110 protein-coding genes, 4 tRNA genes and 3 pseudogenes (2 of these 117 running past the window's edge) are annotated in these 112,008 nt (G+C 70.1%); 70 read left to right on the forward strand and 47 right to left on the reverse strand.

Features of this window, described 5'->3' with window-relative positions; all coding sequences use genetic code 11:
• The 13 genes from DNK56_RS21505 to recQ all read left to right on the forward strand — a co-directional run.
• Positions 1 to 142 carry the final stretch of an NADH-quinone oxidoreductase subunit C gene (locus DNK56_RS21505; RefSeq protein ID WP_111337187.1) on the forward strand. The gene continues 569 nt to the left of window position 1, outside the view, so only the last 142 of its 711 coding nucleotides appear in the window; its start codon lies beyond the left edge, outside the window; its stop codon occupies positions 140 to 142.
• The gene (locus DNK56_RS21510; RefSeq protein WP_111337189.1) at positions 142 to 1,464 is read left to right on the forward strand and encodes an NADH-quinone oxidoreductase subunit D; all 1,323 of its coding nucleotides are present in this window, start codon (positions 142 to 144) and stop codon (positions 1,462 to 1,464) included. The genes DNK56_RS21505 and DNK56_RS21510 overlap by 1 nt, the downstream gene beginning before the upstream one ends.
• Before the next feature lie 29 nt (positions 1,465 to 1,493).
• Positions 1,494 to 2,237: an NADH-quinone oxidoreductase subunit NuoE gene (nuoE, locus tag DNK56_RS21515; RefSeq protein WP_241990166.1), complete on the forward strand. Its 744-nt coding sequence runs from the start codon at positions 1,494 to 1,496 to the stop codon at positions 2,235 to 2,237.
• Positions 2,237 to 3,601, forward strand: a complete 1,365-nt coding sequence (nuoF, locus tag DNK56_RS21520) for an NADH-quinone oxidoreductase subunit NuoF (RefSeq protein WP_111337193.1) — start codon at positions 2,237 to 2,239, stop codon at positions 3,599 to 3,601. The genes nuoE and nuoF overlap by 1 nt, the downstream gene beginning before the upstream one ends.
• Positions 3,598 to 6,105, forward strand: coding sequence for an NADH-quinone oxidoreductase subunit G (locus DNK56_RS21525; RefSeq protein WP_111337195.1), 2,508 nt, complete (start codon positions 3,598 to 3,600; stop codon positions 6,103 to 6,105). Before nuoF ends, DNK56_RS21525 begins: the two co-directional genes overlap by 4 nt.
• Positions 6,102 to 7,505, forward strand: coding sequence for an NADH-quinone oxidoreductase subunit NuoH (gene nuoH / locus DNK56_RS21530; RefSeq protein ID WP_111337197.1), 1,404 nt, complete (start codon positions 6,102 to 6,104; stop codon positions 7,503 to 7,505). The genes DNK56_RS21525 and nuoH overlap by 4 nt, the downstream gene beginning before the upstream one ends.
• The gene (nuoI, locus tag DNK56_RS21535; protein ID WP_111337199.1) at positions 7,498 to 8,202 is read left to right on the forward strand and encodes an NADH-quinone oxidoreductase subunit NuoI; all 705 of its coding nucleotides are present in this window, start codon (positions 7,498 to 7,500) and stop codon (positions 8,200 to 8,202) included. The genes nuoH and nuoI overlap by 8 nt, the downstream gene beginning before the upstream one ends.
• Entirely contained in the window at positions 8,199 to 9,026 is an 828-nt protein-coding gene (locus DNK56_RS21540; protein ID WP_111337201.1) for an NADH-quinone oxidoreductase subunit J, read from the forward strand. The genes nuoI and DNK56_RS21540 overlap by 4 nt, the downstream gene beginning before the upstream one ends.
• Positions 9,023 to 9,322 (forward strand): NADH-quinone oxidoreductase subunit NuoK, encoded by a 300-nt coding sequence (nuoK, locus tag DNK56_RS21545; protein ID WP_018101339.1) that lies wholly within the window; start codon positions 9,023 to 9,025, stop codon positions 9,320 to 9,322. The genes DNK56_RS21540 and nuoK (DNK56_RS21545) overlap by 4 nt, the downstream gene beginning before the upstream one ends.
• Positions 9,323 to 9,336: 14 nt before the next feature.
• Positions 9,337 to 11,256, forward strand: a complete 1,920-nt coding sequence (gene nuoL, locus DNK56_RS21550) for an NADH-quinone oxidoreductase subunit L (protein ID WP_111337203.1) — start codon at positions 9,337 to 9,339, stop codon at positions 11,254 to 11,256.
• 4 nt (positions 11,257 to 11,260) lie between these two features.
• Positions 11,261 to 12,832 (forward strand): NADH-quinone oxidoreductase subunit M, encoded by a 1,572-nt coding sequence (locus DNK56_RS21555; RefSeq protein ID WP_111337205.1) that lies wholly within the window; start codon positions 11,261 to 11,263, stop codon positions 12,830 to 12,832.
• Positions 12,829 to 14,532: an NADH-quinone oxidoreductase subunit NuoN gene (nuoN, locus tag DNK56_RS21560; RefSeq protein WP_111337207.1), complete on the forward strand. Its 1,704-nt coding sequence runs from the start codon at positions 12,829 to 12,831 to the stop codon at positions 14,530 to 14,532. Before DNK56_RS21555 ends, nuoN begins: the two co-directional genes overlap by 4 nt.
• 333 nt (positions 14,533 to 14,865) lie before the next feature.
• Positions 14,866 to 16,905: a DNA helicase RecQ gene (gene recQ / locus DNK56_RS21565; RefSeq protein ID WP_111339458.1), complete on the forward strand. Its 2,040-nt coding sequence runs from the start codon at positions 14,866 to 14,868 to the stop codon at positions 16,903 to 16,905.
• Between the two features lie 46 nt (positions 16,906 to 16,951).
• Here recQ and fahA read toward each other — a convergent pair whose 3' ends face one another.
• Positions 16,952 to 18,106: a fumarylacetoacetase gene (fahA, locus tag DNK56_RS21570; protein WP_241990050.1), complete on the reverse strand. Its 1,155-nt coding sequence runs from the start codon at positions 18,104 to 18,106 to the stop codon at positions 16,952 to 16,954.
• A gap of 64 nt (positions 18,107 to 18,170) precedes the next feature.
• On the opposite strand from fahA, the gene DNK56_RS21575 reads away from it, so the two are divergent.
• On the forward strand, positions 18,171 to 18,749 hold the full coding sequence (locus DNK56_RS21575; RefSeq protein ID WP_111337209.1) for an IS607 family transposase: 579 nt from the start codon (positions 18,171 to 18,173) through the stop codon (positions 18,747 to 18,749).
• Positions 18,742 to 20,390, forward strand: a pseudogene (locus tag DNK56_RS21580) (IS200/IS605 family accessory protein TnpB-related protein). The gene DNK56_RS21575 and the pseudogene DNK56_RS21580 overlap by 8 nt, the downstream one beginning before the upstream one ends.
• Positions 20,391 to 20,639: 249 nt before the next feature.
• Here the strand turns inward: DNK56_RS21580 and DNK56_RS21585 are convergent.
• Both DNK56_RS21585 and DNK56_RS21590 read right to left on the reverse strand, forming a co-directional pair.
• Positions 20,640 to 22,664, reverse strand: coding sequence for a CocE/NonD family hydrolase (locus DNK56_RS21585; protein WP_111337211.1), 2,025 nt, complete (start codon positions 22,662 to 22,664; stop codon positions 20,640 to 20,642).
• 9 nt (positions 22,665 to 22,673) lie between these two features.
• Positions 22,674 to 24,173, reverse strand: a complete 1,500-nt coding sequence (locus DNK56_RS21590) for a peptide MFS transporter (protein WP_111337213.1) — start codon at positions 24,171 to 24,173, stop codon at positions 22,674 to 22,676.
• A 157-nt stretch (positions 24,174 to 24,330) separates the two neighbouring features.
• On the opposite strand from DNK56_RS21590, the gene DNK56_RS21595 reads away from it, so the two are divergent.
• From DNK56_RS21595 to DNK56_RS21605, 3 genes and pseudogenes are all read left to right on the forward strand, one after another.
• A complete protein-coding gene (locus DNK56_RS21595; protein WP_111337215.1) occupies positions 24,331 to 25,341 on the forward strand; it encodes a polyprenyl synthetase family protein in 1,011 nt (336 codons plus the stop codon).
• Between the two features lie 251 nt (positions 25,342 to 25,592).
• A complete protein-coding gene (locus DNK56_RS21600; RefSeq protein WP_111337217.1) occupies positions 25,593 to 26,849 on the forward strand; it encodes a LolA family protein in 1,257 nt (418 codons plus the stop codon).
• A gap of 250 nt (positions 26,850 to 27,099) precedes the next feature.
• Positions 27,100 to 27,228, forward strand: a pseudogene (locus DNK56_RS21605) (ABC transporter permease); the annotation flags it as partial.
• Positions 27,229 to 27,332: 104 nt separating this feature from the next.
• Here the strand turns inward: DNK56_RS21605 and tnpA are convergent.
• On the reverse strand, positions 27,333 to 27,761 hold the full coding sequence (gene tnpA, locus DNK56_RS21610) for an IS200/IS605 family transposase (protein ID WP_111337219.1): 429 nt from the start codon (positions 27,759 to 27,761) through the stop codon (positions 27,333 to 27,335).
• Positions 27,762 to 27,784: 23 nt separating this feature from the next.
• On the opposite strand from tnpA, the gene DNK56_RS21615 reads away from it, so the two are divergent.
• The gene (locus DNK56_RS21615; RefSeq protein WP_199563574.1) at positions 27,785 to 29,140 is read left to right on the forward strand and encodes an RNA-guided endonuclease InsQ/TnpB family protein; all 1,356 of its coding nucleotides are present in this window, start codon (positions 27,785 to 27,787) and stop codon (positions 29,138 to 29,140) included.
• Positions 29,141 to 29,263: 123 nt separating this feature from the next.
• Here DNK56_RS21615 and DNK56_RS21620 read toward each other — a convergent pair whose 3' ends face one another.
• The gene (locus DNK56_RS21620; RefSeq protein WP_241989740.1) at positions 29,264 to 30,400 is read right to left on the reverse strand and encodes an RNA-guided endonuclease InsQ/TnpB family protein; all 1,137 of its coding nucleotides are present in this window, start codon (positions 30,398 to 30,400) and stop codon (positions 29,264 to 29,266) included.
• 156 nt (positions 30,401 to 30,556) lie between these two features.
• Here DNK56_RS21620 and DNK56_RS21625 point away from each other — a divergent pair.
• Together DNK56_RS21625 and DNK56_RS21630 are read left to right on the forward strand one after the other, a co-directional pair.
• A pseudogene (locus DNK56_RS21625) lies at positions 30,557 to 30,658 on the forward strand (ABC transporter permease); the annotation flags it as partial.
• A 239-nt stretch (positions 30,659 to 30,897) separates the two neighbouring features.
• Positions 30,898 to 31,488 (forward strand): TetR/AcrR family transcriptional regulator, encoded by a 591-nt coding sequence (locus DNK56_RS21630; protein WP_111337221.1) that lies wholly within the window; start codon positions 30,898 to 30,900, stop codon positions 31,486 to 31,488.
• 7 nt (positions 31,489 to 31,495) lie between these two features.
• Here DNK56_RS21630 and DNK56_RS21635 read toward each other — a convergent pair whose 3' ends face one another.
• From DNK56_RS21635 to DNK56_RS21650, 4 genes are read right to left on the reverse strand one after another with little or no spacing between them, the layout of a single operon-like run.
• Positions 31,496 to 32,302: an HAD family hydrolase gene (locus tag DNK56_RS21635; RefSeq protein ID WP_111337223.1), complete on the reverse strand. Its 807-nt coding sequence runs from the start codon at positions 32,300 to 32,302 to the stop codon at positions 31,496 to 31,498.
• Between the two features lie 33 nt (positions 32,303 to 32,335).
• Positions 32,336 to 32,545, reverse strand: coding sequence for a DUF397 domain-containing protein (locus tag DNK56_RS21640; protein WP_111337225.1), 210 nt, complete (start codon positions 32,543 to 32,545; stop codon positions 32,336 to 32,338).
• Positions 32,546 to 32,572: 27 nt separating this feature from the next.
• A complete protein-coding gene (locus DNK56_RS21645) occupies positions 32,573 to 32,785 on the reverse strand; it encodes a DUF397 domain-containing protein (RefSeq protein WP_111337227.1) in 213 nt (70 codons plus the stop codon).
• Positions 32,782 to 33,618, reverse strand: a complete 837-nt coding sequence (locus tag DNK56_RS21650) for a helix-turn-helix domain-containing protein (protein ID WP_111337229.1) — start codon at positions 33,616 to 33,618, stop codon at positions 32,782 to 32,784. Before DNK56_RS21650 ends, DNK56_RS21645 begins: the two co-directional genes overlap by 4 nt.
• 163 nt (positions 33,619 to 33,781) lie before the next feature.
• Here DNK56_RS21650 and DNK56_RS21655 point away from each other — a divergent pair, with 163 nt between their 5' ends.
• From DNK56_RS21655 to DNK56_RS21675, 6 genes are all read left to right on the forward strand, one after another.
• Positions 33,782 to 33,994: a hypothetical protein gene (locus DNK56_RS21655; protein ID WP_241990051.1), complete on the forward strand. Its 213-nt coding sequence runs from the start codon at positions 33,782 to 33,784 to the stop codon at positions 33,992 to 33,994.
• Positions 33,991 to 34,155 carry a hypothetical protein gene (locus DNK56_RS35510; RefSeq protein ID WP_199563658.1) on the forward strand — a complete coding sequence of 55 codons (165 nt, stop codon included), beginning with the start codon at positions 33,991 to 33,993 and terminating at the stop codon, positions 34,153 to 34,155. The genes DNK56_RS21655 and DNK56_RS35510 overlap by 4 nt, the downstream gene beginning before the upstream one ends.
• A 265-nt stretch (positions 34,156 to 34,420) precedes the next feature.
• On the forward strand, positions 34,421 to 35,749 hold the full coding sequence (hisS, locus tag DNK56_RS21660; protein WP_111339459.1) for a histidine--tRNA ligase: 1,329 nt from the start codon (positions 34,421 to 34,423) through the stop codon (positions 35,747 to 35,749).
• A 47-nt stretch (positions 35,750 to 35,796) separates the two neighbouring features.
• Entirely contained in the window at positions 35,797 to 36,408 is a 612-nt protein-coding gene (locus DNK56_RS21665; RefSeq protein WP_111337233.1) for a hypothetical protein, read from the forward strand.
• A gap of 187 nt (positions 36,409 to 36,595) precedes the next feature.
• On the forward strand, positions 36,596 to 37,273 hold the full coding sequence (locus DNK56_RS21670) for a hypothetical protein (RefSeq protein WP_111339461.1): 678 nt from the start codon (positions 36,596 to 36,598) through the stop codon (positions 37,271 to 37,273).
• A gap of 113 nt (positions 37,274 to 37,386) precedes the next feature.
• Positions 37,387 to 38,010: a hypothetical protein gene (locus tag DNK56_RS21675; RefSeq protein ID WP_111337235.1), complete on the forward strand. Its 624-nt coding sequence runs from the start codon at positions 37,387 to 37,389 to the stop codon at positions 38,008 to 38,010.
• Positions 38,011 to 38,013: 3 nt separating this feature from the next.
• Here the strand turns inward: DNK56_RS21675 and DNK56_RS21680 are convergent, their stop codons facing one another.
• The 7 genes from DNK56_RS21680 to DNK56_RS21710 all read right to left on the reverse strand — a co-directional run bounded on the left by DNK56_RS21680 (position 38,014) and on the right by DNK56_RS21710 (position 46,478).
• The gene (locus DNK56_RS21680; RefSeq protein WP_446750406.1) at positions 38,014 to 38,463 is read right to left on the reverse strand and encodes a VOC family protein; all 450 of its coding nucleotides are present in this window, start codon (positions 38,461 to 38,463) and stop codon (positions 38,014 to 38,016) included.
• A gap of 67 nt (positions 38,464 to 38,530) precedes the next feature.
• Positions 38,531 to 39,487 (reverse strand): EamA family transporter RarD, encoded by a 957-nt coding sequence (rarD, locus tag DNK56_RS21685; protein ID WP_111337239.1) that lies wholly within the window; start codon positions 39,485 to 39,487, stop codon positions 38,531 to 38,533.
• Between the two features lie 183 nt (positions 39,488 to 39,670).
• Positions 39,671 to 40,726 (reverse strand): 2-oxoacid:ferredoxin oxidoreductase subunit beta, encoded by a 1,056-nt coding sequence (locus DNK56_RS21690; RefSeq protein WP_111337241.1) that lies wholly within the window; start codon positions 40,724 to 40,726, stop codon positions 39,671 to 39,673.
• A complete protein-coding gene (locus tag DNK56_RS21695; protein WP_111337243.1) occupies positions 40,719 to 42,668 on the reverse strand; it encodes a 2-oxoacid:acceptor oxidoreductase subunit alpha in 1,950 nt (649 codons plus the stop codon). The genes DNK56_RS21690 and DNK56_RS21695 overlap by 8 nt, the downstream gene beginning before the upstream one ends.
• 248 nt (positions 42,669 to 42,916) lie before the next feature.
• On the reverse strand, positions 42,917 to 43,576 hold the full coding sequence (locus DNK56_RS21700; protein ID WP_111339462.1) for a response regulator transcription factor: 660 nt from the start codon (positions 43,574 to 43,576) through the stop codon (positions 42,917 to 42,919).
• Between the two features lie 173 nt (positions 43,577 to 43,749).
• Complete coding sequence (locus DNK56_RS21705; RefSeq protein ID WP_111337245.1) at positions 43,750 to 45,105, reverse strand: sensor histidine kinase; 1,356 nt, start codon at positions 45,103 to 45,105, stop codon at positions 43,750 to 43,752.
• A 173-nt stretch (positions 45,106 to 45,278) separates the two neighbouring features.
• Positions 45,279 to 46,478 carry a sensor histidine kinase gene (locus DNK56_RS21710; protein ID WP_199563657.1) on the reverse strand — a complete coding sequence of 400 codons (1,200 nt, stop codon included), beginning with the start codon at positions 46,476 to 46,478 and terminating at the stop codon, positions 45,279 to 45,281.
• Between the two features lie 246 nt (positions 46,479 to 46,724).
• Here DNK56_RS21710 and DNK56_RS21715 point away from each other — a divergent pair, with 246 nt between their 5' ends.
• From DNK56_RS21715 to DNK56_RS21780, 14 genes are all read left to right on the forward strand, one after another.
• Positions 46,725 to 47,123, forward strand: a complete 399-nt coding sequence (locus tag DNK56_RS21715) for an NADH-quinone oxidoreductase subunit A (RefSeq protein ID WP_446750405.1) — start codon at positions 46,725 to 46,727, stop codon at positions 47,121 to 47,123.
• The gene (locus DNK56_RS21720; RefSeq protein ID WP_111337251.1) at positions 47,114 to 47,755 is read left to right on the forward strand and encodes an NADH-quinone oxidoreductase subunit B; all 642 of its coding nucleotides are present in this window, start codon (positions 47,114 to 47,116) and stop codon (positions 47,753 to 47,755) included. The genes DNK56_RS21715 and DNK56_RS21720 overlap by 10 nt, the downstream gene beginning before the upstream one ends.
• Complete coding sequence (locus tag DNK56_RS21725) at positions 47,752 to 48,723, forward strand: NADH-quinone oxidoreductase subunit C (RefSeq protein ID WP_111337253.1); 972 nt, start codon at positions 47,752 to 47,754, stop codon at positions 48,721 to 48,723. Before DNK56_RS21720 ends, DNK56_RS21725 begins: the two co-directional genes overlap by 4 nt.
• Positions 48,720 to 49,688 (forward strand): complex I subunit 1/NuoH family protein, encoded by a 969-nt coding sequence (locus tag DNK56_RS21730; RefSeq protein ID WP_111337255.1) that lies wholly within the window; start codon positions 48,720 to 48,722, stop codon positions 49,686 to 49,688. The genes DNK56_RS21725 and DNK56_RS21730 overlap by 4 nt, the downstream gene beginning before the upstream one ends.
• A complete protein-coding gene (locus DNK56_RS21735; protein ID WP_111337257.1) occupies positions 49,688 to 50,260 on the forward strand; it encodes a NuoI/complex I 23 kDa subunit family protein in 573 nt (190 codons plus the stop codon). Before DNK56_RS21730 ends, DNK56_RS21735 begins: the two co-directional genes overlap by 1 nt.
• Positions 50,257 to 50,856: an NADH-quinone oxidoreductase subunit J family protein gene (locus DNK56_RS21740; RefSeq protein ID WP_111337259.1), complete on the forward strand. Its 600-nt coding sequence runs from the start codon at positions 50,257 to 50,259 to the stop codon at positions 50,854 to 50,856. The genes DNK56_RS21735 and DNK56_RS21740 overlap by 4 nt, the downstream gene beginning before the upstream one ends.
• On the forward strand, positions 50,856 to 51,284 hold the full coding sequence (nuoK, locus tag DNK56_RS21745) for an NADH-quinone oxidoreductase subunit NuoK (RefSeq protein WP_111337261.1): 429 nt from the start codon (positions 50,856 to 50,858) through the stop codon (positions 51,282 to 51,284). Before DNK56_RS21740 ends, nuoK (DNK56_RS21745) begins: the two co-directional genes overlap by 1 nt.
• Positions 51,281 to 53,281, forward strand: coding sequence for an NADH-quinone oxidoreductase subunit 5 family protein (locus DNK56_RS21750; RefSeq protein WP_111337266.1), 2,001 nt, complete (start codon positions 51,281 to 51,283; stop codon positions 53,279 to 53,281). Before nuoK (DNK56_RS21745) ends, DNK56_RS21750 begins: the two co-directional genes overlap by 4 nt.
• Before the next feature lie 27 nt (positions 53,282 to 53,308).
• Complete coding sequence (locus DNK56_RS21755) at positions 53,309 to 54,859, forward strand: complex I subunit 4 family protein (RefSeq protein ID WP_111339464.1); 1,551 nt, start codon at positions 53,309 to 53,311, stop codon at positions 54,857 to 54,859.
• Positions 54,856 to 56,391, forward strand: a complete 1,536-nt coding sequence (locus DNK56_RS21760; RefSeq protein ID WP_111337268.1) for an NADH-quinone oxidoreductase subunit N — start codon at positions 54,856 to 54,858, stop codon at positions 56,389 to 56,391. Before DNK56_RS21755 ends, DNK56_RS21760 begins: the two co-directional genes overlap by 4 nt.
• Positions 56,392 to 56,548: 157 nt before the next feature.
• On the forward strand, positions 56,549 to 57,013 hold the full coding sequence (gene mscL / locus DNK56_RS21765; protein WP_111337270.1) for a large conductance mechanosensitive channel protein MscL: 465 nt from the start codon (positions 56,549 to 56,551) through the stop codon (positions 57,011 to 57,013).
• 193 nt (positions 57,014 to 57,206) lie between these two features.
• Positions 57,207 to 58,070 (forward strand): zinc metalloprotease HtpX, encoded by an 864-nt coding sequence (gene htpX / locus DNK56_RS21770; protein WP_111337272.1) that lies wholly within the window; start codon positions 57,207 to 57,209, stop codon positions 58,068 to 58,070.
• Positions 58,067 to 58,459, forward strand: a complete 393-nt coding sequence (locus tag DNK56_RS21775) for a YccF domain-containing protein (protein WP_111337274.1) — start codon at positions 58,067 to 58,069, stop codon at positions 58,457 to 58,459. Before htpX ends, DNK56_RS21775 begins: the two co-directional genes overlap by 4 nt.
• 98 nt (positions 58,460 to 58,557) lie before the next feature.
• Positions 58,558 to 58,830 carry a GlsB/YeaQ/YmgE family stress response membrane protein gene (locus DNK56_RS21780; protein WP_111337276.1) on the forward strand — a complete coding sequence of 91 codons (273 nt, stop codon included), beginning with the start codon at positions 58,558 to 58,560 and terminating at the stop codon, positions 58,828 to 58,830.
• Here DNK56_RS21780 and DNK56_RS21785 read toward each other — a convergent pair.
• From DNK56_RS21785 to DNK56_RS21795, 3 genes are all read right to left on the reverse strand, one after another.
• On the reverse strand, positions 58,791 to 59,504 hold the full coding sequence (locus tag DNK56_RS21785; protein WP_111337278.1) for an alpha-ketoglutarate-dependent dioxygenase AlkB family protein: 714 nt from the start codon (positions 59,502 to 59,504) through the stop codon (positions 58,791 to 58,793). The genes DNK56_RS21780 and DNK56_RS21785 overlap by 40 nt on opposite strands.
• A complete protein-coding gene (locus DNK56_RS21790) occupies positions 59,504 to 60,028 on the reverse strand; it encodes a methylated-DNA--[protein]-cysteine S-methyltransferase (RefSeq protein WP_111337280.1) in 525 nt (174 codons plus the stop codon). The genes DNK56_RS21785 and DNK56_RS21790 overlap by 1 nt, the downstream gene beginning before the upstream one ends.
• Before the next feature lie 184 nt (positions 60,029 to 60,212).
• Entirely contained in the window at positions 60,213 to 60,701 is a 489-nt protein-coding gene (locus tag DNK56_RS21795; RefSeq protein ID WP_111337282.1) for a YajQ family cyclic di-GMP-binding protein, read from the reverse strand.
• A gap of 216 nt (positions 60,702 to 60,917) precedes the next feature.
• On the opposite strand from DNK56_RS21795, the gene DNK56_RS21800 reads away from it, so the two are divergent.
• Positions 60,918 to 60,999 (forward strand) — tRNA-Tyr (locus DNK56_RS21800).
• 49 nt (positions 61,000 to 61,048) lie between these two features.
• Here the strand turns inward: DNK56_RS21800 and DNK56_RS21805 are convergent.
• Together DNK56_RS21805 and DNK56_RS21810 are read right to left on the reverse strand one after the other, a co-directional pair.
• Complete coding sequence (locus DNK56_RS21805) at positions 61,049 to 61,705, reverse strand: SDR family oxidoreductase (protein WP_111337284.1); 657 nt, start codon at positions 61,703 to 61,705, stop codon at positions 61,049 to 61,051.
• Between the two features lie 34 nt (positions 61,706 to 61,739).
• A complete protein-coding gene (locus tag DNK56_RS21810) occupies positions 61,740 to 62,990 on the reverse strand; it encodes a hydrolase (RefSeq protein ID WP_111337285.1) in 1,251 nt (416 codons plus the stop codon).
• Between the two features lie 214 nt (positions 62,991 to 63,204).
• Here DNK56_RS21810 and DNK56_RS21815 point away from each other — a divergent pair.
• The 8 genes from DNK56_RS21815 (at position 63,205) to DNK56_RS21850 (ending at position 68,030) form a co-directional block, all read left to right on the forward strand.
• Positions 63,205 to 63,277, forward strand: a tRNA-Thr gene (locus DNK56_RS21815).
• A gap of 46 nt (positions 63,278 to 63,323) precedes the next feature.
• Positions 63,324 to 63,396, forward strand: a tRNA-Met gene (locus DNK56_RS21820).
• A gap of 85 nt (positions 63,397 to 63,481) precedes the next feature.
• Positions 63,482 to 63,646, forward strand: coding sequence for a 50S ribosomal protein L33 (gene rpmG, locus DNK56_RS21825; protein WP_003956487.1), 165 nt, complete (start codon positions 63,482 to 63,484; stop codon positions 63,644 to 63,646).
• Positions 63,647 to 63,776: 130 nt separating this feature from the next.
• Positions 63,777 to 64,229 carry a MaoC family dehydratase N-terminal domain-containing protein gene (locus DNK56_RS21830; protein WP_111337287.1) on the forward strand — a complete coding sequence of 151 codons (453 nt, stop codon included), beginning with the start codon at positions 63,777 to 63,779 and terminating at the stop codon, positions 64,227 to 64,229.
• Positions 64,229 to 64,657, forward strand: coding sequence for a MaoC family dehydratase (locus DNK56_RS21835; protein WP_111337288.1), 429 nt, complete (start codon positions 64,229 to 64,231; stop codon positions 64,655 to 64,657). Before DNK56_RS21830 ends, DNK56_RS21835 begins: the two co-directional genes overlap by 1 nt.
• Positions 64,658 to 64,819: 162 nt before the next feature.
• On the forward strand, positions 64,820 to 65,368 hold the full coding sequence (locus DNK56_RS21840) for a TetR/AcrR family transcriptional regulator (RefSeq protein WP_111337289.1): 549 nt from the start codon (positions 64,820 to 64,822) through the stop codon (positions 65,366 to 65,368).
• An 83-nt stretch (positions 65,369 to 65,451) separates the two neighbouring features.
• Positions 65,452 to 66,903: an MFS transporter gene (locus tag DNK56_RS21845; RefSeq protein WP_111337291.1), complete on the forward strand. Its 1,452-nt coding sequence runs from the start codon at positions 65,452 to 65,454 to the stop codon at positions 66,901 to 66,903.
• A gap of 71 nt (positions 66,904 to 66,974) precedes the next feature.
• Positions 66,975 to 68,030 (forward strand): UDP-N-acetylmuramate dehydrogenase, encoded by a 1,056-nt coding sequence (locus tag DNK56_RS21850; protein WP_111337293.1) that lies wholly within the window; start codon positions 66,975 to 66,977, stop codon positions 68,028 to 68,030.
• 20 nt (positions 68,031 to 68,050) lie between these two features.
• Here the strand turns inward: DNK56_RS21850 and DNK56_RS21855 are convergent, their stop codons facing one another.
• Positions 68,051 to 69,073, reverse strand: coding sequence for an adenosine deaminase (locus DNK56_RS21855; protein WP_111337294.1), 1,023 nt, complete (start codon positions 69,071 to 69,073; stop codon positions 68,051 to 68,053).
• Between the two features lie 134 nt (positions 69,074 to 69,207).
• On the reverse strand, positions 69,208 to 70,434 hold the full coding sequence (locus tag DNK56_RS21860) for a pyridoxal phosphate-dependent aminotransferase (RefSeq protein ID WP_111337296.1): 1,227 nt from the start codon (positions 70,432 to 70,434) through the stop codon (positions 69,208 to 69,210).
• A 225-nt stretch (positions 70,435 to 70,659) separates the two neighbouring features.
• On the opposite strand from DNK56_RS21860, the gene DNK56_RS21865 reads away from it, so the two are divergent.
• The 10 genes from DNK56_RS21865 (at position 70,660) to DNK56_RS21915 (ending at position 83,933) form a co-directional block, all read left to right on the forward strand.
• A tRNA-Trp gene (locus DNK56_RS21865) sits at positions 70,660 to 70,732 on the forward strand.
• 106 nt (positions 70,733 to 70,838) lie between these two features.
• Positions 70,839 to 71,126 carry a preprotein translocase subunit SecE gene (gene secE, locus DNK56_RS21870; RefSeq protein ID WP_111337297.1) on the forward strand — a complete coding sequence of 96 codons (288 nt, stop codon included), beginning with the start codon at positions 70,839 to 70,841 and terminating at the stop codon, positions 71,124 to 71,126.
• A 71-nt stretch (positions 71,127 to 71,197) separates the two neighbouring features.
• Positions 71,198 to 72,019, forward strand: coding sequence for a transcription termination/antitermination protein NusG (gene nusG, locus DNK56_RS21875; RefSeq protein WP_111337299.1), 822 nt, complete (start codon positions 71,198 to 71,200; stop codon positions 72,017 to 72,019).
• A gap of 176 nt (positions 72,020 to 72,195) precedes the next feature.
• Complete coding sequence (gene rplK, locus DNK56_RS21880) at positions 72,196 to 72,630, forward strand: 50S ribosomal protein L11 (protein ID WP_111337300.1); 435 nt, start codon at positions 72,196 to 72,198, stop codon at positions 72,628 to 72,630.
• 80 nt (positions 72,631 to 72,710) lie between these two features.
• Positions 72,711 to 73,433: a 50S ribosomal protein L1 gene (rplA, locus tag DNK56_RS21885; RefSeq protein WP_111337301.1), complete on the forward strand. Its 723-nt coding sequence runs from the start codon at positions 72,711 to 72,713 to the stop codon at positions 73,431 to 73,433.
• A gap of 158 nt (positions 73,434 to 73,591) precedes the next feature.
• Positions 73,592 to 74,512 (forward strand): hypothetical protein, encoded by a 921-nt coding sequence (locus tag DNK56_RS21890; RefSeq protein ID WP_111337303.1) that lies wholly within the window; start codon positions 73,592 to 73,594, stop codon positions 74,510 to 74,512.
• 279 nt (positions 74,513 to 74,791) lie between these two features.
• Positions 74,792 to 75,349, forward strand: coding sequence for a 50S ribosomal protein L10 (gene rplJ, locus DNK56_RS21895; protein WP_111337304.1), 558 nt, complete (start codon positions 74,792 to 74,794; stop codon positions 75,347 to 75,349).
• An 84-nt stretch (positions 75,350 to 75,433) separates the two neighbouring features.
• The gene (rplL, locus tag DNK56_RS21900) at positions 75,434 to 75,820 is read left to right on the forward strand and encodes a 50S ribosomal protein L7/L12 (RefSeq protein ID WP_111337306.1); all 387 of its coding nucleotides are present in this window, start codon (positions 75,434 to 75,436) and stop codon (positions 75,818 to 75,820) included.
• A gap of 597 nt (positions 75,821 to 76,417) precedes the next feature.
• On the forward strand, positions 76,418 to 79,903 hold the full coding sequence (rpoB, locus tag DNK56_RS21910; RefSeq protein ID WP_111337307.1) for a DNA-directed RNA polymerase subunit beta: 3,486 nt from the start codon (positions 76,418 to 76,420) through the stop codon (positions 79,901 to 79,903).
• Between the two features lie 130 nt (positions 79,904 to 80,033).
• The gene (locus DNK56_RS21915; RefSeq protein WP_111337309.1) at positions 80,034 to 83,933 is read left to right on the forward strand and encodes a DNA-directed RNA polymerase subunit beta'; all 3,900 of its coding nucleotides are present in this window, start codon (positions 80,034 to 80,036) and stop codon (positions 83,931 to 83,933) included.
• Positions 83,934 to 84,007: 74 nt separating this feature from the next.
• On the opposite strand, the gene DNK56_RS21920 is transcribed toward DNK56_RS21915, so the two are convergent.
• From DNK56_RS21920 to DNK56_RS35065, 11 genes are all read right to left on the reverse strand, one after another.
• Complete coding sequence (locus DNK56_RS21920; protein WP_111337311.1) at positions 84,008 to 84,268, reverse strand: hypothetical protein; 261 nt, start codon at positions 84,266 to 84,268, stop codon at positions 84,008 to 84,010.
• Positions 84,255 to 84,488, reverse strand: coding sequence for a hypothetical protein (locus tag DNK56_RS21925; RefSeq protein ID WP_111337312.1), 234 nt, complete (start codon positions 84,486 to 84,488; stop codon positions 84,255 to 84,257). The genes DNK56_RS21920 and DNK56_RS21925 overlap by 14 nt, the downstream gene beginning before the upstream one ends.
• A gap of 29 nt (positions 84,489 to 84,517) precedes the next feature.
• Complete coding sequence (locus DNK56_RS21930) at positions 84,518 to 85,420, reverse strand: peptidoglycan-binding protein (protein ID WP_111337314.1); 903 nt, start codon at positions 85,418 to 85,420, stop codon at positions 84,518 to 84,520.
• A 75-nt stretch (positions 85,421 to 85,495) separates the two neighbouring features.
• Entirely contained in the window at positions 85,496 to 86,944 is a 1,449-nt protein-coding gene (locus DNK56_RS21935) for a phage tail protein (RefSeq protein WP_111337315.1), read from the reverse strand.
• A gap of 137 nt (positions 86,945 to 87,081) precedes the next feature.
• A complete protein-coding gene (locus DNK56_RS21940; RefSeq protein ID WP_111337317.1) occupies positions 87,082 to 87,798 on the reverse strand; it encodes a hypothetical protein in 717 nt (238 codons plus the stop codon).
• Positions 87,799 to 87,800: 2 nt separating this feature from the next.
• Complete coding sequence (locus DNK56_RS21945) at positions 87,801 to 88,907, reverse strand: hypothetical protein (RefSeq protein ID WP_111337318.1); 1,107 nt, start codon at positions 88,905 to 88,907, stop codon at positions 87,801 to 87,803.
• Positions 88,908 to 88,915: 8 nt separating this feature from the next.
• On the reverse strand, positions 88,916 to 90,127 hold the full coding sequence (locus DNK56_RS21950) for a hypothetical protein (RefSeq protein WP_111337320.1): 1,212 nt from the start codon (positions 90,125 to 90,127) through the stop codon (positions 88,916 to 88,918).
• Positions 90,128 to 90,188: 61 nt separating this feature from the next.
• On the reverse strand, positions 90,189 to 91,124 hold the full coding sequence (locus DNK56_RS21955; protein ID WP_111337321.1) for a phage distal tail protein: 936 nt from the start codon (positions 91,122 to 91,124) through the stop codon (positions 90,189 to 90,191).
• 35 nt (positions 91,125 to 91,159) lie between these two features.
• Complete coding sequence (locus DNK56_RS35060; RefSeq protein ID WP_158558488.1) at positions 91,160 to 92,446, reverse strand: tape-measure protein; 1,287 nt, start codon at positions 92,444 to 92,446, stop codon at positions 91,160 to 91,162.
• On the reverse strand, positions 92,443 to 93,642 hold the full coding sequence (locus tag DNK56_RS21965; protein WP_111337323.1) for a phage tail protein: 1,200 nt from the start codon (positions 93,640 to 93,642) through the stop codon (positions 92,443 to 92,445). Before DNK56_RS21965 ends, DNK56_RS35060 begins: the two co-directional genes overlap by 4 nt.
• A 44-nt stretch (positions 93,643 to 93,686) precedes the next feature.
• Positions 93,687 to 94,424, reverse strand: a complete 738-nt coding sequence (locus DNK56_RS35065) for a hypothetical protein (protein ID WP_158558487.1) — start codon at positions 94,422 to 94,424, stop codon at positions 93,687 to 93,689.
• Positions 94,425 to 94,460: 36 nt separating this feature from the next.
• Between DNK56_RS35065 and DNK56_RS35070 the strand changes: the two genes are divergently transcribed.
• Positions 94,461 to 94,868: a hypothetical protein gene (locus tag DNK56_RS35070; protein WP_158558486.1), complete on the forward strand. Its 408-nt coding sequence runs from the start codon at positions 94,461 to 94,463 to the stop codon at positions 94,866 to 94,868.
• A gap of 26 nt (positions 94,869 to 94,894) precedes the next feature.
• On the opposite strand, the gene DNK56_RS21975 is transcribed toward DNK56_RS35070, so the two are convergent.
• The 6 genes from DNK56_RS21975 to DNK56_RS22000 all read right to left on the reverse strand — a co-directional run bounded on the left by DNK56_RS21975 (position 94,895) and on the right by DNK56_RS22000 (position 98,022).
• Positions 94,895 to 95,245, reverse strand: coding sequence for a hypothetical protein (locus tag DNK56_RS21975; protein ID WP_111337325.1), 351 nt, complete (start codon positions 95,243 to 95,245; stop codon positions 94,895 to 94,897).
• A 65-nt stretch (positions 95,246 to 95,310) separates the two neighbouring features.
• Complete coding sequence (locus DNK56_RS21980) at positions 95,311 to 95,601, reverse strand: hypothetical protein (RefSeq protein ID WP_111337327.1); 291 nt, start codon at positions 95,599 to 95,601, stop codon at positions 95,311 to 95,313.
• Between the two features lie 86 nt (positions 95,602 to 95,687).
• Positions 95,688 to 96,284 (reverse strand): phage tail tube protein, encoded by a 597-nt coding sequence (locus DNK56_RS21985; protein WP_111337329.1) that lies wholly within the window; start codon positions 96,282 to 96,284, stop codon positions 95,688 to 95,690.
• A 101-nt stretch (positions 96,285 to 96,385) separates the two neighbouring features.
• Complete coding sequence (locus DNK56_RS21990) at positions 96,386 to 96,793, reverse strand: hypothetical protein (protein ID WP_111337331.1); 408 nt, start codon at positions 96,791 to 96,793, stop codon at positions 96,386 to 96,388.
• Positions 96,794 to 97,096: 303 nt separating this feature from the next.
• A complete protein-coding gene (locus DNK56_RS21995; RefSeq protein WP_111337333.1) occupies positions 97,097 to 97,309 on the reverse strand; it encodes a hypothetical protein in 213 nt (70 codons plus the stop codon).
• A complete protein-coding gene (locus tag DNK56_RS22000; protein WP_111337335.1) occupies positions 97,306 to 98,022 on the reverse strand; it encodes a hypothetical protein in 717 nt (238 codons plus the stop codon). Before DNK56_RS22000 ends, DNK56_RS21995 begins: the two co-directional genes overlap by 4 nt.
• A 212-nt stretch (positions 98,023 to 98,234) precedes the next feature.
• Between DNK56_RS22000 and DNK56_RS22005 the strand changes: the two genes are divergently transcribed.
• Positions 98,235 to 99,437: an IS110 family transposase gene (locus DNK56_RS22005; protein ID WP_111337336.1), complete on the forward strand. Its 1,203-nt coding sequence runs from the start codon at positions 98,235 to 98,237 to the stop codon at positions 99,435 to 99,437.
• Positions 99,438 to 99,586: 149 nt separating this feature from the next.
• On the opposite strand, the gene DNK56_RS22010 is transcribed toward DNK56_RS22005, so the two are convergent.
• Complete coding sequence (locus tag DNK56_RS22010) at positions 99,587 to 99,886, reverse strand: WhiB family transcriptional regulator (RefSeq protein ID WP_111337338.1); 300 nt, start codon at positions 99,884 to 99,886, stop codon at positions 99,587 to 99,589.
• A 184-nt stretch (positions 99,887 to 100,070) separates the two neighbouring features.
• Between DNK56_RS22010 and DNK56_RS22015 the strand changes: the two genes are divergently transcribed.
• On the forward strand, positions 100,071 to 100,511 hold the full coding sequence (locus DNK56_RS22015; protein ID WP_111337340.1) for a helix-turn-helix domain-containing protein: 441 nt from the start codon (positions 100,071 to 100,073) through the stop codon (positions 100,509 to 100,511).
• A gap of 241 nt (positions 100,512 to 100,752) precedes the next feature.
• Here the strand turns inward: DNK56_RS22015 and DNK56_RS22020 are convergent, their stop codons facing one another.
• Complete coding sequence (locus tag DNK56_RS22020; protein WP_111337342.1) at positions 100,753 to 100,941, reverse strand: hypothetical protein; 189 nt, start codon at positions 100,939 to 100,941, stop codon at positions 100,753 to 100,755.
• 836 nt (positions 100,942 to 101,777) lie between these two features.
• On the opposite strand from DNK56_RS22020, the gene rpsL reads away from it, so the two are divergent.
• The 4 genes from rpsL (at position 101,778) to tuf (ending at position 106,144) form a co-directional block, all read left to right on the forward strand.
• Positions 101,778 to 102,149 carry a 30S ribosomal protein S12 gene (rpsL, locus tag DNK56_RS22025; protein ID WP_003948652.1) on the forward strand — a complete coding sequence of 124 codons (372 nt, stop codon included), beginning with the start codon at positions 101,778 to 101,780 and terminating at the stop codon, positions 102,147 to 102,149.
• A 2-nt stretch (positions 102,150 to 102,151) separates the two neighbouring features.
• Complete coding sequence (rpsG, locus tag DNK56_RS22030; RefSeq protein WP_073964452.1) at positions 102,152 to 102,622, forward strand: 30S ribosomal protein S7; 471 nt, start codon at positions 102,152 to 102,154, stop codon at positions 102,620 to 102,622.
• 38 nt (positions 102,623 to 102,660) lie between these two features.
• Positions 102,661 to 104,790 (forward strand): elongation factor G, encoded by a 2,130-nt coding sequence (gene fusA, locus DNK56_RS22035; RefSeq protein ID WP_111337344.1) that lies wholly within the window; start codon positions 102,661 to 102,663, stop codon positions 104,788 to 104,790.
• Positions 104,791 to 104,950: 160 nt separating this feature from the next.
• Positions 104,951 to 106,144, forward strand: a complete 1,194-nt coding sequence (gene tuf / locus DNK56_RS22040; RefSeq protein ID WP_111337346.1) for an elongation factor Tu — start codon at positions 104,951 to 104,953, stop codon at positions 106,142 to 106,144.
• A gap of 184 nt (positions 106,145 to 106,328) precedes the next feature.
• Here the strand turns inward: tuf and DNK56_RS34775 are convergent, their stop codons facing one another.
• Together DNK56_RS34775 and DNK56_RS22045 are read right to left on the reverse strand one after the other, a co-directional pair.
• Positions 106,329 to 106,832, reverse strand: a complete 504-nt coding sequence (locus DNK56_RS34775) for a hypothetical protein (RefSeq protein ID WP_146610442.1) — start codon at positions 106,830 to 106,832, stop codon at positions 106,329 to 106,331.
• A complete protein-coding gene (locus DNK56_RS22045) occupies positions 106,811 to 108,043 on the reverse strand; it encodes an amidase domain-containing protein (protein WP_146610441.1) in 1,233 nt (410 codons plus the stop codon). Before DNK56_RS22045 ends, DNK56_RS34775 begins: the two co-directional genes overlap by 22 nt.
• A gap of 490 nt (positions 108,044 to 108,533) precedes the next feature.
• On the opposite strand from DNK56_RS22045, the gene DNK56_RS22050 reads away from it, so the two are divergent.
• Positions 108,534 to 108,986: a hemerythrin domain-containing protein gene (locus DNK56_RS22050; RefSeq protein ID WP_111337351.1), complete on the forward strand. Its 453-nt coding sequence runs from the start codon at positions 108,534 to 108,536 to the stop codon at positions 108,984 to 108,986.
• A 3-nt stretch (positions 108,987 to 108,989) separates the two neighbouring features.
• On the opposite strand, the gene DNK56_RS22055 is transcribed toward DNK56_RS22050, so the two are convergent.
• From DNK56_RS22055 to DNK56_RS22065, 3 genes are all read right to left on the reverse strand, one after another.
• Positions 108,990 to 109,343: a hypothetical protein gene (locus DNK56_RS22055; protein WP_111337354.1), complete on the reverse strand. Its 354-nt coding sequence runs from the start codon at positions 109,341 to 109,343 to the stop codon at positions 108,990 to 108,992.
• Positions 109,344 to 109,386: 43 nt separating this feature from the next.
• Positions 109,387 to 110,205, reverse strand: coding sequence for a helix-turn-helix domain-containing protein (locus DNK56_RS22060; RefSeq protein WP_111337356.1), 819 nt, complete (start codon positions 110,203 to 110,205; stop codon positions 109,387 to 109,389).
• A 281-nt stretch (positions 110,206 to 110,486) separates the two neighbouring features.
• Entirely contained in the window at positions 110,487 to 110,912 is a 426-nt protein-coding gene (locus tag DNK56_RS22065; protein WP_111337359.1) for an ATP-binding protein, read from the reverse strand.
• 161 nt (positions 110,913 to 111,073) lie between these two features.
• Here DNK56_RS22065 and DNK56_RS22070 point away from each other — a divergent pair, with 161 nt between their 5' ends.
• Positions 111,074 to 111,931, forward strand: a complete 858-nt coding sequence (locus tag DNK56_RS22070) for a helix-turn-helix domain-containing protein (RefSeq protein WP_111337362.1) — start codon at positions 111,074 to 111,076, stop codon at positions 111,929 to 111,931.
• On the forward strand, positions 111,928 to 112,008 hold the 5' end (the start) of the coding sequence (locus DNK56_RS22075) for a DUF397 domain-containing protein (protein ID WP_111337364.1). Its footprint extends 129 nt past the window's final position; the window shows 81 of its 210 coding nt (coding positions 1-81); it begins with the start codon at positions 111,928 to 111,930; its stop codon lies beyond the right edge, outside the window. Before DNK56_RS22070 ends, DNK56_RS22075 begins: the two co-directional genes overlap by 4 nt.

A 112,008-nucleotide genomic window follows, 5' to 3' on the forward strand; every position in this document is an offset into this window, starting at 1 on the left:
GCACCCGGCCCTGACCCGGATCATGATGCCGGACGACTGGCAGGGCTTCCCGCAGCGCAAGGACTACCCGCTCGGCGGCATCCCCGTCGAGTACAAGGGCGCCCAGATCCCGGCTCCGGACCAGCGGAGGTCGTACTCCTGATGACCACTCCCCATGCCACACCCCGCGCCACCACCGAGGGGACTGTATATACAGTCACCGGCGGCGACTGGGACGAGGTCGTCGAGACCGCGGCCAAGTCCGACGACGAGCGCATCATCGTCAACATGGGCCCGCAGCACCCGTCCACGCACGGCGTGCTCCGGCTCATCCTGGAGATCGACGGCGAGACCGTCACCGAGGCCCGCTGCGGCATCGGCTACCTCCACACCGGCATCGAGAAGAACCTCGAATACCGCAGCTGGACGCAGGGCACCACCTTCGTCACGCGCATGGACTACCTGACGCCGTTCTTCAACGAGACGGCCTACTGCCTGGGCGTCGAGAAGCTCCTCGGCATCGAGGACCAGATCCCCGACCGGGCCGGCGTCCTGCGCGTGCTCCTGATGGAGCTCAACCGGATCTCCTCGCACCTGGTGTGCATCGCCACCGGCGGCATGGAGCTGGGCGCCACCACGATCATGATCTACGGCTTCCGCGACCGGGAGCTGGTGCTCGACCTCTTCGAGCTGATCACCGGGCTCCGCATGAACCACGCGTTCGTCCGCCCCGGCGGACTCGCCCAGGACCTGCCGCCCGGCGCGGTGGACCAGATCCGCGAGTTCGTGAAGACCATGAAGAAGAACCTGCCGGAGTACGACGCGCTCGCCACCGGCAACCCCATCTTCAAGGCCCGCCTCCAGGACGTCGGCTACCTCGACCTCACCGGCTGCATGGCCCTCGGCGCCACCGGACCCATCCTGCGCTCCGCCGGCCTCCCGCACGACCTGCGCAAGACCGACCCGTACTGCGGCTACGAGAACTACGAGTTCGACGTGCCCACCGCGGACACCTGCGACTCCTACGGACGCTTCCTCATCCGCCTGGAGGAGATGCGCCAGTCGCTGCGCATCATCGAGCAGTGCGTCGACCGGCTCGAACCCGGACCGGTCATGGTCGCCGACAAGAAGATCGCCTGGCCCGCGCAGCTCGCGCTCGGCCCGGACGGCATCGGCAACTCGCTCGACCACATCAAGAAGATCATGGGCACCTCCATGGAGGCCCTGATCCACCACTTCAAGCTGGTGACGGAGGGCTTCCGGGTTCCCGCCGGACAGGCGTACACCGCCGTCGAGTCCCCCAAGGGCGAACTCGGCGTGCACGTCGTCTCGGACGGCGGCACCCGCCCCTACCGGGTCCACTTCCGCGACCCGTCCTTCACCAACCTCCAGGCCATGGCGGCGATGTGCGAGGGCGGCCAGGTCGCCGACGTCATCGTCGCCGTCGCATCCATCGACCCCGTGATGGGAGGCGTCGACCGGTGACCGAAGCACGTCAGGAAGTCAGTCTGGGGATGCCGCAGCTCCCCGCCCCCGCCTACCCGGCCGAGGTGCGCGCCAGGCTCGAAGCGGATGCGAAGGAGGTGATCGCCCGCTACCCCGGCAGCCGCTCCGCGCTGCTGCCGCTGCTGCACCTCGTGCAGTCCGAGGAGGGCTACGTCTCCCGTACGGGCATGGCGTTCTGCGCCGAGATGCTCGACCTCACCACCGCCGAGGTCACCGCGGTCGCCACCTTCTACACGATGTACCGCCGCAAGCCCAGCGGCGACTACCAGGTCGGCGTCTGCACCAACACGCTCTGCGCCGTCATGGGCGGCGACGCCATCTTCGACCGGCTCAAGGAACACCTCGGCGTCGGCAACGACGAGACCACCGAGGACGGCAAGGTCACCCTCGAACACATCGAGTGCAACGCCGCCTGCGACTTCGCGCCCGTCGTGATGGTCAACTGGGAGTTCTTCGACAACCAGACCCCCGAGAGCGCGACGCAACTCGTCGACGACCTGATCGCCGGCCGCACCGTCGAGCCCACCCGCGGCGCACCCCTGTGCACCTACAAGGAGACCGCCCGCATCCTGGCCGGCTTCCCCGACGAGCGCCCCGGCGCCGTCGAGGCGTCCGGCGGCGCGGGGCACGCCTCGCTCATCGGCCTCAAGCTCGCCAAGGGCGAGGCCGCGCCGAAGGCCCGCGTCGTGGGCCCGCGCGGTGAGGCACCCGGCGACCGCCCGGCCGGGCCCGCCGCCGAGGAGGGGGAGTGATGACGGTGGCCACCGAACTCAACCAGAACGGGACCAGCCCCGAGAAGCTGCTCGCACCCGTCCTGTCCGCCTTCTGGGACCAGCCGAACTCCTGGACCCTGGACACCTACCGCCGCCACGAGGGGTACGAGGGACTGCGCAAGGCCCTCGCCATGTCCCCGGACGACCTCATCGCGTACGTCAAGGACGCCGGTCTGCGCGGCCGCGGCGGCGCCGGCTTCCCCACCGGGATGAAGTGGCAGTTCATCCCGCAGGGCGACGGCAAGCCGCACTACCTCGTCGTCAACGCCGACGAGTCGGAACCGGGCACCTGCAAGGACATCCCGCTTCTCTTCGCCAACCCGCACAGCCTCATCGAGGGCATCGTGATCGCCTGCTACGCGATCCGCTCCTCGCACGCCTTCATCTACCTGCGCGGCGAGGTCGTCCCCGTCCTGCGCAGGCTGCACGAGGCCGTGCGCGAGGCGTACGAGGCGGGCTACCTCGGCAAGGACATCCTCGGCTCCGGACTCGACCTCGAACTCACCGTCCACGCCGGCGCCGGCGCGTACATCTGCGGTGAGGAAACGGCGCTGCTCGACTCCCTCGAAGGACGGCGCGGCCAGCCCCGGCTGCGCCCCCCCTTCCCCGCGGTCGCCGGTCTGTACGCCTGCCCCACCGTGGTGAACAACGTCGAATCCATCGCCTCGGTTCCCGCGATCCTGAACAAGGGCAAGGACTGGTTCAAGTCGATGGGCAGCGAGAAGTCCCCCGGCTTCACGCTGTACTCGCTCAGCGGCCACGTCGCCGGACCCGGACAGTACGAGGCCCCGCTCGGCATCACGCTGCGCCAGCTCCTCGACATGAGCGGCGGCATGCGCCCCGGCCACCGCCTCAAGTTCTGGACGCCCGGCGGCTCCTCCACCCCGATGTTCACCGAGGAGCACCTCGACGTCCCCCTCGACTACGAGGGCGTCGGCGCCGCCGGGTCCATGCTCGGCACCAAGGCGCTCCAGTGCTTCGACGAGACGACGTGCGTGGTGCGGGCCGTCACCCGCTGGACCGAGTTCTACGCCCACGAGTCCTGCGGCAAGTGCACCCCCTGCCGCGAGGGCACCTACTGGCTCGTCCAGCTCCTCCGTGCCATCGAAAACGGGGCCGGCACCCTCAGCGACCTCGACAAGCTCAACGACATCGCCGACAACATCAACGGTAAGTCGTTCTGCGCCCTCGGCGACGGCGCCGCCTCGCCGATCTTCTCCTCGCTCAAGTACTTCCGCGACGAGTACGAGCAGCACATCACCGGCAAGGGCTGCCCCTTCGATCCCGCCAAGTCGACCCTCTGGGCCGACGACAAGAACGCTCACCAGGGGGTGAACGCATGACAGTCACCACGAGTGCGCCCTCCGGGGGCGGCGAAGCGGCCATCCCGCCCGAGGACCTCGTCACGCTGACCATCGACGGCATCCAGATCAGCGTGCCCAAGGGCACCCTGGTCATCCGCGCCGCCGAACTCCTCGGCATCGAGATCCCGCGCTTCTGCGACCACCCCCTCCTCGACCCGGCCGGCGCCTGCCGGCAGTGCATCGTCGAGGTCGAGGGCCAGCGCAAGCCGATGGCGTCCTGCACCATCACCTGCACCGACGGCATGGTCGTCAAGTCGCAGATCACCTCGCCGGTCGCCGAGAAGGCGCAGCGCGGCGTGATGGAGCTGCTGCTCATCAACCACCCGCTGGACTGCCCGGTCTGCGACAAGGGCGGCGAGTGCCCCCTGCAGAACCAGGCCATGTCGCACGGCGACGCGACCTCCCGCTTCGACGGGAAGAAGCGCACGTACGAGAAGCCCGTGCCGATCTCCACCCAGGTGCTGCTGGACCGCGAGCGCTGCGTCCTGTGCGCCCGCTGCACCCGGTTCTCCAACCAGGTGGCCGGCGACCCGATGATCGAGCTGATCGAGCGCGGCGCGCTCCAGCAGGTCGGCATCGGCGAGGGCGACCCGTTCGAGTCGTACTTCTCCGGCAACACCATCCAGATCTGCCCGGTCGGGGCACTGACCTCGGCCGCGTACCGGTTCCGCTCCCGCCCCTTCGACCTGGTCTCCACGCCCTCCGTGTGCGAGCACTGCTCCGGCGGCTGCGCCACCCGCACCGACCACCGGCGCGGCAAGGTCATGCGCCGCCTCGCGGCCGACGACCCCGAGGTCAACGAGGAATGGCTCTGCGACAAGGGCCGCTTCGGCTTCCGCTACGCCCAGCAGCGCGACCGGCTCACCACCCCGCTGGTGCGCCGCGAATCCGGCGAACTGGAACCGGCGAACTGGCCCGAGGCGCTGGCCGCGGCAGCCGCCGGACTCTCCGCCGCCCGCGGCCGGACCGGCGTCCTCACCGGCGGCCGGCTCACCGTCGAGGACGCCTACGCGTACAGCAAGTTCGCGCGGGTCGCCCTGGACACCAACGACATCGACTTCCGGGCCCGCGTGCACAGCGGCGAGGAGGCCGACTTCCTGGCCTCGCGCGTCGCCGGGCGCGGCCGGGACCTGGACGGATCGGGTGTCACGTACGGCTCGCTGGAGAAGGCGCCCGCCGTGCTCCTGGTCGGGTTCGAGTCGGAGGAGGAGGCGCCCGGCGTCTTCCTGCGGCTGCGCAAGGCCCACCGCAAGCACGGGCAGCGCACCTACTCCATCGCCTCGCACGCCACCCGCGGTCTGGCGAAGGCGGGCGGCGTCCTGCTTCCCGCCGCACCCGGCACCGAAACCGAGTGGCTGGACGCCATCGCGGGCGGCGTCGGCCTGGACGGCGAGGGCGCAGCGGCGGCCGAGGCGCTGCGCGGTGAGAACGCGCTGATCGTGGTCGGCGAGCGGCTGGCCGGGGTGCCCGGCGGGCTGACCGCCGCGATCCGGGCCGCGACCGCGACCGGGGCCCGGCTGGTGTGGATTCCGCGCCGGGCGGGCGAACGCGGCGCGGTGGAGGCGGGCGCGATCCCGTCGCTGCTGCCCGGCGGCCGCCCGGCCACCGACCCGCGCGCCCGCGACGAGGTCGCCGCCGTCTGGGGCGTCGCCCAGCTGCCGTCCCGCTTCGGCCGCGACACCGGCCAGATCGTCGAGGCCGCGGCCACCGGCGAACTGGGCGCGCTGCTCGTCGCCGGAGTCTCCACCGAGGACCTGCCGGACCCGGCGCGGGCCCTGGAGGCGCTGGACCGGGTCGGCTTCCTGGTCTCGCTGGAGCTGCGCCCGAGCGAGGTCACCGACCGCGCCGACGTGGTGCTCCCGGTCGCCGCGGTGGTCGAGAAGTCGGGCACCTTCCTCAACTGGGAGGGCCGGGCGCGGATGTTCGAGGCCGCGCTGAAGCCCGACCAGATGACCCGCAACCTCGCCCCGGGCGACGCGCGGGTGCTGCACATGCTGGCCGACGCCATGGACGTGGGCTTCGCGCTCCCGGACCTCGCGGCCGCCCGCCGCGAGCTGGACCGGCTCGGCGGCTGGCAGGGCGGTTACGCGGACGAGCCGCGGACCTCGGCGCAGCCGCTGCCCCGGCCCGGCGACGGCGAGGCGATCCTGGCCGGCCACCGGATGCTGCTCGACCTGGGCCGCCTCCAGGAGGGCGACACCGCGCTCGCCGGCACCCGGCACGAGGCGGTGGCCCGGCTCTCCGCCGCCACGGCCGCGGAGACCGGCGTGAAGGAGGGCGACCTGCTCGCCGTGTCCGGCCCCGCCGGCAGCGTCGAACTGCCGCTCCGGATCACCGACATGCCGGACCGGGTGGTCTGGGTGCCGCTGAACTCCACCGGGCGGGGTGTGCCGGCCGCGACCGGGGCGAGCCCCGGCGGCGTGGTCCGGATCGGCCCCGCCGCTGCCGGTATCCCCGACGTCACACCGGAGGTGCGGGCGTGACCGCCTTCGCTCAACTGGCCGCGGCACCGCACGGTTCGGTGCTCGCCGCCGAGGACCTGTCGATGTTCGGCAACGACCCCTGGTGGCTCGTCGTCATCAAGGCCGTGTTCTGCTTCGCGTTCCTGATGGTGACCGTGCTCTTCTCCATCGTGTGGGAGCGCAAGGTCGTCGCCTGGATGCAGCTGCGCATCGGCCCCAACCGGCACGGCCCCTGGGGCATGCTCCAGTCGCTGGCCGACGGCATCAAGCTGATGCTCAAGGAAGACGTCATCGTCAAGCGCGCGGACAAGGTCGTCTACGTCCTCGCCCCGATCGTCGCCGCCATCCCGGCGTTCATGGCCATCGCGGTCATCCCGTTCGGCCCGGCCGACAACCAGGTCTCGATCTTCGGCCACCGTACGGCGATGCAGCTCACCGACCTGCCGATCGCGATGCTGTACATCCTCGCGGTGGCCTCGGTCGGGATCTACGGCATCGTGCTGGCCGGCTGGTCGTCCGGCTCGACCTATCCGCTGCTCGGCGGGCTGCGCTCCTGCGCGCAGATGATCTCGTACGAGATCGCGATGGGCGCCGCGTTCGCCTCGGTGTTCCTCTACTCCGGGTCGATGTCCACGTCGAAGATCGTGGAGGCGCAGGAGGACCGCTGGTTCATCATCCTGCTGCCGGTCTCCTTCATCATCTACATCGTCACGATGGTCGGTGAGACCAACCGCGCCCCGTTCGACATGCCGGAGTCCGAGGGCGACCTCGTCGGCGGCTTCAACACCGAGTACTCGTCGATCAAGTTCGCGATGTTCATGCTCGCCGAGTACGTCAACATGGTCACCGTCGCCGCCGTCTCCACCACCCTGTTCCTGGGCGGCTGGCGGGCCCCGTGGCCGATCAGCACCTTCTGGGAGGGCGCGAACCAGGGCTGGTGGCCGATGCTCTGGTTCGTCGTCAAGGTCCAGCTGCTGCTGTTCTTCTTCATCTGGCTGCGCGGCACCCTGCCCCGCGTCCGCTACGACCAGCTGATGAAGCTCGGCTGGAAGGTCCTGATCCCGGTCTCCGTCGTCTGGCTGATGCTGGTCGCGACGGTGCGGGCGCTGCGCAACGAGGGCTACGACTTCTCGAAGATCCTGCTCTACGTGGCCGGGGCCGTGATCGCGATCCTGCTGATCTCCTTCGTCGCCGACATCTTCCGCGACAAGAAGGAGAAGGCCGCCGCGGCCGAGGCGGAGCCCGAGCCGGCGTTCGACCCGATGGCGGGTGGATTCCCGGTGCCGCCGCTGCCCGGACAGACCCTGCCGCCGGTACCGAGGCGCAGGCCGCGCCGCGAGCGGGAGCTCGTTGTCAGTGGCGGCATGGATACTCAGAGTGACGGAAATCCGAGTGACGGAAAGGAGGCCGACGGTGTCTGAACTGCCTGATTCGCCGGGGTCCAAGAGGCCGGCGAAGTCCACCGGGCCTACGGGGTCGGCGTCCTCGCAGTCCTCCCAGTCCTCGGAGGACAAGTTCCTGAATCCGGTGGCCGGCTTCGGCGTGACCTTCAAGGCCATGTTCAAGAAGCGGCTGACGGAGCAGTATCCGGAGACGCCGAAGGTGACGGCGCCCCGCTTCCACGGCCGCCACCAGCTCAACCGCCATCCGGACGGGCTGGAGAAGTGCGTCGGCTGCGAGCTGTGCGCCTGGGCCTGTCCGGCCGACGCGATCTACGTGGAGGGCGCGGACAACACCGACGAGGAGCGCTACTCGCCGGGGGAGCGCTACGGCCGCGTCTACCAGATCAATTACGCGCGCTGCATCCTGTGCGGACTGTGCATCGAGGCGTGCCCGACCCGCGCGCTCACGATGACCAACCAGTTCGAGCTCGCCAACACCACCCGCGAGAGCCTCATCTACACCAAGGACGAGCTGCTCGCGGGCCTGGAGGAAGGCATGGTCGACAGCCCGCACGCGATCTTCCCCGGCACGGACGAGCAGGACTACTACCGGGGCCTGGTCACCGAGGCCGCCCCCGGTACGGAGCGTCAGGTCGCCGTGTCCAAGGGCGAGAAGCCGACCGACGAGGCCGGCGGGAACCGCGTCGCCGCGCGGGAGCAGGAGGTGGACGCATGACCGGCCTGGCCGCAGCGGCCTCACAGACCTCGACCGGCGAGGCCGTCCAGTTCTGGGTGCTCGGCACGATCGCCGTGATCGGCGCCCTGTCCACGGTGCTGTTGAAGAGGGCGGTGCACAGCGCGCTGAGCCTCGCCGGGACGATGATCATCCTGGCGGTGTTCTACCTCGCCAACGGCGCCTACTTCCTCGGCATCGTGCAGATCGTCGTCTACACCGGCGCGATCATGATGCTGTTCCTCTTCGTGGTCATGCTCGTCGGCGTCACCGCGGCGGACTCGCTCAAGGAGACGCTCAAGGGCCAGCGCTGGCTGGCCGCTGGATGCGGCCTCGGCTTCGGCGTCCTGCTGATCGCCGGTATCGGCAACGCCTCGCTGACGACGTTCAGCGGCCTGGGCACCGCCAACACCGCGCACGGCGGAAACGTGGAGGGGCTCGCCAGCCTCATCTTCACCAAGTACGTCTTCGCCTTCGAGATCACCGGCGCCCTGCTGATCACCGCCACGGTCGGCGCGATGGTGCTCACGCACCGCGAGCGCACCGAACGCGCCAAGACCCAGCGGGAACTGTCCGAGGAGCGCGTGCGGAGCAACCACCTCCCGCCGCTGCCCGCCCCCGGTGTCTACGCCCGGCACAACGCCGTGGACATCGCGGGCCTGCTCCCCGACGGCACCCCGTCCGAGCTGACCGTCATGGGGACGCTGCGCAAGCGCGGCCAGATGCGTGACGTGTCCCAGGAATCACTGGCCGGCCTCAAGGCACTGGAGCAGCGCTCCGGTGAGCGGCTGGGCCGGGACACCGAAGAAGAGGAGGTCGCCAAGTGAATCCGGTCAACTACCTCTATCTCGCCGCCCTGCTGTTCACCATCGGCGCGGCGGGGGTGCTGATCCGGCGGAACGCGATCGTGGTGTTCATGTGCGTGGAGCTGATGCTCAACGCCTGCAACCTCGCGTTCGTCACCTTCTCCCGTATGCACGGCAACCTCGACGGCCAGATCATCGCCTTCTTCACGATGGTCGTCGCCGCCGCGGAGGTCGTGGTCGGGCTCGCGATCATCGTGTCGCTGTTCCGTTCCCGCCACTCGGCCTCGGTCGACGACGCCAGCCTGATGAAGTTGTAAGGGGCGCTTGAACTGTGGAGAACCTCATTGCGCTGCTCGTCGCGGCGCCCCTGCTCGGGGCAGCGGTGCTGCTCTGCGGCGGCCGGCGCCTCGACCGCGCCGGGCACTGGCTCGGCACCCTGCTCGCCGCCGCCTCGTTCGTCGTGGCCGTGGTGCTCTTCGCCGACATGCTCGGCAGGGGCGCCGAGGACCGCGCGCTGCACCAGAAGCTGTTCAGCTGGGTGCCCGTCGAGGGCTTCCAGGCCGATGTGGCCTTCCAGCTCGACCAGCTGTCGATGACCTTCGTCCTGCTGATCACCGGTGTGGGCACGCTGATCCACATCTACTCGATCGGCTACATGGAGCACGACGAGCGCCGGCGCCGCTTCTTCGGCTACCTCAACCTGTTCCTCGCGGCGATGCTGGTCCTGGTCATCGCCGACAACTACCTGCTGCTGTACCTCGGGTGGGAGGGCGTCGGCCTGGCGTCGTACCTGCTCATCGGCTTCTGGCAGCACAAGCCCAGCGCGGCCACCGCCGCCAAGAAGGCGTTCCTGGTCAACCGCGTCGGCGACATGGGCCTGTCGATCGCGATCATGCTGATGTTCACCACCTTCGGCACGTTCGCCTTCGGCCCGGTCCTGGAGTCGGCCGGTGAGGCGAGCGAGGGCAAGCTGACGGCCATCGGCCTGATGCTGCTGCTCGCCGCCTGCGGCAAGTCGGCCCAGGTGCCGCTGCAGTCCTGGCTCGGTGACGCGATGGAGGGCCCGACCCCGGTCTCCGCCCTCATCCACGCCGCCACCATGGTCACCGCCGGCGTCTACCTCGTCGTCCGCTCCGGCGCCATCTTCAACGGCGCCCCGGACGCGCAGATGGTCGTCGTGGTCGTCGGCGCGGTCACGCTGCTGTTCGGTGCGATCGTCGGTTGCGCGAAGGACGACATCAAGAAGGCCCTCGCCGGTTCCACGATGTCGCAGATCGGCTACATGATCCTGGCCGCCGGGCTCGGCCCCATCGGCTACGTCTTCGCGATCATGCACCTGGTGACGCACGGCTTCTTCAAGGCCGGGCTCTTCCTCGGCGCCGGTTCGGTCATGCACGGCATGAACGACGAGGTGGACATGCGGAAGTTCGGCGGCCTGCGGAAGTACATGCCGGTCACGTTCATCACCTTCGGCCTCGGCTACCTCGCGATCATCGGCTTCCCCGGCCTGTCCGGCTTCTTCTCCAAGGACAAGATCATCGAGGCGGCCTTCGCCAAGGGCGGCACCGAGGGCTGGATTCTCGGCTCCGTCGCCCTGCTGGGCGCCGCGATCACCGCGTTCTACATGACGCGCGTGATGCTGCTGACCTTCTTCGGCGAGAAGCGCTGGCAGCCCACTGAAGCCGATGGCGGCTCCGCCGCGGGGGAGGGCAACGCGCCGCATCCGCACGAGTCCCCGAAGTCCATGACCATCCCGATGATCGTGCTGGCCTTCGGCTCGGTCTTCGCCGGTGGCTTCTTCTCCATCGGGGACCGCTTCCTGAACTGGCTGGAGCCGGTCACCGGCCACGACCACGGGGACGCCCCGATCGGCGCGGCCACCGTCACCGCCGCCACCATGGTGGTGCTCGTCGTCGGTGTCGCCATCGCCTGGGCGATGTACGGCCGCAAGCCGGTTCCGGTGACCGCCCCGCGCGGCTCGCTGCTCACCCGCGCCGCGCGCCGCGACCTCCTCCAGGACGACTTCAACCACGTGGTCCTGGTCCGCGGCGGCGAGCACCTCACCCGCTCCCTGGTCTACGTCGACCACACCCTGGTCGACGGTGTCGTCAACGGCACCGCCGCCGCCATGGGCGGGCTCTCCGGCCGGCTGCGCAAACTGCAGAACGGCTACGTCCGCTCCTACGCGGTCTCGATGTTCGGCGGTACGGCGGTTCTCATCGCCGCGACCCTGCTGATGAGGGCGGTCTGATCACATGTCCTTTCCCCTCCTGACAGCGACGGCGGCGCTCCCGGCGATCGGCGCCGTCGCCACCGCCGCCGTCCCGGCGGCCCGGCGCACGACGGCCAAATGGCTCGCGCTGGCCTTCTCGCTGGGCACGCTCGTCCTCGCGGGCATCGCGCTCGCCCGCTTCGAGCCCGGCGGCGACCGCTTCCAGCTCACCGAATCGCACGCCTGGATCAAGGACTTCGGCGTCCGCTACGAACTGGGCGTGGACGGCATCGGGGTGGCGCTCATGGCGCTCACCGCGCTGCTGATCCCCTTCGTCATCCTGGCAGGCTGGCACGACGCCGACGACCTGGAGACGAAGTCCTCGCGCTGGCGTCCCACCCAGGGCTTCTTCGCCCTGATCCTGATGGTGGAAGCGATGGTGATCCTCTCCTTCGAGGCCACCGACGTCTTCCTCTTCTACATCCTGTTCGAAGCCATGCTCATCCCGATGTACTTCCTCATCGGCGGCTTCGGCGACCGGGCGCACTCCGGCAGCGACGAGAACGCGGCGGCGCAGCGCTCGTACGCCGCGGTCAAGTTCCTCCTGTACAACCTGGCCGGCGGGCTGATCATGCTGGCCGCGGTGATCGGGCTGTACGTGGTCGCGGGCTCGTTCTCGCTCTCCGAGATCGCCGAGGCCCGCGCCAACGGCTCGCTCTCCATGTCGACGAGCACCGAGCGGTGGCTTTTCCTCGGGTTCTTCTTCGCCTTCGCGGTGAAGGCCCCGCTGTGGCCGCTGCACACCTGGCTGCCCAACGCCATGGGCGAGGCCACGTCCCCGATCGCGGTGCTGCTCACCGCCGTCGTGGACAAGGTCGGCACGTTCGCGATGCTCCGCTTCTGCCTCCAGCTGTTCCCGGAGGCCAGCAAGTGGGCGACGCCGGTGATCCTGGTCCTGGCGCTGATCAGCATCGTGTACGGGGCGCTGCTCGCGGTCGGCCAGCGCGACATCAAGCGGCTGATCGCCTACGCGTCCATCTCGCACTTCGGGTTCATCGTGCTCGGCATCTTCGCGATGACCAGCCAGGGCCAGTCGGGCGCGACGCTGTACATGGTCAACCACGGCCTCTCGACGGCCGCGCTGATGCTGGTGGCGGGCTTCCTGATCACCCGACGCGGCTCCCGGCTCATCGCCGACTACGGCGGGGTGCAGAAGGTGGCCCCGGTGCTCGCCGGCACCTTCCTGATCGGCGGACTGGCCACGCTGTCGCTGCCGGGGCTCGCCCCGTTCGTCAGTGAGTTCCTGGTCCTGGTCGGCGCCTTCGCCGCGTATCCGGCGGTCGGCATCGTCGCCACGGTCGGCATCGTGCTCGCCGCGATCTACGTCCTGGTGCTCTACCAGCGCACCATGACGGGCCCGGTCAAGGCCGAGGTGCAGGGCATGACGGACCTCAAGGCCCGTGAGCTGGTCGTGGTCGTCCCGCTGATCGCGCTGCTGCTGTTCCTGGGTGTCTACCCGAAGCCGCTGACCGACATCGTCAACCCGGCGGTCCAGCACACCATGTCGGACGTACAGAAGAAGGACCCCCAGCCCGAGGTGGAGGCCGCCAAGTGAGCGCAACAGCTGTCCACAGTCTGTGGACGACGGCGAGCGGGGTGACGACCTTCGCCGCGGACAAGAAGTTCGAGGCCCCGGTCATCGAGTACACCCAGCTGGCCCCGATCCTGATCGTGGTCGGGGTCGCCGTCCTCGGGGTCCTGGTCGAGGCATTCGTGCCGCGCCGCGCCCGGTACCACACCCAGCTCTTCCTGACCGTGGCCGCGCTGGTCGCCGCGTTCGCAGCGGTGGTCGGCCTGGCGACCGACGGATACGCGACGACGAAGGCGCAGCTCGCCGCGATGGGCGCCATCGCGGTGGACGGGCCCTCGCTGTTCCTCCAGGGCCTCATCCTGCTGACGTCCCTGGTCGCCGTGTTCACCTTCGCGGAACGGCGGCTCGACCCCGAGTCGCATGGAGATGGGGTATCCCCTGCTCGAACGAAGTTGAGAGCTTGGGGAAGGGTGGACTCCTTCGCCGCGCAGGCCGCGTCCGTGCCCGGCAGCGACAGCGAGAAGGCCGCCGTCCGGGCCGGGTTCACCACCACCGAGGTCTTCCCGCTGGTGCTGTTCTCGGTGGCCGGCATGCTGGTCTTCCCGGCGGCCAACGACCTGCTGACGCTGTTCGTGGCCCTGGAAGTGTTCTCGCTGCCGCTCTACCTGCTGTGCGCCGTCGCCCGCCGCAAGCGGCTGATGTCGCAGGAAGCGGCCGTGAAGTACTTCCTGCTCGGCGCGTTCTCCTCGGCGTTCCTGCTGTTCGGCATCGCCCTCCTCTACGGGTACGCGGGCTCCGTCTCGTACGCCCGCATCGCCGAGGTGGTCGACGGCTCGATCCAGCAGATCGACCCGGTGCTCGCCGACACCATGGGCAACGACGCGCTGCTGCTCATCGGCGGCGCGATGATCCTGACCGGCCTGCTCTTCAAGGTCGGCGCCGTCCCGTTCCACATGTGGACCCCGGACGTCTACCAGGGCGCCCCGACCCCGGTCACCGGCTTCATGGCCACGGCCACCAAGATCGCCGGGTTCGGCGCGCTGCTGCGCCTGCTGTACGTGGTGGTGCCGGGCCTCACCTGGGACCTGCGGCCGGTCATGTGGGGCGTCGCGATCCTCACGATGGTGGGCGGCGCGGTCGTCGCGGTCACCCAGACCGACATCAAGCGGCTGCTGGCCTACTCCTCGATCGTGCACGCCGGGTTCATCCTGGCCGGTGTGATCGCGGCCACCCCGGAGGGCATCTCGTCCGTCCTCTTCTACCTCGTCACCTACTCCTTCGTGACGGTCGGCGCCTTCGCCGTCGTCACCCTGGTGCGGGACGCGGGCGGCGAGGCGACGCACCTGTCGAAGTGGGCCGGGCTGGGCCGCCGCTCGCCGCTGGTCGCCGCGGTCTTCGCGGTGTTCCTGCTGGCCTTCGCCGGTATCCCGCTGACCTCGGGCTTCTCCGGCAAGTTCGCGGTGTTCAAGGCGGCGGCGGACGGCGGCGCGAGCGGCCTGGTCGTGGTCGGTGTGATCTCCTCGGCGATCGCCGCGTTCTTCTACATCCGGGTCATCGTGCTGATGTTCTTCAGCGAGCCGAAGGCGGACGGCCCCACGGTCGCCGTCCCGTCCCCGCTGACGATGACCACGATCGCGATCGGCGTCGCCTTCACGGTGGTGCTGGGCGTGGCCCCGCAGTACTTCCTGGACCTGGCGAGCCAGGCCGGGGTGTTCGTGAGGTAACCGCGCGGCCGTACGAGATCGCCGGACGGGCTTGGCACCCTTGGGGGAAGTCAAGCCCGTCCGGCGTTGTCACAGGCGGCGCTTAGGGTGTGTCCGACGGATCAGGGTCGGGAAGGGCGCGGCGTCTGGTGTGGTGCATCGCAAGGCGCCGAAGCGCGGCGATAGCGGAGCTATCGGGGTGTTTCGGTAACGCGGCGAGGTGCCGCACCAGGCGTCGTGACCCCGGCCCTGATCCGTCGGACACACCCTAGGGTGGCAGGGAGAGCGCTGGACGCAGCGGGAGCGGTGCGGTACCGGGGGAACAGAGCGATGAGCGGGACGGGCGTGACGGACATGACCATCGACGGGACCACGGGCGGGGCGGCCGCCGCGGCCGAGAGCGAGGCGCGGCGCACGCTGCACCGTGTCTTCGGTTACGAGGCGTTCCGCGGCGAGCAGGAGGCGATCGTCGACCACGTGGTGGCCGGCGGGGACGCCGTCGTGCTCATGCCCACCGGCGGCGGCAAGTCCCTCTGCTACCAGATCCCGGCCCTGGTCCGGCGCGGCACCGGCGTCGTGATCTCCCCGCTGATCGCCCTCATGCAGGACCAGGTGGACGCGCTGCGGGCGCTCGGCGTGCGGGCCGGCTTCATCAACTCCACGCAGGACTTCGACGAGCGCCGCTCGATGGAGGCCCAGTTCGTCGCCGGCGAGCTGGACCTGCTCTACCTCGCCCCGGAACGGCTGCGCCTCGACACCACGCTGGCGCTGCTGGCGCGCGGCGAGGTCTCCGTCTTCGCGATCGACGAGGCGCACTGCGTCGCCCAGTGGGGCCACGACTTCCGCCCCGACTACCTCGCCCTGTCCGTCCTGGGCGAGCGCTGGCCGGACGTCCCGCGCATCGCCCTGACGGCCACCGCGACGAACGCCACGCACCAGGAGATCACCCAGCGCCTCGGCATGCCCGACGCGAAGCACTTCGTGGCCAGCTTCGACCGGCCCAACATCCAGTACCGCATCGTCGGCAAGGCGGACCCGAAGAAGCAGCTGCTCTCCTTCCTCAAGGAGGAGCACACCGGGGACGCGGGCATCGTCTACTGCCTGTCCCGCGCGTCCACGGAGAAGACCGCCGAATACCTCTGCCGCAACGGCATCGAGGCCGTCCCGTACCACGCGGGGCTCGACGCCGGGACGCGCGCGGCCCACCAGTCCCGCTTCCTGCGCGAGGAGGGCCTGGTCGTCGTGGCGACGATCGCCTTCGGCATGGGCATCGACAAGCCGGACGTCCGCTTCGTCGCCCACCTGGACCTGCCCAAGTCCGTCGAGGGCTACTACCAGGAGACCGGCCGGGCCGGCCGTGACGGCGCCCCGTCCACGGCGTGGATGGCGTACGGCCTCCAGGACGTCGTCCAGCAGCGCAAGCTCATCCAGGGCGGCGAGGGCGACGAGGCCTTCCGCCGCCGGGCCGCCGCCCACCTGGACTCGATGCTGGCCCTGTGCGAGACCGCGCAGTGCCGCCGGGCCCAGCTCCTCACGTACTTCGGCCAGGAACCGGCCGCCGCCTCCTGCGGCAACTGCGACACCTGCCTCACCCCGCCCGAGACCTGGGACGGCACGGTGGCCGCGCAGAAGCTGCTCTCCGCAGTGGTCCGCCTCAAGCGCGAGCGGAACCAGAAGTTCGGGGCCGGCCAGATCGTCGACATCCTGCTCGGCCGCCGCACGGCGAAGGTCATCCAGTTCGACCACGACCAGCTCTCGGTGTTCGGCATCGGCGAGGAGCTGAACGAGGCGGAGTGGCGCGGCGTGGTCCGCCAGCTCCTCGCCCAGGGCCTCCTGGCCGTCGAGGGCGAGTACGGCACGCTGGTCCTCACGGAGGCGAGCGGCGCGGTCCTGGGCCGGGAGCGCGAGGTCCAGCTCCGCAAGGAGCCGAAGAAGCCGGCCGCCTCCCGGTCCTCGTCCGGCCGGGGCGAGCGCAAGCCCAAGGCGGCGGTCGCCGCCGATCTCCCCGAGACGGCCGTCCCGGTCTTCGAGGCCCTGCGCGCCTGGCGCGGCGCCCAGGCCAAGGAGCTGGGCCTCCCGGCCTATGTGATCTTCCACGACGCGACCCTGCGCGAGATCGCCACGGTCCGCCCGGCGACGCTCGGCGAACTGGGCGGCATCAGCGGCCTGGGCGAGAAGAAGCTGGCGACGTACGGCGAAGCGGTGCTGGAGGTGCTGTCCGGCCTCGCCCCGGCCACCCCGGCCACCCCGGACACCCCGGACACCCCGGCCCCCAGCACCCCGGACACCCCGGCCCCGGCGGCGAAGCCCCCGGCCCCCAGCACCCCGGCCCCCGCCGCCCCCGCTCACGACGCCGAGTTCGGCTGGGACGAGGAGCCCCCGGAGTACGAGTGAGCCGGCCCCTGCCGTCTCGGCCGCTCCGGCCGCCCCGCAGGCCCCCTCAGCCGGTCGGGGTCACCCGGCCCGATACCTCGCCGAGGCCCACCCGCGTGCCGTCCGGTCCGGGGGCCCAGGCGGTGAGGGTGACCGTGTCGCCGTCCTCCAGGAAGGTGCGCTTGCCGTCCGGGAGGTCCAGCGGGTCGCGGCCGTTCCAGGTGAGTTCGAGGAGGCAGCCGCGCTGGCCCGGCTCGGGTCCGCTGACAGTGCCCGAGGCGTACAGGTCGCCGGTGCGCAGCGAGGCGCCGTTGACCGTCATCTGGGCGAGCTGCTGCGCGGCCGTCCAGTACATCGTGGCGAACGGCGGCTCCGCGACGACGTGCCCGTTGATCGCGACGGACATCCGCAGGTCGTAGCCGCCGGGCTCGTCCTCGGCGGAGTCGTCCAGATAGGGGAGGACCGGGAGGTCGCGGGCGGGCGGCGCGGTGCGGGCGGCGTCCTGGGCCTCCAGCGGGGTGACCCAGGCGGCGACGGAGGTCGCGAAGGACTTGCCCAGGAACGGGCCGAGCGGGACGTACTCCCAGGCCTGGATGTCGCGCGCCGACCAGTCGTTGAGCAGCGAGATCCCGAAGACGTGGTCCCGGAAGTCGGCCAGCGGCACGGGCGTGCCCTGCTCGGAGGGGGTGCCGACGACGAAGCCGACCTCCGCCTCGATGTCGAGCTTCCCGGACGGGCCGAAGACGGGCGCCGGGTCGGCCGGGGCCTTGCGCTGTCCGGCCGGGCGGACGACCTCGGTGCCGGAGACCACGACGGTGCCCGCGCGCCCGTGGTAACCGATCGGCAGGTGCTTCCAGTTGGGGGTGAGGGGCGACTCGGCGTCCGGGCGGAAGATCCGGCCGACGTTGGAGGCGTGGTGCTCGCTTGCGTAGAAGTCCACGTAGTCCGCGACCCGGTACGGCAGATGCGGCGTCACCGTGTCCAGGTGGTGCAGCAGCGGTTCCATGTCCGCGCGGTGGGCGGGGACGGTCACCCAGGCGGTCAGCGCGCGGCGCACATCGCGCCAGGCGGTGCGCCCGGCCCCGAGCAGGGCCATCAGGTCGGGCTGGGCCAGCAGCCGGGCGTAGGGCGAGCCGAGGGCGAGCGCGGCGGCCCCGGCGTCCAGGACGTGGTCGCCGATGCGGACGCCGACGCGCGGCTCCGGCCGGTCGGGGGTGGTCAACTGTGCGCCTATACAGTCGATTGAGTGAGTGTTAAAGCGCTTGAGCGATGTTACGATCTTGCTCGTGAACCTTACGGAGTGGGCTGAAGCGAACGGTGTGCATCGGCAGACCGCGTATCGATGGTTCCGTGAGGGAACGTTGCCGGTGCCTGCGGAGCGGGTCGGACCGCGCACGATCCTGGTGAACATCGAAGCGAACTCCTCACCGTCCGTGACGGGTGGTGTGGGCTTGTATGCCCGTGTCTCCTCGCACGATCGGAAGCAGGACTTGGAGCGCCAGACGGCCCGGCTCGCCCAGTGGGCCGCGAAGGCTGGGCACCGGGTCGTGCGGATCGAATCCGAGATCGCTTCCGGTATGAACGGCTCGCGTACCAAGGCCCGTCGTCTGCTCGCCGATCCGGACGTGGCCACGGTCGTGGTCGAGCACAAGGACCGGCTTGGCCGGATGAACGTCGAACTGGTCGAGGCCGCGCTTGCCGCTTCCGGGCGTCGTCTGGTGGTTCTGGACGAGGGCGAAGTCGAAGACGATCTGGTGCGGGACATGGTCGAGGTGCTGACCTCGTTCTGCGCCCGCCTGTACGGCCGGCGCTCCGCGAAGAACCGGGCGGAGAAGGCTCTTGAGGCGGCTGCCGCCGATGACTGAGCCGAAGAAGAAGCAGCTCCGCACCATCGACGCGCCGTTCGTCGCCCCGGCCCGTCCGGTGTCGCGATCCGCGACCGGCTCAAGCACCTCACGCCGGAAGACGACAAGGTGCTGCGCCTGGTCGGCGGACACCTCGGACACCTGGCGTCCCGCGATCTCAAAGCCCGCTGCCAGGACGCGGGCGACCATTCCACCGATACGTGGGCGGCGCGTAAACAGGGCCTGACGGCAGCCTCGTCCTCGCGGTGGGCCGGAGCCATTACGAAAGCCACGCACGATCAATGGGCGCTCTCACGTCGCTGCCGGCTCGCCCACATCCAGGGCCTTGAGGCCGGTGTCCGCACGCTGACGCACCGCCTCTCGCAACCACTCGGCGAGAAGGGCACCAAGCGTGCCCTGGGCGGCTACCGCTCCAAGAGCGAGTGGTTCCGGAAAGCTCGACGCCTGACGATCCTGGAACACCGCCTCGACGTCGCGCGTGCCGACCGTGAGAACGGTGTCGTGCATGTCGTGCGTGGCGGCCGGAAACTGCTGGGCAACCGGCACAACCTCGAAGCCGCCCGGCTCACCGAGGCCGAGTGGCGGGAACGCTGGGAGGCCGAGCGTTGGTTCCTCGCGGCCGACGGCGAGTCGGGGAAGCGGTATGGGAACGAGACGATCCGCGTCACCCCCGACGGCGAGGTGTCCATCAAGCTCCCGGCCCCGCTCGCGGAGCTGGCGAACGCCAAGCACGGACGCTACGTCCTCACCTCGAAGATCGCGTTCGCGCACCGGGGCCAGGAATGGGCCGACCGCATCGAGAGCAACCGGGCTGTGGCCTATCGCATCCACCTCGATGTGGAGCGTGGGCGCTGGTACCTCACCGCCTCGTGGCAGCGACCGGTGGTCCGGACGATCCCACTTCAGACCGCACGCGCAGCAGGCATGATCGGCGTCGACACGAACGCCGACCACTTCGCCGCCTACCGGCTCGACATCCACGGCAACCCGGTCGGAGACCCGCGCCGCTTCTTCTACGACCTGTCCGGCACCGCTGAACACCGTGACGCGCAGATCCGGCACGCCATCACCCAGGTCCTGTACTGGGCGAAACGCTGTGGCGTCGCCGCCATCGGCATCGAGAACCTGGACTTCACCACCGAGAAGACCCGCGAGAAGCATGGTCGCAAAAAGCGGTTCCGGCAGCTCATCTCCGGCATTCCCACCGGGAAGCTGAAGGCCCGACTGGTCTCGATGGCAGCCGAGGCCGGTCTGAGTATTGTCGCGGTCGATCCGGCCTACACCTCGATGTGGGGCGACCAGCACTGGCGCAAGCCGCTGACCGCCCCACGACGAAAGATGTCCCGTCACGATGCCGCCGGCATCGCGATCGGGCGACGCGCCCTCGGGCACCCGATCCGGCGACGGACGGCACCGCCCCCGCAGCACCAGAGTGATGCAGCGGGGCATCGGACCGTACAGGCCGATCGTGGTATCCCAGGGCGTGAGGAAACCCGCCCACCCGTCACGGAACGTGCACACGATGCACTCTGCCAAACGGGGACACAACAGGGAACGCGGGGGACCAGCGCATCCAAAACCGTTCGGGATGCGCGCAGTACCAGGCAGTGGGTCCAAGACCCACTCCTGCTCACTGATTAGGAACGGTGGAGAACACGCCGTAGGGCAGGTTGTGCGGGCCGAAGGGATCGTCCTCGGGCACATCGAGCGGGCTGCTCTGCTCGGGCATCTGTCGCTGCCTCGCTTTCCGGGTCGCTTGCATGACACGTCGGGTCGCTTGCACGACACGTTACGTCGGGGCCGTTGCCCGGGCGGTGTGCCTGACGGCCGCCACCCGGACGGTGCCCCGACCATCCCCAGTGCCCCGGAAAGTACGCCCTACCCGTCGTGTCACCCGGAGGTGCGCGGGATGCTCTTCTCCCAGGTGCGGTGGAAGACGACCTCGCCGCCCTCGGTGCAGACGACCTCGTCGGTGGTGTGGAAGGCGTCGGCGTCGGCGGTGATCTCGGAGCGGGTGTCGATCTGCACGTCCCAGGACATCTCCGGCCGGTGCAGCCGGATCGTCCAGTCGGAGCGGGTGCGTGCGGAGAGCGGGTCGTCCTCGCGGACGGTGTACGTCTCCCGCGCGTCCTCGGTGAACTCCAGGCCGTCCGGGTAGACGCGGGTGCCGCCGTAGCGCGGGTCCACCTCCAGGCGCCACTCGCCCGCGGCGACATCGCGGACCACCAGCCGCTCCGGGCGCGGCGTGTCCAGCGTCTCCGGGTACACCACGCCCAGCGGTTCGGCCTGCTCCGGCTCATCGAAGGAGATCGCGGGGTCCTCGGTCTCCCCGCGCACCGGGAGTTCGACGAGGCTGCCGTCCGCCTCCAGGGTGAAGCCCGCCGAGCCGGCCTGCGGCCAGATCCAGGGCCAGTACGAGGAGGAGACGGCGAGCCGGATGCGGTGGCCGGGCGGGAAGGTGTGGCCGATGCCGTTCAGCTCGAAGGTGACGTCCTCGGTGGCGCCGGCGGGCCAGTCCTCGGTGCGGTCGCGGCCGTTGCGGGCGGCCAGGTTGAGCGCGCCGCGCGTGACGAGGGTGGAGGAGCCGTCCGGGGCGACATCGCAGAGCCGGGCGATCGCCTGACCGCGCGGCACGTCCATCCGGATGCGCAGCCGCACCCTGGGCCGGCCCAGGATCTCGATGGGCGCGTCGGCCACCGGGAACTCGAAGCAGAGCGACTTGGCGTCCTCGTCGCGCTGGTCGGGCGGCAGATCGGCGTCGTTGCCGAAGGGGAAGAAGCGCCCGGCGTCGAGCCCGGTCTGCTGCGGCGAGCGGACGAGCTGCGGGCCGCCCTGGAGGGCGTACGCCACCGGGGTGATGTTCTCCGAGGGCCAGGCGTTCTCGGCGGCCCAGCGGCCGGGCAGCGTCTCGTAGACGGTGGCGGGCGGGTGCGACTCGCTGATCCAGGCCCGCAGCAGCGGCTCCTCCAGGACTCCGGTGTCCTTGTCCTTGAGGTGCTGGTCCCACCAGCGCAGGGTCTCCTGGAGGAAGCCGATGGCCGGTCCGGGCGGCAGCCCCCGGTCGGGGTACTGGTGCGACCAGGGCCCGATGATGCCGCGCACCCGCGCCGGGTCCAGGTGCTCGACGAGCCGGAGAACGGTGTCGCGGTACGGGTCGTGCCAGCCGCCGACCGCGAGGACGGCGGCCTCGACGGCGGAGTAGTCCTCGCAGACGCTGCCGTGCTTCCAGTAGGCGTCGCGGGTCTGGTGGGCGAGCCAGGTGTGGATGAAGGGGTTCACCGCCTCCAGCCGGTCGAGCCACATCTTCCGCCAGTCGCCGCCGACGTCCGCCGGGTCGGGCGGCCGGCAGACGAAGGCCAGCATGGTGGCCGCCCAGGCGTGCATGTCCACGGCGAGGACCGAGCCGCCCATGTAGTGGACGTCGTTGTCGTAGCGGTCGTCGGTCGAGCACACGGTGACGACGGCCTTCAGCGGCTCCGGGGCCAGCGCGGCGATCTGGAGCGAGTTGAAGCCGCCCCAGGAGATCCCGAACATGCCGACCCGGCCGGAGCACCACTCCTGCTGGGCCAGCCAGTGGATGACGGCCACCCCGTCCGCCAGCTCCGTCGCGTCGTACTCGTCGCCCGGCATGCCCTCGCTGTTGCCGTGGCCGCGCACGTCCACCCGGACGGAGGCGTAGCCGTGTCCGGCGTACCAGGGGTGGCGCTGCCAGTCGCGCGGCGCGGTCCAGTCGCTCAGCCGGTACGGCAGGTACTCCAGGAGCGCGGGCACGGGCTCGTCCGTGACCGGCCGCCAGATCCGCGCGTACAGCTGGGTGCCTCCCCCAGAGCTTGAAGCCTGGGAGGTGCCCCCTTCGAGCGGGATGTAGAGGTCCTCGTGGGTCGTCTCGTACGGGAACGCGGTCTGGATGTGCATGGGCGTACCTCAGTGGACGGGGTGCATGGTGCGCTTGAGCCAGGGGGCGGCGGCGATGACGGCCGCGCCGGCCGCCACCGCGACAGCGCCATTGACACCGAAGTAGGCGGGGTTGGACACCTCGCCGTACAGCTTCACGATCTGGGCCTGGATGCCGTTGGCGAGGGCCAGCGAGAGGAACCAGAGCGCCATGGTCTGGCTGGCGAACGCCTTCGGGGCGAGCTTGGTGGTCGCCGACATGCCGGAGGTCTCCAGCAGGATGTCGCCGAGCCCGAGGAGCAGATAGGAGCCGACGATCCACCAGGCGGCCATCTTGTAGGTGTCGCCGGAGTGCCCGGAGGTGGGCAGGACCATCAGCAGGAAGGAGAGCCCGCCCAGGATCACTCCGATGGCGATCTTGTTGGAGGCATGCGGCTGGCGCGGCCCCATCTTCGCCCAGACGGCCGCGACCACCGGGGCGAGCGCCACCTCGAAGGCGCCGAGCGCGGAGGCGTACCAGCTCGCCGGGAAGTGGAAGCCGAAGATCTCGGTACGGGCGTTGGTCGAGGCGAGCAGCATCATCGTCGAGTACGCCTGGAAGAGGATGAAGTTGAACACCACGGAGGCCAGGAACAGCACCACGTACGGGCGCAGCCTGCCGCGTTCGGCGGCGGTGACCCGGGGGCTGCGGAACATCACCGCGAAGTAGACGACGGGCGCGATCACCGAGATCAGGGTGAGCAGGTCCACGAACCGGTCCATGGTGAGCCACCCGGCCAGGGCCAGCGCGGTCGCGACGGCCGCGACGACGACGGCCCCGGCGGCGATCAGCCGGACGGCGCGGCGCATGGGGCCGGGGGCCAGCGCGAATTCGGCGGTGTGCTTTCGCCCGGCCAGGTGACGGCGGCCCGCCACATACTGGATGAGGCCCAGCGTCATGCCGAAGGCGGCGGCCGAGAAGCCCCAGTGCCAGCTCGCGTGGTCGCCGAGCCAGCCGGTGATCAGCGGTCCGAGGAACGCGCCGATGTTGATGCCCATGTAGTAGAGGGCGAAGCCCGCGTCCCGGCGCTCGTCGTCCGTCCGGTAGAGCTTGCCGACCATCGTGGCCACATTGGGCTTGAGCAGGCCCGTCCCGGCGCTGATCAGCCCGAGCCCGACCCAGGTCATCGCGTCCGTGGGCACCGCCATGGCGTAATGGCCGCAGGCGATCAGGATGCCGCCGTAGAGCACCGCCCGGTACGAGCCGAGGATGCGGTCGGCCAGCCAGCCGCCGGCCACCGACACCAGATAGACCAGCGTGCCGTACGCGGCCGAGACGGAGGCGGCGGTCCCGGCCTCCATGCCCATGCCGCCGTGTGCGACCGTGTCCGCGAAGTAGAGGACGAGGATCGCCTGCATGCCGAGGAACGAGAACCGCTCCCAGACCTCCAGGCCGGACAGGGTCATCAGGCCGCGCGGCTGGCCGAAGAAGGCGTGGTCGTCGGCCGGCGGCGGCTGCTCCGGTTCCGTGGCGGCGGCGGTGTGGGACAAAACGGCAACTCCTGATCGTATGAGCTGATCTCGAACATACCGGCGGTGGCGGGAAGGCGCCCACGGTGATCCGAAGACGACCGGATACGCTGACATCAGTGGTTGACAACGACACATCGACATTCCGTGTGATCGTCAGCAGACAGGAGATCCCCTCGTGACCGTCGTCGGGCCGTTCGGACTGAGCGTGCGGGACCAGGCTCTTGAGGCCGGTGTCCAGGCCGGTTTGGCTGCTGTCGAGTCGGGCCTGCTCGAAGCCACCAAGAGCGACGTGCCCTTCATCACGGAAGCCGCCCAGCACCTGGTGCGCGCGGGCGGCAAGCGGTTCCGTCCGCTGCTCGCGATGCTGGCCGCCCAGTTCGGCGACGCCGACGCGCCGGGCGTGGTGCCCGCCGCCGTCGTCGTGGAGCTGACCCACCTCGCGACGCTGTACCACGACGACGTCATGGACGAGGCCGATGTGCGGCGCGGTGTGCCCAGCGCCAATTCCCGCTGGGGCAACTCGGTCGCCGTACTGACCGGCGACTTCCTCTTCGCGCGCGCCTCGCACATACTGGCCGACCTGGGCCCGGAGGCCGTCCGCATCCAGGCGGAGGCGTTCGAACGCCTGGTCACCGGCCAGATCCTGGAGACGGCCGGCCCGCGCGACGGCCGCGACCCGGTGGCGCACTACCTGGAGGTGCTCAGCGGCAAGACCGGCTCGCTGATCGCCGTGGCCTGCCGGTTCGGCGCGATGATGTCCGGCGCCGACGAGTCCACGACGGACATCCTCACCCAGTACGGTGAACGGCTCGGTGTCGCCTTCCAGCTCGCCGACGACGTCCTGGACATCGCGTCGGACTCCCACGAGTCCGGCAAGACCCCCGGTACGGACCTCCTGGAGGGCATCCCGACCCTCCCCGTCCTGCATCTGCGGGCGCAGGCGGCGGCGGACGGCAAGCCGGACGACCTGGCCCTCGTCGAACTGCTCGACGGCGACCTCGGCGACCCGGACCGGCTCACCGAGGCGCTGCGCCTGCTGCGCGCGCACCCGGCGCTGGCCCGGGCCCGCCGGGACACCGTGCGGTACGCGCAGGAGGCGCGGGCCACGCTGGGGCCGCTGCCCGAGTGCTACGCCAAGCTCGCCCTGGAAGAGATGTGCGACGCGGTGGTCCACCGCGCCGGCTGACGCCTCTCCCGGAGCCCGGAGCCCGGAGCCCGGAGCCCGCGCGGCCCCAACCCCTACTGGACGGGGGAGAATCGGCGCTCCATCGTCATACCGAAGAGGTACGCGGAGTTGCTCCCCCGGGTTGACGCTTTCCGCAGCCCGTTTTGGTCGGATGGAGACACAACCACTCCTGACCAAAACGGGTGAGAATGGCGGCACGGAGTGGGCGAGCGCATCCCGAGGAAGCCGCCGACCACGGAGGTAGGGCACACATGGCACCGAACGACAGCGCGGAGACCACCGGCACGGCCGCCGGCCGGAGCGCCGGGAGCCGCCGCAGGGCGGCCCGCTACATCGTCCCCGTCGCGGTGGCGGGGGTGGCGGCGGCGACCATCGGTCTGGTCCCGGCGCTCGCCAGCTCCGGCGACCCCGACCTGCCGGAGATCACCGCGCAGGAACTCATCGAGAAGATCGCCGCTTCGGACACCGAGCAGTTCTCCGGCACGGTGAAGATCAGCACGGACCTGGGCATCCCCTCCGTGGGCGGCCTGGCCGGCTCCTTCCTGTCCGACGCGGGCAAGAGCGGGCGCGGCGGCGAGGACACGTCGAGCGCCGACCCGCAGAGCAAGCTCACCGAGCTGGCCTCCGGCACGCACACCCTGCGCGTTGCCGCGGACGGCCCCGACAAGCAGCGGCTCTCCATCCTGGACGACGCCGCCGAGTACAGCCTGATCCACAACGGCGACCAGGTCTGGGCGTACGACAGCGCGACCAACGCGGTGTACCACGCGGAGGCCGACGCCAAGGACAAGGCCCCGCGCCACCAGGACCGGGCCGTCCCCGAGGGCGTCCCGACCACCCCGAAGGCCCTGGCCGAGCAGGCGCTCGAAGCCGCCGACGGCACCACGTCCGTCACGGTGGACGGCACCGCGCGGGTCGCCGGGCGCGACGCGTACCGCCTGGTCCTCAAGCCGGAGCAGAGCGGCTCCACGGTGGGCTCGATCACCGTCGCCGTGGACGCGGAGAACGGCGTGCCGCTCAAGTTCACGCTCCGGCCGAGCGGTGGCGGCAAGGCCGTCGTGGACGCCGGTTTCACCTCGGTCGACTTCGGGAAGCCCGCCGCGTCCTCCTTCACCTTCACCCCGCCCAAGGGCGCGAAGGTCACCGAGGCCGACGAGGCGGCCGAGCGCCACGAGAAGGACGCCCGCGAGGCCACCGAGAAGGCCCGCGGCGACCTGCGCGCCTTCGAGGACGAGGGCGCCCCGAAGATCATCGGCAAGGGCTGGAACAGCATCGCCGAGATCAGGACCCCGGGCGGCGCCGCCCTGCCGACCGAGGCGACGAAGGGCGTCCCGCCGCAGGCCCAGCAGTTCCTGGACGCCCTCGGCGACAAGGTCACCGGCAAGTTCGGCTCGGGCACGGTCTTCAAGACGCGCCTGATCAACGCGCTGATGACGGACGACGGCCGGATCTACGTCGGCGCGGTCACCAAGGACGCGCTGGTCGCCGCGGCGAACGACGCGAGCTGACGCACTGCCGTACCCCTTCCGCCCGCCCCGCCGCGCGCACCTCGCGCGGCGGGGCGGGGCGGGGTGCGACCGCCGGCTGAAGTGACCCCTCGAAGTCCGACACTTCCGTTCTATGCCGCGAGGTCGAGTCGTTGTCGGTAGCGGGTTCTCGCTTCGTACGGCGTGATGTAGCCGATGGTCGAGTGGATCCGCTTCCGGTTGTAATGTTCCGCGATCCACCGGAAAACGTTCTGCCGGGCCCTCCTTCACGCGGGCGACGGTCGGCCTGCTGATCACCGTCCAGATCGTGGACAGCATCCCGCAGCTGAGCGGCATCCACCCCTACCTGTTCCCGCACTACTGGCTGTCCTTCTCGGACCTGGTGCGCGACCCCGTCTACCTCTGATCTTGGCCAGTGCTCCGCCCTTCAGGGCGGGGGTGAAGGCCACCCTTGGCGCGGAGGCGCGCAGCGCCGGAGTTCGCTGCGAGCCTCCGGGGCAACGGTCAGACGGGCCGCTTCTGGTTCTCGATGTACTGCTTGACCACGGTCAGCGGTGCGCCGCCGCAGGAGCCTGCGAAGTAGGAGCCGGACCAGAAGTGTCCGCCCCACAGATATCGGCGCACGTGGCTGTCGTACTCCTTGCGCAGCAGCCGGGCCGAGACTCCCTTGAGGCTGTTGACCAGCTTGGAGAGCTGGACCTTTGGCGGGTGGTGCACCAGGAGATGCACGTGGTCGTCCTCGCCGTTGAACTGTTTCAGCTCGGCCTCGAAGTCGCTGCACACCTCCCGCATGATCTCTTCGCACCGCGTCAGCATGGCGTCGGTCATGGCCTTGCGTCGGTACTTCGTTACGAAAACCAAGTGGACGTGCAAGTTGTAGACGACGTGACGTCCTGTGCGTACATCGGGATTGGGGTTCCATCGTGGTGACATAAACCTATGCTAGGGTGAAGATCATGGGTCAGGAAATCGCGTACGAGAAGCGGCAGTTCGGGCACCGCGCCCGACTGGCGCTCACTCCTGCGCAAGTCCGGCTCATGGACGACCAGGGCCACGCGGCGCGTACGACGTGGAACCTGCTGCACGACTTCTGGACGATGACGCCGAAGTACCGCCGCGACTTGAAGGCTGCGGACGAGGCGATCCGGCAGGCCCGCAAAGAGATCGACTGGCTCGGTGTGCTGCCCGCACAGGCGGCACAGGCCGTCCTCAAGACGTATTTCCAGGCATGGAAGAACTGCTGGGAAGGACGGGCGGACGAGCCGAACTTCAAGGCCCGCATCCGCACTCCGCTGACGGTGGACGTGCCGCAGGGCCGGGATCTGAACATCGTTCGGATCAACCGCCGCTGGGGCGAGGCCCAGATCCCGAAGATCGGACGGGTCCGGTTCCGCTGGACCCGCGACCTTCCCATCGGCAAGCGGGCCGACACCGACAACCGGATCACCGGGGCACGGCTGGTCAAGGACTCGCTCGGCTGGCACATCGCCTTCCGCGTCCAGACCCGAGAGGCCGTCCCGGCCCCGCACACCGGTCCCGAGATCGGCATCGACTTCGGCGTGAACCTCCCCCTCGCCCTATCGGACGGCAACCACCAGGACCACAGCCACGCGCCGCGCCTTCCCGACGGCACCGCCGACCGGGACAAGTGGCTCACCGAGAAGGAAAAAACCGTGCTGCTCCGCCTTGAGCAGCACGCCGCACGTCTCAAGCAGCACCGCAAGCGCGGAGAGAAGTTCTCAGGCCGCCTGCGCGCTGTGTACCGCCGGATCGGCAGACTCCGAGCAACAGCCACGCGACGAGCAACCGACTGGCAGCACCAGACCACCACCATGCTCGCCCGCACGTATGGCGTGATCGTGGTGGAAGACCTGCACATCACGAACATGACCAAGAGCGCCAAGGGCACCATCGAGGAGCCGGGCAGGAACGTCGCGGCCAAGGCCGGACTGAACCGCTCCATAGCCCAAGAGGCATGGGGCCGGACCATGACCATGCTCGGGTACAAGACCGCCCGAAACGGGGGCACCCTGGTCAAGGTCCCGGCCCCGTACACCTCCCAGCGCTGCCACGCCTGCGGGCTCGTCACACCCGGCAGCCGCGAGGACCAGGCCACGTTCGTGTGCAAGAACAGCATGTGCGGATGGACCGGCAACGCCGACGAGAACGCGGCCCGGAACATCCTGCACCTGTACCGGATCGGCCACACCGTGGTCATCCCGGCTGCCGGGAGGGCAGTCGTCAGGCGGCGTAAGCCGTCCAACCCACCGGCGCAAGCCAGGCGGGAATCTCCCTCGTTCACGAGGGAGTGAGCTTCAATGGGACGAGGTGGTCAACTTCTCGGCCTTGAAGGACCGGGCTTGTCACCCGATCGTCCAAGGCTGTGATTGCAAGTGGAGCGCGACTGGCTGCCGCGTGGTCCCCTGCGTCCGGTCCTACCTTGCGGTGGGACTGGGGCGGTTGACTGCGCCCCGCTGCCACACAGACATCGCCCGGTGGGCGATGTTGCGGGAGCCGTTGTGGTCCGCGTGCGTAATCACGCCGCAGGACCGGCACTCGAAGCGGGCCTGGGAGACCCGGTTGGCGCGGTGGGTGTGCCAGCACTCCGAGCACTGGCGGGAGGTGTTCCTCGGGTCCACGTGGACCACCGGGACACCGGCCCGCCGTGCCTTGTAGGCGACGAATGCGCCGAGCTGGGCGAATGCCCAGGAGTGCAGCTTGGCCCGCTGGTCCTTCTTGGCCGTAACCCTGGCGCGGATACCGGACAGGTCTTCCAGTCCGATTCCCCGCGAGGTGCGTTCAGCGGTGGCAACAAGCGTCTTGGCGATGATGTGGTTGGTGTTCGCCGCGTGCCGGGCTTCCCGGCGGCGGACGCGCTTCAGGACCCGCTTGGCGGACTTGGTGCGCTTTTTCTGCAACTTCTGCCGCAGGTCACGGTGCCGCTTGCGGTACCGGTTCAACCGGCGCCCGGCAAGGATCTCGCCGTCGGACGTGGTGGCGATGTTGACAATCCCGAGGTCCACACCGAGGAAACCGTCCGGCTCGAACAGTTCGGGTTCGGGCACGTCGATGGTGGCGACCAGGAAGAACATCCCGTCCCGCGCCACCAGGTCCGACTCGCCCTTGCGCGAGGCCAGCAGGCGCATCGCTTCGGGCGAGCAGACGAACGGAATCCGCTTGAGCCTGCCGGCCACCGTCCAGATGGAGACGGTCCGGGTGTCCAGGTTCCAGGTCAGCATCCGGTCGTCGTACGGCTGGGCCGCACCTTCCCGGAAGCCGATCGGCCTGGACTCGGCACGGGCGCGCCGCTTTGAGCCCTCACGGCCGAGGTTCCCGGCCTTGATGTTGGCCTTGAGCGTGGTGTACGCGTCGCACACCTTCGTGATCGTGCGCACCGCCGCCTGCGCCCCGAGGTCGAAATCGGTCCGGAGCCGGTGGTAGACGGCGTCCTGCAACACGTTCCGCCGCTTGAGGTCCTCGGCGAACGCCACCTCGGAGGCCGCATTCGCGGCCCGGTTGCAAGCACGCAGGGTCGCTGCCAGTGCGTCCGCGTCATACGCGGACACGGGCATTAGTTTCACCTGCGCGACAATCTTCAAGCAGAAAACCCTAGTAGGGCTGACCGCAGGAGATCCAGTTGAGGTACCGGCAGATGCGCGGCGAACTCCGGCGCTTTGCGCCTCCGCGCCAAGGATCAATTCCTCCCGGGGCCGAACCCCGGGCTTCCTTGGAGAAGTCAGGTGAAGAACCTGGGGCTCCAGGCGGTGTACGCGGCGGTGTTCGGCTCGGCGGCCTGGGCGCGGTTCACGGCGAAGGACATCACGGCCTGAGAACGGCCTGAGAACGGCCTGAGAACGGCCTGAGAACGGCCCGAGAGGTGGGGGCGGCAGCCGTACCGTCGGCCGGCGAGCCGTCCCCCGATCGGCTCGTCGCGGCACGAACGGCACGAACGGTGCGAAAACGAAAGGAACGAGCCGACACGGTACGTTCCGTTTCCGCCAGAGCATTGTTCGGGTTATCACGACGGGCTGTCAACAAGGATTGGCTCGAACACACCTATGCTCACCGAATGAACACATCGCCGAGTTCGCTGCGCCGGAGCGAGAGCTCACGCAGGGCGACGCTGCAAGCGGCCCTGGACCTGTGTACGGAGCGGGGCTACGGCCGGGTCACGATCGAGGGCATCGCGGCGCGGGCGGGCGTCAGCAAGAAGACGATCTACCGCTGGTGGCCCTCGAAGAGCGCGATTCTGCTGGAAGCGTTCACGGAGATGCTGGTGTCCGCGACCCCGTTCATCGACACCGGGGACATCGCGCAGGACCTGCGCACCCACATCACGGGCGCGGTCGCGGTCCTCGGCGTACCCCCGTTCGGCCCGGCCTACGCGGGCATCCTCTCCGAGCTGCACCACGACGACGAGCTGGCCGAAACTGTACGCACGCAGCTCATCGGACCGCGCTTCGATGAGGCGGTCGGTCGGCTCCGCAGCGCGCAGGACCAGGGGCAGATCCCACCGGGCGCGGATCTGCGGCTGGCGGTCGAGATGCTGTACGGCCCGCTGTACTACCGCCATGTGCTGCGCAAGCCGATGCAGACGGAGCAGGAGGTGTCGAACCTGGTGGACCACGTGCTGCGGTCGCTGGGGGCGGCGTCGGGCTGAGCGCGCCTCAGCGGAAGAGGCGTTCCAGCACGACGGCTATGCCGTCCTCCTCGTTGGACAGCGTGACCTCGTCGGCCGCCGCGCGCAGGGCCGGGTGGGCGTTGCCCATCGCGACGCCGTAGCCGCAGGCGCGGAACATCGGCAGATCGTTCGGCATGTCCCCGAAGGCGATCGCGGACGCCGGGTCCACCCCCAGCTCCTCGGCGGCAAGCGCGATTCCGACGCCCTTGTCGACGCCGTACGGCTGGAGCTCGACGGTCCCGGGACCGGAGTGCGTCACGGTCACCAGGTCCCCGACGACCGCGCGGGCCTCGGCGGTCAGCGCCTCGTCGCTCAGCTCCGGATGCCCGATGAGCACCTTGATCACCGGCGCGGCCCACAGCTCGCCCCGGTGCCGGGTCCGCTGCGCGGGCAGCGTGGCGTGCGCCGGCCGGTAGCCGGGCTCGGCCGGCGTCAGCCCCTCGGGCCCGTCCTGGTCCACCGCCGCGAACACCGGGCCCACCTGCGCCTCGATCTTCCCCAGCGCGGCGTCGGCCGCCTCCCGGTCCAGCGTCACGGCCCGGACCGTACGCCGCGCCCCGGCGTCGTACACCTGGGTTCCCTGCCCGCACACGGCGAGCCCCCGGTACCCGAGCCCGTCGAGCAGCGCCCGTACGCCCGGCACGGGCCGCCCGGTGACGACGAGATGCCGGGCCCCGGCCCCTCGTACCCGGTCCAGCGCGGCCCGCGAACGCGGACTGACGGTGTCGTCGCCACGCAGCAGGCTGCCGTCCAGATCGGTGGCGACGAGGGAGTACGGGGGCGGGGTGGGCATGCCGACCAGCGTAGGCGGTGCCGGGAACCCGGCTCAGACCGCGTGGAACCCGCCCTGCTTGGCCCCGGCCACGAAGGCGGCGAACGCGTCGGCGCGCAGGGCGAGGGCGGGCCCGCCCGGGTTCTTGGAGTCCCGGACGGGCACGGTGCCGGTGGTGGCCACGAGGTTGGTGGCGACTTGGACGCAGTCGCCGCCGTTGTCGCTGTACGAGGAGGTGTACCAGCGGGGCGTTTCAGTGGCCACGGAGCTTCCCTTCGTAAGGGGGGCGGGTCAGACGGTGGTGTCGAACCCGCCGTCCTTGATACCCGTCACGAAGGCGGTGTACGCGTCGGCACGGAGGCCGAGGGCGGGGCCGCTCGGGACCTTGGAGTCCCGGACGGGGACCGTGCCGGTGGCCGGGGCGAGGTTGGTGGCGACCTGAACGCAGTTGCCGCCGTTGTCGCTGTAGGAGGACGTGAACCAGCGGGGGGATTCGGTCGTCACGAGGTGCCCTTTCGCAGTTGCCTGATCATGGCCACGGACGCTCCTTGGGAGAGAGCTTCGGCCTGTAGCTGATGGTAGGCCGTCAACATGGGTAGTACTGACGTACTTTCACGGTCCAGATGCCCTTGCGTCTGAGACTCGGCATAGCAGATGACGGACCGATCCGGAAGAGTCAGGAGATTGACGGGCAGGTTGAGGGTGCGCCGTTCTCCTATCGCGTACGGTGCGATCTGGAGCAGGGTGTTCGGCATCTCGGCGAACTCGATCAGGCGCGCCAGCTGGGCGTCCATGACGTCCGGTCCACCCACGGGGCGACGGATGCAGCTCTCGTCCATGATGACGAACAGCATGGGCGGCTTGGGACGTACGAGGGCTGCCTGGCGCTCGGCCAGGAACGAGACGCGCTCGTCTGCCTGTTCCTGTGTGATGGTCCCGCGCCGCACCGCGCTGTCGGCCAGCACGCGCGCGTACTCGGGTGTCTGCAACAGCCCCGGAATGATCCCGATGTCGTACAGGCGGAGTTCGGCGGCTCGCCCCTCGTAGCCGACGTACTGCGGGAAGCCCTCCAGGAGTGAACCGTGCCGGATCTTCCGCCACTCCTGTTCGAACGTGTCAACGGTTTCCTCGATGCCGAACGCCCTGTCAGCACTGCGCGAAAATCGGAGGGTTGGCATCTTGCGACCAGTTTCCACGGCCGAGACGTGGGTGGCGGAGTAGCCCGTCCGCTCGGCCAGCTCCTCCTGCTTCCAGCCGCGAGCCTCGCGCAGTCTGCGGATACGTGCTCCGAAGGCTGCCTGCGGGCTGCTGTCGGGGTCTAACTCCTTGCGGTTCAAGAGCTGTCACCGACCTTTCGTTCGTAACCGGCACGTTGAACAGTCCCCGACTCTAGGCCACTCTGAACCCGCTTGGTAGTGGAATGGCTACGGAGAGGAATATCTCGTGTGCGCTGGTACCGAACAGACCGGGCATAACGCCCAGAATCCCCCAACTCCCGTTGTGGGGGCGATCGTCGTGGACGTCGCCCGCTGGGAGCAGCCCTTGGTCGGTGAGTTCCGGGGGGTCGTCGGCCCCTACTGGATGCTCCGGGCTCCCAGGGGTGGCACCGAGTGGGAGGTGCGCCCCGAGCACACGCGGGAGGCCACGCCGGCCGAGCGTCTGGCGGCGCGGACCGCGCGGGAGAACGCCCGGAGCCGGGGTGAGGTCGCATGAGCGCTCAGCCGGACCGGGAGGCGGCCGAGGGCTGCCGTACGTGCGAACAGTTCGACCTGGAGGAGGCCGTGGCCCGCGCGGAGGGAGACGGCAGCCGCGAAACGGACTGCCGCGTACTGCGCCGCCGCCACGTCACGGCGGACCACGACGACCGCGCCTGAAACCACCCGCCTCGACGGCCGGCCGGCCGGCCGGTCAGACCGGCCGCCAGGCCCTCGCCTCGTCCGCACCGTCGGCGCGGTGAGTCGAGCAACGACACCACCAGCGCCGTCGCGGTGCTCCACGACCTCAAGATCGACTACGCGTATTCACGGAACAGCTCTCGGCTCTGGCCTGCTGCGAGGTCCAGTGCGCCGGCGTGGAGCGGACGAGACACCCTCGCGTCGTGTTTTGCTCCGAGGCGATGGCTTCCGGGACTATGACCGCATGGCCTCCATGAAGCAGTTCGACCCCGCATCCGGGACCCGCGATTTCCTCGCCGCCGAGTTCGAGCGGCGCGAACGCGCTTTCGCGACCATCCGTGCAGTGTTCGCCCGGTACGGCTTTCAGCCACTCCAGACCCCGGCGTTCGAGCGGCTGGACGTGCTCACCGGCAAGTACGGAGACGAGGGCGACAAACTGATCTTCAAGATTCTTCGGCGCGGTGAGCACGAAGCCACCGGAGAGGCCGACCTTGCCCTTCGCTACGACCTCACGGTCCCTCTGGCCCGCGCGGCGGCAGCGTACGGCAGTCAGCTTCCGTCGCCGTACAAGCGGTACGCCATCGCGCCGGTGTGGCGGGCAGACCGGCCGGGCAAGGGGCGGTTCCGCGAGTTCGTCCAGTGCGACCTGGACATCGTGGGCTCGTCCTCGCCACTGTCCGACGCCGAGATCGTCCTGGCGCTGCACGACGCCCTTGAGGCGCTCGGCGTGCCCGAGTTCCGTTTCCTGGTGAACTCGCGGCGCGCCCTGTTCGGTCTGCTGGAGGCGTACGCCGTCCCGGAGGAGCTTGGTTCCGGTGCGCTGATCACCCTCGACAAGCTCGACAAGCTTTCGCCGGAAGCCGTCGTAAACGAGTTGGTAGCCAGTCGTGGCCTGTCATCGGAGGTGGCACAGGGCTTGGTCGATGATCTCACCGCGCCCGATGCGGTCGAGCGGGTCAGGGGAGAGCTGAAGTCCAATGAAACCGGTCAGGCTGGTTTGGCGGAGGTGGATCGACTGCTGGAACTCACCAAGGGCGCGATCCCGGCCGAGCGCATCGCGTTCACGCCAAACCTCGTGCGCGGGCTCGACTACTACAGCGGCATCATCTTCGAAGTAGTCGCCCCCGGCATGCCCGGATCGATTGCGTCCGGTGGCCGGTACGACGGTCTCATCGGCCGCCTTGGGGGCAAGGAATCCCCCGCCTGCGGCGGCTCACTGGGCATTGAACGCATCCTGCCCCTGCTCTCACAGGCAGACGAAGCCACCTACTCACAGATTGATGTGGCCGTCACGGTCATGGGCGAGGAGCAGGCAGCCGACAGCTTTCGGCTTGCGGCCGAGATTCGCCGTGTCGGAGTTCGTACAGGTGTCTACCTCGGGTCAAGTGGGAAGTTCGCCAAACAGATGAAATGGGCCAGCGACCAAGGAGCCCGTTTCTGCGTGATCTACGGCGCGAACGAACGCGAAGCCGGTACGGTCACACTGCGGGACATGGATAGTGGAGAACAGGTCCAGGTCCCGCTCGACCAGGCTGCCGCAGAACTCTCGCGGCGGTGCGCACCATCCAGTTGACACGCAGTGGACCTGTTCCGTTGCCGGCTCGTTCCGAGGAGGAACGGATGGGAACGCAAGGAGATCGCATCTTCCGGGTCACTGCCGAGAGGGGGTTTCCGGACCCATGGCTCAGCTTCGGGGACTCCCTCTGTGATGAGGCTGCCCTGAGCACGGAACTGACGCGTGCCATCAGCAAGGCGCGTAAGGAGCCCGCAGACGGGACGCGCGCAGAGGTGACCCGGCTTTTCCAGGTGAAGAAGGCGAACCTTCGCCTCTGCGCGGGCATTCTTGATCAGGTTCTGAGCGACTACGACGCATCCGGTATGTGGGGCGTGCTGGACGAGCGAGCCGGCAGGCTCGACATCGTGGACGTGTTGGAGACCTGGGGCCGCACCCAAGCGCTGCACCCGTTCCCCGTCGTGCTCAGGAGCCTTGAGTTCAACTGGGGCTACATGAAGGAGCACGGCGTCCGGGTGTTCTACGAGATGACGCGGGGCTACGTCTCACGGCTCCAGGAGAACACCGAGCGGTGGCATGAAGCCTGGAACGGTGAAGTCGCTACCGGGGTGGTGGACCGCATCACGTCCGTCGAGTGCGACCTTGCCAGCATCGAAGCGCCGATGCACTGCGACGTGTGCAAGAAGACGATCACGGCGTTGCTGTACCTCGACGAGTAGCCCGCGGTGACGCACTGGGCATAGCGGAGGCCCCCGCTCCGGCACGCGACCTGCCCAGGGTTTGCCGGCCGGAACGGGGGCTTCTCTGCCAATCTCCCGGCCAACACAAGACTGCAATTTTTGCTGGCAAACCAGGAAACTCTTCCCCGAGCGGGCACCTGTGCCGCTCTTCAACGGGAGGATTTTCATGTCGGACGTCTGGGACCCGCACGGCAGCCTGCGGCGTGCGCTGTGGATCGGGGGCGCGCAGTGGGCCGGGAAGAGCACGGTCGCCGAACTCGTGGCCGGGCAGTACGGGTTGACCGCGTACCACTACGACTACCACGACGCCCGCGGCCACCAGGACCGCCGGATCGCGCGGCGGGTGGCTCGCGGGGAGCCCGTGGCGGACCCCGCCCCCGAGCAGGTCTGGGTGGACCGGAGCCCGGAGGAGATGGACGCCGAGACGCTGGCCGGCTTCCCGGTCCGGTTCGACTGGGCGCTGGATGATCTGCGCGCCCTGTTCACCGGCCGCCCGGTGATCGCCGAGGGATGGGGGCTGCGGCCGGAACTCGTCGCGCCGTTGCTCGACTCGCTCCGGCGCATGGTCGTGCTCGTCCCCACCGAGGAGTTCCGGCAGCACCAGCTCCGGACGCTTCCCCGCGCGGGGGCCCTCGGCGTCCCCGTCGCCGACCCGGCCCGCGCCCAGGCCAACCGCCTGGCCCGGGACCGGCTGGTGGGCGAGGACGCGGTACGGAACGCCCGCCGCCTCGGCATCCACGTCATCGAGGTGGACGGAACGCGCGACGCGACGGCCGTGGCGACGGAGGTCGCCGAGCGGTTCGCCCCATACCTCCCCCCGAGACCGTCGTGCGCCGGGTCATGACCCGTAGGTGTGCGAAAACCCGTTCCGGGTAAGCGAGTCGGATGGACTCTGCGGCGGGGGCGGGGGCGGGGATGGCTGCGACGGTGGGCAGAGGGCGGCGTTTCTGGAGGGCGTTGACCGATACGGACGCGTGGACGCCCCGGCGGCCCCTGCTCTCCGGGGCGCTCGCCGCGCTCGGGTGCGGGCTGCTGCTGACCGGGGCCGGGGTCATGGCGGTCTTCGCCCACGGCGTGCCCGGATACGTGCAGATCCTGTACCTGGTGCCCGTGCTCGGGGGCATGTTCGGCGTGCTGCGGCTCGGGATTCCGGAGGTGCGGTACGCGCTGCCGATGCTCGTACTCGCCGTACTTCTGATCGCCACGGTGCCGGCCGGCTTCCGCAGCGCGATCCTCGACCTGCGCGGCGAGCACGTGCAGGTCACGGTCACCGAGGTCGTGCACGAGGGGGGCCGGTCGTACGCCTCCTCCAACCAGTACCACCGCTGCAAGGTCGAGGCGGTGGACGGCCCGCTCTGGGTCAAGAGCGACGACTCCAAATGCGGCGCCGCCACCCGCCCCGGTGACCGCTTCCAGATCCTGCGCGACCCCGGCAACCTGGTCAGCGCCTCCACGGACGACAGCACCCCGGTCAGCTTCACGCTCCTGGTGCCGGCGGTGGCCGGCGCACTGCTCCTACTGACGATCCTGGGCGCCCGCAGCCTGAACCACACCACCACCAACCAACACCAAAAAGCCTGACGCCTACTCGACGCAGAACTCGTTGCCCTCCGGGTCCGTGAGGATCGTCCACGTGCCGCCCGGTTCGTCCACCTCGCGCTGGACCTTCGCGCCCAGGGCCTCCAGGCGGGCCACCTCGGCGGCGCGGCCGGCCGGGCCCGAGCGGAGGTCGAGGTGGAGGCGGTTCTTCACCGTCTTCGGCTCCGGGACGCGCTGGAAGAGCAGGCGGCGGCCCCGGCCGGCCCCGCTGTCCTCGTCGTAGGGGTCGTCCGGGTGCCGCGCGGCCGCCAGGTCGAGCCAGGCGCGGCGGCCGTGGGCCATGGTCGTCACGGCCTCCGGTACGGCCCCGAGGCCCAGGAGGCGTTCGATCTGGGGGCTGTTGTCCTCGACCTCGTACCCCAGGGCCCCGGCCCAGAAGCCGGCCTGGGCGTGCGGGTCGGCGGCGTCGATGACGACCTTCCATTCAAGAGTCATGCCCCGCATTCTGTCCCGGAGCGACGGCCGCCGCTCGGATATTCGGCGACCGCCTCCGCCTCGCCGGTCAGGTCACCCGGGCCGCCCGCCGCGACCCGGTACGCGCGCCGCCCGGACGGGCGGCCAGCGCCCTGGCCCGCGTACGCCGGGCGGTCCGCAGCGCGTCCCACGTCAGCACCGCCAGGGCCAGCCACACCAGGCCGAAGCCGGCCCACCGCTCCGCCGGCATCTCCTCGTGGAACCAGGCCACCCCGAGGATGAACTGGGCGACCGGCGTCATGTACTGGAGGAGCCCGATCGTGGACAGCGGGATGCGGATCGCGGCGGCCCCGAACAGGATCAGCGGCACCGCCGTGACGACACCGGTCGAGGCGAGGAGCGCCAGGTGCCCGGGGCCCTCCGACGTCAGCGTGGCGGCTCCCCGTGCGCTCAGCCACACCAGATAGCCGAGCGCGGGCAGGAAGAGCAGCGCGGTCTCCACGGTCAGCGACTCCAGGCCGCCCATGTCGACCTTCTTCTTGACCAGGCCGTACGTCGCGAAGGAGAACGCCAGGATCAGCGAGATCCAGGGCGGCTTCCCGTAACCGATCGCCAGCACGAGCACCGACGCGGCGCCGGTCGCGACCGCCGCCCACTGCGCGGGGCGCAGCCGCTCGCCCAGCAGCAGCACGCCCATGCCGATGGTGACCAGCGGATTGATGAAGTAGCCGAGGGACGCCTCGACCACATGGCCGCTGTTCACGGCCCAGATGTACAGGCCCCAGTTGACGGTGATCGTCGCCGCCGCCACGCCCAGCATCCCCAGCTTGCGCGGCTGCCGCAGCAGCGGGCCGATCCAGGACCAGCGGCGCAGCACGAGCAGCAGGATCGCCACCACGCCGAGCGACCACACCATGCGGTGGGCCAGGATCTCCACCGCCCCGGCCGGTTTCAGCAGCGGCCAGAACAGCGGCACCAGGCCCCATATGCCGTACGCGCCGAACCCGGAGAGGAGCCCGGCCCGCTGGTCATTCGTTCCCTGCACGGGCCCTCCCGGTGCTGTCTGTCGTACAACCCTCAACCAGAGGACGGTAACGCCGACCGGGGCCGGTGTCATAGCCGTATCGCCAGACGGTCATGACAGCGGGCGCGGGGGGCGAATGCGCGAACGCGCCGGTCCGCCCGCGAGGGGGCAGGTCCGGCGCGCTCGCGCGGATCGGGGGCCGGGTCAGCCGACCACCGTCCAGTTGTCGTTGCCCGCGAGCAGCGAGGCCAGGTCGCCCTTGCCGCTCTGCTCCACCGCGAGGTCCAGCTGCTCGGCCATCTGCGTGTCGTACACCGGCCGCGCCACGTCCCGCAGCACCCCGATCGGGGTGTGGTGCAGCGTGTCCGCGTCGGCCAGCCGCGACAGCGCGAACGCGGTCGTCGGGCTGGGGTTGTGCGCGTCGTGGACAAGGATCTGCGACTTGTTCTCCTCGGTGACCGCGACGACCTGGAGGTCACCGGTCAGCGAGTCCCGGACGACACCCTTCGAGCCGTCCGTCCCGAAGACGATCGGCTGCCCGTGCTCCAGCCGGATCACCGCCTCCTGCGCCAGGTCCCGGTCCTTGAGGACCTCGAACGCGCCGTCGTTGAAGATGTTGCAGTTCTGGTAGATCTCCACCAGCGCCGTGCCCGGGTGGTCGGCGGCGGCGCGCAGCACGCTCGTGAGGTGCTTGCGGTCGGAGTCGACCGTACGGGCGACGAAGGACGCCTCCGCGCCGATCGCCAGGGACACCGGGTTGAACGGGGTGTCCAGCGAGCCCATCGGCGTGGACTTGGTGATCTTGCCCAGCTCGGAGGTGGGGGAGTACTGGCCCTTGGTCAGCCCGTAGATCCGGTTGTTGAACAGCAGGATCTTGAGGTTCACATTGCGGCGCAGCGCGTGGATCAGGTGGTTGCCGCCGATGGACAGCGCGTCGCCGTCACCGGTGACGACCCAGACGGACAGGTCGCGCCGGGAGGTGGCCAGGCCGGTCGCGATGGCCGGGGCACGGCCGTGGATCGAGTGCATCCCGTAGGTGTTCATGTAGTACGGGAAGCGGGAGGAGCAGCCGATGCCGGAGACGAAGACGATGTTCTCCTTGGCCAGCCCCAGGTCGGGCATGAAGCCCTGCACGGCGGCGAGGACCGCGTAGTCACCGCAGCCGGGGCACCAGCGCACCTCCTGGTCGGACTTGAAGTCCTTCATGGACTGCTTGGCCTCGGCCTTGGGCACCAGCTGGAGCAGTTCGTTCTCAGGCATCGATGGCCTCCTCAAGAGCTGCCGCGAGCTGCTCGGCCTTGAACGGCATTCCGTTGACCTGGTTGTAACTGTGCGCGTCCACGAGGTACTTGGCGCGGATGAGCGTGGCCAGCTGCCCGAGGTTCATCTCGGGCACGACCACCTTGTCGTAACGCTTGAGGACCTCGCCGAGGTTCTTCGGGAAGGGGTTGATGTGGCGCAGATGGGCCTGCGCGACGGAGCGCCCGGAGGCGCGCAGCCGGCGCACGGCGGCCGTGATCGGGCCGTACGTCGAACCCCAGCCCAGCACCAGTGTGTTCGCGCCGGTGGGGTCGTCCACCTCGACGTCCGGGACGTCGATGCCGTCCACCTTGGCCTGGCGGGTGCGGACCATGAAGTCGTGGTTGGCCGGGTCGTACGAGATGTTGCCCGTGCCGTCCTGCTTCTCGATGCCGCCGATGCGGTGTTCGAGGCCGGGCGTGCCGGGGACGGCCCACGGACGGGCCAGCGTCTGCGGGTCGCGCTTGTAGGGCCAGAACACCTCGGTGCCGTCGGCCAGTTCGTGGTTCGGGCCGCTCGCGAACTGGACGCGCAGGTCCGGCAGCTGGTCCGGCTCCGGGATGCGCCAGGGCTCGGAGCCGTTGGCCAGGTAGCCGTCGGAGAGCAGGAAGACCGGGGTGCGGTACGTCAGCGCGATCCGGGCCGCCTCCAGCGCCGCGTCGAAGCAGTCGGCCGCGGTGCGCGGGGCCACGATCGGCACCGGGGCCTCGCCGTTGCGCCCGTACATCGCCTGGAGAAGGTCGGCCTGCTCGGTCTTGGTGGGCAGCCCGGTGGACGGGCCGCCGCGCTGGATGTCGATGATGAGCAGCGGCAGCTCCAGCGACACCGCGAGGCCGATCGTCTCCGACTTGAGGGCCACACCGGGCCCGGACGTCGTCGTCACGGCGAGCGCCCCGCCGAACGCGGCACCCAGCGCCGCGCCGATGCCCGCGATCTCGTCCTCGGCCTGGAACGTGCGCACGCCGAAGTTCTTGTGCTTGCTCAGCTCGTGCAGGATGTCCGACGCCGGGGTGATCGGGTACGAGCCGAGGTAGACCGGCAGGTCCGCCTGGCGGCCGGCGGCGATCAGACCGTAGGACAGGGCCAGGTTGCCCGAGATGTTCCGGTACGTACCGGCGGGGAACGCCTGCGAGGCCGGCGCGACCTCGTAGCTGACGGCGAAGTCCTCCGTGGTCTCGCCGAAGTTCCACCCGGCCCGGTACGCGGCCACGTTCGCCTCGGCGATCTGCGGCTTCTTGGCGAACTTGGCCCGCAGGAACGCCTCGGTGTTCTCGGTCGGCCGGTGGTACATCCAGGACAGCAGCCCCAGCGCGAACATGTTCTTGGAGCGCTCGGCCTCCTTGCGGGAGAGCCCGAACTCCTTCAGCGCCTCGATCGTCAGCGTGGTCAGCGGCACCGGATGGACGTTGTACGCCTCCAGCGAGCCGTCCTCCAGCGGATTGGTCTCGTAGCCCACCTTCGCCATCGGCCGCTTGGTGAACTCATCGGTGTTCACGATGATCTCGGCGCCGCGCGGCACATCGGCGATGTTCGCCTTCAGCGCCGCCGGGTTCATCGCCACCAGGACGTTCGGCGCGTCGCCGGGCGTCAGGATGTCGTGGTCGGCGAAGTGCAGCTGGAACGAGGAGACGCCCGGCAGGGTGCCTGCGGGGGCGCGGATCTCGGCCGGGAAGTTCGGCAGCGTGGAGAGGTCGTTCCCGAAGGACGCCGTCTCCGAGGTGAACCGGTCACCGGTGAGCTGCATGCCGTCGCCCGAGTCACCCGCGAAGCGGATGATCACCCGGTCCAGGCGGCGGACCTCTTTCCCGTCTGCGGCTGCGGACTGGGGGGCACGCTGTCCCCCTACGAGTGCCTCACTGGCCTCGTCGGCCTGCTCGGCTGGGCTACTGACCTGGCTGGTCACTTACTGGACCTCCCTCGGCACGGCGGCTCGGAACCGTCCGGCCCGCCGGAGGTCCCCCGCCCACCCTACGTCCGTAAGGGTCGCCTTCCTCCGGCCGATCACATGGTGGACGGCATTTTGAGACGCGTCGTATCTGGATGCTGAGACGTTCCCGGCGCTGTGCCGCCATGATTCATCAGCCGCCTGGTTCCGCGTCGGCCCCTCGCTGGAGACACACCCGGCCGCGCCCCGCCCGGCAGCCGGGCAGGTCAGGAGTTCAGATACGTCAGCACCGCGAGCACCCGGCGGTGGTCGCCCTCGCTCGGCGCGAGCCCCAGCTTCTGGAAGATGTTGCTCACATGCTTCTCCACCGCGCCGTCGCTCACCACCAGCTGCTTGGCCACCGCGGAGTTCGTCCGCCCCTCCGCCATCAGGCCCAGCACCTCGCGCTCACGCGGCGTCAGCCCGGCGAGCACGTCCTGCTTGCGGCTGCGCCCCAGCAGCTGGGCCACCACCTCGGGGTCCAGCGCCGTACCGCCCTGCGCCACCCGGACCACCGCGTCCACGAACTCCCGGACCTCGGCGACCCGGTCCTTGAGCAGATACCCGACGCCCCGGCTGGACCCGGCCAGCAGCTCGGTGGCGTACTGCTCCTCCACGTACTGCGACAGCACCAGCACGCCGATCCCGGGGTGCTCCCGGCGCAGCCGCACCGCCGCGCGCACCCCCTCGTCGGTGTGGGTCGGCGGCATCCGCACGTCCGCGACCACCACGTCCGGGAGCGCGTCCTGCCCGGCGAGGTCGCCGATCGTCTTGATCAGCGCCTCCGCGTCCCCGACGCCGGCCACGACGTCGTGCCCCAGATCCGTCAGCAGCCGGGTCAGTCCCTCCCGGAGCAGCACCGAATCCTCGGCGATGACCACGCGCACCCTGTCCTCCGTCACGACGCAATTCCCCCGCTGTCCGCTCGCTGATCCGATTCGTATGCCGTCCAGCATCCCAGCATCGGCAGTGACGTCGCGAGCGTGCGCGGGGTTGAGCGCGGGCCCGCCCCGGAAGGGGGTCCCTCCGGGGCGGTACGTCTGCCGGTTCGTCCTGCGGGTCAGCCGCGCCAGGGCAGCTCCGCGGTGATCCGCGTCGGGCCGCCCGTCGGCGAGTCGACGACCAGCACCCCGTCCACGGCGTCCAGCCGCTCGGTCAGCCCGGCGAGCCCGCTGCCCGCCGCCGTGTCGGCGCCGCCGCGCCCGTCGTCGGTGACCTGGAGCATCAGCCGGTCGTCCGAGCGCCACACGTCCACCGAGGCACGGGTGGCGCGGGCGTGCTTGCTGACGTTCTGGAGGAGCTCGGAGACCGTGAAGTACGCGATGCCCTCGATGGCCTGCGCCGGCCGGTACGGCAGGTCCACCTCGACGGTGACCGGCACGGTGCACCGGGACGCGACGGCGGACAGCGCCGCGTCCAGGCCCCGGTCGGTGAGGACGGCCGGGTGGATGCCGCGAGCCAGGTCGCGCAGCTCCTGGAGGGCGACCTTCACCTCACCGTGCGCCTCGTCCACCATGCGGGCAGCGGCGTCCGGATCGTGGGCAAGCTTCTCCTTCGCGAGACCCAGGTCCATGGCGAGGGCGACCAGCCGGGCCTGCGCCCCGTCGTGCAGATCCCGCTCGATGCGGCGCAGGTCGGCGGCGGCCGTGTCCACGACGACACCCCGGTCGGACTCCAGCTCCGTCACGCGCTCCGCCAGCCGGGACGGTCCGAGCAGCCCGGCGACCAGCAGCCGGTCCACGGTCGCCATGCCCCGGATCACCCACGGCGTGGCGAGGACGACGCCCAGGCCCATCACGGCGGTCAGCGCCAGGTCGGAGAACGAGTCCAGGTAGACCTCGTGCCGCGCGTCGCCGTACAGCTGGATGCCCGAGACGCCCGAGTGCGACGGAACGGTCCAGTGCCACAGCGGGTACGTCAGCGCCGCCCAGCCCCACACCTGGAGCGTCAGCGAGACGCCGAACGCGAACACCGCCCACGGCAAGTGCAGCAGCGAGTAGAGCAGGTGGCGCCAGGAGACCCCGCTCTTGAGCACGGCCCCCATCCACGACATCAGCCCGCCGGTCCGCCCGCGCGCCGGCGCCGGATCGGCCACGTCCACGCCCAGCAGCACCCGCGCCCGCGTCCGCTCCAGCGTCCCGAAGCCCCGGCACATGGCCAGCCCGGCGGCCAGCACCGGAATGCCGACGAAGGTCACCAGCAGCCCGGCGCCCAGCGACACCATCGTGATCGCGAAGGTGAACATCACGATGCTGATCGGCAGGCTCAGCTGGAGGTAGAGGAACTCGCGCCAGGTCCTGCCCTCCACCGGCGCCCGCAGCGCGGCCGGCACGAGGTGCCGCCTCGCGGGACGGGGCCCGAGGCTGCTGCCCGACCGCTGGTGGTCCCGTGTGTCCGGTCCGTGTGCCGTGGCCATGGGGTTCCGTCCGTTTCTTCTCTGCGGCGTCCGCGCCGACTGTCTGCTTCAAGAGTGCGGGGTGGTGCGCCGGCGCACCATGAGGGCGGTATCCGTTCCGGGCGGGGGGTTTTCCCTACCCCGGGGCGGGGGAGCGGCGCCCCCGGGGGTGTCCCGGCCCGGGGGAGCGGGTCTCAGGCCGTGCGGGAGGCGGGCGCGCTCTTCTCCGCGCCCCGGTCGCGCCACGGCAGCTCCGCCGTGACGGTGGTCGGCCCGCCGGCCGGGGAATCGAGCACGAAGACCCCGTCCACGGCGCCCAGCCGCTCGGCGAGCCCCGCCATCCCCGTACCGCCGTCCAACGAGGCCCCGCCGTGCCCGTCGTCGCCGACCTGGATGAGCAGCCGGTCGCCCGTGCGCCACACGTCCACGGTCGCCGTACGGGCCCCGCTGTGCTTGCTGACGTTCTGGAGGAGTTCGGAGACCGTGAAGTACGCGATGCCCTCGATGGCCTGCGCCGGCCGGGCCGGAAGATCCACCCGTACGGTGACGGGCACCGTGCACCGCGAGGCGATGGCGGACAGCGCCGCGTCGAGCCCCCGGTCGGTGAGGACCGCCGGATGGATGCCGCGGGCCAGGTCGCGCAGCTCCTGGAGGGCGACCTTCACCTCGCCGTGCGCCTCGTCCACCATCCGCGCGGCGGCCTCCGGATCGTCGGCCAGCTTCTCCTTGGCCAGGCCGAGCCCCATCGCCAGGGCGACGAGCCGGGCCTGCGCCCCGTCGTGCAGATCCCGCTCGATGCGGCGCAGGTCGGCGGCGGCCGTATCGACGACCACACCCCGGTCGGACTCCAGTTCCGCGATACGGCGTTCGAGATCGTCGGAGGGCGAGAGCAGCCCGCGCACCATCCCCCGGTCCGCGTTGCCCAGCAGCCGCGCGACGTAGGGGAGCGGCGGCCACACGATCAGGCAGATCAGCGTCAGGGCGAAGGTGAGGATGCCCCACGGCAGCCGTACGAACGAATACAGCGCCGTCCGCCAGGCGACCGGATCGCGCAGCGCGCTCCACAGCCAGACGAAGAAGCCGCTCTCGCGACTCCCGCGCGCCGGCGGGCTCGGCTCCTCCACCACGACCCCCAGCAGCTTCCGCGCCCGGCTCCGCTCGGCCCGCCCGATGAACCGGGAACCCTGGAGCCCGGCCGCGAGCAGCGGCAGGCCGACGACGGTCACCGCCAGGCCCACGCCCACGGCGATCATCAACACTGTGTAAACAAATCCGATGATCGCCATCGGCAGATTGGAAAGCAGGTGCGCGACCTCCTTCCACGTCCACCGGCCGAAGGCGAAGCGGACAGGAGGCGGCCCGTCATTGGCGGGCACCTGGGGGCTCATGGTCATGGGACAAGCCTGCCGGGCGCGCCATGGGGATGCCATGGGGCTCGTGGGTGAGACGAAGTAGGGATATCCCCACCCGCGCGCCGCTCACCCCACCCACGCCCCACTCGTTCCCATCCGTTGTCCGACGCAACTGCTTACCCGTCCTTTACAGGGCCTAGACTCCCGTGCGTACAGACCGTCGAACGGGTTGATCGTCGAACGGATTGATCCAGGGAGCGAGGGGCGGACGTGGCGGACCTTCCGGGCGTGACGCCCACGCGGGCGGTGCTTGCGGCATCGGACTACTTCCACGGCTACTCGGTCGTCGGGCTCCTCGCCGTGCTCGGCGTCCTGTTCGTCGCGGCCGCCTTCGCCGGCAACCGGCTGCTGAGCCCCGTCGTCCCGACGCCGGAGAAGCTCCTCACCTACGAGTGCGGCGTGGACCCCGTGGGCGAGGGCTGGGCCCACACCCAGGTCCGCTACTACGTCTACGCGTTCCTGTACGTGATCTTCGCCGTGGACTCGGTCTTCCTGTTCCCCTGGGCCACGGTCTTCGCCGCGCCCGGCTACGGCGCGACCACGCTGGTGGAAATGTTCATCTTCCTCGGTTTCCTGGCCGTGGGACTGCTCTACGCATGGAAGAAGGGCGTCCTGGAATGGACGTGACGAGCCCGTCGCCCGCCGCAGCGGGGGACGAACCCGCCGCCGTACCGACGTTCCTCCCGGAACCGAAGCGCCTGGGCGTCCTGTCCCGGCTCGCGCCGGAACCGATGAAGGTCGTCCTCAACTGGGGCCGCCGCTACAGCCTCTGGGTCTTCAACTTCGGACTCGCCTGCTGCGCCATCGAATTCATCGCCGCCTCCATGGCGCGCCACGACTTCATCCGGCTCGGCGTCATCCCCTTCGCACCGGGCCCGCGCCAGGCCGACCTCATGATCGTCTCCGGCACGGTGACGGACAAGATGGCCCCCGCCGTGAAGCGCCTGTACGAGCAGATGCCCGAGCCCAAGTACGTCATCTCCTTCGGCGCCTGCTCCAACTGCGGCGGCCCGTACTGGGACTCGTACTCCGTGACCAAGGGCGTCGACCAGATCATCCCCGTCGACGTCTACGTCCCCGGCTGCCCGCCCCGCCCCGAGGCGCTGCTCCAGGGCATCCTCAAGCTCCAGGAGAAGATCGCGCGCGAGTCGCTGGGGGAGCGTTACGCGGCTGCCGCCGGGGCGCGCCCGACGACGTCGGCGCTGCGCAGCGGCCTGGTGACGCCGCCTCCGGCCGCCGGAGAGGGGGAGAAGCCGTGACCGCCTCCTTCGACCGGCTCCCGGACGCCGCCGCCGAGATCTTCGGCGAGGACGCCACCGCCGAGCAGGCGTACGACCTGCTGACCGTGGACGTCCCGCCCACCGCGTGGATCACCGCCCTGGAGACCGCCCGCGACGCCCTGGGCTGCACCTACTTCGACTGGCTGAGCGCGGTGGACGAGCCGGGCACGGGCTTCCGGGTCTGCGCCCACGTGGCGGCGCTTCCGGCGGAGCCCGGGGCCGGCGTACGGCGGCTGCTGCTGCGGACGACGGTGCCGCACGAGGCCCCGGCCCTGCCGACGGCCATCGGCGTGTACGCGGGGGCCGCCTGGCACGAGCGCGAGACGCACGAGATGTTCGGCGTCGCCTTCGAGGGCCACCCGCACCTGGTGCCCCTGCTCCTCCCCGAGGGCTTCGAGGGCCACCCCCTGCGCAAGGACTTCGTGCTGGCCGCCCGCGTGGCGAAGGCGTGGCCGGGCGCGAAGGAGCCGGGCGAGCCGGAACACGGCGGCCCCAAGCGCCGCACGATGCTCCCGCCCGGCGTTCCCGACCCGAACGAGTGGGGCCCGCTGAAGGGCCAACTGCCGGCGGCCCCGGCCCGCCCGGCCCGGCGTACGAGGACGGCGGGCGCGGCGACCCCGGCGGGGGCGGCGGCTCCGGCGCGACCGGGGGCTTCTGCTCGACCAGGGGCCGAGGGCGCCCCGGAAGCCCCGGCACCCCGCCCGCGCCGTACCCGCAGCGCATCGCAGGGCTCGGCGAGCCAGCAGACCCCGCCACCGGCTCCGGCACCGGCGCCCGCCCCGGCTCCGGCACCTGAATCGGACGCACCGTGGCACCACGCCCGCCCGGCGTTCGAGGACACCCCCGAGCCGGCCCCCGACAAGCCGGCTCCCGACGCGCCGACCACTGACGCGCCGGCCCCCGACAAGCCCACCCCCGACGACACCCCCGGAGGCGATCAAGCGTGAACGACGCACTGGACGTCGCCCTCCGCCTCCTCGTCGTCTTCGCCGCCTTCCTCGTCCTCCCCCTGGTCGTGGGCCAGACGGAGCACAAGGTGATGGCCCACATGCAGGGCCGCCTGGGCCCCATGTACGCCGGCGGCTTCCACGGCTGGGCCCAGCTCGTCGCGGACGGCGTGAAGTTCGCGCAGAAGGAGGACATCGTCCCGGCCGGCGCCGACCGCAGGGTCTTCCGCCTCGCCCCGGCCGTCGCCCTCCTCCCGTACCTCCTCGTCCTCGTCGCGATCCCGATCGCCCCGGGGGACGGCGCGGTCGGCCAGGTCCTGGACGCCGGCATCTTCTTCGTGCTCGCCGTCATGGGCATCGGCGTCCTCGGCTCCCTGATGGCCGGCTGGGCGTCCGCCAACAAGTTCTCCCTGCTCGGCGGCCTCCGCACGGCCGCCCAGCTCCTCGCGTACGAGCTGCCGATGCTGCTCGCCGCCGCCTCGGTGGCGATGGCGGCGGGCACGGTGTCGCTGCCCGGCATCCTCGACGCGTTCGAGTGGTGGTGGCTGCCCTGGCAGATCATCGGCGCCCTGGTCTTCTTCGTGGCCGGGCTCGCCGAACTCCAGCGCCCCCCGTTCGACATGCCGGTCGCGGACTCCGAGATCATCTTCGGCGCCTACACCGAATACACCGGCCTGCGCTTCGCCCTGTTCCTGCTCGCCGAGTACGCGGGCATCGTCGTGCTGTGCGGGCTGACCACCGTGCTGTTCCTCGGCGGCTGGCACGGCCCCCTCGGCGACGACGGCCTCGGCTGGCTCTGGACCCTGCTCAAGACGGCCGTCCTGGCATTCGTCGTGATCTGGCTGCGGGTGACCTACCCGCGCCTGCGCGAGGACCAGCTCCAGAAGCTCGCCTGGACGACCCTCATCCCGCTCGCCCTCGCGCAGATCGCGCTCACCGGCATCGTGAAGGTGGCGATCGACTAGTGCCCCCGATCCCCGGCTCAGGACTGGCCAAGGGCCTCGCCGTCACCCTGCGGACGATGACGAGGAAGACCGTCACCGCCCAGTACCCCGACGTGCAGCCCGAACTCCCGCCCCGCTCCCGCGGCGTCATCGCGCTGTTCGAGGAGAACTGCACGGTCTGCATGCTGTGCGCCCGCGAGTGCCCGGACTGGTGCATCTACATCGACTCCCACAAGGAGACGATGCCCCCGGCCGCCCCCGGCGGCCGCGAGCGCAGCCGCAACGTGCTGGACCGGTTCGCGATCGACTTCTCGCTCTGCATGTACTGCGGCATCTGCATCGAGGTGTGCCCCTTCGACGCGCTGTTCTGGTCGCCGGAGTTCGAGTACGCCGAGACGGACATCCTCGACCTCACCCACGAGCGCGACAAGCTGCGCGAGTGGATGTGGACGGTGCCGGAGCCGCCCGCGCTCGACGAGCGCGCGGAGGAGCCGAAGGAGTTCGCCGCCGCCCGCAAGACGGCCGACAAGCTCCGCGCCCAGCGGGAGCAGGAAGCGGCGCGGGACGACGCCGCAGAGGGAGGCACGGCATGATCCCCGCCCTCGCGGCCGCCCCGGCGGCCCCCGGCTTCCTCTCCCCGACCGGCGTCGAGATCGCCTTCGTCCTCGTCGGCATCGCCACCCTCGGCGCGGCCCTGGTCACCGTCACGACCCGTCAGCTGGTGCACGCCGCCCTCTGGCTGATCGTGGCGCTCGGCGGCCTCGCCGTCGAGTACCTCCTGCTCACGGCGGAGTTCATCGCCTGGGTGCAGGTACTGATCTACGTGGGCTCCGTCGTCGTGCTTCTTCTGTTCGGGCTGATGCTCACGCGCGCCCCCATCGGCCGCTCCCCGGACGCCGACTCCGAGAACCGGTGGGCCGCCCTCGTGGTCGCCGCCGCCTCCGCCGGCACCCTCGTCTGGGTCGTCGTGGACGCCTTCCGCACCACCTGGATCGAGCTGGACGGGCCCGCCCAGGGCACCACCAAGGCCACCGGCGCCTTCCTCTTCCGGCACTGGGTGCTCCCCTTCGAGGCGCTCTCCGTCCTGCTGCTCGCGGCCCTGGTCGGCGCGATCGTCCTCTCCCGCAAGGGCCGGGCCGACACCGGCGCACCCCAGGCCGCCACCTCGCCCCGAGAGGACACGCGCTGATGCACCTCGCCTACCCCGCCGTGCTCTCCGCCCTCCTCTTCTGCACCGGGCTGTACGGCGTACTCGCCCGCCGCAACGCGATCCTCGTCCTGATGTCCGTCGAGCTGATGCTCAACGCCGTCAACCTCAACATGGTCGCGTTCGACGTCTGGCTCCGCGACACCCTGCACTCCGGCCAGGCCCTCACCCTGTTCACCATCGCCATCGCGGCGGCGGAGATCGGCATCGGCCTGGCGATCGTCCTCGCCGTCCACCGCAACCGCGGCACCTCCGACATCGACCGCCTCCGCGACACCGCCGAGACCGACGAGGCCGAGACCGTCCCGGCCGGCGACGACGAGGGCGACGACCCCGAGGGCACCGCCCGCCCCGAAGACCAGGCCACTGCTGCGGCAGGGAAGGCAAAGAAGGCAGAGGCCACCGCGTGACCACCACGACCCTCGCCGTCCTCGTCCCCCTCCTGCCGTTCCTGGGCGCCGTCGCCGGGCTGCTCGTCGGCCGCACCGCCCCCGGCTACGTCCGGCCGCTCGCCGTACTGCCCGCCCTCACCTCCCTGGTCCTCGCCGCCGTCGTCGCCGCGCGCCAGGGCGGCGGCCGGGCCATCGACGCGGCGACCCAGCTCACCCCCACCGGCTCCGTCCCCATCGACCTCGCCCTGCACCTCGACGGCTTCGCCGTCCTCGTCGCCGTGCTGGTCGCCCTGGTCGCGAGCTGCGTGCAGATCTACTCCACCGCCTACCTCCGCGACGACCCCCGCTACCCCTCCTACGCGGCGCTGGTCTCCCTCTTCACCTCCGCGATGCTGCTCGTCGTCTACTCCGGCGACATCATGGTGCTCCTGGTCGGCTGGGAGATCATGGGCATCTGCTCCTACTTCCTGGTCGGCCACTACTGGGAGACGCCCGAGGCGCGCGCCGCCTCCCTCAAGGCGTTCCTGGTCACCAAGCTGGGCGACGTCCCCTTCCTCATCGGCCTGTTCGCGCTCGCCGCCGACACCGGCTCCTTCCGCATCACCCGCATCCTGGGTGCCGTCGCCCACGGCGGCCTCGACCACCCCACCGTCATCGCGCTCCTGCTGCTGGCCGGGGTCGCGGGCAAGTCCGCGCAGTTCCCCCTGCACACCTGGCTGCCCGACGCCATGGCCGGCCCCACCCCCGTCTCGGCGCTGATCCACGCGGCGACGATGGTCGCCGCCGGCATCTACTTCGTGGCCCGGCTCCTCCCCGTCTTCGCCGCGTCCGGCGCGGCCCTCGTCGTCCTCGCCGTGATGGCCGCCGTCACGATGATCGGCTCCGGGCTCGCCGCGCTCGCCCAGGACGACATCAAGCGCGTCCTCGCCTACTCGACCATCGGTCAGCTCGGCTACATGTCCGGCGCCCTGGCCGTCGGCGACCGGGGCGCGGCCGTCTTCCACCTCGTCTCGCACGGTGCGTTCAAGGCCGTCCTCTTCCTCGCGGCCGGCGTCGTCATCCACGCCGCCGGCACCAACTCACTGGCCGCCATGTCCCGGATGCGCGGCCTCGCCGGCCGCATCCCGGACGCCTACTGGACGATGACCGTCGCCCTGCTCGCCCTGGCCGCCATTCCGCCGTTCGCCGGCTTCTTCTCCAAGGAAGCCGTCCTCGTCGCCGCCGAACACACCGCGCTCGGCGACCGGCACGTCGCCCCGGCCGCCGCCGGCTGGACCGTCCTCACCGCCGGGCTGCTGGCCGCCGTGCTCACCGGCGCCTACGCCATCCGGCTCTGGCTCCTCGCCTTCCGGGGCCGGGGCGCCGAGGCCCCCGACCACGGCAGGCAGCCCGCCGCCATGTCGGCCGTCCTGTGGGTGCTGGCCGTCCCGACCCTGGGCCTCGGGCTGACCGCGGGCGTCATCGGCGACTGGTTCGACGGCCACGCCCTCACCCCCTCGCTGACCACGGCCGTCCTGTCCACCGGCCTCGGCCTCGTCGGCGGACTGGTCACCTACGGGGCCTGGCGCCACACCACCGCGCTCGCCGCCCGCTTCCCCATGGGCTCGGTCGTCGCCCACCCCGAAGCCGAACCCGCCCTGGTCGAGATCGAGGCCATCGAGGCCCGGACCGCCGCCTACGGCCCGGCCGGCGACGCGCCCGACCCCGCCGACCCCGGACGCCTGCTGCTCGGCCCGCTGCACCGGCACGCGGCCACCGGCTTCCACCTGGACGCCCTGTACGCGGCGCTGTTCGTCCGCCCGCTCCAGGCGGCGGCCCGCCTCGTGCGCTTCCTGGACCGCGAGGTCGTCGAGACCTACGTACGCGGCTCCGCCACCGGCGCACGCTGGTTCGGCACGGCGGTCCGCCGCGCCCAGACCGGCAATGTGCAGACCTACCTCAGCGCACTGCTCGCCGGTTCCCTGGTCCTGGCGGTCGCCGCCGTCGTCTACGCCAACGTCAACGCGGGGTCCTGAGCCGTGATCGATATCAGCCCGTCCGTGATGCAGTTCCTTCTGGCGTTCACCGTCGCCGGACCGCTCATCGGCGCCGTCAGCGCCCTGCTCCCCGCCCCGCCCGGACTCAAGGGCCGCAACCCGGACCAGGCCGTCCTCCGGCACGGCGTGACCGTCACCGGGGCCATCCTGCTGGCCACCCTGGCGCTGGCCGTCGGCTTCGACCACGACCAGCCGTCGAAGATGCAGGCCACCACCGACATCAGCTGGATTCCGGCGCTCGACGTACGCATCCACCTCGGCATCGACGGCATCTCGCTCCCCCTGCTCGTCCTGACCGCGCTGCTGACCTTTCTCTGCGCGCTCTACAGCTACTTCAAGCTGCCCGAAGGCCCCTCCGCCAAGGCATTCGTCGCCCTGCTCCTCTTCCTGGAGTCCGGCACCCTCGCCACCTTCGCCGTCCTCGACCTGATCCTGTTCTTCCTGGCGTTCGAGATGGTCCTCATCCCGATGTACTTCCTCATCGCCCGCTGGGGCGGTGCGCGGAGGCAGGCGGCCGCCTGGAAATTCATCCTCTACACACTGCTCGGCTCGGTCGTCATGCTGCTGGGCCTGCTCCTGATCGGACTGAAGAGCGGCACCTTCGACATGGTGGCACTCACCACTGACAACGGCCGCGGGCTCACCTCGTCCGTGCAGGTCACCGCCGTTCTGGCGATCGGGATCGGGCTCGCCGTGAAGACCCCGATGTGGCCGCTGCACAGCTGGCTGCCCGACGCCCACACCGCCGCCCCGACCGTGGGCTCGGTGCTCCTGGCGGGCGTCCTGCTCAAGATGGGCACGTACGGGTTCGTCCGCATCCTGCTCCCGGTCGCCCCGGACGGGATGCACACCTTCGCCCCGTACCTCGCGGCCTTCGCCGCCGCCGGCATCGTCTACGGGTCGCTCGCCTGCCTGGCGCTCGCCCGGCCCGGCGCCAAGGGCGACCTGAAGCGGCTCATCGCGTACTCCTCGGTCGGCCACATGGGCTTCGTCCTCCTCGGCATCGCGAGCATGACCCCCACCGGCGTCAACGGCGCGCTCTTCGCCAACATCGCCCACGGGCTCATCACCGGCCTGCTGTTCTTCCTGGTCGGCGCGATCAAGGACCGCTACGGCACCGCCGACCTGGACACCCTCGCCGGGGCCACCGGCGCCGCCCTCTACGGCCGCGCGCCCCGCCTCGGCGGCCTCCTCGCGTTCGCCGCGATCGCCTCGCTCGGCCTGCCCGGACTCGCCGGGTTCTGGGGCGAGATGCTCGCCATGTTCGGCGCGTTCGACCCGGCCGAAGGGCTCAGCCGGCCCGCCTTCCTCACGTTCATGTCCGTCGCCGCCTTCGGCACCCTGCTCACCGCCGCGTACCTGCTGATCGTCGTCCGGCGCGTCTGCATGGGCGCGACCGACGGGGAACCGCGGCCGGTCGCGGACGTGCGGAGCTACGAATTCGCCGCCTGGACCCCCCTCGCGGCCCTCACCGTCCTCGCCGGCCTGTGGCCCGCCGTCCTCCTCGGCCTCACCGACCCGGCCGTGCAGAAGCTCCTCGCGGGAGGCAAGTCGTGAACGTGACAGCCGCAAGCGCCTCCGGCGCGGACGGTCTCGTCCAGTCCGTCGACTGGCTCGCCATCGCGCCCCCCGTCACCGCCGCGGCCGTCGCCCTCGCCGTCCTGGTCGCCGACCTCTTCGTACCCCCGGAGCGCAAACCGCTCCTGGGCTACGGGGCCGTCGCCGGACTCGTCGCCGCGCTCGCCCTCATCGTCCCGCTCCACGAGGGCGACCGTTCCACCTTCTGCCTCACCGCGGGCAGCCGCGCCTGCAGCTACACCGCCGACCACTTCACCCTGGTCATCCAGGCCCTCGTGCTCGGCGGCGCCCTGCTCACCGCGCTGCTCTCCATCGGCGACACCCGCAGACTCCCGGCCGGCGAGTTCTGGTTCCTGCTGCTGTCCTCCGCCGCCGGAGCCGCGCTGCTGCCCGCCGCACGCGACCTCGCCACGCTGGTCATCGCCCTCGAAGTGGCCTCGCTGCCCGCCTTCGCGCTCGTCGGCATCAAGCGCGGCGACCGGCGCTCCTCCGAGGCCGCGCTGAAGTTCTTCCTCTCCTCCGTCACCGCCACCGCCGTGATGCTCCTCGGCGTCAGCTTCGTGTACGCGGCCACCGGCACCCTGCACCTCACCGAGCTGACCGGCCGCCTCGAACACGTGGACGGGCAGCTGTCCACCCTCGCCGGGGCGGGCGTCGCGCTGACCCTCGTCGGCTTCGCCTTCAAGACGGCCGCCGCGCCCTTCCACTTCTGGGTCCCCGACACCTACGTCGGCGCCCCGCTGCCCATCGCCGCCTACCTCTCGGTGGTCGGGAAGGCGGTCGGCTTCACCGGGCTCATCCTCGTCACCGTGATCGCCTTCCCGGCCTACGCCGACGTGTGGGGCCCGGCGCTCGCGGTCCTGGCCGCGCTCACGATGACCCTCGCCAACGTCGCCGCGCTGCGCCAGAGCGTCACCCGCGCGCGAGGCGCCGTACGCCTGCTGGCCTGGTCCTCCGTCGCCCAGGCCGGGTATCTGCTCGTCCCCATCGCCGCCGCCGCGTACGCCGGGGAACGCGCGATCGGTTCCACCGTCGCGTACGCCCTGATGTACGCCGTCGTGAACCTCGGCGCGTTCGCGGTGGCCGCCCTGGTCGCCCGTACCCGCCCCGGCAACCGCGTCGACGACTACCGCGGCCTGTACGCGACCCGGCCCCTGGCCGCCCTGGCGCTGGCCTTCTTCCTGCTCTGCCTGGCCGGTCTGCCGCCGGGGATCATCGGCCTGTTCGCCAAGGTCACGGTCTTCTCCGCCGCCGTGGACGCCGGACTGGGCTGGCTCGCCGTCGTGATGGCCGTCAACGTCGTGGTCGCGCTGTACTACTACCTGCGCTGGACCGCGATCCTCTTCCGCGCCCCCGCGCCGGAAGAGGGCTCCCGGGACGACGCGCCCGCCGTACGCCACCACGTCCCGGCGCCGCTCATCGCCGCGCTCGTCCTCACCACCGCCGGGGGAGTCGTCCTGTCGGGCGCCCCGCAGGCGGTGCTCAGGTTCGCCGCCGTCAGCCTTTTCTGATCGCCCGCCCCTTCCGGCATCGCCCGTCTGTTCGATAAGCGATTCGATAAGTAACAAGATCGGTTTGCCCCGAGCCGCCCCCACAGGGCAGGGTCGGGGCCGCGCGACGCGTATGGACGTCGCACCACCGTCGCACCACCACAGAGGAGCCAGAGCAGTGCTGAGCGGGTTCAAGGACTTCATCCTGCGCGGAAACGTCATCTCGATGGCGGTCGGTCTCGCCGTGGGAGCCGCGTTCACCGCGGTCGTCACCGGGTTCAGCAACGGCTTCATCGTGCCGCTGATCGGCATCATCACGCGCGGCACCGGCGACTTCAGCAAGGCCCACTACACGGTGGACGGCGTCAAATTCCCCTACGGCCTCTTCGTCAGCGCCGCGATCGCCTTCCTCATCACCGCCGCCGTCCTCTACTTCTGCGTCGTCGTGCCCATGGCCAAGGTGCAGGACCGCTTCACCAAGAAGGAGCAGGAGGCGCAGATCGACATCAAGGCCGCCCAGCGCGACTGCCCCCGCTGCTACACCGCGATCCCCGCCATCGCCTCCCGCTGCGCCCACTGCACCAGCGAGGTCGAGCCCGACCCGGAGGCCCTGGCCCTCGCCGAGCTCCCCGCCCAGCGCTGAGCACACCGCACGCCCCACCCGTACGGCCCAGAGCCGCCCCCGCGCGTACAGCCGGGGCGCTCGGGGCCGTACGGCCGTCCGCACAAGGGAACTAGCTCTCCTCGCCTGGCGTTGACCGGTACGGGAGGCTCCACTGGGGAGTGGAGCCGCACCCAGCAAGGGTTCCCCTGCTGCACGATTTGGAGGGCGTACCGTGCACCGCCGGCACAACGGGCTGAGAACCGCCGTACTCCTCGGGGGCCTGTCCGCCCTCATCATCGTCATCGGCAGCTTCTTCGGACGCACGGGCCTGATCGTCGCCCTCCTGGTCGCGATCGGCACCAACGCCTACGCGTACTGGAACAGCGACAAGCTGGCGCTGCGCGCCATGCGCGCCCGCCCGGTGAGCGAATTCGAGGCGCCCCAGCTCTACCGCATCGTCCGCGAGCTGTCCACGTCGGCGCGCCAGCCCATGCCCCGCCTCTACATCTCCCCGACCCAGGCCCCCAACGCCTTCGCCACCGGCCGCAACCCGCGCAACGCGGCGGTCTGCTGCACGGAGGGCATCCTCCGGCTGCTGGACGAACGGGAGCTGCGCGGCGTCCTCGGCCACGAGCTGAGCCATGTCTACAACCGGGACATCCTGATCTCGTCCGTCGCCGGAGCGCTGGCCTCCGTCGTCATGTTCCTGGTCAACTTCGCCTGGCTGATCCCGGTCGGCCGCTCCAACGACGACGAGGGCCCCGGCCTCCTCGGCATGCTCCTGATCATGATCCTGGGCCCGCTCGCCGCCTCCGTCATCCAGCTCGCCGTCAGCCGCTCCCGCGAGTACGAGGCGGACGCCTCGGGTGCCCGGCTGACCGGCGACCCGCTGGCCCTGGCCGGCGCCCTGCGGAAGCTGGAGGCCGGTACGCAGCAGCTTCCGCTGCCCCCGGAGCCGAGGATCGAGACCGCGAGCCACATGATGATCGCCAACCCGTTCCGCGCGGGACGGGGCATGTCCAAGTTGTTCTCGACCCACCCCCCGATGGCGGAGCGCATCGCCCGACTCGAACAAATGGCAGGTCCTCGCCCGTGAAAACCATTCTGAACGTCATTTGGCTGGTCCTCTGCGGATTCTGGATGTTCCTCGGCTACCTGCTCGCCGGACTCCTCCTCTGCATCACGATCATCGGCATCCCCTTCGGCCTCGCCGCCTTCCGGATCGGCGTCTACGCCCTGTGGCCCTTCGGCCACCGCGTCGTCGACCGCCGGGACGCCGGCGCGCCCTCCTGCGTGGGCAACGTCCTCTGGCTGGTCCTCGCCGGCTGGTGGCTGGCCCTCGGCCACATCACCACCGGCATCGCCCTGTGCATCACGATCATCGGCATCCCGCTGGGCATCGCCAACTTCAAGCTGATCCCGGTGTCCCTGATGCCCTTCGGGAAGGAGATCGTCCGCACCGACCAGCAGTTCGCCGGCTGGTAGAAGCCCCGGCTCCCGCTGCCGGAAGCCCGGTTCCGCAACCACCCGCCCGTCTCCCGCGTCTTGGATTCCAGGACACAGGGACGGGTAGGTTCGCACGCATGACCATTATCGGCTGGATCATTCTCGGGCTCGTCGCGGGCGTCATCGCCAAGGTCCTGCTGCCGGGCCGCGACCCCGGCGGCCTCGTGGGCACGACGCTCATCGGGATCGTCGGCGCGTTCCTCGGCGGCTGGATATCCGCGCGCTTCCTGGACCGCGAGATCACCAAGGACTTCTTCGACCCGGCGACCTGGATCGCGGCCATAGGCGGCTCGCTGGTCCTGCTGATCGCCTACCGGCTGCTCTTCGGCAACTCCCGCGAACGCCGCTGAGGCCGGCCCCGCAGCCCCGTCTCACGCAACGTCACATTGAGCCGGCCGCCGCTCATCCCCGTACCGGGCGGAGCGGTGCCCGGCCGGACGGCCGGCACCCCGTGGAACGCCCGCCGCGAGGGCCCGCCGAACACGAACAGATCCCCGGACGCCAGCTCCACATCGGTCCACGGCCTGCCCCGGCCCCCGCTGTTGCCGAACCGGAAGACACAGGTGTCGCCGACGCTGAGGGACACGACCGGCGCCCCGGACGCCTCCTCGTTGTCCTGATGCATGCCCATGCGGGCGGCCCCGTCATAGAAGTTCACCAGCGCGGCATCGGGCGCGAACGCCTCCGGACCGCCACCCGCCACCCCGTCCGTCCCGTACGCCTCCGCCACCGCGGCGCGGCCCAGTTCGGCCAGCCGGGCGGGGAACGGCAGCACCCGCGCGCCGTTCACGTCGTCCGCCGTACGCGAGTAGCGGTACGGCTGCCAGTGCCACCCCAGACACACCGTGCGCACCGACATCACCCCGCCGCCCGGCAGCGCCGTGTGCCGCAGCGGTACGGGCCCCAGGGCCCATTCCCGGCACGCCGCCACCAGCCGCCGCTGCTCCTCGGGCGACAGCCAGTCCGGTACGTGCACCGCGCCCGGCGCGACGACCGTACGCGGCCTGGGGAACAGCCCCTCCATCAGCGCGCGGCGAGGGCGGTGAGGGACCCTTCGAGTCCGAGCAGCCGTTCCTTGCGCTCCAGCCCACCCGCATACCCGCGCAGCGTGCCGTCCGCGCCGATCACCCGGTGGCAGGGCCGTACGACCAGCAGCGGGTTGCGGCCGATCGCGGTGCCGACGGCGCGCACCCCGGCGCCGCTCGCGCCGACCCGCTCGGCGATCTGCCCGTACGAGACGGTCTCGCCGTACGGAACGGCCTCCACGGCCGCCCAGACGCGCCGCTGGAACTCCGTACCGCGCCCCTGCGCGTACACCAGCTCGAACCGGGTCCGGCGCCCCTCGAAGTACTCCCGCAACTGCTCCGCCGCCCCGTCGAACGCCGAGGGGACGTGCGCCCAGCCCTCCTGGCGGACGGCGCCGCCCTTCTGACCGGGCAGGGAGAGCGAGACGAGCGCGGCCTGCCCCGCCTGTCCGGCCCCGGGCAGCCGCTCGCCGACCAGCAGCAGTTCGCCGAGCGGGCTGTCGACCGTCGCGTACATGGTCATGACCGAGCCTCTTCTCCATCCGTACGACCGGCCGAACCACCGGCCGCCACGCCCCAGTCTGCTGCCGCCGCACCGCCACGACCGGCGGTATTCGGACACGCAGCCCGGGAGGGCCGGATCGGGGCGCCGGTCGCGGTTGCGACCTCGCGCCCCGACGCGCCCCGCCGGCGGGCGACCCGGCGGACTACCGGTAGTTCACGAACTGGATGTCGAAGTCGAAGTCCTGCCCCTTGAGCAGCGCCTGTACGGCCTGGAGGTCGTCCCGGCTCTTCGAGGTGACGCGCAGCTCGTCGCCCTGGACCTGGGCCTTGACGCCCTTGGGGCCCTCGTCGCGGATGATCTTCGCGACCTTCTTGGCGTTCTCCTGGGTGATGCCCTCCTGGATGGAGGCGAACAGCTTGTACTCCTTGCCGGACAGCTGCGGCTCACCGGTGTCCAGTGACTTCAGCGAGATCCCGCGCTTGATCAGCTTGGACTGGAAGATGTCGAGGATCGCCTTGACCCGCTCCTCGCCATTCGCCTGCATCAGGATCTTCTCGCCGGACCAGGCGATCGAGGCGTCCGTGCCCTTGAAGTCGTAGCGGGTGGAGATCTCCTTGGCGGCCTGGTTGAGGGCGTTGTCGACCTCCTGCCGCTCGACCTTCGAGACGATGTCGAAACTGGAGTCGGCCATGACGTGTGGCTCCTTGGATCGGGGGTGCTGGGAATGGACGTGCCTGGCGCGACGGGCCGCGAACCCCGCGAGCCCCGCCACCGGCCAAGCCTAGCCACCCCCGCCCCCGGCAACCGCCGAAGAATCCGGTGGCGAAGCACCCCCGGTCATCAGGTATTGTTTACGTCGTTGCCAGAGAGCACCGCAGCACAGCGGAACTCGAAGGCGGCATCCCTTGGCGGTGTGCCCGAGTGGCCAAAGGGAGCAGACTGTAAATCTGCCGGCTCAGCCTTCCCAGGTTCGAATCCTGGCGCCGCCACAAGCAAGACCCCCGTCCTTCCGGACGGGGGTCTTCTTCGTTGGGGCGGTCAGTTGCCCGCGATGTCCTTCACCGCTACCGGCAACGGGACCGGGCCGGCGATCAGTTCCAGGGTCAGGCCCGCTGTGGCCGGGGTGTCCAGGAGTTCCAGGAGGGTTGCCGCCACGTCGTCGCGGGGGATCGGGCCGCGGCCCGTCTTCGCGGCCAGCAGGACCTGGCCGGTGCCGGCGTCGTCGGTGAGCATGCCGGGGCGCAGGATCGTCCAGTCCAGACCGGACCTCGCCCGGACGTCCGCGTCCGCCGCGCCCTTCGCCCGCAGGTACACGTCGAACACCTCGTCCCCGGCGTGCTCCGGGTCCGCGCCCATCGAGGAGACCACGACGTAACGGCGCACCCCCGCCCGCTCCGCCGCGTCCGCGAACAGGACGGCCGCGCCCCGGTCCACCGTGTCCTTGCGGGCCGTACCGCTGTTCGGGCCCGCGCCGGCCGCGAAGACCGCCGCGTCGGCGCCCCGCAGCACCTCCGCGACCTCCTCGACCGCGGCCGACTCCAGATCCAGCACCACAGGCTCGGCGCCCGCGTCCCGGAGGTCCCCCCGCTGCTCGGGGTTGCGGATGACGCCGACCGCCTCGTCCCCGCGCGCAGCGAGCAGCCGCTCCAGCCGCAGCGCGATCTGACCATGTCCACCTGCGATGACAATGCGCATGCGATCGACGGTACGCCGGAGCGCGCCCCCGCGCTCACGCCCCGCCGGTGGATTCCGGCCGTCCCTGGCGCGGCAGTCCCAGGCCCCGCCCGGCGGCCGGTGCGTCGCCGTACTCGCGCACCGCGCTCGTCCGGGCGACCACCCGCCCCCGGTGCACCACGATCCGGCTGTACGCCTGCGACAGCGCGTCCGCGATCCCCTCCCCGCGCACGGCGAGCAGCTCGGCCGGGAAGCCCGCCTCGACCCGGACCTCGGGCAGCCCCAGGACGTGCCGGGCCCCGGCGGACACCGCCGCGTACGCGTCCGCCGGGCTCAGGCCGCCCTGCGAGGCCAGCAGGTACGCGGCCTCCAGCGGATCGCCGCGCCCCACCGGGTTGGCCGGGTCGCGCAGCGCCCCGCTGCCCGCCGCCACCCGCACCCCGGCCGCCCGCAGCAGCCGGACCGGCGCGGTGCCCCGGTCCGCCGCGTCGGCGCAGGCGCCCTGCGGCAGGACGGTCACGGCCACCCCGGCGCCGGCCAGCCGGTCCGCCAGCCGGGCTGCGGTGTCGGCGGGCAGCCGGGCGAGCCCGGCACAGGGGCCGATGGCGACCCTCTGGCGCAGTCCGGCCGCCGACGCGGCCAACCGGGCCAGCAGGGCGGGGTCGCCGCCGTCCGTGTGCAGGTCCACGGGGCAGCCGTGTTCGGCGGCGACCGTCAGGACGGCCTCGGCGTACCCGGGCGGGTCCGGGGCGAGGTCCGGGCAGCCGCCGACCGCGTCCGCGCCCGCCCGCAGCGCGTCGCGGAGCAGCGCCGGGCCGTCCGCCCCGCTCGGCGGCCGGGGCACGGCGACGACGGTCAGCTCGACCAGGCCGCGCAGGGAGCGCCCGGCCCGCAGGACCGCTTCGAGCCCGGCCAGGCCCCGGCCGCCGCCGATCCGGACGTGCGCGCGCAGCGCGGTGGCGCCGTGGCCGAGCTGGAGCAGGGCGGCCTCGGTGGCGCGCCGCTGGATGTCCTCGGGGCGCATGGAGGCCGGTCCCGCGCGGTCGGCGGTCAGGGCGGTGTCGGCGTGGGCGTGCGGTTCGGCGGGCGCGGGGAGCAGCAGATGGCCGCGCAGGTCCAGCCGGGCGCCGGGGGCGGTGAGGCTGCCCGCGGTGCCCACGGCCTCGATGCGGCCGCCTCGGACGTGTACGTCCACCATCCGGCCGTCCGCGAGCCGGGCGTCGCGGAGGGTCAGCGCGCCGCTCTCCGGGGCACCGGCGGCGCCGGCCGGGTGGTCGTCGGGTCGCCGCGGCTGGTCGTCGGGCATCGCGCTCCAGGAGACGGCTCAAGATCACAGAGAGTGAGTAGAGCCTAGAGGTGTGGCCCACCCCGTTCCGGGAAGAGCGCAATAGTCGTACCGGTGCCGCCTTGCTGATCAGCGGTGTGCGGGCGGCCTGAGCGGGGTACGGGACGGGGATGGCCGGGCGCCGCGAAACGGATTTGGGCGATGGGCCACCGAGCGTGTAATGTCTTCCTCGCTCGCCCCAATAGCTCAGTCGGTAGAGCGTCTCCATGGTAAGGAGAAGGTCTGCGGTTCGATTCCGCATTGGGGCTCTGGTGATCGAGAGTCCCCGCTTCGGCGGGGAGGATCAGTCATCAAAGCGGTGTAGCTCAGTCGGTAGAGCAAGCGGCTCATAATCGCTGTGTCACCGGTTCAAGTCCGGTCACCGCTACAAAAAGTAGCCGATTGTGGGGTCGGTCCTTCGATCGGCTACTCTTTTCTGCGTTCATCCGTTCATCCGTCCAAGGAGCACTCACGTGGCTGCCACCGACGTCCGCCCGAAGATCACGCTGGCCTGCGTGGAGTGCAAGGAGCGGAACTACATCACCAAGAAGAACCGGCGCAACAACCCGGACCGTCTTGAGATGAAGAAGCACTGCCCGCGCTGCAACTCGCACACGGCGCACCGCGAAACGCGCTGAATCAGGCTCGTGCACGAGGCCGTCCCCTCCGGGGGGCGGCCTCGTGTCGTTGTGCGGGCTTGCCGTTGAATGGGGCGGGACGCCGCCACAGGCCGGCCCAGTCGTCTTTCATCCAGGAGGTTGCGAGTTCATGGCGCTCGACCAGTCCTTCGTGGGACGGACCTATCCGCCCACCGCGCCGTACGAGGTCGGACGGGAGAAGATCCGCGAGTTCGCCGAGGCCGTGGGCGACGCCCACCCCGCGTACACCGACCCCGAGGCCGCGGCGGCGCTCGGCCACGGCGATGTCATCGCCCCGCCGACCTTTGTGTTCTCGATCACCTTCAAGGCCGCGGGCCAGGTCATCGAGGACCCCCAGCTCGGGCTGGACTACAGCCGTGTGGTCCACGGCGACCAGCGGTTCGTCTACACCCGCCCGGTGCGCGCCGGTGACCGGCTGACGGTGACCTCGACCATCGAGGCCGTGAAGTCCATGGCGGGCAACGACATCCTGGACGTCCGGGGCGAGGTCCACGACGCGTCCGGCGAGCACGTGGTGACCGCCTGGACGAAGCTGGTGGCGCGCGCCGCCGAGGAGGCGTGATGACGGCGAAGGTGAGTTACGAGGCGGTCGAGGTCGGCACGGAGCTGCCGGCCCGGTCCTTCCCCGTCACCCGTGCGACGCTCGTGCAGTACGCGGGCGCCTCGGGCGACTTCAACCCGATCCACTGGAACGAGCGCTTCGCCCGCGAGGTCGGCCTGCCCGATGTGATCGCGCACGGCATGTTCACCATGGCCGAGGCCATCCGGATCGTCACGGACTGGGCCGGCGACCCGGGTGCGGTCGTGGAGTACGGGGTGCGCTTCACCAAGCCCGTCGTCGTCCCGGACGACGACAAGGGCGCGCTGATCGAGGTCAGCGGCAAGGTGGCCGCCCTGCTGGACGACCGGCGGGTGCGGGTGGACCTGACGGTGATGAGCGACGGCAAGAAGGTGCTGGGCATGTCGCGGGCCGTGGTGCAGCTCGCCTGAGAGGCGCCGCGTCACGCGTCGGTAAGGGGCACGGTCCATGGGCCGTGCCCCTTACGCGTAACCCCGCCCCGCCGACACCGACACCGGAGCCCCGCGCACGGGCCGCCCCGCCGCCCCTTGACCAAGTTAGTGATTGAGTACTAACTTACGAGCATGGCAAGGATGAGTGCAGACGAGCGGCGCGAGAGCGTCATCCGCGCCGCGGTCACCGAGTTCGCCCGCGGCGGGTACAGCGCGACCTCCACCGAGTCGATCGCCAAACGGGTGGGCGTCTCGCAGCCGTATCTCTTCCGGCTCTTCCCCAACAAGCAGGCGATGTTCCTCGCCGCCTCCGAGCGCTGCCTCCGCGAGACCCGCGAGGTCTTCGCCGAGGCCGCCGAGGGGCTGGAGGGCGAAGAGGCGCTGCACGCCATGGCCCGCGCTTATCAGCGGCTGATCGCCGACGACCCGGACAAGCTGCTCATGCAGATGCAGATGTACGCGGCGGTCGCCGCCGCCGAGGCGGCCGGCGACCACGCCTTCGGCGAGTCGGTACGGGCCGGCTGGCTGGAGCTCTTCGACTCCGTCAACCTCGCGCTCGGCGCCGACGCCAACGACGCCACCACCTTCCTCGCGTACGGCATGCTCGCCAACACGCTGACCTCGCTCGGCTTTCCGGCCGGACACCGGATCTGGTCCGGCTTCTACGACTCGGCCAGGCCGCTCACCTGAGATGACCGTCGTCCTCTCCGGGTTCGGACCGGTTTTCTGCCCAGAAAAGTTAGTGACCAATTACTAACCCTCCAGGGGGAGCAGTGAACCAGCACACGAAAGGCCGCGCGGGAGCGGCCTGGGCCCTCGTCATCACCAGCGTCGCCGGCTTCATGGCGGCCCTCGACAACCTCGTCGTCACCACCGCCCTGCCGTCCATCCGCGAGAGCCTCGGCGGCGAGATGGAGGAGCTGGAGTGGACGGTCAACGCCTACACCCTGACCTTCGCCGTCCTGCTCATGTTCGGCGCCGCCCTCGGTGACCGCTTCGGCCGCCGCCGGCTCTTCCTCGCCGGGCTCACCGTCTTCACCGGCGCCTCCGCGGCCGCCGCCCTCTCACCCGGCATCAACGAACTCATCGCCTTCCGCGCCGTCCAGGGCGTCGGCGCCGCGATCATGATGCCGCTCACCCTCACCCTGCTCACCGCCGCCGTGGAACCGGCCCGCCGGGGCATGGCGCTCGGCATCTTCAGCGCCGTCACCGGCCTCGCCGTGGCCGGCGGACCCCTGATCGGCGGCGGCCTCACCGAACACATCTCCTGGCAGTGGATCTTCTGGCTCAACGTGCCCATCGGCCTGCTCCTGCTGCCGCTCGCCCGCTTCCGCCTGGCGGAGTCCTACGCCCCCGACGCCCGGCTCGACCTCCCCGGCACCCTCCTCGTCAGCGGCGGCCTCTTCGGCCTCGTCTACGGGCTCGTCAACGCCAACGCCGACGGCTGGACCGACCCCACCGTGCTGACCTCGCTCCTCGCCGGCACCGCGCTCCTCGGCGCCTTCGTCCACCACGGCTTCCGCAGCCGCAGGCCCATGCTGCCCATGCGCCTCTTCCGGGACCGCGGCTTCTTCGGCATCAACATCGCCGGCCTGCTGATGTACCTCGGGATGTTCGGCTCGATCTTCCTGCTCAGCCAGTACTTCCAGGGCGTCCTCGGCTACTCGCCCACCGAGGCCGGACTGCGCATGCTGCCCTGGACCGGGATGCCGATGCTCGTCGCCCCGATCGCCGGAATGCTCTCCGACCGGTTCGGCGGCCGCCCCGTCGTCGTCACCGGACTCGCCCTCCAGGCCACCGGACTCGCCCTCTTCGCCCTGGCCATCGCCCCCGACGCCTCCTACGTCTCCCAGCTCCCCGGGCTCGTCGTCGGCGGCATCGGCATGGCCCTCTACTTCGCACCGGCCGCCGGCCTGGTGATGTCCAGCGTCCGCCCCGGCGAACAGGGCATCGCGTCCGGCGCCAACAACGCCCTGCGCGAGGTCGGCGGCGCCCTCGGGGTCGCCGCGCTCACCACCGTCTTCTCGGCCCGGGGCGGCTTCGGCTCCGCGCGGTCCTTCACCGACGGGACCGTGCCGGCCGTCTGGATCGGCGCCGGGGTCGTCGCCCTGGCCGCGCTCGTCGCCCTGATGATCCCCGGCCGCCGCGCCGCCACGACGCCGGAACCCGGAACCGCCGCTCAGGTCGAGGGACACACCGGGGAGCGGGTCTCCGTACCCGCCTGACGTACCCCGCACACCCGGTACGGTCCGTGGCCCCGCCCAGCGGCGGAGCCGCGGACCGTATCCTTGTCCCCGTGCAGGAACTCCACGACGCGCCCCTCGCCCCCCTGACCACCTTCCGGCTCGGCGGCCCCGCCACCCGGCTGCTCACCGCCACCACGGACGACGAAGTGGTCGAAGCCGTCCGCGAGGCCGACGACAGCGGCACCCCGCTCCTGGTCATCGGCGGCGGCAGCAACCTCGTCATCGGGGACAAGGGCTTCGAGGGCACCGCCCTGCGCATCGCCACCAAGGGCTTCGTCCTGGACGGCGGCTCCCTGGAACTGGCCGCAGGCGAGGTCTGGACCGACGCCGTCGCCCGCACCGTGGAAGCCGGGCTCGCCGGCCTCGAATGCCTCGCCGGAATCCCCGGCTCCGCGGGCGCGACCCCGATCCAGAACGTCGGGGCCTACGGCCAGGAGGTGTCCGCCACCATCACCGAGGTCGTCGCCTACGACCGGCGCAGCCGGGAAACGGTCGTCCTGCCCAACTCCGAGTGCGCGTTCTCCTACCGGCACAGCCGCTTCAAGGCCGAACCCGACCGGTACGTCGTGCTGCGCGTCCGCTTCGGCCTGGAGGAGTCCGGCGGGCTGTCGGCACCCCTGAAGTACCCCGAGACCGCACGGGCCATGGGCGTCGCGGAGGGGGACCGCGTTCCTGCGGCGGACGCCCGCGAAACCGTGCTCCGGCTGCGCGCCGGCAAGGGCATGGTGCTCGACCCGGAGGACCACGACACCTGGTCGGCCGGGTCCTTCTTCACCAACCCGATCCTGGAGCGGGACGCCTTCGACGCGTTCCTGGCCCGCGTCGCCGACCGGCTCGGACCCGACGTCACGCCCCCCGCCTTCCCGGCCGGTGACGGGCGTACGAAGACCTCCGCCGCCTGGCTCATCGACCGGGCCGGCTTCACCAAGGGCTACGGCACCGGACCCGCCCGCATCTCCACCAAGCACACCCTCGCCCTCACCAACCGGGGCGCGGCGACCACCGAGGACCTGCTCGCCCTGGCCCGCGAGGTCGTCGCCGGGGTGCACGCGGCCTTCGGCGTCACCCTCGTCAACGAGCCGGTGACCGTGGGCGTCAGCCTGTAGGGCTCGGAAGCCCGCAGGGCTCAGACCGGAGGACCGGCCAGCCAGGCGTCCACGCCCGCCAGCAGCTCCGCCCGCACCGGCTCGGGCGCCGTGGACCCGCGCACCGACTGGCGGGCCAGCTCGGCCAGCTCCTCGTCCGTGAACGCGTGGTGGCGGCGCACCAGGTCGTACTGCGCGGCCAGCCGGGAACCGAACAGCAGCGGGTCGTCCGCGCCGAGCGCCATCGGCACGCCCGCGTCGAACAGAGTGCGCAGGGGGACATCGGCGGGCTTCTCGTAGACGCCGAGCGCCACATTGGACGCCGGGCACACCTCGCAGGTCACCCCGGACTCCGCCAGCCGGCGCAGCAGCCGGGGGTCCTCGGCCGCCCGCACGCCGTGCCCGACGCGCACGGCGTCCAGGTCGTCCAGGCAGTCCCGGACGCTGGAGGGGCCCGACAGCTCGCCGCCGTGCGGAGCGGCCAGCAGCCCGCCCTCGCGCGCGATGGCGAAGGCCCGGTCGAAGTCGCGGGCCATGCCCCGCCGCTCGTCGTTGGAGAGGCCGAAGCCGACGACGCCCCGGTCCGCGTACCGCACGGCGAGCCGTGCCAGGGTCCGCGCGTCCAGCGGGTGCTTCATCCGGTTCGCGGCGATCACCACCCGGATCGGCAGCCCGGTCGCGCGCGAGGCGGAGTCCACCGCGTCGAGGATGATCTCGATCGCCGGGATCAGACCGCCGAGCAGCGGCGCGTACGAGGTGGGGTCGACCTGGATCTCCAGCCAGCGGGACCCGTCCGCCACGTCCTCCTGGGCGGCCTCGCGCACCAGGCGCTGGATGTCCTCGGGGGCCCGCAGACAGGACCGGGCGATGTCGTAGAGGCGCTGGAAGCGGAACCAGCCCCGTTCGTCCGTCGCCCGCAATTTGGGCGGCTCGCCGCCGGTCAGGGCCTCGGGCAGCCGCACCCCGTACTTGTCGGCGAGTTCCAGCAGCGTCGTGGGACGCATCGACCCGGTGAAGTGCAGGTGCAGGTGGGCCTTGGGCAACAGACGTACATCACGCTCCATCCCCAGATCCTGCCGCACGGAAGGGGCGGCGCGGTAGCCGCTTTCCCCATCGGAGTGCCCCTCGAACGCGAAAGCGACCCCCGGCCGGGGCCGGGAGTCGCTCGTACGGCGGGGGAGGCGGGCCCCCGCTGGGGTTACGCCTTCGCCTCGGCCAGCAGCTTCTGGAGCCGCGAGACGCCTTCGACGAGGTCGTCGTCGCCCAGGGCGTACGACAGGCGCAGATAGCCGGGCGTGCCGAACGCCTCGCCCGGGACGACCGCCACCTCGGCCTCGTCCAGGATGAGCGCGGCCAGCTCGACCGAGGTCGCCGGGCGCTTACCCCGGATCTCCTTGCCCAGCAGGTCCTTCACCGACGGGTACGCGTAGAAGGCGCCCTCCGGCTCCGGGCAGAACACGCCGTCGATCTCGTTGAGCATCCGCACGATGGTCCGGCGGCGGCGGTCGAAGGCGGTGCGCATCTCCGCGACCGCGTCCAGGTCGCCCGAGACGGCGGCCAGCGCGGCGGCCTGCGAGACGTTGGCGACGTTCGACGTGGCGTGCGACTGGAGGTTGGTCGCGGCCTTGACGATGTCCTTGGGGCCGACGATCCACCCGACGCGCCAGCCGGTCATCGCGTACGTCTTGGCGACGCCGTTGACGACGATGCACTTGTCGCGCAGCTCGGGCACGACGGCCGGCAGCGAGGTGAACTTCGCGTCCCCGTAGACCAGGTGCTCGTAGATCTCGTCCGTCAGAACCCACAGGCCGTGCTCGACGGCCCAGCGGCCGATCGCCTCGGTGTCGGCCTCGCTGTACACCGCGCCGGTCGGGTTGGACGGGGAGACGAACAGGACGACCTTCGTACGCTCCGTACGGGCCGCCTCCAGCTGCTCGACCGAGACCCGGTAGCCGGTGGTCTCGTCGGCCACGACCTCCACCGGGACGCCGCCGGCCAGCCGGATCGACTCGGGGTAGGTGGTCCAGTACGGCGCCGGCACGATGACCTCGTCGCCCGGGTCGAGGATCGCGGCGAACGCCTCGTAGATCGCCTGCTTGCCACCGTTGGTGACCAGGATCTGGGACGCGTCCACCTGGTAGCCGGAGTCGCGCAGCGTCTTCTCCGCGATGGCGGCCTTGAGCTCGGGGAGCCCGCCGGCCGGGGTGTAGCGGTGGTACTTCGGGGTGCGGCAGGCCTCGACCGCGGCGTCGACGATGTAGCCGGGGGTCGGGAAGTCGGGCTCGCCGGCACCGAAGCCGATCACCGGACGGCCGGCGGCCTTGAGGGCCTTGGCCTTGGCGTCGACGGCGAGGGTGGCGGACTCGGAGATCGCACCGATGCGGGCGGAGACCCGGCTCTCGGACGGAGAAGTAGCAGCGCTCATGCCCCCCATGCTCCCAGACCGTTTTCCTTGTCGGCACACGGGTTTCAGGGACCGGACAGCACTCGGACGGCATGCGGACACGAAGCGGTCGGGAGCGGTCAGGATCTTTCTGTTCGACGCCGGGCCGCTGAGCACGTACACTCACCTGTCGTTGGCCTTCACCAGCCGCACCGTTCCTGCACTCGGGTCTTCCGGGAACATGCGGTAGGTTGGTGGAAACCACAAAGGGTCGTAGCTCAATTGGTAGAGCACTGGTCTCCAAAACCAGCGGTTGGGGGTTCAAGTCCCTCCGGCCCTGCTACACACCCCTTCGCCAGGGGGTGTGCGCATGTACGTACTTCAATGCACCGCCGTGCGGCTCCACCGGGCGCGGCACGGCCACGACCCGGAATCAGGTGAGAAGCGTGACGGACGCCGTGGGCTCCATCGACAAGCCTGATGCCGAGGACGAAGCGCCCGAGTCCAAGAAGAAGGCCCGGAAGGGCGGCAAGCGCGGCAAGAAGGGCCCCCTGGGCCGTCTCGCGCTCTTCTACCGTCAGATCGTCGCCGAGCTGCGCAAGGTCGTCTGGCCGACGCGCAACGAGCTGTCGACGTACGCCACTGTGGTGATCGTGTTCGTGGTCGTCATGATCGGGCTCGTCACTGTGATGGACTTCGGTTTCGCGCGGGTCATCAAGTACGTCTTCGGCTGATCCACGCGAAGGGCGCCTGCTGGGCGCCCCTTTCGCATGTACCACCCATTTGTATCCAGGAAGAAGCCACCGTGTCTGACCCGAACCTGAACGACGCCGGCGAGCCGACGGCGGGCGACTTCGAGTCCGCCGAGAACGAGCGGCCCGACATCGTCGAGGCGGCGGACGCCGAGGAGTCGGACGGGGCCGAGGCCACCGAGACCGACACCGACGAGGCGGCCGCCGAGGAGCCCGCGGACGCCGAGGCCGAGGAGGAGGCCGAGCCGGCCGAGCCCGTCGACCCGGTGACCGCCCTGCGCGAGGAGCTTCGCGGACTGCCGGGCGAGTGGTACGTCATCCACACGTACGCCGGTTACGAGAAGCGTGTGAAGGCCAACCTGGAGCAGCGCGCCGTCTCGCTGAACGTGGAGGAGTTCATCTATCAGGCCGAGGTGCCTGAAGAGGAAATCGTCCAGATCAAGAACGGTGAGCGCAAGAACGTCCGCCAGAACAAGCTGCCCGGCTACGTCCTGGTGCGCATGGACCTGACGAACGAGTCCTGGGGCGTCGTCCGCAACACCCCCGGTGTCACCGGCTTCGTGGGCAACGCCTACGACCCGTACCCGCTGACCCTGGACGAGATCGTCAAGATGCTCGCCCCGGAGGCCGAGGAGAAGGCCGCCCGCGAGGCCGCCGAGGCCGAGGGCAAGCCGGCTCCGGCCCGCAAGGTCGAGGTCCAGGTGCTCGACTTCGAGGTCGGCGACTCCGTCACCGTCACCGACGGCCCGTTCGCGACGCTGCAGGCGACGATCAACGAGATCAACGCCGACTCGAAGAAGGTCAAGGGCCTCGTCGAGATCTTCGGCCGCGAGACCCCGGTCGAGCTCAGCTTCGACCAGATCCAGAAGAACTGAGCGTTCCGCCCGCTTCTGGACACATGCCTACCGAGCAGGTCAGACAGGCTGTCGCAGCCGGTCTGACCTGCTTGGTTTTTGGTCGCGCAGCTATACCCGTTATCGTTGTGCGGTATGCCTGCATCCGGATGACCGGATGACGGCGAAACACTCTCACTAGGACCCGGAGAGAGCACATGCCTCCCAAGAAGAAGAAGGTCACGGGGCTTATCAAGCTCCAGATCAACGCCGGTGCGGCCAACCCGGCCCCGCCGGTCGGCCCCGCACTGGGTCAGCACGGCGTCAACATCATGGAGTTCTGCAAGGCCTACAACGCCGCGACCGAGTCGCAGCGTGGCATGGTCGTGCCGGTGGAGATCACGGTCTACGAGGACCGCTCCTTCACCTTCATCACCAAGACTCCGCCGGCCGCCAAGCTGATCCTCAAGGCAGCGGGTGTGGACAAGGGCTCCGGCGAGCCGCACAAGACCAAGGTCGCCAAGCTGACGGCCGCCCAGGTCCGCGAGATCGCCACGACGAAGCTCCCCGACCTGAACGCCAACGACCTCGACGCCGCGTCGAAGATCATCGAAGGCACCGCCCGCTCCATGGGCATCACGGTCGAAGGCTGAATCAGCCCCACCCCCTCAGTGGCAGGACCAAGCGCTGGTCCGCACCACGACTCCACACTCTGAAACCATCAGGAGTAGAAGTGAAGCGCAGCAAGAACCTCCGCGCTGCGGACGCCAAGATCGACCGGGAGCGCCTGTACGCCCCGCTCGAGGCCGTCCGCCTCGCCAAGGAGACCGCCACCACGAAGTTCGACGGCACCGTCGAGGTCGCCTTCCGCCTGGGTGTCGACCCGCGCAAGGCCGACCAGATGGTCCGCGGCACCGTGAACCTCCCGCACGGCACCGGCAAGACCGCCCGGGTCCTGGTCTTCGCGACCGGTGACCGTGCTGCGGCCGCGGAAGCCGCCGGAGCCGACATCGTCGGCGCCGACGAGCTGATCGACGAGGTGGCGAAGGGCCGTCTGGACTTCGACGCCGTCGTCGCGACCCCGGACCTCATGGGCAAGGTCGGCCGCCTCGGCCGCGTGCTCGGTCCGCGTGGTCTGATGCCGAACCCGAAGACCGGCACCGTCACCCCCGATGTCGCCAAGGCTGTCACCGACATCAAGGGCGGCAAGATCGAGTTCCGCGTCGACAAGCACTCGAACCTGCACTTCATCATCGGCAAGGTCTCCTTCGACGACACCAAGCTGGTCGAGAACTACGCGGCCGCGCTGGAGGAGGTCCTCCGGCTCAAGCCGTCCGCCGCGAAGGGCCGCTACGTCAAGAAGGCCGCCCTGGCCACCACCATGGGCCCCGGCATCCCGCTGGACCCGAACCGCACCCGTAACCTCCTCGTCGAGGAGGACCCGGCCGCCGTCTGAGCCTCCGCGCTCGTACGACCGTCGCGTCACGTGTGACATAGGGCGGGCCCCGCAACCTTTCGAGGTGCGGGGCTCGTCCTCATTCGTACGTGGACACGACTGTCGGCGCCCTGCACTAGCGTGTGCGATCGAGAGTCGAACGAGGGGTGGAATCGCAGATGCAGAGCAATACCGTACGGCGCGTGGGCCTGGCCGTGGCTGTCGCGGCGGCACTGACCTCCGTCGCTGCCTGTGGCGGCTCCGACGACGCCGGCACGAGCAAGGACGCGGGCAAGAAGAACGACCGCGGCAGTTCCGTGGTGAAGGTCGACCCGATCGCCGCGCTGGTCGCCGTGCAGAAGAAGACCGGCCAGGCGCAGTCGGCCCGGATCGAGGGCGAGACCTCCATGGGCACCATGATGACCATGAAGCAGAAGGGTGTCATGGACTGGACCGACGGGGTCACCGGCACCATGGAGATCTCGTACACCGGTGGTTCCATGGCCGACACCATGAAGCAGGCCGGTGGCAGCGGCACCATGGAGGCCCGCTACTTCAAGGACGGCTACGCGGCCAACATGGGCGACGCCCTGGCCCAGCAGACCGGCGGCAAGAGCTGGATCAGCTACAGCTACGACGACCTGGCCCAGCTGGCCGGCGCCTCGGGCGCGGTCCTCAAGGACCAGATGCAGAACAGCACCCCCGAGCAGGGCGTGAAGTCGCTGCTGGCCTCCGGTGACGTGAAGAAGGTCGGCCAGGAGGACGTCCGCGGCGTCAGCACCACGCACTACTCCGGCACGGTCGACGTCGCCGACCTGACCGCCAAGAACAGCAGCCTCACCGCCGACGAGCTGGACGCGCTCAAGAAGCAGCTGGCGGACGCCGGAATCACCACGGAGACCATCGACATCTGGGTCGACGAGAACGACCTCCTGGTGAAGAAGACCGAGCGCGGCGAGATGAAGACCGGCGAGCTGAACTCCACGGTCTACTACAGCGACTACGGCACCGAGGTCACGGTGGAGCGCCCGCCGGCCGCCCAGACCGTCGACTTCACCGACCTGATGCAGCAGGGGGCCGGCACCGGCGCGGCGTCCTGACCCCCGTACCCGTCACCGAGCCCCGGAGCCGGGCCGATTTGCCCGGCGCGACTTCGGTCGCGTACTCTTCTGCAGAAGCCAAAGACCGCTGGTCGTTGCCCGGATTCCGCAAGGAGTCGGCAACCGAAGGCTCCGTTCATACGGACGACCTGCGCAGGTGACTGTGGAAAGCTCCCGGACTTCGTTTCGGTCGAGCTACGCCCTGGCGCCTGCGCCGGGGCGTTTCGTCTTTCCGGGTCCTTTTGAGCGGTCCTCATCACCCGGAAGGAGGCCGACCCTATGGCGACGCCCGACAAGGCTGCCGCGGTAGCCGAGCTCGCGGACCAGTTCCGCAGCTCGAACGCCGCCGTGCTGACCGAGTACCGGGGTCTCACCGTGGCTCAGCTCAAGCAGCTGCGCCGTTCGCTCGGTGAGAACGCCCAGTACGCCGTGGTGAAGAACACGCTGACCAAGATCGCGGCCAACGAGGCCGGGATCAACACGCTGGACGACCTGTTCGCGGGTCCGACGGCGGTTGCCTTCGTCACCGGTGACCCGGTGGAGTCGGCGAAGGGTCTTCGTGACTTCGCCAAGGAAAACCCGAACCTCATCATCAAGGGCGGTGTCCTTGACGGCAAGGCGCTGTCCGCCGATGAGATCAAGCAGCTCGCGGACCTCGAGTCCCGCGAGGTTCTGCTCGCCAAGCTGGCCGGTGCCATGAAGGGCAAGCAGACTCAGGCTGCGCAGCTCTTCCAGGCGCTGCCGTCGAAGTTCGTCCGCACCGCGGAAGCGCTTCGCGTCAAGTTGGAGGAGCAGGGCGGTGCCGGTACGCCGGCTCCCGCCGAGGCCGCCGAGTAATCACGCTCAGCGGTCCAGCGGGCACCGTGTACGCCCGCCGACACATACATCCGGCACCTGCCGAATAGTGGAAGGACGCCTGTCATGGCGAAGCTGTCCCAGGACGAACTGCTCGCTCAGTTCGAGGAGCTCACCCTCATCGAGCTCGCCGCCTTCGTGAAGGCCTTCGAGGAGAAGTTCGAGGTCACCGCCGCCGCGGCCGTCGCCGTTGCCGCCGGTCCGGCCCAGGGTGGCGGCGACGCCGCCGCCGTTGAGGAGCAGGACGAGTTCGACGTCATCCTCACCGCCGCCGGTGACAAGAAGATCCAGGTCATCAAGGTCGTGCGCGAGCTGACCTCCCTCGGCCTGAAGGAGGCCAAGGACCTCGTCGACGGCGCCCCGAAGCCCGTCCTCGAGAAGGTCGCGAAGGAGGCCGCCGACAAGGCTGCCGAGTCCCTCAAGGGCGCCGGCGCCTCCGTCGAGGTCAAGTGACCCTGAGAGTCCTCTGACTCCCCAGGACACCCGTGCCGCGAGGCACGGAGTCACATCGCGAAAGGCGATCACCCGTTCGGGTGGTCGCCTTTCGGCGTACTGGCGGAGGGTGCCTTGCCCTTCCCGCGTTGACGAGTATGGTGATCTTCGCCGTGCCCTTCACGCGGGGCACGCGGCCGCCGTCGAGGGGCGGTGTCCGCGGGGGCCCGGGGGCCGGTCGGGCCGAGGGGGCCTTGACGAACCGCACGCGGCGCGCAATTCTCAAGGCGCGTCGCCGAATCGATCCGAATCCGAGGCATGGATCGGTGGCGGAGCGGGCAGTAAAGAAGAGCGCACCCCGCGCAGGGCTGGACATAGGTGTTGAGAACAGCTGGTGAGCGATACGTGGGTCTTTGAGAACCCCGACTGGACATCAGTGTGGCACTTGGCTACACTGACCCTTTGCGCTGCCTGTTAGCTGCCTCCTGCCCGTCACCAGGGGCATACCCATCTTGTGCACCGTGAGCCGGACCATCCCTGACCTGGGATATCTGCCCACATGTCCAACCTGGGACCGGTACGCGCGTAGTGAGTCCGAGCCCTCGGAAGGACCCCCTCTTGGCCGCCTCGCGCAACGCCTCGACCGCGAATACGAACAACGGCGCCAGCACCGCCCCGCTGCGCATCTCTTTTGCAAAGATCAAGGAGCCCCTCGAGGTTCCGAACCTCCTCGCGCTGCAGACCGAGAGCTTTGACTGGCTCCTCGGCAATGCCGCCTGGAAGGCTCGCGTCGAGGCTGCTCTGGACAGTGGACAAGATGTCCCCACCAAGTCCGGCCTGGAGGAGATCTTCGAGGAGATCTCCCCGATCGAGGACTTCTCCGGGTCGATGTCGCTGACGTTCCGCGACCACCGCTTCGAGCCCCCCAAGAACTCGATCGACGAGTGCAAGGAGCGCGACTTCACGTTCGCCGCCCCGCTCTTCGTCACCGCCGAGTTCACCAACAACGAGACCGGCGAGATCAAGTCCCAGACGGTCTTCATGGGCGACTTCCCGCTCATGACCAACAAGGGCACCTTCGTCATCAACGGCACCGAGCGTGTCGTCGTGTCGCAGCTGGTCCGCTCGCCGGGTGTCTACTTCGACTCGTCGATCGACAAGACGTCCGACAAGGACATCTTCTCCGCCAAGATCATCCCCTCCCGGGGTGCCTGGCTGGAGATGGAGATCGACAAGCGCGACATGGTCGGTGTCCGCATCGACCGCAAGCGCAAGCAGTCCGTCACCGTCCTCCTGAAGGCGCTCGGCTGGACCACCGAGCAGATCCTGGAGGAGTTCGGCGAGTACGAGTCCATGCGCGCCACCCTGGAGAAGGACCACACCCAGGGCCAGGACGACGCGCTGCTCGACATCTACCGCAAGCTCCGCCCGGGCGAGCCGCCCACCCGCGAGGCCGCGCAGACGCTGCTCGAGAACCTCTACTTCAACCCGAAGCGCTACGACCTCGCGAAGGTCGGCCGCTACAAGGTGAACAAGAAGCTCGGCGCCGACGAGCCGCTGGACGCCGGCGTGCTCACCACCGACGACGTCATCGCGACCATCAAGTACCTGGTCAAGCTGCACGCCGGTGAGACCGAGACGGTGGGCGAGTCCGGCCGCACGATCGTCGTCGAGACCGACGACATCGACCACTTCGGCAACCGCCGCCTGCGCAACGTCGGCGAGCTCATCCAGAACCAGGTCCGTACGGGTCTGGCCCGCATGGAGCGCGTCGTGCGCGAGCGCATGACGACCCAGGACGTCGAGGCGATCACGCCGCAGACCCTGATCAACATCCGGCCGGTCGTCGCCTCCATCAAGGAGTTCTTCGGCACCAGCCAGCTGTCGCAGTTCATGGACCAGAACAACCCGCTGTCGGGGCTCACCCACAAGCGCCGTCTGTCGGCGCTCGGCCCGGGTGGTCTCTCCCGTGAGCGGGCCGGCTTCGAGGTCCGAGACGTGCACCCGTCCCACTACGGACGCATGTGCCCGATCGAGACCCCCGAAGGCCCGAACATCGGTCTGATCGGTTCGCTCGCCTCGTACGGCCGCGTCAACGCGTTCGGCTTCATCGAGACCCCGTACCGCAAGGTCGTCGACGGCCAGGTCACCGACGAGGTCGACTACATCACCGCCGACGAGGAAGACCGTTTCGTCATCGCCCAGGCGAACGCGACGCTCTCCGACGACCTGCGCTTCACCGAGCCCCGCGTCCTGGTCCGCCGCCGCGGCGGCGAGGTCGACTACGTCCCCAGCGACGAAGTCGACTACATGGACGTCTCGCCGCGCCAGATGGTGTCCGTCGCCACCGCGATGATCCCCTTCCTGGAGCACGACGACGCCAACCGTGCCCTCATGGGCGCGAACATGATGCGCCAGGCCGTGCCGCTCATCAAGAGCGAGGCGCCGCTCGTCGGCACCGGCATGGAGTACCGCTGCGCCACCGACGCCGGTGACGTGCTCAAGGCCGAGAAGGACGGTGTGGTCCAGGAGGTCTCCGCGGACTACATCACCGTGACGAACGACGACGGCACGTACACCACGTACCGCATCGCCAAGTTCACGCGCTCCAACCAGGGCACCTCGGTCAACCAGAAGGTCGTCGTCTCCGAGGGCGACCGCGTCATCGAGGGCCAGGTCCTCGCCGACGGCCCGGCCACCGAGCACGGCGAGATGGCGCTCGGCAAGAACCTGCTCGTGGCGTTCATGCCGTGGGAGGGTCACAACTACGAGGACGCGATCATCCTGTCGCAGCGCCTCGTGCAGGACGACGTCCTCTCCTCGATCCACATCGAGGAGCACGAGGTCGACGCCCGTGACACCAAGCTCGGCCCCGAGGAGATCACCCGGGACATCCCGAACGTCTCCGAGGAGGTCCTCGCCGACCTCGACGAGCGCGGCATCATCCGCATCGGTGCCGAGGTCGTCGCCGGCGACATCCTCGTCGGCAAGGTCACGCCCAAGGGTGAGACCGAGCTGACCCCCGAGGAGCGCCTGCTCCGCGCGATCTTCGGTGAGAAGGCGCGCGAGGTCCGCGACACCTCGCTCAAGGTCCCGCACGGCGAGATCGGCAAGGTCATCGGCGTCCGCGTCTTCGACCGCGAAGAGGGCGACGAGCTGCCGCCGGGCGTGAACCAGCTGGTCCGCGTCTACGTCGCGCAGAAGCGCAAGATCACCGACGGTGACAAGCTCGCCGGCCGCCACGGCAACAAGGGCGTCATCTCGAAGATCCTGCCGATCGAGGACATGCCGTTCCTGGAGGACGGCACCCCGGTCGACATCATCCTCAACCCGCTGGGTGTTCCTTCCCGAATGAACCCCGGACAGGTTCTGGAGATCCACCTCGGCTGGCTCGCCAGCCGCGGCTGGGACGTCTCCGGCCTCGGTGACGAGTGGGCCAAGCGGCTCCAGGCCATCGGCGCCGACCAGGTCGCCCCCGGCACCAACGTCGCCACGCCCGTCTTCGACGGTGCGCGCGAGGACGAGATCTCCGGCCTCTTCCAGGCCACGATCCCGAACCGCGACGGCGTCCGCATGGTGCAGCCCTCCGGCAAGGCCCGGCTGTTCGACGGCCGCTCCGGCGAGCCGTTCCCGGACCCGGTCTCGGTCGGCTACATGTACATCCTCAAGCTGCACCACCTGGTCGACGACAAGCTCCACGCCCGCTCGACCGGCCCGTACTCCATGATCACGCAGCAGCCGCTGGGTGGTAAGGCGCAGTTCGGTGGGCAGCGATTCGGTGAGATGGAGGTGTGGGCCCTCGAGGCCTACGGTGCGGCGTACGCCCTCCAGGAACTGCTGACGATCAAGTCCGACGACGTCACCGGCCGCGTGAAGGTCTACGAGGCCATCGTCAAGGGCGAGAACATCCCCGAGCCGGGCATTCCCGAGTCCTTCAAGGTGCTCATCAAGGAAATGCAGTCGCTCTGCCTCAACGTGGAGGTGCTGTCCTCGGACGGCATGTCCATCGAGATGCGTGACACGGACGAGGACGTCTTCCGCGCGGCGGAGGAGCTCGGTATCGACCTGTCCCGGCGCGAGCCGAGCAGCGTCGAAGAGGTCTGACGGGTTGGCCGGCCGGATCTCCGTGATCCGGCCGGCTCTCCCCGGACCCGTTCAGACCATTGCTGAAGTGCCCCGATTCACTCGCGTGACGCGAGGGGGCTCGAACCCCCGAAAGAGGGATTGACGACAAGTGCTCGACGTCAACTTCTTCGACGAGCTGCGGATCGGCCTTGCCACCGCGGACGACATCCGGACCTGGTCCCACGGCGAGGTCAAGAAGCCGGAGACCATCAACTACCGCACCCTCAAGCCCGAAAAGGACGGACTCTTCTGCGAGAAGATCTTCGGTCCGACCCGGGACTGGGAGTGCTACTGCGGCAAGTACAAGCGTGTCCGCTTCAAGGGCATCATCTGTGAGCGCTGCGGCGTCGAGGTCACCCGCGCCAAGGTGCGCCGCGAGCGCATGGGCCACATCGAGCTCGCCGCTCCGGTCACCCACATCTGGTACTTCAAGGGCGTCCCGTCGCGCCTGGGCTACCTGCTGGACCTCGCGCCGAAGGACCTGGAAAAGGTCATCTACTTCGCCGCGTACATGATCACGTTCGTGGACGAGGAGCGCCGCACCCGCGACCTCCCCTCCCTGGAGGCGCACGTCTCCGTCGAGCGCCAGCAGATCGAGAACCGCCGCGACTCCGACCTGGAGAACCGCGCCAAGAAGCTCGAGACCGACCTGGCCGAGCTGGAGGCCGAGGGCGCCAAGGCCGACGTGCGCCGCAAGGTGCGCGAGGGTGCCGAGCGCGAGATGAAGCAGCTGCGCGACCGCGCGCAGCGCGAGATCGACCGCCTCGACGAGGTGTGGAGCCGCTTCAAGAACCTCAAGGTCCAGGACCTGGAGGGCGACGAGCTGCTCTACCGCGAGCTGCGTGACCGCTTCGGCACGTACTTCGACGGCTGCATGGGCGCCGCCGCGCTGCAGAAGCGCCTGGAGTCCTTCGACCTCGAGGAGGAGGCCGAGCGTCTCCGCGAGATCATCCGCACCGGCAAGGGCCAGAAGAAGACCCGTGCGCTCAAGCGCCTCAAGGTCGTCTCCGCGTTCCTGCAGACCAGCAACAAGCCCAAGGGCATGGTGCTCGACTGCGTGCCGGTCATCCCGCCGGACCTGCGTCCGATGGTGCAGCTGGACGGTGGCCGCTTCGCGACCTCCGACCTGAACGACCTGTACCGCCGCGTGATCAACCGCAACAACCGCCTGAAGCGGCTTCTCGACCTCGGCGCGCCCGAGATCATCGTGAACAACGAGAAGCGCATGCTCCAGGAGGCCGTGGACGCGCTCTTCGACAACGGCCGTCGCGGCCGTCCCGTCACGGGCCCCGGCAACCGCCCGCTGAAGTCCCTCAGCGACATGCTGAAGGGCAAGCAGGGTCGCTTCCGTCAGAACCTGCTCGGCAAGCGCGTGGACTACTCCGCGCGTTCCGTGATCGTCGTCGGTCCGCAGCTCAAGCTGCACCAGTGCGGTCTGCCGAAGGCGATGGCGCTGGAGCTGTTCAAGCCGTTCGTGATGAAGCGCCTGGTGGACCTGAACCACGCGCAGAACATCAAGTCGGCCAAGCGCATGGTCGAGCGCGGCCGCACCGTGGTGTACGACGTCCTCGAAGAGGTCATCGCCGAGCACCCGGTGCTGCTGAACCGTGCGCCCACGCTGCACCGCCTCGGCATCCAGGCCTTCGAGCCGCAGCTGGTCGAGGGCAAGGCCATCCAGATCCACCCGCTCGTCTGCACCGCGTTCAACGCGGACTTCGACGGTGACCAGATGGCCGTGCACCTGCCGCTGTCCGCGGAGGCGCAGGCCGAGGCCCGCATCCTGATGCTGTCCTCGAACAACATCCTCAAGCCGGCCGACGGCCGTCCGGTCACGATGCCGACCCAGGACATGGTGCTGGGTCTGTTCTTCCTGACCACCGACGGCGAGCTGCGTGACACCAAGGGCGAGGGCCGTGCGTTCGGCTCCACGGCCGAGGCGATCATGGCGTTCGACGCCGGTGAGCTGGCGCTCCAGTCCTCCGTCGACATCCGCTTCCCGGTGGGCACCATCCCGCCGCGCGGCTGGGTGCCGCCGGTCGCCGAGGAGGGCGAGCCCGAGTACCAGCCGGGTGACACCTTCCGGCTGCGGACGAGCCTGGGCCGCGCGCTCTTCAACGAGCTGCTGCCCGAGGACTACCCGTTCGTCGACTACTCGGTCGGCAAGAAGCAGCTCTCCGAGATCGTCAACGACCTCGCCGAGCGCTACCCCAAGGTCATCGTGGCGGCGACGCTCGACAACCTGAAGGCGGCCGGCTTCCACTGGGCGACCCGTTCGGGCGTCACCGTGGCCATCTCCGACGTCGTCGTGCCCGAGGCCAAGAAGGCCATCGTCAAGGGCTACGAGGAGCAGGACGAGAAGGTCCAGAAGCAGTACGAGCGCGGTCTGATCACCAAGGACGAGCGCACGCAGGAGCTCATCAACATCTGGACCAAGGCGACCAACGAGGTCGCCGAGGCGATGAACGAGAACTTCCCCAAGACGAACCCCATCTTCATGATGGTTGACTCGGGTGCCCGAGGAAACATGATGCAGATGCGGCAGATCGCCGGTATGCGTGGTCTGGTGTCCAACGCCAAGAACGAGACGATCCCGCGTCCCATCAAGGCGTCCTTCCGCGAGGGCCTCACCGTTCTGGAGTACTTCATCTCCACGCACGGTGCCCGTAAGGGTCTGGCGGACACCGCCCTGCGTACCGCCGACTCGGGTTACCTGACCCGTCGTCTGGTGGACGTCTCGCAGGACGTGATCATTCGCGAGGAGGACTGCGGCACCGACCGCGGCCTCAAGCTGAAGATCGCCGTCAGGGGCCACGACGGTGTGCTGCGCAAGACGGAGGACGTCGAGACCTCGGTCTACGCCCGCATGCTCGCCGAGGACGTCGTCGTCGACGGCAAGGTCATCGCGCCGGCCAACGTGGACCTCGGTGACGTGCTGATCGACGCCCTGGTGGGCGCCGGCGTCGAGGAGGTCAAGACCCGTTCGGTCCTGACCTGCGAGTCCGCGGTCGGCACCTGTGCCTTCTGCTACGGTCGCTCGCTCGCCACCGGCAAGCTGGTCGACATCGGTGAGGCGGTCGGCATCATCGCCGCCCAGTCCATCGGTGAGCCCGGTACCCAGCTGACGATGCGTACCTTCCACACCGGTGGTGTGGCCGGTGACGACATCACCCAGGGTCTGCCGCGTGTCGTCGAGCTCTTCGAGGCGCGTACGCCCAAGGGTGTCGCCCCGATCTCCGAGTCCGCGGGCCGCGTCCGCATCGAGGAGACCGAGAAGACCAAGAAGCTCGTCGTCACCCCGGACGACGGCAGCGACGAGATCGCCTTCCCGATCTCCAAGCGCGCCCGTCTCCTGGTCGGCGAGGGCGACCACGTCGAGGTGGGCCAGAAGCTCACCGTGGGTGCCACCAACCCGCACGACGTGCTGCGCATCCTCGGCCAGCGCGCGGTCCAGGTCCACCTGGTCGGCGAGGTCCAGAAGGTCTACAACTCGCAGGGCGTGTCGATCCACGACAAGCACATCGAGATCATCATCCGGCAGATGCTCCGCCGCGTGACGATCATCGAGTCCGGCGACGCGGAGCTGCTGCCGGGCGAGCTCGTCGAGCGCTCGAAGTTCGAGACCGAGAACCGTCGTGTGGTCACCGAGGGCGGTCACCCCGCCTCCGGCCGTCCGCAGCTGATGGGTATCACCAAGGCCTCGCTGGCGACGGAATCCTGGCTGTCGGCCGCCTCCTTCCAGGAGACGACCCGAGTCCTGACGGACGCGGCGATCAACGCCAAGTCCGACAGCCTCATCGGCCTCAAGGAGAACGTCATCATCGGTAAGCTCATCCCGGCCGGTACGGGCCTGTCCCGCTACCGCAACATCCGGGTCGAGCCGACCGAGGAGGCCAAGGCCGCGATGTACTCGGCCGTCGGCTACGACGACATCGACTACTCGCCGTTCGGCTCGGGCTCCGGCCAGGCCGTTCCGCTGGAGGACTACGACTACGGTCCGTACAACCAGTAGCAGTGAGTGAAGAAGGGCGCCCATCCCGTCGCGTACGGGGTGGGCGCCCTTCTGTGCGCGGGGCCCGGTGACGGTCAGCGCACGGTCTCCCACACGGCGACGAAGAGGGCGGCGGTCGCGGTGAGTGCGCCGATGCTCGCCAGCGGCCAGCGAGATCGTTCCAGCGTGTCGAGGCGGGCCTCGTGGTCCGCCAGTTGCTTGTCGGTCTGGTCGCTGCGCTGCACGAGGAGCGCGAGCTGGCCGTCGGCGCGGGCGAAGCCGGCCTCCAGGGTGCCGCGCAGCCGCTCCAGCTCCAGGGCGACGGCGACCGGATTGTTCGGGTCAGCCTCGGTCATCCGCCGCCTCCTGGGTGGTGCGCAGCCAGGAGGGCAGCAGGAGCTGTACGGCGGGCACGGCCATGACCCGGCTGAGCGCGCCGGCGACGGCGAGCGCCCCGGCGACCCAGGGCAGAGTCTCGGGCAGGCCGGCCGCGTCGACGATCGCCGGCAGGACGACGGCGATGCCGACGGCGGTCTGCAGCACGGTGCGGGCCGTGCGCTTGGCGGCTTCGGACATGGGCGGTTCTCCTTGCGTGGCGGGCGGTGTTACGTGGTGTACGGGACCTTGAGCGTGTTCCAGGAGGTGGCGCCCGGCCAGCCGTCGGCGTCGGAGCCCGAGAAGCCGAGCTTGCGCTGCCAGGCGGCGTAGGACCGGCGGTCGGCCTCGGACCAGCGGGGACTGGGGCCGACCTGGTAACGGGCGCAGCCCTCGGCGACCAGTCGGCGGCCCATGGCGGTGATGACGGGGGAACTCGGGGTGGTCTTGAAGAAGGCGGTGCCCGGGAAGGGCTGGTAGCGGGGCTTCGCCGGGGCGGTTGGGCGGGGCGCCGGGGCCTTGCCGAGGCGGCCCTGGACCCGGTCGCGCATGCCCGGCATGCCGAAGCCGCGCGGGTCGTTCTTCCAGTCGGACCACTCGGAGTGGCCGATGACCGACTTGGCGCCCCAGCCGTGGGCGCGGCAGAGCGCCGCCGACACCCGTTCGATGGCGTCGAGCTGGGCAGCCGGCCAGGGGTCGCTGCCGTTGCCGAGGTTGACGCACTCGAAGCCGTAGAAGCGGGAGTTGCCGTCGACGGCACCCGCGCTGCCCTGGTGCTCGCGCGGCGCCGGCGGCCGCGCCCCGTACGTCTCGCTGATCACGGCCTGGAGCACGGACGGGTCGCCGCCGCCGGCGTGGTTGGCGCGGCCGGAGCCGACCAGGTGCACGCTGCCGTCCTTGGCGATGACGCCGTGGCACAGCGGGCCGGGCAGACCCGCGTAGCCGTCGTAGCAGAGGGACACGCTGTTCGCGGTGCCGCTGGAGACGGTGTGGTGGATCATCACGCCGTTCACCGGGCCCCAGGTGCCGACCTGGTCGCGGTTGTGGTTGCGCCAGCCGTCGTGCTCGACGACGGTGACGTCTTCGGTGCGGAGCGCGGCGAGGAGCCGGTCTGCGGAGAGGGGAGTGGCCATGGAACTTCCCTTCGGCGGTCGAAGCGCCCCGCGACGGCCCGGCCGTCGCGGGGCGCTCGGAGGAGGAGATACGGGTCAGGCGGCCAGCGCGGCCCAGATGGCGTTGGCGTCGGCCACGACCGTGGAGGGGTTGAACGACGCCGGGAGCGAGGTCTGGCCCGTGGTGGACAGTCGGCCGTGCCGGACGAAGGCGCCGGGCATCCGGGCGCTTCCTCCCGGGAACTCGCCCGTGCTGGTGGCACGGAGGAAGGCCGGACCGTTGTAGTTGGGGCTCGGGCCGTTGACCACCAGCGCGACCCAGTAGTGCCCCGGCTGCGCGTTGTAGGCGGCGGTCAGCGGGCACACCACGGTCGTGCCCTCGGTGGCGGGGATCAGTGTGGTGAGGCTGGCGGTGAGGCCGACCCGGGCTCCGGCGCTGGTGTAGAGACCGGCGTACGACGAGGCGCTCAGGGTGCCGCCGACGTAGCCGGGGACGTAGAACACCACGTTCCGCACGGTGGTCGCGGCGTGCAGCGGCACGCCGATCAGGTAGACCGTGCCGTTGGTGCAGTACTGCACCTGGTCTGCCGAGGCCGCCGCCGGGTCGAACGCCCAGCCGGAGAAGCCCAGGGCGCCGGGGGTCCAGGTCCCGGTGGCCGCGACGGAGTCGACGTAGCTCTTGCGGGTGAGGTGGTCGGCGTCGGTGGGCGCGGTCGTCGAGGACGGCGGGGTGGTGAACACCTTGGCGCTCTCGATGGTCTGCGCCCCGGTGAGCAGGACCGCGTCCCCGGCCGCCACCGCCGACACGTCGGCCGCGTTCAGCTGCACCGCGCCCGCCTGCCCGTTGACGGAGGTGACGGGGGCGCCGTCGATCGCCAGATAGCGCAGGTCGCCGGAGGCCTGGGTGAGTGCGCCGAGGTCGGCGGCGGTCAGTACGACGTCGCCGGTCCGGCCGTTCACGGAGGCGACCGCACCGCCCGCGGCAGGCAGCTGTTCCACCGGCACCTTCCCGTCGGCGCCCAGGGTCGCCACCCCGCCGGCGGTGCCGGCGGTGGTGGCGGCGAGGGCGGCGACGTCGGCGGCGGTCAGCACGATGTCCGCCGCCGTCCGGCCGTTGACGGACCGCACCGGGCCGGCGGGTCCCTGCGGGCCGAGCTCCCCGGCGGGGCCGGGCGGGCCCGGTACGGCGACGTAATGCGGGGTGTTCGGGTCCGCCGGTCGGATGTCGGCCAGGTCGACCACGGGGTTCTCGGCGGGCAGGGCGATCTGGTAGACGCGGACCCGGTCCATGCCGCCGAGCTTCTCGGTGACCTGGTACGTCCACTCGACGGGGTTCCAGCCCGGGAGGTCGGTCGCCGGCAGGACGACGGTGAACCGGCCGTCGGCGTCGAGGGTGACCCGGGTCGGACCGCCGACGAAGACGTCGGCCTCGGCGTGGGTGAGCAGTGAGGGCGGCCGGAACTCGACGGACCCGCTCATGGGGCCGCCGTCCGGGGTGAGGTACCGGGCGGTGACCTGGACGGTGGAGAGGGACAGAGGCAGCATGGGGGCTCCTTACGGTCGCGGGGGACGCTGGGACGGGCGTACGCCACGGGCGGGACGCTCACGACGGGGTGGGCGCGGCGGGCGTGCGGGTGCGCCCGGCCGGCCGCGGTGTGCGGTCGGCCGGGCGACGGGAGGCGTCAGGACTGCACGCCGTACAGCGCCAGCGGGCGGCAGTGGACGGTGTCGCCCGCCGCCGGGACCTTCGCCTGGACCTCGAAGGTGACCGTCGCGCCGTAGTCGGCGGCGAGGCTCTCGGTGAAGACCAGGCCCGTGCCGGGCGTGCCCGGCGGACCCACCGGGATGCCGTCCACCAGGACACGCACCTCGGCGCCGGCGGTCCCCTCGGCGGCGACCCGGCAGTGCAGGCGAGGGTGCTGGACGATGCCGGGCCCGCGGTACAGCGTGGTCCACGTGGTCGATCCGGTGGACATCCAGCGGGTCGTGTCCACGGGTTCCGGCAGCGGGTAGGGAATGTAGGGGCGGGCGAGGCCGCGCTGGGCGGCGTCGTCGGCGACGACCACGTTCCCGCGCCGGTCGAGGATCTGGACGGGCTGGACCGGAAGCGTATCGGGGCTGCCGGTCCAGACGGTCAGCGCGAGGGAGCCGTCGTCCCGCCGGACGACGAGGCCCTGCTGCGGGGTGTTCTCGTCACGGCCGGGTTCGACTCGGCCCAGGTAGAGGAGGTCCTCGCCGCCGGCCGTGCGGACCCGCAGCCGGCCGCCGTCGCCGATGACGACCTCGCCGCTGCTGATCTGGTTGAGTGCCGGACTGGTGTTCGCGCTGCCCATCAGCTCGCGGACCTGGCGTTCCAGGGCACGGATGCGGTCGAGCAGGTCGGTGGGGATGATCGCCACCGTCAGACCCCTTCCAGGTAGAGCGTGGCTGTTTCGGCCTTGGTGCGCTGCGGCGGGTTCACCGCCAGGCCGACGACGCGGTACTGCCGGTCGAGGCCCTCCGGATGCCAGAGGTCGTGGATCCGCAGCCGGACGCGGGCACCGAGGAGCGCCGGGGTGATCCGCCCGTCGAGTACGACGGTGAGCTCGGGGATGGTCTCGGGGCGGTTCTGGCGTGACAGTTCGGCGGCGGCCAGCGAGCGCAGCGTCTCCTGGTCCTTCACCCCGCTGTGGTCGGAGGTCCGTTCCAGCCGGGGCCAGCCGCCGAGCAGGTCCTCGGACACCTCCGCCTCGACGGTGAGCGGCTGGGACTCCTGGGACTGGTCGGTGTTGGCCGATTCGCCGCGGGCCACCCACACGTTCGCCTGCACGGTGGAGTCCGTGGGCAGGCTGTAGGTGAGGATCTGGCCCGGGTGGCCGAGCACGATGTCGGTGGTGCCCGTCTGGATCGTCGGGTGGCCCAGCTGGAGCCGCTTGACGCGGCGCCCCTGGGCGTCGCGGTAGCAGTGGATCCGCCACTCGAAACCGTCGGCGAGCTGGGCCAGTTTGTCGAGCAGTTCACGGATTCGGGCGAGGGCGGAGTAGGCGTAGGAGTAGTCCCGCCCGACCCCCGACATCTCGTGGCCGAGACTGATGTCGATCCGCCCGCCGGGCTGCTCCTCGGCGTGCGCGACGATCAGCCGGGCGATGTCGAACTGGTCGGTGGCGGTGCCGAGGAGGTCGGTGGAGAGGATGCGGTGGTCGAGGTACGAGTCGAAGGTGCCGGCCTGGAACTGCACCTTCAGGCGTCCCAGCTCGTCGGAGACCGGCGTACAGGTCCACAGCACGCCGCCCCACCAGATGTCGCCGTTCCGCTCCAGCCAGACCGCGGTGCGGCCCGGCTGGAGGGCCTCCCGGGCCCGGGCTGCCAGGGAGCCGTCCGGGAGGGGGATCGTCGCGGTGAGCGAACCCGGCTTGCCGATGAAGTCGTCGAACTTCGCCTCGGTGAGCGGCAGCACGTCCACCACGCGGTCGGTGCGCAGGTCACAGAAGAGCGCCCGGTAGTCGGGTGTCGTCGGGGAGTCGGCCACGGTCCGCCTCACAGGGCCGGGTCGACGCGGATGAAGCGGTTGTCGTACCAGACGCGGCTGCTGGTCGCCGAGGAGCAGTAGGCGGCGACGGCGGTGTGGGTGGCGCCCACCTCCAAGCCGCTGACGCGGAAGGTGTGGGAGACGGACTGCGCGATGCCCTTGTGCGCGATCTGCGCCGCTCGGACCTCGTCCGCGCCGACGACCAGGGCGCCGTTCTTGCGGATGTTGGCCGACATCCGGCCCCACTGGCCCTCGACCGCGACGGAGCCCATGCAGCCGACCGTCATGTAGACCGCCCCGGACACCGGGACCGTGAAGGTCGCCGTGACGGTGGGGCCGGTGGTGTCGGTGACCGCCTCGACCCAGCTGGTCGACGCGCAGTAGCCGCCGTCGTTGTCGTGGGCGAACGCGGTCGAGGGCACGGCGGTGGCCGGGCGCCACACGGTGCCGTCCCAGCGCTGGAGCCGGCCTCCCTCGTCCCGGTACTGCCCGGTGTACTCGCCGGCCGCCAGCGCGCCCTGCGGGGCGATGCCGCCGACCTGGCGCGGGTAGGACACCCAGTGGTTGGCGTCCCAGCGCTGCAGATGGGCGGAGGTGTCGCGGTACTGGCCCGGGTAGCCGCCGGGCACGTCCCGGTTCCAGCCCTCGGCGAGGATGCCCCCGACGGCGACGGTGGCGCGGCGCAGGTCGTAGACGGCGCTGCCCCAGTCGAGGCCGCCGGTTCCGACGGAGGCGCCCGCCGGGACGGTGACCTGGGCGAGCGGGAGGGACACGTCCGGCAGGAGGGGGGGCTCGGGCGTGGCGGACGGCTGGCCCTTGACGATCTCCAGGACCGCCTCGGTGCGCCCGTTGACGGTGTCGAACTGGGCGTCGTAGACGCGGAGGACGACCAGGTCGACACGCGGGTTGCTCGCGTCGCCGTCGTCGAAGGTGATCGTGGTGTAGCCGTTCAGGACGACCGGGTACGCGCCTGCGGCGGGGCTGCCCTGGATGACGGCCCGGCCCGGGGCCACGTTCGCCGTCATCCCGGCCGTGTCGCCGAAGACGTACAGGGCGGACATCAGGTACTTGCCGTCGGCGGAGCCCGGGATGATGCCGGAGGCGCTGGTGAGTGCGCCGTTCGGGGCCAGGGTGCCCAGCGGCGAGAGCCGGGTGTCTGTGCGGGACTGGCCGGACTCGGTCTCGGTGCGGTTGATCAGCCATGCGCTGCGCACGGGCATGTCGTCCTCCTGGAGGAAAGGGAGCGGGTGAAGAGGGGGAGCGGGTGGGGCGGGGCGGTGCTCACCAGTGGGAGTCGCGCCACAGCACGGTCACCGAGGCGGCGGGGTCCGGGGCGGTGTCGTTGGAGCGGAAGGCCAGGGCCGTCTCGCCGGGGGCCAGCGTGAAGAGCTGCTCGGGGGCGGAGGCGGAGGTGGCGGTGTAGAGCCGGGAGGTGGTCCCGTTCAGCCGGACGGTTCCCGCCTCGGTGTCCACGGTCAGGACGTCCTGGGGGCCGAGCACGATGTCGTACTGGAGCTGGCGGCCGTCGGAGAGCCGGGTCAGGGTCGGCCGGCGCAGCGGCCCCCGGAACTCGACCACCGGGTGGCTCGCGGCCGAGCCCGAGTTGACCGCGGTGAGGGTGCCGGCGACGCCGGCACCGCCCCAGTCGAGCGGGAACTCCAGACCGTTGCCCGCGGGGACCTGCCAGAACAGGCCCGGCTCCATGACGGGCAGTGCGGCCTCGCCCCTCATGAGCCGGGCGCCGAAGCGCCGGGGATCGGTGGCGGTCCACTGGAGGCTGGTCTTCGTGGTGCCTTCGCGGACGTAGGAACGGTCCTGCGGAACCACCTTCCGGCTGAGCCGGGCCCGTACGGCGAGTGTCTCGCCGTGCAGCCGCACGGCCAGCCATTCCTCGCCGCCGTCGGCGCCGGTCGCGGCGCGGAAGGCGGCGGTCACGTCGTGGGCCCGGTCTGCCGAGTCCGGCAGCAGCCAGACGGTCGCGCCGACCAGACGGGGCTGGGCCCAGCGGGCGCCGGGCCATGAGCCGTGCTGGTCGGGGCGGGGGATGTCACCGGTGTCCAGGACCGGGAGGTCGTCCCAGCCGGTGATGCCGGTGCGGTCGATCTGATACGGGGTACCGGGCCCCATCAGCAGGCCGGCCCACTGGATCTGCCCGTCGCGGGTGATCAGTGAGCCGGGCGCGGTGTCGGTCTGGTACCTGTCTGCGGTCTCGGCCATGACGGGCCGTCACCTCACTTCTGTCGGGGGCGCGTTCAGGCGGCCGCTGTCCGGTGGAGGAACAGCAGGTCGGCGGCGACGGCGAGTGGGCCGCGCCCCTCGGCCGCGTGGTAGGCGTGCAGCCTGACCCGCCCCGCTGGACGGGACGCGGCCTGCGTGCGGTGCCCGGCCTCACCGGGCCGGAGCCGGTCCAGGGAGGCCAGCGGACGGACGGAGCCCGGCCCGCCGCCGGACGGCGGCTCGACGATGCCGCCCTCGGCGAGCTGGGGGATCTTCGGCAGGTCGACGCCGAACTTCTTGCCGAAGATGTTGACGCTGATGCTGTTGAGGCCGTCGATGACCCAGTTGGCGAAGGCGATGAGGCCGTTCAGCGGGCCTTTGATCACGCTCAGCAGGTTCTGCATGCCGGTGGTGACGAAGTCGCCGATGCCGCGCAGGGTGCGGGACATGGCGTCCTTGACCCGGGTGAACATGTCGGGGATCTTCTTGGTGATCCAGTCGAGGACGGGCTGGAGAACCTGCTTGAAGCCGCCCCAGGCGGCTCGGACGAGGCCGGTGACGGCGCGGGTCGCCGCGGAGATGGCGGAGCGCGCGCCGGCGAACCCCTTGGACAGGACTGCGCCGACCACCTTCAGTACGCCCGTGACGATCGTCTTCACCGCGGTGAAGTAGGTCGAGATCACCTTCGCGTACGCCTTGATCACCGGGGTGAGGAACTTCCCGATCGCCCGGAAGACCTTGAGCACCTGGTCGAAGACCTGCTTCATGACTTTCTGACCGGTCTCGGAGTTCATCACGAAGGTGATGATCGCGGCGACGACCGGCACGATCAGGCCCAGGACGAATCCGAGCGGGTTGGCACGCATCGCCACGTTCACGGCGGTCATCGCGCCGGCCGCGACGGTGAGCCCGCCGCCGAGCAGGCCCATGAGGGTGGAGACGGTGCCGGAGGCCTTGCCGAGCAGGCCCGCCATGGAGCTGAACAGACCGGAGCCGGAAGCCAGGGAGTTCAGCGGCCGGGTGGCCCCCCGGGCTCTGCCGCCCGTGCCCTTGAGCCGGGTGGCCGTGGTGCCCGCCGTCCGGCCGGTTCTGGTGAGCGACCTCCCGGCGGCCTCCGCGCGGGTCTTGACCTGGCGCAGCGCGGTACCGGCGGAGCCGGCGCCACTCCTGATCCTGTCCACGGCGGAACCCGCCCGGCGGGCGGAGCCCGCGGCGCCCTTGAGCGCCCGGCCCGTCGCGGCGAGCCGGGTACGGAACGTCCGCAGTGCCCCCGCGACGCCCGCGAGCGGGTCCAGGCGGGGGGCGAACGCCGCGGCGCTCATCCGCGGGCCTTGGAGAGGAAGACCAGGGCGTGGGCGGTCTCGCGGAGGTCGCTGGAGGAGGCCTCGTAGTAGTTCTCGATCTGGAACCCGGCGGAGGCGCCGGTGCCGGCGTTGAGCGCCTCGGCGCGGGCGCGGCGGGCGGTGTGGCGCATCAGCCGGTCCAGCTTGGACAGCGGCAGGACGGCCTCGGCCTCACCGGCCTCGGCGACGATGGTGTGGACACCGCCCCGGCGGGGCTGGACGACACCACCCTGGGCGAGCCGGGGAATGGTGGGCAGGCTGATGCCGAAGGTCTTGCCGCCGACCATGGGCACCCAGCCGGGGATTCTGACCTTGATGCCGTTGAGCTTGCGGATCGCGGAGTTGATGAGGCCGATGACGGCGTTGATCGGGCCCTTGACGGCATCCTTGATCTTGCCGAAGGCCCGGCCGGCGATGCCCTTGAGGCCTCCCCAGATGCGGGAGAGCTTGTCCTTGACGGCGGTGAAGGCCCTGGGGACGACGTTCTTGATCCAGTTGACGACCGGGGTGATGACCTTCTTGATGCCGTTCCAGACGCTGGAGACGACCTTTTTGACGGCCTTCATGACCGTCGTGATGATCTTTTTCCAGGCGTTGAAGTAGGTCTTGATGACCTTGGCGACGGCCTTGATGACGACCGTGATCGCCTTCTTGATGCCGCCCCAGACCTTATTGATCAGCGTCCCGGCCTTCTTCATGATCGGGCCGACGGCCTTCATGACCGAACTGATGACCTTCTTGATCGCTTTGAAGGCGACCTTCAGGATCTTCTGCATGGTCTTGGAGCGGGTGGCCATCTCGACCACCTTCTCGATCAGCGGGGCGAAGAGCGAGAGCAGGGTGCCGATGATGTTGCCCTTCATCGACTTGTTCAGGCCCTTCATGCCCTTGGACGCCTTGTCGGCGCCGGACTTGAACTTCCCGACCTGGGGGCCGCTCTTCTGACCGGTCTTGCCGGCCTTGGCCATGGACTGCGCGGCCTTGTCCGCGGCGCGCCGCATCTTCTGCAACTCGCGGGCGGACCCGGAGGCCGAGGACTTGATCTTCGTGAGCCCGCGGTCGCCGGCCGTGGCGGCGGTGGCGAGGGACTTCGCGCTTCGCCCGGCCTGCGTGGCCTGGGCCCGGAACCGGCCGAGAGCGGTGGATCCCCTGCCGAGGGCCTGGGTGAGTTTCATTCGTGTCTCCCATGGGAGTGCGTGTCATGAGTCACGACTGCGATTCACACCGAGTCGGCGAGGTTCGACGCATCGGTGCGGGCGCCGCGCAGTTCGGTCCGGGCACCGCGCAGCCCGGCCGCGGCGGCACGGCTGTTGGCGTTGACGCGTCGCAGATCGCTCTGGAGTTGGGACCGCTGTGCCGGGGACATGCCCGCCGGCCCGCCACTCTGTCGGGCGGGGGTTCCCGCCCGAGCTCCCGTCCGGGTCCCGGTGCTCGTGCCGGCGGCGGGCGTGCTGTTCGTGCGCCCGCCCGCTGTCGGGTTTCCGCCACCGGCGGCGGCGGTGGTGCCGGTGGCGGTGGTGCCGGGAGTGGTTCCGGTGCCGGGAGTGGTGCCGGTGCCGGTGGTGGGGGCGGTCGTCCCATTCGCCGGTTCCGCGGCGTTGGCCTCCTCCCTCTTCCGGCGCAGAACGCCGTTCCGGTACTCCAGGTCGAACTTCTCCATGAGGAGCTCTTCCAGACTGAATACCGAGGGAAGCGTCATGAGGATGGGAACCCACTCGGCCTTGAAGAGGGTGAGTTCACTCTTGAAGGTATTGAATTCCGTCGGGACCCAGGTCTTCCATTCGTTTACCCAGGCACTGTCCTCCTCCGCCTGCTTGTCCTCCTCCTGCTTCTTGAGCGCGGCGGATATCTGTGCTTTCACCTCGTCGGCGGTGGGATAATCTTCTGCGGCCAGCGCCTTGCGCTCCTGCGTGAGCCGTTTCTCGAGTTCGGCCGGTGTGATGAAGTCCTCGGCCATGAACGCGCCTCCTATATGCAGACGAATGGGGATTCAGTGGATATTGCGGAGTACTCCATCCCGATCGGTATTTTTTCCGTGCCCGTAGCGGTTGCCGCACTGCTTTTCGTTCCGCACGCTCTCCGTGACCGCCGACTGAAGAAGTCCGGTAGGGAGGTGTACGCCGCCTGCCTGGAGCGCATTTACCGGGGGGGCGTGAGCGTGGTCAAGGTTCGGTGCCGGTATCAGACGGACGAGGGGCAATGGTTCAGGGCCATGGTGACCGCCCCGGACCCTGCCCCCGAAATCGGTGAGGAATTCGCTGTCGTATTCGATCCCGGTAAGCCGACCGTGGTGGAGAGTGCGCACTACCTGAATTCGGCCTCGTCGCGCCTCGCCTGGGTGTTCGCCGGCCTGGCCGCCGTCATGGTCACGGTCTCGCTGACGCTGGCGGCCTTCGGCTGAGCGGCCCGTTCGCCCACCCCCGCGGTTCAGACGAAGAAGCGCATGAGTTCCGCACGGCTCGGCCCCTCGGGCACCACCGTTTCCGGTGCCTCCGCGGTCGTGCCGTCCGTGTCCGTCGGGCGCTCGTCGCCCGGCCTGGGCACCGGGACCGGAGCTTCCGGCGGGTCGGCGTCCTCGTCGGTGTTGACGGAGGCGAACATCCAGTTGGCGGCGGCGAGATGGTCCACGGCGGCGGCCAGCAGATGGTCCGTGACCGTCCACTGGGAGTCCTCACCGTCCAGCTCGCGGGCCACGGCGCTGTCCTGTGGCATGTGCTTGACCAGCACCGCGAGCCGGCGTGAGGAGAGCCGGCCGCGGTGCCAGTCGAGCAGGTCCACGCCGTAGTGCCGCAGCAGGTCGGCTTCCAGAGCCTCGGCGTGTTCTTCGGCGAACGCGTCGAGGCTCAGCCTTCCCCCAGGCCCAGCCCCGTCTCCTTGCCGTACGCCTCAAGGATCGCGGCGATGTCCTGCATGGTGATGTCGTGGGTCTCGAAGCGTCCGAACTGCTCCTCGCCCATGAGCAGCTTCAGCAGGCCGTCCACGTCGTTGTCGTCGAGGCCGCGCAGGGACCTGGCGACGGAGCGGGAGAGTTCGGTGGGCAGCTGGAAGGTGTCGCCGTCGAGCTCGAAGGACCAGGTGCGGCCGAGCGCCTCCATGCGCTGGGCGCGGGCGGCGTTGACGTCGAAGGAAGCCATGGACGTGTTCTCCGTATGCAGAGGAAGGGTGGAGGGAACGCGGGGTGGGCCGGCCGAGGTCGTCGGCCGGCCCACCCCGCGGGGTGTTACACGGCGGCGTAGGCGCCGTCCTTCATGACGAAGGTGGCCAGGGCCTGGCCCTCGCCCGGCGACAGGGCGGTGAAGGTGACACCGAGCATCGCCGCGGCCTTGCGGGCGAGCTTGAGGTCGTCGGTGGCCGTCACCTGGCCGCGCGGGATGACGAAGCGGTACGTGACCGCGGAGCCGTCGGTGAACTCCAGGCCCAGGGCGCGCTCGTCGAAGGTCGGACCGTCCGGCACGTCGAACTCGTAGACGCCCGGGTTCGCGGTGGCGTCGTTGCGGAAGTCCGTCTTCTTGCCGCCGAGGAAGAACGGCAGCGTGTCCTCGTTGAACTGCAGCATCGAGAACTTCAGCGTCAGGTCACGGTCCGCGTAGACGAAGCGGGCCGGGCTGATCGACTGCCAGGTCTCCACCGGGTCGAGCTTGTCCTTCTTGGAGAAGGTCACGCCGTCGGTGGAGGTGTAGCCGAGGTCCGTCCAGCCGACTCCCCAGTCGGTGGCGGGGTTGTCGGTGAAGGTCGTCGGCAGCGCCGCGCCGACCTCGGCGACGAGGATGCGGCCGGTGCCGGCGACGCGGATCTCGGAGGCGTTGTTGCCTGCCATGTGTACTCCTTGATGGGTTGGGTGGTGCGGGGTGTCCGCCGCGGATACGGCGAAGGCCCCGCCGATCGGCGGGGCCTTGTCTGTGGGTACGGGCGGGTGGGTCAGCCCGTACGGAGGGACAACCGCAGGACGCAGAGGTAGCGGTTGGCCGCGGTGTAGACGTAGTCGGGCAGCCAGCGGGGGCCGTCCGCCTCGGTGACGTCGCTGATGAACGTCGTGCCGTACGCGGTGCCGGCGGCGTGCAGCAGCTCCGCTCGGGCCGCGTTGGCGAGCAGGTGCGCGGTCGGCTTGTCGGGCCCGTAGCACTCCAGCTCGATCAGGGGCTGGTCGAGATGGAGGTCGTCGATCCAGGCCCCGCCGCGGCGGGAGACGATCACCGCCTTCTGCGTGCCGTCGAAGCCCGCCGGCGGAGTGTCGTCGACGATGGCCTCCGCCAGCTCCGGCCGGTCGGAGAGGAGGTCCACGACGATGGCCTCCACGTCCGGGAAGGTGCTCGGTGCTGAGCTCATGACGTGGCATCACTCCTGTGGGAAGGGGACGTGGGAAACGCGACGGCGGAGCTGCGCCCCGGAGGGATGTGGGCACAGCTCCGCCGCTGCACTCATTGTGATCGATAACGTGCGAGTGCGCAACTAGTTCGTGCGAGATCGATCGCTCGGTGTGGTGTCGTCGGTTCCGGCGCATGGGGGCGGAACATGAGCGCGGACGGACGCGAAGAGGCGGTCGCCCCACGGGGCGACCGCCTCTTCGCGTCCAGCGGCCCGGTCCGGCCACGGAGCCTGCCGGGGACCGACGTGCTGTGGTGCGGATCGTCACCCGCTCCTGGGGTCGGGCCCGGGGCGGCCGAGCCGCACCTTCCGTTCGGCGGCGAACACGTCCTCCAGCCGGTAGAGCAGTGACCGTCCCTGCCGGCCCGCCGGCGCGAGATGGCCCAGCTGGACCCACTTGCGTATGGTCGCGGGTACGACACCGGCCTCATCGGCGGCGAGCGCGGCGTTGATCAAGGGGGAGACGGCGGTGGTCATCGGCGTACTCCTTCGTCGGCGACGTCCATGGACCGCGCGAGTTCGTCGCGGTCGGCGCCCCCGGCCTCCGCCAGCACCTCCCAGTCGCCCTCCTGCCAGACATGGCGCAGGGCCGGATCGGCGCGGCAGTCGCATTCCTCGTCGGTGCAACGGCAGGCGGGGTTCACGCACAGGACGGCGCGGCGCGCGGGGAACGTTCGAAGGGACACCGAGTCGCACCAGGGGCACCGGCCGCGGACCCGCACCATGGTCTCGGAGTCCCCGAGCGTCCGGCCGCAGCGCCGTGCCATCCGCCGTGCCTCGTTCCGCACATGGGCGATGAGCGCCGGTTCGCTCTCCGTCCGGTCCAGCAGGGCGAGGATTCGGGCCAGCCGCTCGGGCACCCGTGCGCGCGGAGGACGGCCGAGCCCGAGCCCGGCGTGCACGGCCTCGTCGAGCTCGACGACACCGTCGGTGATGTCGCGGATGGCGTCGGAGACGTGCAGGCGCAGGGGTGCCGTCGAGTGGCCGGGCGCGGTGAGCCCGTGCCGCTGCTCCATGAGCAGGGCCTCGCGGCGCTCCTGGTGCGACAAGCCGGAGTAGTGGGCGGGCGACTGTCGCGCCGTCGTCCCGGGCGGGCCGGTTCGTCCGGGGGCGAGCTCGGTGAGCAGCTCGGGGAACTGCCGCAGCAACGCTTCGATCCAGAGCGACGCGTCCTGTGCCGGCGTGTTCATGGGTTCTCCGTAAGTTGTTAGGTGGCCCGGGAGGGCCGGGTGTGGCTTATGGGGTCTTGCCTTCAGTGGCTTGCCAGGAGTGGTCGCCCGGTCCTTCGGGGCGCCCTGGCTGCTGATTGAGATGTGCGCGCTTCGTGCGGTCGCTGATTACGGAGATGACAGCGGGGTGTTCCTCGGGCCGACGGCATGCCGCGCGGAACGAGGAGGGGCAAGTGAGCAAGCGGAAGGCTCAGGTCTGGGCCGGTGTCGATGCCGGGAAGGGCCACCACTGGGCGGCGGTGGTCGATGAGACCGGCGCGACGCTCTGGTCGAAGAGGATCGACAACGACGAGTCGGCGATCCTGACCGCCATGGGCGAGATCCTCGACTTGGCGGACCAGATCCGTTGGGCGGTGGATATCTCCGGGACGTCCTCCGCGCTGCTGCTGGCCCTGCTCGCGGCGCACGGCCAGAAGGCCGTCTATGTGCCCGGACGCACGGTCAACCGCATGTCGGGCGCCTACCGGGGCGAGGCGAAGACCGACGCCCGCGACGCCTACGTCATCGCCGAGACCGCCCGTCACCGCAACGACTTCGCCGTCATCGACGTGCCCGCCCAGCTCGCTGCCGACCTCGCCTTGCCGACCGCCCACCGTTCCGACCTCGTGGCCGACCGGGTAAGGATGATCAACCGTCTGCGCGACGTGCTGACCGGCGTCTTTCCCGCGCTGGAGCGGGCCTTCGACTACAGCTCGCAGAAGGGGGCGCTGGTCCTGCTGACGGGTTACCAGACCCCTGCCGCGATCCGCCGCCGCGGCAGGGCGAGGCTGACGGCCTGGCTGGCCAACCGCAGCGTGCGCGGTGCCGACGCGGTCGCCGCGACCGCGCTGGAAGCTGCCCGGGCCCAGCAGACCGCGCTGCCCGGCGAGGATGTCGCCGCGCAGATCGTGGCCGACCTGGCGGCACAGATCCTGGCCCTGGACGACCGGCTGAAGCGGATCGACAAGCAGATCCGCGAGACGTTCCGCAGCCATCCGCAGGCGGAGATCATCGAGTCGCTGCCCGGCATGGGGCCGATACTCGGGGCCGAGTTCGTCGTCGCGGCCGGCGACCTGTCGGCCTACGCCGACGCCGGGCACCTCGCCTCGGCGGCCGGACTGGTGCCCGTCCCGCGCGACTCCGGCCGCCGCACCGGCAACCTGCACCGGCCCAAGCGCTACAGCCGCCGCCTGCGCAGGGTGTTCTACATGTCCGCGCAGACCAGCATCATCCGCGAAGGCCCGAACCGGGACTTCTACCTCAAGAAGCGCGGCGAGGGCTGCAAACACGTCCAGGCCGTCATCGCCCTGGCCCGCCGACGAGCCGGCGTGTTGTGGGCCCTGCTGCGTGACGGACGGGTCTTCACCTCCGCCCCACCGGTCACGCAAGCGGCTTGACTTCGTCATTGAGACTCCTGTCGGTGCGGTGGTGGGGTCGGCGGGCTTGTGGCGCGGGGAGCGCGGGTGGTCGACGCCGGTCGGCATACGCTGGACGTTGTCGACGGACCGGAGGGCACGGCGTAACTCCCCTACGCGTGGAGTACGTGTCAGTCGTCGGCCGTTGTCCGGGAACATCCGCAAGGTTCGTGCGAACTCGCAACGGAGGTGAGTCGCAAACGTGCCGGGCGGCCGTTGCGCCACAGGCGGCCTGCGGCGACGCCGTCGAAGTAGGTGTCGGCCGGCGCCACGGTCTCCTCGCAGTGGTGCGTCACCGGGCAGTCTCGGCACGCCTTCAGGGCAGGCATGGCCTCCGATTCCCGGCGGGCGAAGATCACCCGGGGCGGGAGCCCCAGGCAGGCGGCCGCGGCGCGCCAGTCGTGAGGCTCCGCGGTTTCGGGCAGGGGCATGGAGTGGCTCCCGGGCTCGGAACAGTCGTTGCGAATGCGCACGCTGTCATGTTGCGAGTGCGCTCGCAACTTAATTGTGGAGGAGGTTCCCTCGAATCGACACCGTGCGGGCGCAGGAGCACGTAATTCTGTGCGCGCAAGCGCGATATTCTGAGGTCCGCTTCGGAGGGAGGCGACCCCCGCCATGACCGCCAGTGACCTGGAACAGTTCGCCGCCTGGATCGAAGAGCTCGTCCGGCGGCGCGGCTTCGACATCGACAGCCCCCGGGGCGGGGGCAAGTCCCGCCTCGCGGACGAGGCCGGCGTGCATCGCGCGGCCATCACCCGCCTGCTCCAGCGTCAGTCGATGCCCGACCTGGAGACGACGCGACGCCTCGCCCATGCCCTGGGCGTGCCCGTGCGGGACATGCTCATCCGGTCGGGTCGCCTCACCGAGGAGGACCTGCCGCTCCCGGGCACCGCCGAACGGGCGCTCGTGGCGGCCGAGGCTCCGCGCCTCACCCTGGAGGAGGCGGCGGCCGCCCTCGGTGTCCCCGTGGAGCAGCGGGAGATGTTCATCAGAGTGGCGGGCCAGTTCCTGCCGCCCTCGTCCGCGGTGCGGCAGGCTCCCGCGATCCGGGACTGATCCGCCCGCTTCCCCGCCACTCCCCCCGTCCTGCCGCGGTCCCCCGGCCCTCGGCCGCCTACCTCGTCGGCCGAGGTGCCCGAGTAAACTGTTGCGACCCATTCCCCGGCTGCGGGCGGGCGAGGCCCGCCGCCGGCGGGCCGCCTCGCGTGACGCCGGCCCGGGGGGAGTGGGGGCGGGGGGGCTGGGGCAGTGGGGCAGGAGTGTGAGTATCGCGGTGACGAGGGGGGCCGACGTGCCGTCACCCGGTGAGGGCGATGCCGCGGCGGCCGTGTCGCCCCCGTATCTGCAGCCCCCCTCGGACGACCTGCCGGGCCTGCTGGCCCTGCTCGGCCGGCTCCTCGAAGGGCACGCCCCGGACGAGGTCGAGGTCATCCTCCGCGAAGAGCTGGACCGGCGTGAGGCGGCTGCCTACGCGAGTGGCTGGCATGACGCGGTGGAGGCGTACACCACAGCTCTGGTGGAAGCCCGGCGCCCCGACGGAGCGCGTCCTCTGCGGCTGGTGGGGCGGCTGCCCGGCCAGGCCGCGGTGATCCCTTTCCCGCGGGGCCAGGCGGACCCCGGCGCGGGCGCCGATGCCGGTGTGGGGGGCGCCGGAGCGGCCGGGCGGAATGGGTCCGCCGTGGCCCCGGTCCGGGTTCGGGATTCGGAGGAGGGAGCCCTCTCGGGGCCGCCCCGCAGGCGTGAAACCGCGACCGGCGGGTCGTCGGCGGGTGATGCGGGGGCCGGTACGGCTCCGGGCTCGCCTCCTCCCCGGTCCCGTGGCGGCGCGCCCGCGTTCGAGGCGAAGAGTCGGAAGTCCAAGGTGCCCTCGATCCCCCGCCTCGTACCCCCTCGGGGGAGGGGTACTCGGCGAGACCCCGCGTCCGGTGACGCGAAGGACCGCCCCCCGCGTCGCCCTCCGGCCGGGGGCCCGCAACCCGACCGGCCGCAGGAGGCGGACCCGCGGCCGCCGGGGCCGGAGCGCGAACCTGGACAGGAACGGCCCGGGTAGCGTGAACACGGACGGGAACGGCCCGGGCGGCTCCGCGCGCGGGCATTTGTTTTGACCGGAGTCCATGCGATAGGTACGCTCAAGCCTTGTGCCTGGGGTGTGCCCGGAGTCGTGTGCGTGTCCTCAACCGCACCGGAGCCGAGACCGGCCACCGCAATCAGCGCTCCTTTCCGCCCCGCGGCGGAGGTCCGCGCGATTCGACACACCCGACCGCGTGGGTCGGTGACGTTCCAGGTTAGTTTCACCGACGGCACACAGAAACCGGAGAAGTAGTGCCTACGATCCAGCAGCTGGTCCGGAAGGGCCGGCAGGACAAGGTCGAGAAGAACAAGACGCCCGCACTCGAGGGTTCGCCCCAGCGCCGCGGCGTCTGCACGCGTGTGTTCACGACCACCCCGAAGAAGCCCAACTCCGCGCTCCGGAAGGTCGCACGTGTGCGTCTGACCTCGGGCATCGAGGTCACGGCCTACATTCCGGGTGAGGGACACAACCTGCAGGAGCACTCCATCGTGCTCGTGCGTGGTGGCCGTGTGAAGGACCTGCCGGGTGTTCGTTACAAGATCATCCGCGGCTCGCTCGACACCCAGGGTGTCAAGAACCGCAAGCAGGCCCGCAGCCGCTACGGCGCCAAGAAGGAGAAGTAAGAATGCCTCGTAAGGGCCCCGCCCCGAAGCGCCCGGTCATCATCGACCCGGTCTACAACTCTCCTCTGGTCACCTCGCTGATCAACAAGATCCTGCTCGACGGCAAGCGCTCCACCGCTGAGCGGATCGTGTACGGCGCCATGGAGGGTCTTCGCGAGAAGACCGGCGCCGACCCGGTCATCACGCTGAAGCGCGCGCTGGAGAACGTCAAGCCCTCGCTCGAGGTCAAGTCCCGCCGTGTCGGTGGCGCCACCTACCAGGTGCCGATCGAGGTCAAGCCCGGTCGCGCCGCCACCCTCGCGCTGCGCTGGGTCGTGGGCTACTCCCGCGCCCGTCGCGAGAAGACGATGACCGAGCGGCTCATGAACGAGCTGCTCGACGCCTCGAACGGTCTTGGCGCTGCCGTCAAGAAGCGTGAGGACACCCACAAGATGGCCGAGTCCAACAAGGCCTTCGCGCACTACCGCTGGTAGTCGCTACCCCCATCGAGACCGAGAGAAGACTGAGCCTTATGGCCACCACTTCGCTTGACCTGGCCAAGGTCCGCAACATTGGGATCATGGCCCACATCGACGCGGGCAAGACGACGACAACCGAGCGGATTCTGTTCTACACCGGTGTTTCGTACAAGATCGGTGAGGTCCACGACGGCGCTGCCACGATGGACTGGATGGAGCAGGAGCAGGAGCGCGGCATCACCATCACGTCCGCCGCGACGACCTGTCACTGGCCGCTCAATGATGTTGACCACACCATCAACATCATCGACACCCCGGGTCACGTCGACTTCACCGTCGAGGTGGAGCGTTCGCTCCGCGTCCTCGACGGCGCCGTCACCGTGTTCGACGGTGTGGCCGGTGTCGAGCCGCAGTCCGAGACCGTCTGGCGTCAGGCGGACCGCTACGGCGTTCCGCGTATCTGCTTCGTCAACAAGCTCGACCGCACCGGTGCCGACTTCCTGCGCTGCGTCAACATGATCGTGGACCGCCTCGGCGCGACCCCGATCGTCATGCAGCTGCCCATCGGGGCCGAGGCGGACTTCACGGGCGTCGTCGACCTCGTGTCGATGAAGGCCTTCGTGTACCCCGAAGAGGCCGCCAAGGGCGAGATGTACAACATCGTTGACATCCCGGCCGAGCTGCAGGAGCAGGCCGACGAGTGGCGCGGCAAGCTGCTTGAGGCCGTCGCGGAGAACGACGACGCGATGATGGAGCTGTACCTGGAGGGCACCGAGCCCACCCAGGAGCAGCTGCACGACGCGATCCGCCGCATCACGCTCGCCTCCAAGGGCGGCGCCGACTCCGTCACGGTCACCCCGGTGTTCTGTGGCACGGCGTTCAAGAACAAGGGCGTCCAGCCCCTGCTCGACGCGGTCGTCCGCTACCTGCCTTCCCCCCTGGACGTCGAGGCCATCGAGGGCCACGACCCCAAGGACCCCGAGACGGTCGTCAAGCGCAAGCCCTCGGACGACGAGCCGCTGTCGGCTCTGGCGTTCAAGATCGCGAGCGACCCGCACCTCGGCAAGCTCACCTTCGTCCGGATCTACTCCGGTCGCCTGGACTCCGGCACCGCGGTGCTGAACTCCGTCAAGGGCAAGAAGGAGCGCATCGGCAAGATCTACCGTATGCACGCGAACAAGCGTGAGGAGATCGACTCGGTGGGCGCCGGCGACATCATCGCCGTGATGGGCCTCAAGCAGACCACCACCGGTGAGACGCTGTGCGACGACAAGAACCCGGTCATCCTGGAGTCCATGGACTTCCCGGCGCCGGTGATCCAGGTCGCCATCGAGCCCAAGTCCAAGGGTGACCAGGAGAAGCTGGGTGTCGCGATCCAGCGCCTCTCCGAGGAGGACCCGTCCTTCCAGGTGCACTCCGACGAGGAGACCGGCCAGACCATCATCGGTGGTATGGGCGAGCTTCACCTCGAGGTGCTCGTCGACCGCATGAAGCGCGAGTTCCGCGTCGAGGCGAACGTCGGCAAGCCGCAGGTCGCGTACCGCGAGACGATCCGCAAGGCCGTCGAGCGCATCGACTACACGCACAAGAAGCAGACTGGTGGTACCGGCCAGTTCGCGAAGGTGCAGATCGCCATCGAGCCCCTCGAGGGCGGCGACGCGTCGTACGAGTTCGTCAACAAGGTCACCGGTGGCCGCATCCCCCGTGAGTACATCCCCTCGGTGGACGCGGGTGCCCAGGAAGCCATGCAGTTCGGTGTCCTGGCCGGCTACGAGATGGTGGGCGTCCGCGTCACCCTGATCGACGGTGGCTACCACGAGGTCGACTCCTCGGAGCTGGCCTTCAAGATCGCCGGTTCGCAGGCGTTCAAGGAGGGTGCCCGCAAGGCGTCCCCCGTGCTCCTGGAGCCGATGATGGCCGTCGAGGTCACCACGCCCGAGGACTACATGGGCGATGTCATCGGCGACCTCAACTCCCGCCGTGGCCAGATCCAGGCCATGGAGGAGCGCAGCGGCGCTCGCGTCGTGAAGGGCCTCGTGCCCCTCTCGGAGATGTTCGGCTACGTCGGAGACCTCCGCAGCAAGACCTCGGGTCGCGCAAGCTACTCGATGCAGTTCGACTCCTACGCCGAGGTTCCGCGGAACGTCGCCGAGGAGATCATCGCGAAGGCCAAGGGCGAGTAACTCTCCCGAGCTCACGCTTTAGGCTTGTCACCGGAGCCCGTGGGGCATTCGTCGCGGAGGTCACACTTCGCGGAGAATGCCCCCGGGGGCCGGCATCCCAGCAAAGATCACCTGGCGCCGATGAAGCAAGGCGTACAGAACCACTCCACAGGAGGACCCAGTGGCGAAGGCGAAGTTCGAGCGGACTAAGCCGCACGTCAACATCGGCACCATCGGTCACATCGACCACGGTAAGACGACCCTCACGGCCGCCATTACCAAGGTGCTGCACGACGCGTACCCGGACCTGAACGAGGCTTCGGCCTTCGACCAGATCGACAAGGCTCCCGAGGAGCGCCAGCGCGGTATCACCATCTCGATCGCGCACGTCGAGTACCAGACGGAGCAGCGTCACTACGCTCACGTCGACTGCCCCGGTCACGCGGACTACATCAAGAACATGATCACCGGTGCCGCGCAGATGGACGGCGCCATCCTCGTGGTCGCCGCCACCGACGGCCCGATGCCGCAGACCAAGGAGCACGTGCTCCTGGCCCGCCAGGTCGGCGTTCCGTACATCGTCGTCGCCCTGAACAAGGCCGACATGGTGGACGACGAGGAGATCCTGGAGCTCGTCGAGCTCGAGGTCCGCGAGCTGCTCTCCGAGTACGAGTTCCCGGGCGACGACCTGCCGGTCGTCAAGGTCTCGGCGCTCAAGGCGCTCGAGGGCGACAAGGAGTGGGGCAACACCGTCCTCGAGCTCATGAAGGCCGTGGACGAGAACATCCCGCAGCCCGAGCGCGACGTCGACAAGCCGTTCCTGATGCCGATCGAGGACGTCTTCACGATCACCGGCCGTGGCACCGTCGTCACCGGCCGTATCGAGCGTGGTGTCCTCAAGGTCAACGAGACCGTCGACATCGTCGGTATCAAGCAGGAGAAGACCACCACCACGGTCACCGGCATCGAGATGTTCCGCAAGCTGCTCGACGAGGGCCAGGCCGGTGAGAACGTCGGTCTGCTCCTCCGTGGCATCAAGCGCGAGGACGTCGAGCGCGGCCAGGTCATCATCAAGCCGGGTTCGGTCACGCCGCACACCGACTTCGAGGCCCAGGCCTACATCCTGTCGAAGGACGAGGGTGGCCGTCACACCCCCTTCTTCAACAACTACCGCCCGCAGTTCTACTTCCGTACCACGGACGTGACCGGCGTCGTGACCCTCCCCGAGGGCACCGAGATGGTCATGCCGGGCGACAACACCGTCATGTCGGTCCAGCTGATCCAGCCGGTCGCCATGGAGGAGGGCCTCAAGTTCGCCATCCGTGAGGGTGGCCGGACCGTGGGCGCCGGCCAGGTCACCAAGATCGTCAAGTAAGTACGTGACCGTCTGACCTGGTAGCTCCGCACAGAGCACCAAGAAGGGCCCCGTCCCACCGTTCGCACGGTGGGACGGGGCCCTTCGGTGTTGCCCGTACAGGCCGCCGCGACGGGTTACGCGGCTCTCCCGGGCCGGCTCGTACAGTCGGCGGCCCCGGAGCACGTTCAGCCGCCGGGCGGTGCTATTCCGTTGAGGATGTCGACTTGTCGGACGGAACCGGCCTGTCGGCGAAGACGACGAGGTGCCACGTGCCATGTGTCTTGACTACGCTGAAGGTGTCCCGAGTCGTCCTGCCGGAATTCGTCTGTGCGGTGAGCTTTGCCGATCCGGCATCGGGGCCCATGTCGAGGTCGATTCGAATCTCAGTGATCGAGAGTCCTCGACCGCCCTTGTCCGCGAGGATCCGAGTGGCTTCGTGGCGCGCGCGGGCATCATCAGGAACACCGCCCACTCGAATCAGGTGATCCGCGTCGCGTGAGTTCAACGCGTCCACATAGGACTCCACCGCAGCGCGTGCGCCCTTCTTGGCCGCTGCGGCACTGTCCGAGTCCCCACCACTGCCGCACGCGGTCAGAAGTATTGCTGCCAGCGCTGTGATGGTGAGCTGCCGTCGGTGTGTGTTCACCTTGCGGAGCGCCAGGCGGGGCCATCGCCAGGCTTCTTTCACGTTCGGTGTGCGTACCACCAGGCACCTCCGTGATCAGCTACGATCTTTTTCAGACTCTTATTGTGTGTGTTGGTCGTGTGGTAGGTGAGGTACGGAACTCCGTTGTACTTCTTGGTGACGACCATGGTGTGGTTTATGTTGCCGTTGCGATCCCAGTCGGCCTGAAGCACATCGGAACTCGCAAGCTGGTAGACGTTGTCGAGTATCTTGGTCCGCTTCGAGTGCTTCACTGCGAACCAGTACCAATTCTCTGCGCCGGCCCAGGTGTAACTCGTCCTGTTCACGAAGATGGTGTAGAACCATTTCGCATTGTTCGATCGTCGCCCGGGGTCGGTTGGTCCGACTGTGGACCAGCCGCCTGCCTTCATCGCTTGGGACACGAAGTTGGTGCAGTCGTTGCCGTATGTGCGGTAAGCCCCCTTGTTGGGGTTCTTCCAGTACTTATTGGCGTAGGCGACGATGCTTTTGTAGTTGTATCCGGCTTGCAGTCTCACATCCTTTGTGCTGCTCTTCGGCAGTGCTTCTGTGCTGGATGGTGCGTCCTTGCTGCCCTCGGCCTGGTCCGGCACGCCACCGCTGGCGTCGTCCGCCGGATCTGGTTCGGTCACCTGTGTGCTGGGTGCCGGACCCGATCCGGTGTCGGCGTGGTCCGATGCGAGTAGCCACGTCCCGTCGGCGGACCGGGTGAACGTCACCGTGTGAGGAAGGGAGATCTCCTCGTACTCGGGAGCACCCTCGGCGACTTCCGCAGGCGTGAATGGCATGTACAGCCGGGTGTCTTCTGTGAGTTGGAGGGTGGCCGTGATGTCGTTCAGTGAGGATTCCGTGACCGTCACGTCCACTACGGCTTTTGTGTACCCGCCGTCCACCTGTTCGTAGCGCTCGCCCTTGGCTGCGAGCAGGGAAAATTCACCCGCAGTGCGGTTTGCCATGGCTGGGGTGGAAGAAATGCCAGACATTCTGGCCTGAGTGGGGTTGGTGGTGACCATGCTCGCGCGTGCTTGGAGATATTCTTCCGCGCGTTGTGCCAGTTCGTCGACCTCACTTGCCGTAAGGCTGGTGTTGTTCGATATTTCTTGAGGTTGGGGTGGAGCGGCTCCCAATAAGGAGCCGATGGCCGCGATGGCGATGGCGGCACCTAACAAGCTCGTCAGCTGCTTCTTGTGGACGGTTCGCATGAAGTACCCCGTTTTGGAGTCTGACTGGTCGATATCGTTTCTATCTGTCAACTGCGGACTGTGTGCTGCCGGGGTCGCCTGTCGGCCGGTTATGGGCGAGGAATGTCCGGTTCCCTCAGGGCTCTGTCAGTCATGGGGGAACGTTCCGTCAGTTGCCGCCCGGGACGCCATGAGCCTTCGCGCAATGTGCCTCGTCGTAGTGGTCGGACACGTGGGGCGGTTGGGCAGATCGCGCTGGACGGCCCCCCCGGAGGGGCTTTGTGCGCGCCGATCATGTGCTGGGCGGCGACGTGGTGTTCCGGGGAGGGGTGGCCCACGAGCTAGGCCCCAGTAGGCAGGAGCGCGATTGCGGCGGAGCGCTGTCGGGACAGCGGGTGCGCCTGCGGCAACTGTTCCAGCACGGCGAGTGATGCGGCGTCGGACCACTGCGTATCGTCCAGCACCGCGGCCCTCGGCGGGGTGAGCGCGGACGTGCCCGATGCGAGAGGTTCGTGGCACTGAGGAGCGACCCAGAAGCCACAAATCTGGCAGAGTTGCGCACATGTGCCACTACTGCGGCTGCCGTGAGATTCCGCTGATCAAGGAGTTCATCGCGGAGCACGAGTCCGTCACCGACGCGGCGGGCGCGGCGCTGCGCGCCCTGGACGACGGCGACCGGGCCCGCGTCGCGGAGCTGGTGGCGCGGATGGAACGGGAGCTGGTCGCCCACTGGCGGGGCGAGGAGCGGGGCCTGTTCGCGGTGATGGGCGAGGACCCGGAGTACGCGGACTACATCGACGCGCTCGTCGCCGAGCACCGCGAACTCGGCGCGTTCCTCCGCCGGATCGACCTGGACCGCGCCGAGGACGTCGTACGGCTGCGCGAAGCGGTGGACGAGCTGCACCACCACATCGCGAAGGAGGAGGACGGTCTGTTTCCGGCCTCGCTCACGGCGCTGACCGGCGACGAGTGGAACCGGTCGATGGCGGCGTGGCGCGAGGCGCATCCGGCCTGACGGTCAGCAGGGCGACCCGCAGTCCCGGAGGGCCTGCGGCCCGGCCGGCACATCGAACCCGAACCCCACGGCGGCGAGCCCCGCGACCGCCGCGACCAGCCCGAGCGCGGCACGCCACCGGCCGCGTACGGCGGCGAAGACGGCCAGCGCGGCGACGGCCCCGCCGATGACCAGGACGGGCAGGCCCAGGAACAGCACATCGGCGTTGGTCTCGCCCTCGAACGCCCCGAAGAGCCCCCGGCGCCCGTACGGAAACCACACGGCGAGCCCGGCGAGCGCGCCGAGCAGCGCGGCGAGGAGTCCCGCGGTACCGGTGGCGGCCTCGCGGCGGCGGGATGCGATCGGTTCGGTGTCCATACGGGGAGAGACGTACGGCGGTGCCCGCGCGGTTTCGCCCTGGTCAGGCCGCGACCGCGCTCGTCTCCGCGTCGGTCTCGCCGGTGGCCTCGCGACAGTCCCGGCAGTGGCCGGGCTCCGGCGCCCGGAAGACGCGCTCGCAGCGGTCGCAGTCCTGGAGGGGGACGACCTCGGGGCCGCTTTGTTCGGGGGCTTCGGGCAGCGGGGGCGGCAGAAGCGCGGTGAGGCGGGTGCGGAGGAATGCCGCCGGGCGCCGGACGAGGGCGGGCAGGTCGCGGGTCAGCGCGTGCCGGACGGCGGCGGGTTGCACGTCGCGGTCGAACCAGGCGGTGACGGCCGGGGCGAGTTCGCCGATGTCGGCGGCGGTCAGCGTGAGTTGCGCCGCGTGGCGGCGGAGCCCGGCGAGGAGCTGCGCTGCCGCCCGGTGCCGGGTCTCCACCGGAATGGGCTGCGGGGGCCGCCTGCGCGGGGCGGGGGGTGCCGTGGTTTCGGGCGTGGCCGCCGTCGTGGCGCCGGGCTGGTTGTAGGAGGTCGTACGGGTGACGACGCGGCCGTTCGGGAGGCGGGTGCGGCTGCGGTGCAGATACCCGGCGGCCTCCAGTTCGCGCAGCGCGGCGGCGATCCTGGCCTCGCTCTCGGGAAAGCGGCCGGTGAGGGACTTGATGCCGACCCTGGCCCCGGCGGGCAGCGACTGGATGTGCGCGGCGAGCCCGATCGCGACGAGCGAGAGCTTTCGGTGCTGGGTGAGGTGGTTGCCGATCACCGTGAAGCCGGAGACGTGGCGGACGTTGACGTGCCGAACGCCTGCGGCGGGGACGCCGGACGGGGCGTGAGGGGGCGCGATAACCTGCGGGATAGCCATCAGGAAGGTGATCTCTTCCGTGTTGGTCAGGCCCTCGGTTGAGATTGGCGTCTCGCCGGGGGCTGTCACGTTCTGTGGTTGTCGCGGCGAGCATATGCCAGCCGCCCGGCCCCGAATCCAGCCCGAACGGCCTAGTTCACCCGCGCGAGTGATGCAGGTCAGAGCGGGGTGGGGTGGGGTTGGGTGAAGTTCTCTCTCAGGGTTCTTCAAAAGCTTTTACGTCGCGGCCGGCCGGTTCGCGGTGCACCGGGTCGCGGCCGCCCACGACCCGGTGGAGCAGGTCACGGTACGAGGTCGAGTTCGGCCCACACCGTTTTGCGCGGCACCGGCCCCTCCACCACGCCCCAGCGGTCCGCCAGCGCCTCGACGATGAGCAGGCCGCGCCCGCCCTCCGCGTACGGGCCGGGGAAATCCCGTACGGGCAGCCGGTCGCCCCTGGTGTCGGTCACTTCGACCCGCAACCGCGATGCGTCACTCACGGTGAGGCTCAGCAGGAAGTCCCGGCCCGACACGCGCCCGTGCCCGGCGGCGTTGGCGGCCAGCTCGGCCACGATGTGCGCGGCGGTCTCGGTGGGGAACCCCCAGTCGCCCAACTGCGCCGTGGTGAGCAGCCGGGCGAGCCGTGCGCCCCGGCGCGTGGGGGAGAGCCGCACCGTGAACTGCCGGGCGGTAGCGGAACGTTCGGTTCGGGTGATTTCTCGATTCACGCTACTCAGCGTGGCCGTGCGTGCGTACCGTGCACAGTGACTCGGCGCTTACGTACGGTCATTGTCCCCAGCTTGTCCAGTGCTGTCCCCGCTGTACGGGGTGACGTCCGGGGGACGTAGGCGGTTGAGGAAGAACGGCACACGCGGGAAGCGGGGTACGGATGACTGTGGACGAGGTCGGGGCGGACGAACCGGGCTGGGACGTCGATCCCGACGACGAGTCGGGCGTCGCGGTCGTCGCTGCCGTGGGCCGCCAACTGAGGGCCTGGCGCGAGTCGGCGGGCCTGACGGCGGCGGAGTTCGGAGCGCGGCTGGGCTACGGCGAGAACCTGATCTACAAGGTGGAGGGCGGCCGCCGCATCGCCCGCCCGGAATTCCTGGACCGGGCGGACGAGGTGTGCGACGCGGGCGGCAAGATCGCGGCGATGAAGCAGGATCTGGCGGCGGTGCGGTATCCGAAGAAGGTTCGGGACCTGGCGAAGCTGGAGGCGAGGGCCGTGGAGCTTTCCGCCTACGGCAACCACAACCTCCATGGCCTGTTGCAGACCAAGGCCTATGCCGAGGCATTGCTTGCCACGCGTCGGCCTGCATACTCACAGGAGGAGCTCCGGCGTTTGGTGGATGCGCGTATGGCCCGGCAGTCGATCTTCGAGCGCTCCCCTGCCCCGGAGTTGAGCTTCATCCAGGAAGAGGTGACGCTTCGCCGCCCGATCGGGGGCGCGGCCGTCATGCGGGAACAGCTCGAACGCCTGCTGGAGGTGGCGGAGTTGCCCAACGTCGAGGTTCAGGTGATGCCGACGTGCCGTGGCGACCATCCTGGAACAGGAGGGCGGATTCAGGTGTTGAAGTTCGCTGACGGCTCGGCCGTGGGGCGCACGGACAATGAATTCGGTAGTCGGCCGGTGTCCGATCCAAGGCACCTCCGCATCCTTGACCTACGGCATGGCATCATCCGGGCTCGGGCTCTCTCGCCGGGGGAGTCGCGGGCCTTCATCGAGCAAGTGCTGGGAGAGACATGATCCGCAAGACCGCTGCCGAGGAAGCGCCTCGGTTGGAGTGGTTCAAGAGCAGCTACAGCGACAGCAGCGACGGCCAC

The organism is Streptomyces sp. AC1-42W, assembly GCF_003248355.1.
Classification (GTDB): Bacteria; Actinomycetota; Actinomycetes; order Streptomycetales; family Streptomycetaceae; genus Streptomyces.

Coding starts and splice junctions, on each gene's coding strand:
- tnpA (WP_111337219.1), bottom strand. CDS start 27,761: ATGTCACCACGATGGAACCCCAATCCCGATGTACGCACAGGACGTCAC.
- DNK56_RS21785 (WP_111337278.1), bottom strand. CDS start 59,504: ATGGAGGGGCTGTTCCCCAGGCCGCGTACGGTCGTCGCGCCGGGCGCG.
- DNK56_RS22050 (WP_111337351.1), top strand. CDS start 108,534: ATGTGCCACTACTGCGGCTGCCGTGAGATTCCGCTGATCAAGGAGTTC.
- rplL (WP_111337306.1), top strand. CDS start 75,434: ATGGCGAAGCTGTCCCAGGACGAACTGCTCGCTCAGTTCGAGGAGCTC.
- DNK56_RS21600 (WP_111337217.1), top strand. CDS start 25,593: ATGGCACCGAACGACAGCGCGGAGACCACCGGCACGGCCGCCGGCCGG.
- DNK56_RS35510 (WP_199563658.1), top strand. CDS start 33,991: ATGAGCGCTCAGCCGGACCGGGAGGCGGCCGAGGGCTGCCGTACGTGC.
- DNK56_RS21840 (WP_111337289.1), top strand. CDS start 64,820: ATGAGTGCAGACGAGCGGCGCGAGAGCGTCATCCGCGCCGCGGTCACC.
- DNK56_RS21555 (WP_111337205.1), top strand. CDS start 11,261: ATGTCCTTTCCCCTCCTGACAGCGACGGCGGCGCTCCCGGCGATCGGC.
- DNK56_RS21665 (WP_111337233.1), top strand. CDS start 35,797: ATGGGAACGCAAGGAGATCGCATCTTCCGGGTCACTGCCGAGAGGGGG.
- DNK56_RS21710 (WP_199563657.1), bottom strand. CDS start 46,478: ATGACCATGAGCCCCCAGGTGCCCGCCAATGACGGGCCGCCTCCTGTC.
- DNK56_RS21540 (WP_111337201.1), top strand. CDS start 8,199: ATGACCGGCCTGGCCGCAGCGGCCTCACAGACCTCGACCGGCGAGGCC.
- DNK56_RS21670 (WP_111339461.1), top strand. CDS start 36,596: ATGTCGGACGTCTGGGACCCGCACGGCAGCCTGCGGCGTGCGCTGTGG.
- rplJ (WP_111337304.1), top strand. CDS start 74,792: ATGGCGACGCCCGACAAGGCTGCCGCGGTAGCCGAGCTCGCGGACCAG.
- rplK (WP_111337300.1), top strand. CDS start 72,196: ATGCCTCCCAAGAAGAAGAAGGTCACGGGGCTTATCAAGCTCCAGATC.
- DNK56_RS21705 (WP_111337245.1), bottom strand. CDS start 45,105: ATGGCCACGGCACACGGACCGGACACACGGGACCACCAGCGGTCGGGC.
- DNK56_RS22070 (WP_111337362.1), top strand. CDS start 111,074: ATGACTGTGGACGAGGTCGGGGCGGACGAACCGGGCTGGGACGTCGAT.
- DNK56_RS22010 (WP_111337338.1), bottom strand. CDS start 99,886: ATGCCCCTGCCCGAAACCGCGGAGCCTCACGACTGGCGCGCCGCGGCC.
- DNK56_RS21950 (WP_111337320.1), bottom strand. CDS start 90,127: ATGCCCGTGCGCAGCGCATGGCTGATCAACCGCACCGAGACCGAGTCC.
- DNK56_RS21995 (WP_111337333.1), bottom strand. CDS start 97,309: ATGACCACCGCCGTCTCCCCCTTGATCAACGCCGCGCTCGCCGCCGAT.
- DNK56_RS22020 (WP_111337342.1), bottom strand. CDS start 100,941: ATGCCAGCCACTCGCGTAGGCAGCCGCCTCACGCCGGTCCAGCTCTTC.
- DNK56_RS21790 (WP_111337280.1), bottom strand. CDS start 60,028: ATGACCATGTACGCGACGGTCGACAGCCCGCTCGGCGAACTGCTGCTG.
- DNK56_RS21620 (WP_241989740.1), bottom strand. CDS start 30,400: ATGCCCGTGTCCGCGTATGACGCGGACGCACTGGCAGCGACCCTGCGT.
- DNK56_RS21690 (WP_111337241.1), bottom strand. CDS start 40,726: ATGCCTGAGAACGAACTGCTCCAGCTGGTGCCCAAGGCCGAGGCCAAG.
- DNK56_RS21780 (WP_111337276.1), top strand. CDS start 58,558: ATGACCATTATCGGCTGGATCATTCTCGGGCTCGTCGCGGGCGTCATC.
- recQ (WP_111339458.1), top strand. CDS start 14,866: ATGACCATCGACGGGACCACGGGCGGGGCGGCCGCCGCGGCCGAGAGC.
- DNK56_RS22060 (WP_111337356.1), bottom strand. CDS start 110,205: ATGGCTATCCCGCAGGTTATCGCGCCCCCTCACGCCCCGTCCGGCGTC.
- DNK56_RS21615 (WP_199563574.1), top strand. CDS start 27,785: ATGGGTCAGGAAATCGCGTACGAGAAGCGGCAGTTCGGGCACCGCGCC.
- DNK56_RS21720 (WP_111337251.1), top strand. CDS start 47,114: ATGGACGTGACGAGCCCGTCGCCCGCCGCAGCGGGGGACGAACCCGCC.
- hisS (WP_111339459.1), top strand. CDS start 34,421: ATGGCCTCCATGAAGCAGTTCGACCCCGCATCCGGGACCCGCGATTTC.
- DNK56_RS21855 (WP_111337294.1), bottom strand. CDS start 69,073: ATGGAGCGTGATGTACGTCTGTTGCCCAAGGCCCACCTGCACCTGCAC.
- DNK56_RS21965 (WP_111337323.1), bottom strand. CDS start 93,642: ATGAAACTCACCCAGGCCCTCGGCAGGGGATCCACCGCTCTCGGCCGG.
- DNK56_RS21955 (WP_111337321.1), bottom strand. CDS start 91,124: ATGGCCGAGACCGCAGACAGGTACCAGACCGACACCGCGCCCGGCTCA.
- nuoK (WP_111337261.1), top strand. CDS start 50,856: ATGCACCTCGCCTACCCCGCCGTGCTCTCCGCCCTCCTCTTCTGCACC.
- DNK56_RS21935 (WP_111337315.1), bottom strand. CDS start 86,944: ATGCTGCCTCTGTCCCTCTCCACCGTCCAGGTCACCGCCCGGTACCTC.
- DNK56_RS21930 (WP_111337314.1), bottom strand. CDS start 85,420: ATGGCCACTCCCCTCTCCGCAGACCGGCTCCTCGCCGCGCTCCGCACC.
- rpsG (WP_073964452.1), top strand. CDS start 102,152: ATGCCTCGTAAGGGCCCCGCCCCGAAGCGCCCGGTCATCATCGACCCG.
- DNK56_RS21585 (WP_111337211.1), bottom strand. CDS start 22,664: ATGCACATCCAGACCGCGTTCCCGTACGAGACGACCCACGAGGACCTC.
- DNK56_RS21860 (WP_111337296.1), bottom strand. CDS start 70,434: ATGAGCGCTGCTACTTCTCCGTCCGAGAGCCGGGTCTCCGCCCGCATC.
- DNK56_RS21510 (WP_111337189.1), top strand. CDS start 142: ATGACCACTCCCCATGCCACACCCCGCGCCACCACCGAGGGGACTGTA.
- DNK56_RS22055 (WP_111337354.1), bottom strand. CDS start 109,343: ATGGACACCGAACCGATCGCATCCCGCCGCCGCGAGGCCGCCACCGGT.
- DNK56_RS22000 (WP_111337335.1), bottom strand. CDS start 98,022: ATGAACACGCCGGCACAGGACGCGTCGCTCTGGATCGAAGCGTTGCTG.
- DNK56_RS21680 (WP_446750406.1), bottom strand. CDS start 38,463: ATGACTCTTGAATGGAAGGTCGTCATCGACGCCGCCGACCCGCACGCC.
- DNK56_RS21985 (WP_111337329.1), bottom strand. CDS start 96,284: ATGGCAGGCAACAACGCCTCCGAGATCCGCGTCGCCGGCACCGGCCGC.
- DNK56_RS21525 (WP_111337195.1), top strand. CDS start 3,598: ATGACAGTCACCACGAGTGCGCCCTCCGGGGGCGGCGAAGCGGCCATC.
- nuoE (WP_241990166.1), top strand. CDS start 1,494: ATGCCGCAGCTCCCCGCCCCCGCCTACCCGGCCGAGGTGCGCGCCAGG.
- DNK56_RS21740 (WP_111337259.1), top strand. CDS start 50,257: ATGATCCCCGCCCTCGCGGCCGCCCCGGCGGCCCCCGGCTTCCTCTCC.
- DNK56_RS21795 (WP_111337282.1), bottom strand. CDS start 60,701: ATGGCCGACTCCAGTTTCGACATCGTCTCGAAGGTCGAGCGGCAGGAG.
- DNK56_RS21630 (WP_111337221.1), top strand. CDS start 30,898: ATGAACACATCGCCGAGTTCGCTGCGCCGGAGCGAGAGCTCACGCAGG.
- DNK56_RS21890 (WP_111337303.1), top strand. CDS start 73,592: ATGCAGAGCAATACCGTACGGCGCGTGGGCCTGGCCGTGGCTGTCGCG.
- DNK56_RS21920 (WP_111337311.1), bottom strand. CDS start 84,268: ATGACCGAGGCTGACCCGAACAATCCGGTCGCCGTCGCCCTGGAGCTG.
- DNK56_RS21830 (WP_111337287.1), top strand. CDS start 63,777: ATGGCGCTCGACCAGTCCTTCGTGGGACGGACCTATCCGCCCACCGCG.
- fusA (WP_111337344.1), top strand. CDS start 102,661: ATGGCCACCACTTCGCTTGACCTGGCCAAGGTCCGCAACATTGGGATC.
- DNK56_RS35060 (WP_158558488.1), bottom strand. CDS start 92,446: ATGAGCGCCGCGGCGTTCGCCCCCCGCCTGGACCCGCTCGCGGGCGTC.
- DNK56_RS21805 (WP_111337284.1), bottom strand. CDS start 61,705: ATGCGCATTGTCATCGCAGGTGGACATGGTCAGATCGCGCTGCGGCTG.
- DNK56_RS21755 (WP_111339464.1), top strand. CDS start 53,309: ATGCAGTTCCTTCTGGCGTTCACCGTCGCCGGACCGCTCATCGGCGCC.
- DNK56_RS21810 (WP_111337285.1), bottom strand. CDS start 62,990: ATGCCCGACGACCAGCCGCGGCGACCCGACGACCACCCGGCCGGCGCC.
- DNK56_RS21925 (WP_111337312.1), bottom strand. CDS start 84,488: ATGTCCGAAGCCGCCAAGCGCACGGCCCGCACCGTGCTGCAGACCGCC.
- DNK56_RS21990 (WP_111337331.1), bottom strand. CDS start 96,793: ATGAGCTCAGCACCGAGCACCTTCCCGGACGTGGAGGCCATCGTCGTG.
- nuoF (WP_111337193.1), top strand. CDS start 2,237: ATGACGGTGGCCACCGAACTCAACCAGAACGGGACCAGCCCCGAGAAG.
- DNK56_RS21835 (WP_111337288.1), top strand. CDS start 64,229: ATGACGGCGAAGGTGAGTTACGAGGCGGTCGAGGTCGGCACGGAGCTG.
- DNK56_RS35065 (WP_158558487.1), bottom strand. CDS start 94,424: ATGGCCGAGGACTTCATCACACCGGCCGAACTCGAGAAACGGCTCACG.
- DNK56_RS22015 (WP_111337340.1), top strand. CDS start 100,071: ATGACCGCCAGTGACCTGGAACAGTTCGCCGCCTGGATCGAAGAGCTC.
- DNK56_RS21980 (WP_111337327.1), bottom strand. CDS start 95,601: ATGGCTTCCTTCGACGTCAACGCCGCCCGCGCCCAGCGCATGGAGGCG.
- DNK56_RS21635 (WP_111337223.1), bottom strand. CDS start 32,302: ATGCCCACCCCGCCCCCGTACTCCCTCGTCGCCACCGATCTGGACGGC.